This is a genomic window from Rahnella inusitata, assembly GCF_965118895.1.
Taxonomy (GTDB): domain Bacteria; phylum Pseudomonadota; class Gammaproteobacteria; order Enterobacterales; family Enterobacteriaceae; genus Rahnella; species Rahnella inusitata_A.
The window spans coordinates 115,343-222,608 of the sequence record NZ_CBCPJJ010000004.1 but is presented as its reverse complement, the minus strand read 5'-3'; the positions used below and the strand labels follow the sequence as shown (position 1 = coordinate 222,608).

The 107,266-nt window shown below is 52.1% G+C and carries 83 protein-coding genes (1 of these 83 only partly in view); 34 read left to right on the top strand and 49 right to left on the bottom strand.

Annotated elements, in window-relative coordinates:
• Positions 1–67: 67 nt before the first annotated feature.
• The gene (locus tag ACMHLI_RS04755; RefSeq protein ID WP_413528470.1) at positions 68–481 is read right to left on the bottom strand and encodes a CoA-binding protein; all 414 of its coding nucleotides are present in this window, start codon (positions 479–481) and stop codon (positions 68–70) included.
• Between the two features lie 192 nt (positions 482–673).
• Here ACMHLI_RS04755 and ACMHLI_RS04750 point away from each other — a divergent pair, with 192 nt between their 5' ends.
• Positions 674–1,333 (top strand): DUF2057 family protein, encoded by a 660-nt coding sequence (locus ACMHLI_RS04750; protein ID WP_413528469.1) that lies wholly within the window; start codon positions 674–676, stop codon positions 1,331–1,333.
• Between the two features lie 118 nt (positions 1,334–1,451).
• Positions 1,452–1,913 (top strand): methylglyoxal synthase, encoded by a 462-nt coding sequence (gene mgsA, locus ACMHLI_RS04745; protein WP_413528468.1) that lies wholly within the window; start codon positions 1,452–1,454, stop codon positions 1,911–1,913.
• A gap of 33 nt (positions 1,914–1,946) precedes the next feature.
• On the opposite strand, the gene helD is transcribed toward mgsA, so the two are convergent.
• Positions 1,947–4,001 (bottom strand): DNA helicase IV, encoded by a 2,055-nt coding sequence (gene helD, locus ACMHLI_RS04740; protein ID WP_413528467.1) that lies wholly within the window; start codon positions 3,999–4,001, stop codon positions 1,947–1,949.
• Between the two features lie 207 nt (positions 4,002–4,208).
• On the opposite strand from helD, the gene ACMHLI_RS04735 reads away from it, so the two are divergent.
• The gene (locus ACMHLI_RS04735) at positions 4,209–4,670 is read left to right on the top strand and encodes a YccF domain-containing protein (protein WP_413528466.1); all 462 of its coding nucleotides are present in this window, start codon (positions 4,209–4,211) and stop codon (positions 4,668–4,670) included.
• A 51-nt stretch (positions 4,671–4,721) separates the two neighbouring features.
• The gene (yccS, locus tag ACMHLI_RS04730; protein ID WP_413528465.1) at positions 4,722–6,863 is read left to right on the top strand and encodes a YccS family putative transporter; all 2,142 of its coding nucleotides are present in this window, start codon (positions 4,722–4,724) and stop codon (positions 6,861–6,863) included.
• A 19-nt stretch (positions 6,864–6,882) separates the two neighbouring features.
• Here the strand turns inward: yccS and ACMHLI_RS04725 are convergent, their stop codons facing one another.
• A complete protein-coding gene (locus ACMHLI_RS04725) occupies positions 6,883–7,536 on the bottom strand; it encodes a TfoX/Sxy family DNA transformation protein (RefSeq protein WP_413528464.1) in 654 nt (217 codons plus the stop codon).
• Positions 7,537–7,755: 219 nt separating this feature from the next.
• Here ACMHLI_RS04725 and sulA point away from each other — a divergent pair, with 219 nt between their 5' ends.
• Entirely contained in the window at positions 7,756–8,262 is a 507-nt protein-coding gene (gene sulA / locus ACMHLI_RS04720) for an SOS-induced cell division inhibitor SulA (RefSeq protein ID WP_413528463.1), read from the top strand.
• Positions 8,263–8,618: 356 nt separating this feature from the next.
• The gene (ompA, locus tag ACMHLI_RS04715) at positions 8,619–9,695 is read left to right on the top strand and encodes a porin OmpA (RefSeq protein WP_413528462.1); all 1,077 of its coding nucleotides are present in this window, start codon (positions 8,619–8,621) and stop codon (positions 9,693–9,695) included.
• 137 nt (positions 9,696–9,832) lie between these two features.
• On the opposite strand, the gene matP is transcribed toward ompA, so the two are convergent.
• Entirely contained in the window at positions 9,833–10,291 is a 459-nt protein-coding gene (gene matP / locus ACMHLI_RS04710; RefSeq protein ID WP_112166292.1) for a macrodomain Ter protein MatP, read from the bottom strand.
• A gap of 210 nt (positions 10,292–10,501) precedes the next feature.
• Between matP and ACMHLI_RS04705 the strand changes: the two genes are divergently transcribed.
• Together ACMHLI_RS04705 and fabA are read left to right on the top strand one after the other, a co-directional pair.
• Positions 10,502–12,268: an AAA family ATPase gene (locus tag ACMHLI_RS04705; RefSeq protein WP_413528461.1), complete on the top strand. Its 1,767-nt coding sequence runs from the start codon at positions 10,502–10,504 to the stop codon at positions 12,266–12,268.
• Positions 12,269–12,336: 68 nt separating this feature from the next.
• On the top strand, positions 12,337–12,855 hold the full coding sequence (fabA, locus tag ACMHLI_RS04700; RefSeq protein WP_413528460.1) for a bifunctional 3-hydroxydecanoyl-ACP dehydratase/trans-2-decenoyl-ACP isomerase: 519 nt from the start codon (positions 12,337–12,339) through the stop codon (positions 12,853–12,855).
• Between the two features lie 190 nt (positions 12,856–13,045).
• On the opposite strand, the gene rmf is transcribed toward fabA, so the two are convergent.
• From rmf to rlmKL, 6 genes are all read right to left on the bottom strand, one after another.
• Entirely contained in the window at positions 13,046–13,213 is a 168-nt protein-coding gene (rmf, locus tag ACMHLI_RS04695) for a ribosome modulation factor (protein WP_112166295.1), read from the bottom strand.
• A gap of 275 nt (positions 13,214–13,488) precedes the next feature.
• Entirely contained in the window at positions 13,489–14,058 is a 570-nt protein-coding gene (gene pqiC / locus ACMHLI_RS04690; protein ID WP_413528479.1) for a membrane integrity-associated transporter subunit PqiC, read from the bottom strand.
• Positions 14,058–15,710 (bottom strand): intermembrane transport protein PqiB, encoded by a 1,653-nt coding sequence (gene pqiB / locus ACMHLI_RS04685; RefSeq protein ID WP_413528459.1) that lies wholly within the window; start codon positions 15,708–15,710, stop codon positions 14,058–14,060. Before pqiB ends, pqiC begins: the two co-directional genes overlap by 1 nt.
• Entirely contained in the window at positions 15,697–16,965 is a 1,269-nt protein-coding gene (pqiA, locus tag ACMHLI_RS04680) for a membrane integrity-associated transporter subunit PqiA (protein ID WP_413528478.1), read from the bottom strand. The genes pqiB and pqiA overlap by 14 nt, the downstream gene beginning before the upstream one ends.
• A 78-nt stretch (positions 16,966–17,043) precedes the next feature.
• A complete protein-coding gene (locus ACMHLI_RS04675; RefSeq protein WP_413528458.1) occupies positions 17,044–18,948 on the bottom strand; it encodes an ABC transporter ATP-binding protein in 1,905 nt (634 codons plus the stop codon).
• A 5-nt stretch (positions 18,949–18,953) separates the two neighbouring features.
• Complete coding sequence (gene rlmKL / locus ACMHLI_RS04670; RefSeq protein ID WP_413528457.1) at positions 18,954–21,074, bottom strand: bifunctional 23S rRNA (guanine(2069)-N(7))-methyltransferase RlmK/23S rRNA (guanine(2445)-N(2))-methyltransferase RlmL; 2,121 nt, start codon at positions 21,072–21,074, stop codon at positions 18,954–18,956.
• A gap of 110 nt (positions 21,075–21,184) precedes the next feature.
• On the opposite strand from rlmKL, the gene ACMHLI_RS04665 reads away from it, so the two are divergent.
• Positions 21,185–22,288, top strand: a complete 1,104-nt coding sequence (locus tag ACMHLI_RS04665; protein ID WP_413528456.1) for a YcbX family protein — start codon at positions 21,185–21,187, stop codon at positions 22,286–22,288.
• Between the two features lie 69 nt (positions 22,289–22,357).
• Here the strand turns inward: ACMHLI_RS04665 and ACMHLI_RS04660 are convergent, their stop codons facing one another.
• Positions 22,358–22,906: a cell division protein ZapC gene (locus ACMHLI_RS04660; protein ID WP_413528455.1), complete on the bottom strand. Its 549-nt coding sequence runs from the start codon at positions 22,904–22,906 to the stop codon at positions 22,358–22,360.
• A gap of 187 nt (positions 22,907–23,093) precedes the next feature.
• Positions 23,094–24,104 carry a quinone-dependent dihydroorotate dehydrogenase gene (gene pyrD / locus ACMHLI_RS04655; RefSeq protein ID WP_413528454.1) on the bottom strand — a complete coding sequence of 337 codons (1,011 nt, stop codon included), beginning with the start codon at positions 24,102–24,104 and terminating at the stop codon, positions 23,094–23,096.
• 314 nt (positions 24,105–24,418) lie between these two features.
• Between pyrD and ssuE the strand changes: the two genes are divergently transcribed.
• From ssuE to ssuB, 5 genes are read left to right on the top strand one after another with little or no spacing between them, the layout of a single operon-like run.
• Positions 24,419–25,000 (top strand): NADPH-dependent FMN reductase, encoded by a 582-nt coding sequence (ssuE, locus tag ACMHLI_RS04650; protein WP_112166311.1) that lies wholly within the window; start codon positions 24,419–24,421, stop codon positions 24,998–25,000.
• 17 nt (positions 25,001–25,017) lie between these two features.
• A complete protein-coding gene (locus tag ACMHLI_RS04645; RefSeq protein ID WP_413528453.1) occupies positions 25,018–25,998 on the top strand; it encodes a sulfonate ABC transporter substrate-binding protein in 981 nt (326 codons plus the stop codon).
• Between the two features lie 58 nt (positions 25,999–26,056).
• A complete protein-coding gene (gene ssuD / locus ACMHLI_RS04640) occupies positions 26,057–27,211 on the top strand; it encodes an FMNH2-dependent alkanesulfonate monooxygenase (RefSeq protein ID WP_112166315.1) in 1,155 nt (384 codons plus the stop codon).
• Between the two features lie 11 nt (positions 27,212–27,222).
• Positions 27,223–28,014 carry an aliphatic sulfonate ABC transporter permease SsuC gene (gene ssuC, locus ACMHLI_RS04635; protein ID WP_413528452.1) on the top strand — a complete coding sequence of 264 codons (792 nt, stop codon included), beginning with the start codon at positions 27,223–27,225 and terminating at the stop codon, positions 28,012–28,014.
• Positions 28,011–28,793 (top strand): aliphatic sulfonates ABC transporter ATP-binding protein, encoded by a 783-nt coding sequence (gene ssuB, locus ACMHLI_RS04630; RefSeq protein ID WP_413528451.1) that lies wholly within the window; start codon positions 28,011–28,013, stop codon positions 28,791–28,793. Before ssuC ends, ssuB begins: the two co-directional genes overlap by 4 nt.
• 69 nt (positions 28,794–28,862) lie before the next feature.
• Here ssuB and pepN read toward each other — a convergent pair whose 3' ends face one another.
• Entirely contained in the window at positions 28,863–31,478 is a 2,616-nt protein-coding gene (gene pepN, locus ACMHLI_RS04625) for an aminopeptidase N (RefSeq protein ID WP_413528450.1), read from the bottom strand.
• Positions 31,479–31,960: 482 nt separating this feature from the next.
• Between pepN and pncB the strand changes: the two genes are divergently transcribed.
• The 4 genes from pncB to ACMHLI_RS04605 all read left to right on the top strand — a co-directional run bounded on the left by pncB (position 31,961) and on the right by ACMHLI_RS04605 (position 37,691).
• Complete coding sequence (gene pncB / locus ACMHLI_RS04620) at positions 31,961–33,166, top strand: nicotinate phosphoribosyltransferase (RefSeq protein ID WP_413528449.1); 1,206 nt, start codon at positions 31,961–31,963, stop codon at positions 33,164–33,166.
• Positions 33,167–33,442: 276 nt separating this feature from the next.
• Positions 33,443–34,843, top strand: a complete 1,401-nt coding sequence (gene asnS, locus ACMHLI_RS04615; protein WP_413528448.1) for an asparagine--tRNA ligase — start codon at positions 33,443–33,445, stop codon at positions 34,841–34,843.
• Between the two features lie 300 nt (positions 34,844–35,143).
• The gene (gene ompC / locus ACMHLI_RS04610; protein ID WP_413528447.1) at positions 35,144–36,256 is read left to right on the top strand and encodes a porin OmpC; all 1,113 of its coding nucleotides are present in this window, start codon (positions 35,144–35,146) and stop codon (positions 36,254–36,256) included.
• Positions 36,257–36,500: 244 nt separating this feature from the next.
• Complete coding sequence (locus ACMHLI_RS04605; RefSeq protein ID WP_413528446.1) at positions 36,501–37,691, top strand: amino acid aminotransferase; 1,191 nt, start codon at positions 36,501–36,503, stop codon at positions 37,689–37,691.
• Positions 37,692–37,771: 80 nt separating this feature from the next.
• Here ACMHLI_RS04605 and ACMHLI_RS04600 read toward each other — a convergent pair whose 3' ends face one another.
• The 7 genes from ACMHLI_RS04600 to cmoM form a co-directional block, all read right to left on the bottom strand.
• Entirely contained in the window at positions 37,772–38,419 is a 648-nt protein-coding gene (locus ACMHLI_RS04600) for an MBL fold metallo-hydrolase (protein WP_413528445.1), read from the bottom strand.
• Positions 38,420–38,470: 51 nt separating this feature from the next.
• Positions 38,471–39,022 (bottom strand): YcbK family protein, encoded by a 552-nt coding sequence (locus tag ACMHLI_RS04595; protein ID WP_056769288.1) that lies wholly within the window; start codon positions 39,020–39,022, stop codon positions 38,471–38,473.
• A 177-nt stretch (positions 39,023–39,199) separates the two neighbouring features.
• Positions 39,200–41,050: a L,D-transpeptidase gene (gene ldtD / locus ACMHLI_RS04590; protein ID WP_413528444.1), complete on the bottom strand. Its 1,851-nt coding sequence runs from the start codon at positions 41,048–41,050 to the stop codon at positions 39,200–39,202.
• A 362-nt stretch (positions 41,051–41,412) separates the two neighbouring features.
• Complete coding sequence (gene mukB / locus ACMHLI_RS04585; RefSeq protein WP_413528443.1) at positions 41,413–45,864, bottom strand: chromosome partition protein MukB; 4,452 nt, start codon at positions 45,862–45,864, stop codon at positions 41,413–41,415.
• On the bottom strand, positions 45,861–46,592 hold the full coding sequence (mukE, locus tag ACMHLI_RS04580) for a chromosome partition protein MukE (RefSeq protein WP_413528442.1): 732 nt from the start codon (positions 46,590–46,592) through the stop codon (positions 45,861–45,863). The genes mukB and mukE overlap by 4 nt, the downstream gene beginning before the upstream one ends.
• Positions 46,573–47,895: a chromosome partition protein MukF gene (mukF, locus tag ACMHLI_RS04575; RefSeq protein WP_213051035.1), complete on the bottom strand. Its 1,323-nt coding sequence runs from the start codon at positions 47,893–47,895 to the stop codon at positions 46,573–46,575. The genes mukE and mukF overlap by 20 nt, the downstream gene beginning before the upstream one ends.
• On the bottom strand, positions 47,892–48,677 hold the full coding sequence (gene cmoM / locus ACMHLI_RS04570; RefSeq protein ID WP_413528441.1) for a tRNA uridine 5-oxyacetic acid(34) methyltransferase CmoM: 786 nt from the start codon (positions 48,675–48,677) through the stop codon (positions 47,892–47,894). The genes mukF and cmoM overlap by 4 nt, the downstream gene beginning before the upstream one ends.
• Positions 48,678–48,845: 168 nt before the next feature.
• Between cmoM and elyC the strand changes: the two genes are divergently transcribed.
• Positions 48,846–49,616, top strand: a complete 771-nt coding sequence (gene elyC, locus ACMHLI_RS04565; protein ID WP_413528440.1) for an envelope biogenesis factor ElyC — start codon at positions 48,846–48,848, stop codon at positions 49,614–49,616.
• A 10-nt stretch (positions 49,617–49,626) separates the two neighbouring features.
• Here elyC and ACMHLI_RS04560 read toward each other — a convergent pair whose 3' ends face one another.
• The 14 genes from ACMHLI_RS04560 to serC form a co-directional block, all read right to left on the bottom strand.
• The gene (locus tag ACMHLI_RS04560; RefSeq protein WP_413528439.1) at positions 49,627–50,520 is read right to left on the bottom strand and encodes a YcbJ family phosphotransferase; all 894 of its coding nucleotides are present in this window, start codon (positions 50,518–50,520) and stop codon (positions 49,627–49,629) included.
• Positions 50,521–50,708: 188 nt separating this feature from the next.
• Positions 50,709–51,458: a 3-deoxy-manno-octulosonate cytidylyltransferase gene (kdsB, locus tag ACMHLI_RS04555; RefSeq protein WP_413528438.1), complete on the bottom strand. Its 750-nt coding sequence runs from the start codon at positions 51,456–51,458 to the stop codon at positions 50,709–50,711.
• The gene (locus ACMHLI_RS04550; protein ID WP_056771818.1) at positions 51,455–51,637 is read right to left on the bottom strand and encodes a Trm112 family protein; all 183 of its coding nucleotides are present in this window, start codon (positions 51,635–51,637) and stop codon (positions 51,455–51,457) included. Before ACMHLI_RS04550 ends, kdsB begins: the two co-directional genes overlap by 4 nt.
• Before the next feature lie 371 nt (positions 51,638–52,008).
• On the bottom strand, positions 52,009–53,235 hold the full coding sequence (locus tag ACMHLI_RS04545) for a winged helix-turn-helix domain-containing protein (RefSeq protein ID WP_413528437.1): 1,227 nt from the start codon (positions 53,233–53,235) through the stop codon (positions 52,009–52,011).
• 96 nt (positions 53,236–53,331) lie between these two features.
• Complete coding sequence (locus ACMHLI_RS04540; protein WP_413528436.1) at positions 53,332–53,544, bottom strand: cold-shock protein; 213 nt, start codon at positions 53,542–53,544, stop codon at positions 53,332–53,334.
• A 262-nt stretch (positions 53,545–53,806) separates the two neighbouring features.
• Positions 53,807–54,016: a cold shock domain-containing protein gene (locus ACMHLI_RS04535; RefSeq protein WP_218521340.1), complete on the bottom strand. Its 210-nt coding sequence runs from the start codon at positions 54,014–54,016 to the stop codon at positions 53,807–53,809.
• Positions 54,017–54,367: 351 nt separating this feature from the next.
• Complete coding sequence (gene lpxK / locus ACMHLI_RS04530; RefSeq protein ID WP_413528435.1) at positions 54,368–55,357, bottom strand: tetraacyldisaccharide 4'-kinase; 990 nt, start codon at positions 55,355–55,357, stop codon at positions 54,368–54,370.
• Entirely contained in the window at positions 55,354–57,102 is a 1,749-nt protein-coding gene (gene msbA, locus ACMHLI_RS04525) for a lipid A ABC transporter ATP-binding protein/permease MsbA (RefSeq protein WP_413528434.1), read from the bottom strand. The genes lpxK and msbA overlap by 4 nt, the downstream gene beginning before the upstream one ends.
• 38 nt (positions 57,103–57,140) lie before the next feature.
• A complete protein-coding gene (locus ACMHLI_RS04520) occupies positions 57,141–59,384 on the bottom strand; it encodes a DNA internalization-related competence protein ComEC/Rec2 (RefSeq protein WP_413528433.1) in 2,244 nt (747 codons plus the stop codon).
• 276 nt (positions 59,385–59,660) lie between these two features.
• Positions 59,661–59,945, bottom strand: coding sequence for an integration host factor subunit beta (gene ihfB / locus ACMHLI_RS04515; protein ID WP_013574835.1), 285 nt, complete (start codon positions 59,943–59,945; stop codon positions 59,661–59,663).
• A 60-nt stretch (positions 59,946–60,005) separates the two neighbouring features.
• Positions 60,006–61,718, bottom strand: a complete 1,713-nt coding sequence (gene rpsA / locus ACMHLI_RS04510; protein ID WP_056769263.1) for a 30S ribosomal protein S1 — start codon at positions 61,716–61,718, stop codon at positions 60,006–60,008.
• Positions 61,719–61,838: 120 nt separating this feature from the next.
• On the bottom strand, positions 61,839–62,537 hold the full coding sequence (cmk, locus tag ACMHLI_RS04505) for a (d)CMP kinase (protein WP_112166358.1): 699 nt from the start codon (positions 62,535–62,537) through the stop codon (positions 61,839–61,841).
• Between the two features lie 197 nt (positions 62,538–62,734).
• The gene (gene aroA / locus ACMHLI_RS04500) at positions 62,735–64,018 is read right to left on the bottom strand and encodes a 3-phosphoshikimate 1-carboxyvinyltransferase (RefSeq protein ID WP_413528432.1); all 1,284 of its coding nucleotides are present in this window, start codon (positions 64,016–64,018) and stop codon (positions 62,735–62,737) included.
• Positions 64,019–64,122: 104 nt separating this feature from the next.
• A complete protein-coding gene (gene serC, locus ACMHLI_RS04495) occupies positions 64,123–65,208 on the bottom strand; it encodes a 3-phosphoserine/phosphohydroxythreonine transaminase (protein ID WP_413528431.1) in 1,086 nt (361 codons plus the stop codon).
• A gap of 423 nt (positions 65,209–65,631) precedes the next feature.
• Here serC and ycaO point away from each other — a divergent pair, with 423 nt between their 5' ends.
• The 4 genes from ycaO to pflA all read left to right on the top strand — a co-directional run bounded on the left by ycaO (position 65,632) and on the right by pflA (position 72,091).
• Entirely contained in the window at positions 65,632–67,395 is a 1,764-nt protein-coding gene (ycaO, locus tag ACMHLI_RS04490; protein ID WP_413528430.1) for a 30S ribosomal protein S12 methylthiotransferase accessory factor YcaO, read from the top strand.
• 472 nt (positions 67,396–67,867) lie between these two features.
• Positions 67,868–68,725, top strand: a complete 858-nt coding sequence (focA, locus tag ACMHLI_RS04485; protein ID WP_413528429.1) for a formate transporter FocA — start codon at positions 67,868–67,870, stop codon at positions 68,723–68,725.
• Positions 68,726–68,799: 74 nt separating this feature from the next.
• A complete protein-coding gene (gene pflB, locus ACMHLI_RS04480) occupies positions 68,800–71,082 on the top strand; it encodes a formate C-acetyltransferase (protein ID WP_413528428.1) in 2,283 nt (760 codons plus the stop codon).
• Positions 71,083–71,350: 268 nt separating this feature from the next.
• Positions 71,351–72,091, top strand: a complete 741-nt coding sequence (gene pflA / locus ACMHLI_RS04475; RefSeq protein ID WP_112166367.1) for a pyruvate formate lyase 1-activating protein — start codon at positions 71,351–71,353, stop codon at positions 72,089–72,091.
• Positions 72,092–72,162: 71 nt separating this feature from the next.
• Here the strand turns inward: pflA and ACMHLI_RS04470 are convergent, their stop codons facing one another.
• The 12 genes from ACMHLI_RS04470 to lrp form a co-directional block, all read right to left on the bottom strand.
• Positions 72,163–73,308 carry an MFS transporter gene (locus ACMHLI_RS04470; protein WP_413528427.1) on the bottom strand — a complete coding sequence of 382 codons (1,146 nt, stop codon included), beginning with the start codon at positions 73,306–73,308 and terminating at the stop codon, positions 72,163–72,165.
• A gap of 133 nt (positions 73,309–73,441) precedes the next feature.
• A complete protein-coding gene (locus ACMHLI_RS04465; RefSeq protein WP_413528426.1) occupies positions 73,442–73,996 on the bottom strand; it encodes a 4Fe-4S binding protein in 555 nt (184 codons plus the stop codon).
• Positions 73,997–74,043: 47 nt separating this feature from the next.
• Positions 74,044–74,604, bottom strand: coding sequence for a Tat proofreading chaperone DmsD (gene dmsD, locus ACMHLI_RS04460; RefSeq protein ID WP_413528425.1), 561 nt, complete (start codon positions 74,602–74,604; stop codon positions 74,044–74,046).
• A gap of 71 nt (positions 74,605–74,675) precedes the next feature.
• Positions 74,676–75,533: a dimethyl sulfoxide reductase anchor subunit family protein gene (locus ACMHLI_RS04455; protein ID WP_413528424.1), complete on the bottom strand. Its 858-nt coding sequence runs from the start codon at positions 75,531–75,533 to the stop codon at positions 74,676–74,678.
• A gap of 1 nt (position 75,534) precedes the next feature.
• On the bottom strand, positions 75,535–76,152 hold the full coding sequence (locus ACMHLI_RS04450; RefSeq protein ID WP_413528423.1) for a DMSO/selenate family reductase complex B subunit: 618 nt from the start codon (positions 76,150–76,152) through the stop codon (positions 75,535–75,537).
• Positions 76,153–76,163: 11 nt separating this feature from the next.
• A complete protein-coding gene (dmsA, locus tag ACMHLI_RS04445; RefSeq protein ID WP_413528422.1) occupies positions 76,164–78,608 on the bottom strand; it encodes a dimethylsulfoxide reductase subunit A in 2,445 nt (814 codons plus the stop codon).
• An 84-nt stretch (positions 78,609–78,692) separates the two neighbouring features.
• A complete protein-coding gene (gene ynfE / locus ACMHLI_RS04440; RefSeq protein WP_413528421.1) occupies positions 78,693–81,149 on the bottom strand; it encodes a selenate/tellurate reductase subunit YnfE in 2,457 nt (818 codons plus the stop codon).
• 286 nt (positions 81,150–81,435) lie between these two features.
• Positions 81,436–82,728, bottom strand: coding sequence for a serine--tRNA ligase (gene serS / locus ACMHLI_RS04435; protein WP_413528420.1), 1,293 nt, complete (start codon positions 82,726–82,728; stop codon positions 81,436–81,438).
• A gap of 106 nt (positions 82,729–82,834) precedes the next feature.
• Complete coding sequence (locus ACMHLI_RS04430) at positions 82,835–84,178, bottom strand: replication-associated recombination protein A (protein ID WP_413528419.1); 1,344 nt, start codon at positions 84,176–84,178, stop codon at positions 82,835–82,837.
• A 7-nt stretch (positions 84,179–84,185) separates the two neighbouring features.
• Positions 84,186–84,797, bottom strand: coding sequence for an outer membrane lipoprotein chaperone LolA (gene lolA / locus ACMHLI_RS04425; protein ID WP_112166387.1), 612 nt, complete (start codon positions 84,795–84,797; stop codon positions 84,186–84,188).
• Between the two features lie 196 nt (positions 84,798–84,993).
• Positions 84,994–88,482, bottom strand: a complete 3,489-nt coding sequence (locus ACMHLI_RS04420) for a DNA translocase FtsK 4TM domain-containing protein (protein WP_413528418.1) — start codon at positions 88,480–88,482, stop codon at positions 84,994–84,996.
• Between the two features lie 122 nt (positions 88,483–88,604).
• Positions 88,605–89,099, bottom strand: a complete 495-nt coding sequence (lrp, locus tag ACMHLI_RS04415) for a leucine-responsive transcriptional regulator Lrp (protein ID WP_013574775.1) — start codon at positions 89,097–89,099, stop codon at positions 88,605–88,607.
• Between the two features lie 730 nt (positions 89,100–89,829).
• Here lrp and trxB point away from each other — a divergent pair.
• The 5 genes from trxB (at position 89,830) to infA (ending at position 95,538) form a co-directional block, all read left to right on the top strand.
• Positions 89,830–90,798: a thioredoxin-disulfide reductase gene (gene trxB / locus ACMHLI_RS04410; RefSeq protein ID WP_213051049.1), complete on the top strand. Its 969-nt coding sequence runs from the start codon at positions 89,830–89,832 to the stop codon at positions 90,796–90,798.
• Between the two features lie 149 nt (positions 90,799–90,947).
• Positions 90,948–92,714 (top strand): heme ABC transporter permease/ATP-binding protein CydD, encoded by a 1,767-nt coding sequence (cydD, locus tag ACMHLI_RS04405; protein WP_413528417.1) that lies wholly within the window; start codon positions 90,948–90,950, stop codon positions 92,712–92,714.
• Between the two features lie 2 nt (positions 92,715–92,716).
• Complete coding sequence (cydC, locus tag ACMHLI_RS04400; RefSeq protein WP_413528416.1) at positions 92,717–94,438, top strand: heme ABC transporter ATP-binding protein/permease CydC; 1,722 nt, start codon at positions 92,717–92,719, stop codon at positions 94,436–94,438.
• A 53-nt stretch (positions 94,439–94,491) separates the two neighbouring features.
• Positions 94,492–95,226, top strand: a complete 735-nt coding sequence (gene aat / locus ACMHLI_RS04395; protein ID WP_413528415.1) for a leucyl/phenylalanyl-tRNA--protein transferase — start codon at positions 94,492–94,494, stop codon at positions 95,224–95,226.
• A 93-nt stretch (positions 95,227–95,319) separates the two neighbouring features.
• Complete coding sequence (gene infA, locus ACMHLI_RS04390) at positions 95,320–95,538, top strand: translation initiation factor IF-1 (RefSeq protein WP_002211347.1); 219 nt, start codon at positions 95,320–95,322, stop codon at positions 95,536–95,538.
• Between the two features lie 234 nt (positions 95,539–95,772).
• On the opposite strand, the gene clpA is transcribed toward infA, so the two are convergent.
• Together clpA and clpS are read right to left on the bottom strand one after the other, a co-directional pair.
• Positions 95,773–98,055, bottom strand: coding sequence for an ATP-dependent Clp protease ATP-binding subunit ClpA (gene clpA / locus ACMHLI_RS04385; RefSeq protein WP_112166400.1), 2,283 nt, complete (start codon positions 98,053–98,055; stop codon positions 95,773–95,775).
• A 27-nt stretch (positions 98,056–98,082) separates the two neighbouring features.
• Positions 98,083–98,403 carry an ATP-dependent Clp protease adapter ClpS gene (gene clpS / locus ACMHLI_RS04380; protein ID WP_056769226.1) on the bottom strand — a complete coding sequence of 107 codons (321 nt, stop codon included), beginning with the start codon at positions 98,401–98,403 and terminating at the stop codon, positions 98,083–98,085.
• 383 nt (positions 98,404–98,786) lie between these two features.
• Between clpS and cspD the strand changes: the two genes are divergently transcribed.
• Together cspD and ACMHLI_RS04370 are read left to right on the top strand one after the other, a co-directional pair.
• Entirely contained in the window at positions 98,787–99,008 is a 222-nt protein-coding gene (cspD, locus tag ACMHLI_RS04375; RefSeq protein ID WP_413528414.1) for a cold shock-like protein CspD, read from the top strand.
• A 287-nt stretch (positions 99,009–99,295) separates the two neighbouring features.
• Entirely contained in the window at positions 99,296–100,285 is a 990-nt protein-coding gene (locus ACMHLI_RS04370) for a VirK/YbjX family protein (protein ID WP_413528413.1), read from the top strand.
• On the opposite strand, the gene ACMHLI_RS04365 is transcribed toward ACMHLI_RS04370, so the two are convergent.
• On the bottom strand, positions 100,282–102,015 hold the full coding sequence (locus tag ACMHLI_RS04365; RefSeq protein ID WP_413528412.1) for a DUF2813 domain-containing protein: 1,734 nt from the start codon (positions 102,013–102,015) through the stop codon (positions 100,282–100,284). The genes ACMHLI_RS04370 and ACMHLI_RS04365 overlap by 4 nt on opposite strands.
• A 189-nt stretch (positions 102,016–102,204) precedes the next feature.
• Between ACMHLI_RS04365 and ACMHLI_RS04360 the strand changes: the two genes are divergently transcribed.
• The 4 genes from ACMHLI_RS04360 to poxB all read left to right on the top strand — a co-directional run.
• Positions 102,205–103,104: a lysine exporter LysO family protein gene (locus ACMHLI_RS04360; protein ID WP_413528411.1), complete on the top strand. Its 900-nt coding sequence runs from the start codon at positions 102,205–102,207 to the stop codon at positions 103,102–103,104.
• Positions 103,105–103,282: 178 nt separating this feature from the next.
• Positions 103,283–104,935: a hydroxylamine reductase gene (hcp, locus tag ACMHLI_RS04355; RefSeq protein ID WP_413528410.1), complete on the top strand. Its 1,653-nt coding sequence runs from the start codon at positions 103,283–103,285 to the stop codon at positions 104,933–104,935.
• Positions 104,936–104,941: 6 nt separating this feature from the next.
• A complete protein-coding gene (hcr, locus tag ACMHLI_RS04350) occupies positions 104,942–105,955 on the top strand; it encodes an NADH oxidoreductase (protein ID WP_413528409.1) in 1,014 nt (337 codons plus the stop codon).
• A gap of 187 nt (positions 105,956–106,142) precedes the next feature.
• A protein-coding gene (poxB, locus tag ACMHLI_RS04345) for a ubiquinone-dependent pyruvate dehydrogenase (RefSeq protein WP_413528408.1) crosses the window boundary here: on the top strand, positions 106,143–107,266 show its 5' portion. The gene runs 598 nt beyond the window's last position; 1,124 of the gene's 1,722 nt are visible here — the first part of the coding sequence; its start codon is at positions 106,143–106,145; the stop codon falls past the right edge of the window.

The following is a 107,266-nucleotide window of genomic DNA, read 5'->3' as shown; positions in this document are numbered from 1 at the left end:
GCCGTTGCAGCCGGTTTTTTGTTTCGATTTTTGCCGTAACCGCTAGCAAAACGATTGTTGCATAAAACTATTGTTCGATACCCAGGCGTGGTATTTCGATTTTCGGGCAGCGATCCATTACCACTCTCAACCCGGCCTCTTTGGCCAGCACTGCGGCCTGTTCGTTGATCACACCTATTTGCAGCCATAGGACTTTCGCTTTAATCGCGATTGCTTCCTGCGCCACGCCGTAAGCAGCGTCGGCATTGCGGAACACATCGACCATATCCACCGGATGTGCGATTTCCGCCAGCGAACCGACAACTTTCTGCCCAAACAGCTCCTGCCCGGCGAGTTTAGGGCTGACCGGGGTGACCTCATAGCCCTGGGAAAGTAAGTAAGCCATGACGCCGTAACTCGGACGCCCCGGATTATCACTGGCACCAACCAGTGCGATGGTTTTCACATTCTGCAGAATGTCGCGGATCTCATTGTCTTGCACGGGATTATCTCCTTTGACCTGTCTGAGCTAAGTGTAACTCAGCATCCGGATTCCGACAGTGTGCCGCTTATAAAAGGAGCGTCATACCTCAGACTGAAACGTGTGAATTTAAAACATTTTGTAAAACTTTGACACACTATCAGCGTTGCTTGATAATAGACAATGAAGAGCGTTGTATTTGAGGAGAGAAGAATGAAAGTCTGTCATGCGCTGGTCGCATTAGCGAGTCTCAGCCTGATGGCGTCAGCTTCGGCGACCTCCCTCAAACTTTCACCGGACGTGGATGTTCTGGTGATTGACGGCAAACTGATGTCTGGTGCCATTCTTAAAGGTGCGGAAAGCCTCGAACTCGATGGTGGTCAGCATCAGATCCTGTTTCAGGTTAGCAAAAGTGTTCATACGGCTGCACCGCAAACTCCCCTGCTTTACCACTCTCCGGCGTTTATCGTCACCTTTAATGCGCAGGGTCACCGCTCTGTTTCCTTCGTTCTGCCGTCATTAAGCAGCGAAAAAGAAACCGTAAAGTTCAGCCACATGATGAATTATCAGCTGGTCAATGAACAAGGTCTTCAGATTAAAACCCAACGTGATGTGCTGAATGTGTTTAATCCCGAGCATGTCGCAGACGCTGAAAAACTCATGATGACCTATAACCTGTCCGGTGCGCGCGCGGCCGTGCCCACGTTCGCCAAAAATAACGCTGAAAGAAAAACGGTAATGACTCGCGAAATGCCTTCGCAGATTGAGTTAACTTATCTTCATCCGCTGTGGACACGTCTCGCCGCCAATGCGGGTATCGAACAGTTTTTGCTCTGGTTTAAACTTCCGGTTAAACAGGAACAAGCGTCGTAACTTAATCTGCATCACGCATTCTCTTTCTTAACACCAAATTATTCCCCCCGCCCTATGCAGTAAAACCCAGTTTCAGTATTCTGTGATCCACTCTTACTTTCGCGTTGAAGGGATTTAGATGGAATTCACAACCCGCACGATCGCCAAACAAAAGCATATTGCTCTCGTCGCGCACGACCATTGCAAAAATACTCTGATGAAATGGGTGGATAAAAACGTCGCTGAGCTTTCTAAGCATGTCCTTTATGCCACCGGCACGACGGGAAATCTGGTTCAGCGCAACACCGGGATTAATGTCAAAAGTATGCTGAGCGGCCCGATGGGCGGCGATCAGCAGGTCGGTGCGCTGATTGCGGAAGGGAAAATTGATATGCTGATTTTTCTGTGGGATCCGCTCAATGCTGTTCCGCACGATCCGGACGTCAAGGCGCTGCTGCGTCTGGCAACGGTGTGGAATATCCCCGTCGCCACCAACCTCTCTACCGCTGACTTTCTGATCCAGTCACCGCTGTTCCAGTCAGAGGTTGAAATTACTATCCCTGATTATCAGCGCTATTTGTGGGCGCGCTTAAAAGAATGATTTATCAAAGGCCCGGCAATCCGGGCCTTTGCGTTACGGTTTTCGCTGCGCCGGTACGCCTATATCTTCCAGCTGCCCGATAAACACCGACGGGCGCGCTTTATCCTGCATCAGCCAGACCTGATGCTTTGCACGGGTCATCGCCACGTACAGCAAGCGCCGCTCTTCCGCATCCATGAAATTCTCCGGCTCCGGTAGTAACGCCTGTTCCAGCACTGATTCACGTGCCGGCGCGGGGAATCCGTCATTGCCTTCATGCAACCCGACAATAATCACGTATTCCGCCTGCTGACCTTTACTGGCATGAATGGTCATAAATTCCAGGTTAAGTTTCGGCCAGCGCGTGGCCGCTTTCTCGAGAATTTGCGGGCGCAGATGGTGATAGCGCGCCAGCACCATAATTCGCTCTTGTGCCGTAACGTAACCGCTGAGCTTATCCAGGAGTTGCTCCATCTGATCCTCAGGAAGGATCACAACGTTTTTCTTGTTGCCCTTCGTCAGGCTGTTAAGCGGTTTTTTCAGCTGATAGGGATTCTGCTGGACGAATTTATTGGCGATTTCACCGATGCGATCGTTAAAGCGATAGGTGGTATCGAGCGCGCACTGCACACCTTCGCCAAAGTTATCTGCAAACGCCGTTGTCAGTGAAAGTTCAGCGCCACTGAAACGGTAAATCGCCTGCCAGTCATCGCCGACGGCAAACAGACTGGTGTGCTTGTTAAGTTTTCGCAGTGCCGAAAGCAACTGTGCGCGTTGTGGCGAAATATCCTGAAATTCATCCACTAAAATGTGTTTCCATGGGCTGACAAAACGACCTTTCTCCAGAATATTAACTGCCTGATGGATAAGCCCGGAAAAATCAACGGCGCCCTCTTCTTTCAGTGCGGTTTTCCACGCTTTCAGGAACGGGGCCATCAGACGGATGCGTTTCTGGAAAAGCTCTTTCACCTCTTCCGGTGCCGCTTCAATCATCTCCGCCTGACTTCCGCCGTGCATGCGCATCAGGCTCAGCCAGCGTTCCAGACGGCTGCCCAGGCGTTCGGCCAGCGCTTTGTTCTTCCAGTAATCACCTTCCGGCACCGTCCATTCCAGCTCTTCTGTCATCCACTGACGCCAGCCGCTGGCCTGAACTTTTTTCTCGGCACACTGTTGTTGCCAGGTTTTGATGAGCAGGCTGCGGCGCGCTTTGGCGTCGGTTTCCAGTTTGCTTATCTTCGGCGCTTTCTTGCTACCTTCCTGGATAATTTGTAAGGCCAGCGCATGGAACGTCTTGGCTTTGATACCGTCGGTGTGCAGACGCTCTTTAATACGGGTGTTCATTTCGTCAGCGGCCTGACGGCCAAATGCCAGCAGGAGAATTTGCTCCGGTTGCGCTTCCTGACGGCGCAGCAACCAACTTGCGCGCGCCACCAGCACCGATGTTTTTCCGCTGCCCGCGCCAGCAAGTACCAGAACCGCATCTTCGCCATTGACCACTGCGCGGCACTGACTGTCGTTGAGCGGAGAAACTTCAACAGTGTCGAAGAAGTCACGATTCTCAGCAATGACCCGTTCAGTCCAGGCCAGATTGCGCCGCTCTACGCTGCGTTTACCCTGTTCTAGCCAGCGCAGGCAGGTCTGATAATCGTCGCGGCAGTTATCAAAATCATCCAGACGCTCAACCGGTACCGGTATGGCGCTAAAGGCCTCGGCGATGTCTTTTTGCACATCAGCAAGATCGACACGTTTGAACCATTTATCCTGCTGCTCAATGTGCTCTATTTTTTGGACCTGCCCGTGCAATACCCCGGCGCTGACGTCGCTCATTTCAACGCTCCAGCTCTGCCAGACCTTAAGCAAATGCTGATAAAAACGCTGCGTTTCCTGCCATTCGGTGCCGTGTAGTCGCACGACTTTTTCATCCGGCAGTTCGAATTCCAGCTCACCCCAGACAATGCCGCGCTTACAGCGGATCTGGATCAACTGATTGAAAGGGATCAGGTAGTGATGTTTGTCGCCGCTGACTTCAACGCCCGCGTTCAGCATGCGTACCCGGTTGTAAGGGTGCTGTGCCAGATGTTTCCCGAAAGAAGTCGATTTCAATTCCATATCATCACACCGTGTTTTCTTTTTATTCCTGACGGAAAAATAGTATGCGTTATTTTACATCTTAAGATGGGTAAAGCGTATTTAGGAGTTCACCTGTGAATAGCAGAGGCGATCCGCTCGAAAAAACAAGGTAGAATAAAGCAGGTGTTTCCATTTAGTGAACATGAAATCTTTTAACATTTTTAATAACTTCGGGAAAATCCCCACATGCGCACTGTACTCAATATTCTTAACTTTGTTTTAGGTGGTTTTTTCACCACGCTCGCCTGGCTGTTCGCCACGCTGGTCAGTATTGTGCTGATTTTCACCCTGCCGCTGACCCGCTCCTGCTGGGAAATCACCCGCCTGTCATTGCTGCCGTTTGGTAATGAAGCCGTGCATGTCGATGATTTATATCCCGAGAGACGTAATGCCCTGCTTTCCGGCGGTGGTACCCTGCTGAATATTTTCTGGTTGATTTTCTTTGGCTGGTGGTTATGTATTTCTCACATTGTTGCGGGTATCGCTCAATGTATCAGTATTATCGGAATTCCTGTTGGCATCGCGAATTTTAAAATCGCTGCGATCGCACTCTGGCCTGTCGGCCGCCGCGTGGTCTCTGTCGAACTGGCCAAACAGATGCGTGAGGCCAATGCCGCCCGCCTTCGTGAAAATGGCCGTATTCGCTGAATAAAACCGCTTTTTAATTGCTGTGACTTTTTTGTTTAACGTGGGGTTTTCGTGCTCTCTATTGCACCAGGTTTAAGGCGTTACGCCTATAACAGCAATGTTCTTTATCACATCAGGATTTTCATTGCTCTGGCAGGCGCCGCAGCGGTGCCATGGTGGTTAGGTCAGATTACGCTGACCATACCTCTGACGCTGGGCGTGGTTGCCGCCGCGCTGGCCGACCTCGACGACCGGCTGGCTGGCCGTTTGCGCAATTTGCTGATTACGCTGGTGTGTTTTTTTATTGCATCGGCGTCAATAGAACTGCTTTTTCCCCATCCGTGGCTTTTCGCGCCCGGACTGATGCTCTCAACCTGCGGATTCATACTGCTTGGCGCACTCGGCCAGCGCTACGCCACTATTGCGTTTGGCGCGTTGCTGATTGCGATTTACACGATGCTTGGCACCAGTATGTACCATATCTGGTATCAGCAGCCGCTGCTCCTGCTGGCTGGTGCCATCTGGTATAACTTGCTTACTCTTGCCGGCCATTTGCTCTACCCTATCCGACCCCTTCAGGATCAGATTTCACGCTGTTTCACTCAACTGGCAGCGTATCTGGAAGCCAAAGCGACCTTGTTTGACCCCGATCAGGAAGACAATAATCAGCAACTGGTGGAACTCGCGATGGCCAACGGGCAACTGGTTGCCACGCTGAACCAGACCAAAAATACGCTGCAAACCCGCCTGAAAGGTGATCGGGGGCAGAAAGGCACCCGCCGCACGCTTCATTACTATTTTGTCGTGCAGGATATTCACGAGCGCGCCAGTTCTTCGCATGTGAAATACCTGAAACTCAGCGAACAGTTCCACCACAGTGACATCCTTTTCCGTTTCCAACGCCTGATGAGTATGCAAGCCCGCGCCTGTTCTCAACTTTCGCAGTGCATTCTTTATCGTCAGCCTTACTCGCATAACAGCCAGTTCGAGCGCGCATTTGCACGGCTCGAAGAAGCGCTCAAACGCCTCGAAGCCCAGGGTGATCATCGTGAAATGTTACAGGCATTGCGACATCTTTTACGCAACCTGCATGCGATCGATGCGCAGCTGGCAAACATCGAATCAGAGCAGTCAGAACCTGAGAACCAGTCCGGCAAGAGTCCTTTTGCAGAGGACCGGTTAACCGGTCTGGATGATATCTGGCTGCGCATTTCGCGCCATTTTACGCCGCAGTCGGTGCTGTTTCGCCACGCCATTCGCATGTCCGTCGTGCTATTTGTCGGATATGTGTTTATTCAGGTTAGTGGAATGAATCACGGATACTGGATTTTGCTGACCAGCCTGTTTGTTTGCCAGCCCAACTACAGCGCAACGCGTCGTCGTCTAGCGCTGAGGATTATCGGCACACTAGCAGGTATCGCGCTGGGTATTCCAATCTTGTATTTCGTCCCTTCCGTTGACGGCCAGATGATCCTGATTGTCATCAGTGGACTGTTATTCTTCGCATTTCGTACCGTGCAATATGCGCAGGCCACCATGTTTATCACCCTGTTGGTGTTATTGTGTTTCAATTTGCTGGGCGAAGGTTTCGAAGTAGCCATACCGCGTATTATCGATACGGTGATTGGCTGTGGGATTGCCTGGGCGGCAGTGAGTTATATCTGGCCTGACTGGAAATTCCGCCAGATTGACAGGGTAGTCAGCAAAACCTTTGAAGCTAACTGCCGCTATCTGGATGCCATTTTGGTGCAATATCATCAGGGCAAAGATAACAGCCTGGATTACCGACTGGCACGCCGCGATGCGCATAACTGCGATGCAGAACTGGCTTCGGTGGTCTCCAACATGAGCTCCGAGAAAAATAACGATCCTGCTACGCTCGACGCTGCATTCAGACTGTTATGCCTCAATCACACTATGCTGAGCTACATTTCAGCACTCGGTGCGCACCGGGAGAAGCTTGAAGATACTGAAACACTTCACCTGCTCGATGATGCGGCGTGTTGTGTGGATGGTGCTCTCAATCATATGCCGACAGAAACAGACCGGATACAGCGCGCGCTTAATCATCTGACTGCGCGGATCCAATTACGAACGACAGAATCCGACAGTAAAGAACAGCTCGTACTTCAGCAGATTGGCTTGCTGGTGGCTCATTTACCTGAGCTCACCAGCCTAAACAACAAAATTCTGCCCGGACAAAGTCATCCCTGAGAAGCACGTCCCGCGCCTGTCAACTTGCTGCGACGTTATGTGTATTTTGACGTTGCTGCTCCATCCGCTCTTGCTGATGGTTATACCACTGAGTTAACAACTCACGGGATGCCATTGGCAAAGCCGCTTCATGAAAGCCCAGAATTGCGCCCTCAAGAGCCATCAATATGTTAATGCTCAGATCCTTTTTGACTGCGCAGAGCTTTTCATACGTCACACATGCCCCTTGCAGGCGAAGATCATCTGAATTTTCGATCCCCACTTCCCATAGCATTCTTTCCAATGCCAGCGTCAGATTAGGTAAGTCTTTGAGCCGCCCGGCTTCGTTGTTTTTTCGTCTGTCGATATCACGTTGCATTCCTCGCAGAGAAAGCATTGCCATCTGACGCAATGCTCTCGGATTTTCCCACTGGGCTTTACTCACCTTAAAATAACGGAGCAGAACGGCCATCCCGCGTTTTCGATAAATCAGCCTTTCCATGCCCTGTTCACAAAAATATTGTTCGGTTTCATGGCTCGCACGCAGATACAGCTCACCGTCTGAGACCAGGGCGAACATCACGCGATTGGCCGATAAACTGTACCCACCAAACTGTGAGCGGGCGCGAATATTACCGAATGAAGCGAAGAGTTCCATACATTGAAGAATACGTTTTTTTGACTGACTTATCATTGCGTTATCCTTTTCACATTAATTCCATACACCCCATTTATGGGTTAGCTAAACAGCTAAAATCAAAATACGCAATGTGGTGCATCCCGCCAAATACAAAATGCATTTGCAGCCTGTTACCTTCGAAATTTGCGAGATATCTTGGAAAAAATTGGGTTGATCTTTGTTCACCACCAGAGTACTGTACATTCATACAGTAACTCACTGGGGTACACCATTATGCGAACTCAACAACATGCAAATCATCATTTTAGTCAGCTTGCTTTGCCGGTAAGTCATCCACAGGTAAATATGTCTGCATCCCTGAATAATGGTCTGATCACTGAGTTCGTCTATAGTGCGAGCCAACCTGCTTTTGCCCAGTTACTCCTGCCTCTGCTTCACCATCTCGGTACACAGTCACGCTGGCTGTTATGGCTTACTCCACAACAAAAACTGAGTCGTGTATGGCTGTCTGAATCGGGTTTGCCCGTTGATAAAATGGTTCAGGTGAATCAGATTACGGCGATGTCGACAGTAGATGCGATGGAAAAAGCGCTTCAAACAGGAAATTACAGCGTGGTGTTGGGATGGCTACCCGAATTGAATGATGTGGAGAGAGAAAGACTGCAAATTGCAGCACGTCAGGGAGGGGCTTACGGGTTCATTATGAAGCCAACAAATGAGCAAAGTTCAGCCAATGGACATCACTCAACAGTAAAAATTCACTCGTCTGTATATCATTAGTTCAAATTAGGAATGTTCTGATGAAAATAATACGGAACTTAGTGATTTGTGCTGGAACAAGCGCCAAAGCCAGTAAAAACGGGCATTCCTGACACAGTTATCCTCCAAGTTTTGTCATCAAAAGGTCAAACACGTTAAAAAATGTGTACGTTTTTCCCTTTTTTTCCACGGTGTTAACACTTCAAGCTTGTAAGTTTCGCGCCACGTTGTAGACTTTACAACGCCAAGGTTGCTCTATAATGCCAACGTAAAGTGGCAAGTTCCTAATTGAAGCAATAACCTTGGCGTAAGGATTTTAACCAAGGGCTTACAGCTTAAAGCTCAATTGCCTATTTGGATGATAACGAGGCGCAAAAATGAAAAAGACAGCTATCGCATTAGCAGTGGCACTGGCAGGTTTCGCTACCGTAGCGCAAGCCGCCCCTAAAGATAACACCTGGTATACCGGTGGTAAATTGGGCTGGTCCCAATACCATGACACTGGTTTCGCAAACGCTTACGAAGGTATCGGCAACGGCCCTACCCACGAAAGCCAACTGGGTGCAGGTGCGTTCTTGGGTTACCAAGCGAACCAATACCTGGGCTTTGAAATGGGATATGACTGGCTTGGTCGCATGCCTTCTAAAGGCAGCGTAAACAACGGCGCGTTCAAAGCACAAGGCGTTCAGCTGGCTGCTAAATTGAGCTACCCACTGACTGACGATCTGGACATCTACACCCGTCTGGGTGGTATGGTCTGGCGTGCAGACTCTAAAGGTAACTTCAACAATGGCGCAGCTGGCCGCATCAGCGACCACGACACCGGTGTTTCTCCACTGGCAGCAGTTGGTGTTGAATACGCAGTTACCAAAAACTGGGCTACCCGTCTGGATTACCAGTGGGTTAACAACATCGGTGACGCAGCTACAGTTGGCGCACGTCCTGATAACGGCATGCTGGCTGTGGGTGTTTCTTACCGTTTCGGTCAAGATGAAGCAGCAGCTCCAGTTGTTGCTCCGGCACCAGCTCCAGCTCCAGTTGTAGAGACTAAGAAATTCACTCTGAAATCTGACGTTCTCTTCAACTTCAACAAAGCGACTCTGAAACCAGAAGGCCAACAGGCTCTGGATCAGCTGTACAGCCAGTTGAGCTCAATCGATCCTAAAGACGGTTCTGTTATCGTTCTGGGTTACACCGACCGTATCGGTTCAGAACAATACAACCAGAAACTGTCTGAGCAACGTGCTCAGAGCGTAGTAGATTACCTGGTATCTAAAGGTATCCCTGCTAACAAGATCTCTGCACAAGGCCAGGGTAAATCTAACCCAGTTACTGGTTCTACCTGTGACTCCGTTAAAGGCCGTGCTGCTCTGATCGACTGTCTGGCACCAGACCGTCGTGTAGAAATCGAAGTTAAAGGCTACAAAGATACTGTTACTCAGCCACAGGCTTAATAACACTCTTTAGCTTTTGCTACAGATATCAAAAACCCCGCCAAGGCGGGGTTTTTTTATGGCTTATTGTTATGACTGAAAGTGGGTATTAATTCAGCAACGTCACTGTTATTTATGAAACACTGATGACGAGAGGATCAGCTGTCTTGTTTACCCAGAATTTGCTGTAAATCTTCTTTCAGTGAAGACATCTGATTGGCGTATTTCTCTTTGCGTTCAGCGTCTTCGAGTAGTTGAATAATCGTATCGGATAACGTCGCACCACGTCGTTGCGCAAGCCCAGCCAAACGCTGCCAGACCAGAAACTCCAGATCGATGGACTTCTTGCGGGTATGCTGATGTTCAGCGTTAAAATGACGTTTGCGGCGCGCACGGATTGTTTGTTTGAGACGATTTTCCAGTGCCGGATTCATATTGTTAGCAATCCAGTCCATGACCTTCACCGGCTCACTTTCCAGACTGAGAAGTTGATTCACTGATTCCTGCGCAGCGCTGTTTTCTAAATGGCGGGTGATCCGCTCACCTTCCCGGTGTTTTTTGACCAGGTATTTCCATTTCCAACCACTTTCCAGATTTTCCAGTTGCTGATATTTCATCGTGAACTCTTATGTGACCACGTAACTTTACTAAGCATAACAGCTTTATTTCATTTTTCACTGCAAATAAACCCGCATATTTTGTTTGTTTTTTGCGCACCTGTTCAGCAATGTGCAGTAACTCGGATTCGGTCGTGACTCTCATTGTATGCAGCCGTGTTTATTCTTGTATAATCGCACTTTCCCTTTTTATAGAAAACAGCTAACACATTGACCAATAACCGACTTGACTGGCAGCTTTTACTGCCCGACTCCGCGCCTTATGAGGCAATTTTTGCAACGGCTGCCCAGTTAGCCCCTGTCGATTTCGCTGGAACTCAGCCTCGGCTGGAAAATGGTTTAACGCTGTTTTGTCATCCCCGCTCGCGCCCCCGCTTTATGGTTCTTAAAGCGCAGGAAAACCGTGAGTACCTTTCCCGTATCTGCAATGTGGTCAGCGAGCTGTTGCCTGAGCCGGATGACGTCGTCGGAAACCGCTATCACATTGAAGGTAACAAGGTAACTTTGCTGGCGGCTAAATCGGCAGAAGATGCTTTTGCAGCCAAGTTTACCTGCCAGTACCGCGAATGGATTGAACCTGAACAGCTGTTTGGTTGCGTCCGCGTGTATAAGGACCAGCTCCAACTTGAGCCTGGTCTGGTACATCACATCAATGGTGGCGTGCTGATATTGTCGATTCGCAGCCTGCTCGCTCAGCCCCTGATGTGGTTACGTCTGAAGCAGATGATTACTGAGGGGCAATATCATTGGGTGTCACCTGATGAAACTCGTCCTCTGCCCGCGTCCATTCCGCCGATGCCGTTGGATATCCGCGTAATTCTGGTCGGTGATCGCCTGTCTCTGGGGGATCTCAGTGATATGGAACCGGAGCTGATGGATTCTTCCATCTACGGTGAATTCGAAGCTGACCTGCCGTTGACCGAACCGAGTGACATGGAAACCTGGTGCGGATATATCAATACGCTGGCGGATGAGCTGGAAGTCCCGCGGCTTGCTGCGGATGCGTGGCCAGAGTTTCTGAAAATAGCAATCCGACAGAGTACCGATCAGGGAAGTCTGACATTAGACCCGGTCTGGCTGAATATGCAACTTAGCGAAGCGGCTCTCTACAACGAAGACGAGCTTCTGAGCGCGAAGGCGTTAGAAGCGGCGTCCAATGCCCGTGCATGGCGTGAAAGCTATTTGCAGGAACGCATGCAGGATGAAATTGAGCTGGGGCAGATCCGCATTGAAACCGAAGGAGAAGTCGTCGGCCAAATCAACGGCCTCTCCGTTCTGGAATATCCAGGGCACCCGAGGGCATTAGGTGAACCTTCGCGCATTAGTTGTGTCGTACACACCGGCGACGGTGAATTTACTGATGTCGAGCGTAAAGCGGAACTGGGCGGTAATCTTCATGCCAAGGGTATGATGATTATGCAGGCCTTTTTGATATCCGAGTTAGAACTTGACCAGCCACTGCCCTTCTCCGCCTCGATTGTGTTTGAGCAGTCTTACGGTGAAGTGGATGGCGACAGCGCCTCCCTTGCTGAACTCTGCGCACTGATCAGTGCGCTCTCGATGCAGCCGATAAACCAGCAAATTGCGGTGACAGGTTCTGTCGATCAGTTTGGGAACGTGCAACCTATTGGTGGCGTTAATGAGAAAATCGAAGGTTTCTTCGAAGTTTGTCAACGTCGCGGTTTGACCGGTAAGCAAGGGGTCATTCTGCCTGCCAGCAACGTGCGTAATTTGTGCCTGCATCCGCAGGTCCTGGACGCCGTTCGCGAAGGCCAGTTTCATTTATGGGCAGTAGATAACGCAGCCGAAGCGCTGCCTATCCTGACCGGACTGATTTACTCAAACGAAGGAGAAGGTGAAGAAGAGCGTCCGAGTTTGTTGGGGTTGATCCAGCAGCGCATTGCGCTGGCAACATCGCAAGGTGGCCCGCGTTATCCCTGGCCTCTTCGTTGGTTGAACTGGTTTAGTCACAGCTGATCGGAGTTGTTCAGCTTACAGCTGTAAGCTAATCTTCGTCCTTCATTAAAATAAGGCTTACTTAGAACATGGTAGATAAACGCGATTCCTATACGAAAGAAGACCTCATAGCTTCCGGCCGCAGTGAACTCTTCGGCGCTGGCGGTCCTCCGTTACCGTCAGGCAACATGCTGATGATGGATCGCATCGTCAAGATGCAAGAAGATGGCGGCAGCCATGGCAAAGGCTATGTAGAAGCTGAACTGGATATCAATCCTGATTTGTGGTTCTTCGGCTGCCACTTCATCGGTGACCCGGTGATGCCTGGTTGTCTGGGTCTGGACGCCATGTGGCAGTTAGTCGGCTTCTATCTGGGCTGGCTCGGTGGCGAAGGCAAAGGCCGCGCACTCGGTGTCGGCGAAGTGAAATTCACCGGACAGGTTCTGCCTACGGCCAAAGTGGTGACTTATCGCCTGAACTTCAAACGCGTCATCAACCGTAAACTGATCATGGGCGTCGCCGATGGTGAGGTTCTGGTTGACGGTGTGGTTATCTACACCGCGACCGATCTGAAAGTCGGTCTGTTCAAGGACGCCGCTGCGTTCTAAATGTTAAAATACCGCGTTTTACAGAACGGCGAGCCTTGAGGGTTCGCCGTTTTTTATGTCTGGTGATTTTTTTTGATTATTTTTTATTGAGAACATTTTACCGGGAATCATGTTTGCGTCATCGCTAGCCACACAAACGAAAACCTCCGCGCGTAGCGGAGGTTGTTCCTTATTCTGACAGAGCTGTCGCTTAAGCGTTAACGGCCCTGACCTCCATGGCTTGTCGCCAACCCCCGAGCCAATGTGATCGGGCATCTAACGATTGGTAGGGGCAAATCTCTTTAGAGCGCCCGCCAATACCTGCTTGGTAACCACGTGATTGTGCCCGTTCCAGGCGATCGCGTTTTTGTCTCTTCATGCCTTGTATCCCTCATTTATTCAGGTCTAGGTGGAAAGAAAACAGTGGTACGCTTCTGCGTCCACCTCTAACAAATAGCCGCAATCGCAGACGAGGTCAATGCTCAAAATTCACGCCAATGTCATAAATTTGAGATATTTTATCGGATTGCGCGCAAATCAATAGCGCATCAAGAATCACATCTGGCTGATCACAAATAAAAAATCCCGGCGTCTGAAATTCAGAAACCGGGATTTATATTGTTTAGCTTAAATAAAATTAAGCTAAAAAAGTTTTTATCTTATTTGTGCAGCTATCTGGCTTGCTTCTTGCTGCCATCCGGTCGCCAGGGTCCTGACCAAAGCGTCATAACCGTCTTCACCCTGTTTCAGATTCAGTGCAAAATCACGCTGAACGGTCTGCCCCTGACGAGTCAGCGTCCAGCTACCACTTACTACGACGATGCCATCATAACGACCGTGGAAACCGGTGACGTTCACATTCAGCACATCCTGATCGTCGGAACTGGCTGGCTGACCTGAAACCAGATAGCCTGGCAAATCTCGGCGCAGATAGGTCACCAGTGATTGCTGAAGCTGCTGATCCAGCGGGCTGGCCCACAGGTTATTTTGCGTCAGCGTGTATTGCACATCATTGGTCTGATACACCAGCCCTGAACCTGCCAGATAATCAGCCACGCTTACGTGCTCAACCCACAGCTTACGCTGCTCCACCATGCCAGATGACGACGCGCTGCCCGCTGCCGGTGAGCTGCTCAGCACCGGCAGCTGGTAGTAGGTTTTCTGCTCACTGCTGCTGCAGGCAGTCAGGAATAATGCTAAGACGACGGGTATCCATTTTTTCATCATTTGGCCTTCTTCGGCTGAGGATCATCTTGCCCTGGGGCGGCGAAAATCAGAGCGTTACTTTTCTGGTTCAGCGTTTTCAGTACCGGCTGAAGCTCACGCAAGGTTTTATCCAGGCTTTGCATATCGCCCACCAGATTGCCGTACGCAGGTGAACCTGGCTGGAAGCCTTTCAGGCTGCGGTTCAGCTGGATCAACGTCTGCTGCATATCCTGAGGTAACGCCTTCATCTCTTTGCTGCTGACAATCGCATTCAGAGACTCAATGGTTTTCTGCGTGGACTTCATCGTTCTCTGACTTTCGGCTAATGTGCTGGTGGCTTCACGTAGCATAGGTTCGATTGGCAGATTGTTAATTTTATCCAGCGTGGTCATCAGTTTTTGCTGGATCTGCGCGAATCCACCACTCACGGTCGGCAGCAGTTTATGTCCGGCAACTTCCAGCGGCCCTTTCCACGGTTTTTCATTCGGATAGAAATCGAGATCAACATACATCGAGCCTGTCAGCAGGTTGGCTGATTTCATCGAAGCACGCAGGCCCTCAGCGATACCATCACGAATATGATCGGCAATGTTAAAATCGCTGCCGAGTAACTGTGCAAAGCGATCCGGTTCAATGCGGATCAGCACAGGGATACGATAGTCGTTCGCAATTTGCTGTTTCAGCGCATTGATCGGGAAAGGTACTTCTGAAACCGTACCGAGCCTGATGCCGCGGAATTCGACCGGTGCGCCCGGTTGCAGGCCGCGAACAGAATCAGAGAAGAACATCACGTAATCCATATGGCGGGTATACAGCGATTCCTGAATGCTTTTTTGATCGTCAAACAGCTGGTAGTTATCGCCGTTTTTCGCTTCCTGCCCTTGCGTCCAGCCATTAGGAATATCAAAGCTGACGCCACCGCTAAACAGCGTGGTCAGGGAACCCATTTCCACACGCATACCGGCAGCAGACATATCAAAGTTAACGCCGCTGTCTTTCCAGAAGCGCACATTGTCAGATACCAGCGTGTCATAAGGCGCGCGAATGAAGAGCTGGTATTTGATGTTACGGGCTTTCGGATCAAAGTGGCTGGTTTCAACCGTACCCACCTGGAAACCACGGAACAGCACAGGGTCACCGGGGCTAAGCTGGCCAGAGCGTTCACTCTCCAGAACCACGCGAATACCTTTAGCATCTGGCGAGGCCAGCGGCGGAGAGTCATCTAGTTTATATTCTGATTTTTCGCTGCCTTTATTGCCCGGTTGTAGCTGGATATACGCGCCGGACAACAATGTGCCCAGACCGGAGACGCCTTCGCGGCCGATTTGCGGTTTGACCACCCAGAATACGGAATCATCACGCAGCATTTTTTCCATACCGGTGTTCAGACGTGCCTTGATAATAACCTGCTGTAAGTCATCGCTCAGGGTCACTGTTTCAACTTTACCCACATCAACGTTTCGGCTTTTGATGGTGGTTTTCCCGCCCTCAATTCCTTCTGCTGTTGTGGTGATCAGAGTGACTTCCGGTCCCTGATGGCTGTAGTGATAAAACAGGATCCATGCCCCGATCAGCGCAGTGACGATCGGGACAATCCACACCGGTGACCAGCGTTTAATCTTTTCTACTTTGGCAGTTCCGTCATGCTCTGCCATATTATTTCCTGCCATCTTGTGGCTCCTTTGTAGATTTCATTCCGGCACGATCCCAAATGAGCCTTGGGTCAAACGTCATTGCAGCGAACATAGTGAGGATGACGACGCCAGCAAACAGCAGCGCCCCGATGTCCGGATAAATACTCATGAGCTGCCCCATTCTTACCAGCGCAGAAAGTACCGCAATTACAAACACGTCTATCATCGACCAGCGGCCGACAAATTCAACCAGTTCGTAAATCACATGCAACCTTTCACGGTCGATTTCTTTATTGCTGTTTGCGTCCCAGCATAGCCACGCAATAGCAATCATTTTTAAGGTCGGCACCATGATACTGGCGATAAAAATCACCATCGCTACCGGGTACGAACCGTCACTCCATAGCAGCACGACGCCGGCCATGATCGTCGAAGGCATCGGGGTTCCCAATACCTGTGTGATCATAATTGGCAGCAGATTCGCCGGGAGATATAACAAAACTGAGGTGACCAGCAGCGCCATCGTCCATTGCAGGCTGTTCTTACGCCGCGCATGTCCTTTGCTTTTACAACGTCCGCACTCAGTCTGGTCGACCGGCAAAATCGCCATGCAGCAATGACAGGAACGAAGCCCCTGACGCAGACCGCTTTCACCCACGCGAACTGGTTGCTCCACCGCCGGCGCTGGCTCAATGTGCTGCCATAGCCAGAAACGATCGGTGCACTGGAAGGCGCGTAGTTGCAGTAAGCAAAACAGGACATAAGGGATGAAACTGGTCCCGACCCCCACGTCACCGTAAGCCATCAGTTTCACGAAGCTGACCAGGACGCCTGCGAGAAAAATCTCCACCATGCACCAGCTTTTCAGCCTGAACAGAGTGCGGGCGATACTGACTTTCCAGTGGACTGGAATATTCATCCCCTTATAAAGGATGATGATCGACACCATGCATATTGCCGGAAGCAGTTGCACCACGATCATAAACAGTGATGCCATACTGGCGTAATCTTCTGACACCAATACCTGCGGGATCTGCACCAGCGTGACTTCGCTGCTCAGTCCGGCAACATTCATATTAACGAAGGGGAAAAGGTTGGCCAGCACCAGCATAAATAAGGCGCTGATTGCGTAACCGACGGGGCGTCTGCGTGGTTCATTCCAGCGGGTTGTCAGCGTTGTATGGCAACGGGGACACACGGCCTTCTGCCCGATATGCAGACCAGGTATTGCCACCAGCATGTCGCATTGGGGGCATAAAATGTGCGGGCCATGGGCATCAGAACACACAATCGACTCCTCAATAGCGGAAATGCCAAAAATATCGGCAACCGGTTATCCATTAGACCGGTCACCGATAAGCGTGCAGTGTTAGCCGTTTTTCTGCGCTTCCAGCGCTTCCCAACGTTCGAACGCCTGCTCTAACTCCTGCTCTGCCGCAGCGAAAGCGGCAAGCACTTGCTGCGTTTCTTCATGAGGAAGTGTGAAGAAATTCGCATCGCTCATCTGCTGTTGCAGTGCTTCAATTTTCTCTTCCAGTGTGCTGATTTGCAGAGGCAATTGTTCCAGCTCACGTTGTTGATTATAGCTGAGCTTGTTCGCCGTGCGTTTGGCCGGTTCTGCTTTAGGCTGTGCAGACGGTTTATTTTCGGTCGGCGCAATCTGACGGATTGGCTTCTGGTTACGGCGCTGCTGCTGCGCATCAAAATAGCCGCCCACATAGCTGTTGATTACGCCGTTGCCTTCGTAAATCCAGCATTCAGTCGCCGAGTTATCCACGAATTCACGGTCATGGCTCACCAGCATCACGGTGCCCTGATAGCTGTCGATCATTTCTTCCAGCAGCTCCAGCGTTTCCACATCCAGGTCATTGGTCGGTTCATCGAGAATCAACAGGTTGCTTGGACGCAGGAACAGTTTAGCCAGCAGCAGGCGGTTACGCTCGCCGCCTGACAGCGCTTTCACCGGCGTCATTGCGCGTTTCGGGTGGAACAGGAAGTCCTGCAGGTAACCCAGCACATGGCGGGAGCGACCATTGACCATGACTTCTTGTTTACCTTCGGCAAGGTTATCCATCACGGTACGTTCAGGATCAAGTTCGGCACGGTGCTGATCGAAGTAAGCCACTTCCAGCTTGGTGCCGCAGTGAACGCGGCCGCTGTCGGCCTGAATCTGACTTAACATCAGTTTGAGCAATGTGGTTTTACCACAACCGTTCGGACCCACCAGCGCAATTTTATCACCGCGCATCACTTGTGCAGAGAAGTGACTTACCAGCTGCTTACCGGCAATCGCATAGCTGACGTCTTCCATTTCGAAGACAATCTTGCCGGACGTTGAGGCCTCAACCACCTGCATTTTGGCGGTGCCCATCACTTCACGACGGTCTGAACGCTCTTTACGCAACGCTTTCAGAGCACGAACGCGGCCTTCATTACGGGTACGACGCGCTTTAATGCCCTGACGGATCCACACTTCTTCCTGCGCCAGTTTCTTGTCGAATTCAGCATTTTGCAGTTCTTCAACACGCAACGCTTCTTCTTTCTCCAGCAGGTAAGCTTCGTAGTTGCCCGGGTAGGACACCAGTTTGCCGCGATCGAGATCGACAATTCGGGTCGCCATATTGCGGATGAAAGAACGGTCATGGGAAATGAAGATAATGCTGCCCTGAAACTCTTTCAGGAACTCTTCCAGCCACGCGATGCTCTCGATGTCCAGGTGGTTGGTCGGTTCGTCAAGCAACAGGATCTGTGGCGCGCTGACCAGTGCACGGCCCAGCGCGGCTTTACGCAGCCAGCCGCCGGACAGAGATTTCAATTCGGTATCCGCATCCAGACCCAGTTTCAACAACACTTCGTTGATCCGGCTGTCGAGCTGCCAAAGGCCCTGGTGATCGAGGATCTCCATCACCTGCGCCAGTTTGTTCATGTTCTTTTCGCTCGGGTCAGTTTCGACCAGATGCGAAATGGCGTGATAGGCCTTCAGATGCTCAGCCTGCTCAAATACGCCTTCAGAGACGAAATCAAATACGGTACCGGCAACGTTACGTGGCGGATCCTGTTGCAGACGCGCCACAATCAGATCCTGTTCGTACACGATGCGCCCGTCATCAAGCGGCACTTCGCGGTTCAGAATTTTCATCAGCGTCGATTTACCGGCGCCGTTACGGCCAACAAGGCAAACGCGCTCGTTTGGCTCAATGTGCAATTCGGTGTTATCCAACAGCGGCGAGTCACTGAATGACAGCCAGGCACCTGACATACTAATTAACGACATAAACTTTATTTTTCCTCGCCAGCATGGGACAGCAGCCAGCAGTTATGAATTTGACGGTTACGGGCAAAATCCTGTGACAGGGTTTGGCTGGTGATTTCTTTCGCGCTCAGACCCAGCTTGCTCAGTCCGTCGAGATCCATCTGGAAACCGCGCTTATTGTTGGAGAACATGATGGTACCGTTGCGACGCAGAATACGCTTCAAATCTTTCATTAATGAAAGATGATCGCGCTGAACGTCGAAACTTTCGGCCATACGCTTGGAGTTAGAGAACGTCGGTGGATCGATAAAGATCACATCAAACTGTTCGTCACACATGCCAAGGTAAGACAGACAATCCGCCTGAATCAGGCGATGCTGACGACCGGTCAGGCCGTTAACGCGCAGATTTTTCTCCGCCCATTCCAGATAAGTACGGGACATATCGACGGTGGTAGTGCTGCGAGCGCCACCCAAACCCGCATGAACACTGGCGGTGCCGGTGTAAGCGAACAGATTAAGGAAGTCTTTACCGTTGCTCATCTCGCCCAGCATTTTGCGCGCGATGCGGTGATCGAGGAATAAACCGGTATCGAGATAATCAGTCAGGTTCACCCAAAGCTTGGCATTAAATTCTTCTACCAGCTGGAATTCACCTTTCTGCGCCAGTTTTTCGTACTGGTTGGTGCCCTTCTGACGTTCGCGGGTTTTCAACACCAGCTGGCTGGAGGAAACATCCAGCACGGAGAGCGTAGCATTTATCACATCGAACAGACGCTGACGGGCTTTTTGCGCATCAACCGTTTTTGGCGGTGCGTATTCCTGAACCACGACTTTGCTGCCGTAGCGGTCGACGGCCACGTTGTAATCCGGTAAATCGGCGTCATACAGGCGATAACATTCGATTCCCTGCTGTTTGGCCCATTTCTCCAGCTTTTTGACGTTCTTGCGCAGACGGTTGGCGTAATCTTCCGCCATCTGCACGCCCGCGGCGCCAGTCGGGTTTTCCGACAGCTGATAGTTTTTCTGCACGCATTCCAGCGGGCCGTTTTTGGCTTTGAACTGGCGGTCGGCGCGCAGTTGCACGCAGCTCAGCAATTCAGGCGATGCGCTGAACAGCGACAACTGCCAGCCGCCGAACTGCATCTTCATGATGCGGCCCAGCTGGTTATGCAGCGCAATCAGCGCCGGTTCACTTTCCAGACGCTCGCCGTATGGCGGGTTGCTGATGACGGTGCCGGTCGGGCCTTCAGGTAACGGATTCACCAGTTTGCCAACTTCAGCGGCTTCGAAACTGATCAACTCCGCAACACCGGCACGGCGGGCGTTGGAGCGCGCCATCTCGATCACACGACGGTCGATATCAGAGCCAAAGAAACGCGATGTGGTTTCCTGTACGGCGCGGCGTGTACGTACCTGCGCTTCCGTGGTCAGCTCACGCCACAGTTCGGTATCAAATTTATTCCAGCCGGTGAAACCCCAGTGCGGGCGATGCAGGCCCGGCGCGCGATCGCCTGCGATCATTGCCGCTTCGATAAGCAAAGTACCGGAACCACACATCGGATCCAGCATCGGTGTGCCCGACTGCCAGCCGGAGCGCATGACGATAGCGGCTGCGAGGTTTTCTTTCAGCGGTGCCTGGCCGGCAAGATCACGGTAGCCACGCTGATGCAGGCCTTCGCCGCTCAGATCCAACGCCACACTGGCGGTGTCACGTTGCAGGAAGACGTTAACGCGGATGTCAGGCAACTGTTTTGCGACGTTAGGACGTTCATCCATTTTGCGGGTAAAGCTGTCAACGATGGCATCTTTCACTTTCAAGGCACCGTACTGACTGTTGCGAATTTCGTCGTTCAGGCCGCTGAAATGGACCGCGAAGGTTTTATCGACGCTGAAAATTTCCGGCCAGTCGATCGCCATCACGCCCATATACAGGTCTAAGTCACTGTGGACTTTAAATTCGTTCAGAGGCAAAAGGATGCGCGAAGCCAGACGGCTCCACAGCAAGCTTTTATACATCAGGCGATCGTCACCTTCAAAATGCACCCCTCCCTGCACAACTTTGCAGGCTTGCGCGCCCAGCGTTTCCAGTTCGCTTTTTAACAGTTCTTCCAGTCCACGCGCCGTGCTGGCAAACAAAGAGTTCATATCGACATATCACCAAAAATAAAATAGTTGCGCATTATAGCTAATCCCGGGCGCTTGTCATAAAGTCTCTGGTTATCTTTTAGGATCAGAAATCAGAGAGGCGATGTTAAGTGCCCATTCTTTCACGTTTATTTGTTCACCCGGTTAAATCCATGCGCGGCCTGCAAGTTTCACATGCGTTGGTTACCGCGACGGGTCTGGCGTTTGACCGTCAGTTTATGATTACGGATCCTCAGGGCATGTTTATTACCGCCCGGCAGTATCCGAATCTGGTGCTGTTCACCCCGGTTTTGTTACCCGATGGCCTGATGCTATCCGCGCCGGAAGGCGACAACATCAGCGTAAAATTCGCTGAATTCAACGGGCAGAATGCGCCGACAGAAGTCTGGGGCAATCAGTTTACCTCACTCATCGCGCCAGAACCGGTAAATCGCTGGTTAAGTGGTTATTTAAAGCGTGAAGTTCAACTGCGCTGGGTCGGCGAAGAACCGACCCGACGGGTAAAAAAACATCCTGAAGTGCCACTTTCATTTGCCGACGGATTCCCGTATCTGTTGATTAATGAAGCCTCCATGCTGGATTTACAAGGTCGCTGTCCGGTCGGCGTCAGAACGGAGCAATTCCGCCCGAACATTGTGGTCAGCGGCGCTGAGGCTTATGCCGAAGATACCTGGCAGACGATCCGTGTTGGCGAGGTAATTTTTGATGTTGTCAAACCGTGCAGCCGCTGTGTTTTCACAACGGTCAGCATTGAGAAGGGGCGCAAACATCCCGGCGGTGAACCGCTGAAAACACTGCAAAGTTACCGTACGGCCAGCGACGGCGATGTTGATTTCGGTCAGAACATGATTGCCCGTAATAGCGGTGTGATACGCGCAGGCGATAATGTTGAGGTGCTGGCGACCAGACCACCCCGCCCTTACGGCGTCGGTAAATTGGTAGAAAGCGTTGAAGCACCTAAAAGCAGCGCGCAGACTTTGACGATAAATTATCGGGGCACCGAATTTACCGGCAACAATCAGCAGATTTTACTCGAACAGCTTGAGTTACAGGGGTTACGCATCCCTTATTCTTGCCGGGCAGGAATTTGTGGAGCCTGTAAAATGACGTTACGAGACGGGCAAGTGTCGCCGCTAAAAGAAAGCGCAGTGGGAAAAGACGGGACGATTTTGGCATGCAGCTGTATTCCGGCATCAGACATCGTGCTCGGCTAGAATATTTGAAACTGGCAGGAAGGTCAGGCGGGCTTTATCAGTGTTTAACTCATTCAACAAGATAAAGGATTAAACCGCCTGATCGTACAGGTCGCGATTGCTGGTGCGGACAGCGGCTGGCATCATACGGTCATGCATGATTTTAATCGCATCACCCAGCACCATTCCCCGGCCCGCGACCGTCAGTCTTTCTTGCGCCAGCAGGCACAGACTGGCGTTTTCGCCTGATTCGACAATCAACAATGTTGCTCGCTCACCGCTTTCTGTTACCTGCACTTCTGCAAGCTGCCCGTTGCCAGGCTGGAAAGTGCGAACCTGCTGACTGAAATGCCAGCTTTTTGGCATCAGTGGTTTTAAGAAACGGAAGGCGACTAGGGCATTTAATACTAATTCGGCGCGTTGTTCTGCACCGAGTTTAATTTGTTTGCATTGTTCTTCGAAATCGAAATACAACGCGGCGTCATCGACGCAAAAAGTCATATCGCCGAATGCATCAGGCGTGAGCATTTTAGCCGGGAAACGGGAACGAAAAATCATGCCATTGGCCAGATCCAGCATCAGCCGGTCATGTTCAGCATCAAAATACCAACGCCAATTATCATCTGGTTTGATTTTCATTTCGTCATCCTGTTCACCCTCAATGCCCGCCAATCTGACTTCATTACCCGCTACTCTGTTAAGAATAGAATTTTTTATAATGAAAAGAAATCAGACAAATCCTGAGTCTTAATTAAGGTCAGTGGACAAAATATAGACGAGCCGGGTTAATAAATAAACCCCTGACTCGTCTTCAGGATGAAAAATATTAGATATGGGTAACAATATCTTTGATGAGACGCGGACCTTTGAAGATAAATCCGGAATAGATTTGAATTAAAGATGCACCCGCCGCCATTTTTTCGCGCGCAGCGGTTAAAGAATCAATCCCGCCGACGCCAATAATAGGGAGGCGATCTTGTAATTCATTCGACAACATACGGATGATTTCTGTACTGCGCAGCTGCACCGGACGACCGCTGAGGCCACCCACTTGTTCGCAATAATTAAGTCCCTGAACAAGTTTGCGGTCGAGCGTTGTGTTGGTCGCAATAACACCATCCATATTATGACGCACCAGACTGTCGGCTATTTGGATCAATTCCTCTTCAGAAAGATCCGGTGCGATCTTCACGGCAACGGGGACATATTTCTGGTGACGCTGCTGAAGCTCAAGCTGCTTATTTTTGATCGACGCCAGTAAATCATCCAGCGCTTCGCCGTATTGCAGCGAACGTAATCCCGGCGTGTTCGGCGATGAAATATTCACCGCGATATAGCCCGCATACGGATATACCTTCTCCATACAGGTCAGATAATCGTCTTTACCTTGCTCCACCGGGGTATCTTTATTCTTACCAATATTAATACCAATGATGCCGCCAAAACGAGATTTCTTGACGTTATTGACCAGATTATCGACGCCGTGGTTGTTAAAGCCCATGCGGTTAATCAGGCCTTCTGCTTCAACAATTCGGAATATACGGGGTTTTTCATTTCCGTCCTGCGCACGTGGCGTTACGGTGCCCACTTCTACAAATCCAAAGCCCATTGCGCCAAACGCATCAATACAGGTGCCGTCTTTATCCAGGCCAGCGGCAAGACCTAACGGGTTTTTAAAAGATAATCCCATGCAGCTGACAGGCTTAGTTGGTACAGACTGGCGGATCAAAAATTCAAGGGGAGTGCCGGAAATGCGGCTCAGCTGACGAAAGGTTAACTCGTGGGCGCGCTCTGGATCGAGCTGAAACAGTGCTTTCCTGACAAGAGGATAATACATGGAGACTCCTGGATTCCCGGTGGCTAGACGGGGCAGTATTATCGACTAACCGCCGGGCAATTGGAAACGATAACCGGCCATTTGTGGCAATAAATGCGTTTATGCGCAAACGATTACTTTCTATTTACTTTCGATTCACGTTTTACGCCTTTTGTTCTCCTTTCCCGCCTGCCTGGCTGCCGTCTTTATCCGTTTTGTGACTATGCATAGCCAAAATTGAGATTTCCGCTCCCACGGCGTTGCCTGCTAGTTTTAATTCACTTTGTTAAGAAAAATGATGGTTCTATAACATATTGTTATAAGGAAGAATAAACATGCGTGTTATTTCCCTGGCAGGTAGCCCCCGACAGCCGTCCCGTTCCTCTTCCCTGCTGGCGCTCAGTCATCAGTGGCTGGCAAGCCGCGGTGTGGAAGTTTTTACCTACAATCTTCAGGATTTCTCCGCTGATGATCTGCTATTTGCCAATTTCTCCAGCCCGCAGCTCAAACAACTGATTGCTGAACTGGCGAGCGCGGACGGATTGATCGTCGCCACGCCGGTGTACAAAGCCTCGTTTTCCGGCGCATTGAAAACGCTGCTGGATTTACTGCCTGAACGCGCGCTCGACCATAAAGTCGTTCTGCCGCTGGCGACCGCTGGGTCTATCGGCCACATGCTGGCGGTGGACTATGCTCTCAAACCGGTCCTCGCCTCGTTAAAAGCGCAGGAGGTTTTGCAGGGTGTATTCGCCGATGACAGCCTGATTACTGATTATCACACCTTCCCTGCGACGCTGGATCCGGCACTTGCCGGGCGCCTGAACGAATCGCTGGAAAACTTTTATCTGGCACTCAGCCGTCGCCGGCCTATTGCGAACTCCGCAGCCTCTCTTTCAGCGCAAGTTTTGCGCGTCTGACTAAAAAGGAATTCACCATGACTGCGTCATTCTCTTTGTTATCACTACGCAGGCTGCCAGTAATTGCCGGTTTGCTGACCAGCCTTCTCCTTAGCACGTATGCGGGAGCAGAAGAAAAAGCGCCGGAGCAACTGCGCATCGCTTACCAGAAAGGATCTGTCGGACTGGTGCTGGCGAAATCGCACAAGCTATTGGAAACGCGTTTTCCTGATACCAAAATCACCTGGATTGAATTCCCTGCCGGGCCGCAGATCCTCGAAGCACTTAATGTCGGCAGTATCGATTTAGGCGGCACCGGTGATTTGCCACCGCTGTTCGCGCAGGCAGCTGGCGCAGATCTGCTCTATATCGGCTCGGAACCGCCAAAGCCCAAAGCAGAAGTGATTCTTGTCGACAATGACAGCCCGATCAAAAACGTCGCCGATCTTAAAGGTCATAAAGTTGCCTTCCAGAAAGGTTCCAGCTCGCACAATTTACTGATCCGCGCCCTGCAACAGGCCGGGCTCAAACTCAGCGATATCCAGCCGGTCTATCTGACGCCCGCCGATGCCCGCGCGGCTTTTCAGCAGCATGACGTCGACGCCTGGGCCATCTGGGATCCGTACTACTCCGCCGCGCAGGTTCAGGGAAATGTCCGGGTGCTGACAGATGGCTCGTCTCTCCATCAGACCGGTTCCTTCTATCTTGCGCCGAAAAAATATACCGAAGCCAATCCGCAGTTTATCCAGCAGGTTCTGACGGTGTTAACGCAGGCGAATGCGCTGACCAAAACCGATCGCGACCAGAGCATCAGGCTGCTTTCCCAGTCGATGGGCCTGCCGGAAAAAGTAGTGGCGTCGTATCTGGATCATCTGCCGGATTTGCCTATCACACCCGTCAGTGCCGAAACGGAAAAGCGCCAGCAGCAAACCGCCGATCTGTTCTACGAAAACCATATTTTGCCAAAGCAGGTCGAAATCAAAGACCGCATCTGGAAACCAACAGTACAAGCGAACTGAATATCCGACTATTTAACCGCCACCCACGAGCGGAAACAAACGACAGAGGAGTCAACCCATGAGTCTTAACGTATTCTGGTTTTTACCTACCCACGGCGACGGTCGCTATTTAGGCACTGAAGAAGGTGCGCGCGTCGTTGACCACGGTTATCTGCAACAGATTGCACAAGCGGCCGATCGCTTAGGATTCGGCGGCGTGCTGCTGCCTACAGGCCGTTCATGCGAAGACTCATGGCTGGTCGCCGCCTCACTGATTTCTGTTACTCAGAGGCTGAAATTCCTGGTGGCGCTGCGTCCGGGGATTATCTCTCCGACGCTGGCTGCCCGTCAGGCGGCAACGCTCGACAGGCTGTCCGGTGGCCGCGCGCTGTTTAATCTGGTGACCGGCGGCGATCCGGCTGAGCTGGCCGCCGAAGGTCTTCATCTTAATCACAAAGAGCGTTACGAAGCCTCTGCCGAATTCACCCGTATCTGGCGTCGCGTTCTGGAAGGCGAAACGGTGGATTACGAAGGCAAACATATTCAGGTTAAAGGCGCGAGCCTGATGCATCCCCCGGTTCAGTACCCTCGCCCGCCGCTGTATTTCGGCGGTTCGTCTGAGGAAGCGCAGGATCTGGCTGCAGAACAGGTTGAGCTATATCTGACGTGGGGGGAGCCACCGGCTTCCGTGAAAGAGAAAATTGATCAGGTTCGCGCGAAAGCTGCTGCCCATGGTCGCACGGTGCGCTTCGGGATCCGTCTGCATGTGATTGTGCGCGAAACGAATGAAGAAGCCTGGCAGGCCGCCGACCGTCTTATCGCCAACATTGATGATGAAACCATTCAACGCGCCCAGGCGGCATTTGCCAAAACCGATTCCGTAGGCCAGCACCGTATGGCGGCCTTACACGGCGGCGATCGCAACAAACTGGAAATCTACCCGAATCTTTGGGCTGGCATCGGTCTGGTACGCACTGGCGCAGGCACTGCGTTGGTAGGCGACGGTCCAACCGTGGCGGCACGTATGCAGGAATACGCCGATCTGGGCATCGATACCTTTATTTTCTCCGGTTATCCGCATCTGGAAGAAGCCTACCGCGTCAGCGAGCTGCTGTTCCCGCATCTGGATCTGGCGAAACCGGAAGATGAGCAGGTGGTGAAGAAGGCTATTTTACCGCGCGGTGAGCTGGTTGCTCACGACTTCGCCAACAAAAAAGTCGCCAGCCAGCATTAAGGAGAACAGACATGACCTCATCACAACGCTGGTTAGACCGTTTTTTGCCGTGGATTGTGCCGGTGGCGCTGATCGGCGGCTGGCAGCTTGCCGTCGAAGCGGGCTGGTTATCCAACCGGATTCTTCCCGCGCCCAGTGCGGTGGTCGAAGCGTTCTGGACACTGGCGAAGAGTGGTGATCTCTGGCAAAACCTGAAAATCAGCACTTTCCGCGCACTGACCGGTTTTGCTATCGGCGGCAGCCTGGGCTTGCTGCTCGGCTTTATCACCGGGCTTTCCCGCTGGGGCGAGCGGCTGCTCGACAGCTCTCTGCAAATGTTGCGCAATATTCCCCATCTGGCCCTGATCCCGCTGGTGATTTTGTGGTTCGGCATTGATGAAACCGCCAAAATTTTCCTGGTCGCCCTGGGGACGCTGTTCCCGATTTATCTCAATACCTATCACGGTATCCGCAACATTGACCGCGGCCTGCTGGAGATGTCGCGCAGCTACGGTTTGTCCGGTTTCCCGCTGTTCATTCAGGTGGTGTTACCGGGCGCGCTGCCGTCGATTATGGTCGGCGTGCGGTTTGCGCTCGGGTTCATGTGGCTGACGCTTATCGTCGCCGAAACCATTTCGGCCAATTCAGGCATAGGTTATCTGGCGATGAATGCGCGTGAATTTTTACAAACTGACGTCGTAGTGGTCGCCATCGTGTTGTACGCAATCCTTGGCAAACTGGCCGATATTTTAGCGCGCCAGCTGGAAAGTGTCTGGCTGCGCTGGCATCCCGCATATCAGAAAAAACAAGGAGACGCCGCATGAGCGCACCTGCACGAATCCCGCAAGGCACGCCGGTTACGCTTTCCGGCATCACCAAAAAGTACGGCAACCGCGCCGTGCTCAATGATATCAATCTGCGCATTCCGCCCGGCCAGTTTGTAGCAGTGGTGGGCCGCAGCGGCTGCGGAAAAAGTACGTTACTACGCCTGCTCGCCGGTCTGGAAAAAACCACGCAGGGCGAACTGCTCAGCGCCAGCGCCCCGCTGAGTCAGGTACGTGATGATACGCGGCTGATGTTTCAGGATGACCGTCTGCTGCCATGGAAGAAAGTGATCGATAACGTCGGGCTGGGCTTAAAAGGCAAATGGCGCGAAGCTGCGCTGGCGGCTCTGGAAGAAGTCGGACTGGCGGATCGCGCCGACGAGTGGCCTTCGGCGCTGTCAGGCGGACAAAAACAGCGTGTGGCGCTGGCACGTGCGTTAATCCATCGCCCGCGCTTATTGTTACTGGATGAACCACTCGGCGCACTGGATGCCCTGACCCGTATCGAAATGCAAAGCCTGATCGAACGCCTGTGGCAGCAACATGATTTTACCGTGCTGCTGGTGACGCATGATGTGAGTGAAGCCGTCACGGTGGCCGACCGGGTGATCCTGATTGATCAGGGGCAGATTGGGATGGATTTAACCGTCGATTTGCCGCGTCCACGTCGTAAAGGTTCGGCAAGACTGGCAGAACTGGAAGCCGAAGTGCTGGAGCGAGTTTTGACGCCTCAGCCTGCGCCGACGGTTTCACAGAAAGCGATACGTGCGCAGCGGTAACTTATTTTGAGATCTTTGGATGTAAAAAGGGCGATGTTTCCATCGCCCTTTGTCATTTCTACTTTTTGATTACGCGTCTAACGCTTTGGTGATTTTCTCGAACAAATCACCGGACAGGTTTTCAAGCCCTTTCAGCTGTTCCAGCGCCTTGCGCATCTGCGCCTGACGGCCTGCATCGTAACGTTTAAGACGGATCAACGGCTCGATCATACGTGCCGCCACCTGCGGGTTACGGGTGTTCAGATCCGTCAGCATTTCGGTCAGGAACTGATATCCGCTGCCGTCCGCTGCGTGGAACGCAGAAGGATTGGCTGACGCAAACGCGCCGATTAAAGAACGCACGCGGTTCGGGTTACCCATGCTAAACGAGCGGTGATTGAGCAATGAACGCACTTTCTGCAGAACGTCGGCCGCCGGGCTGGTGGCTTGCAGGATAAACCATTTATCCATCACCAGACCGTCGTGATGCCAGCGCTCATCGTAAGCCGCCATCAGCGCCTCGCGGCAAGGCAGTTGCGCAGACACTGCCGCAGACATCGCGGCCAGAGAATCAGTCATGTTATCTGCCTGCTCAAACTGTGTTTTCACCAGCTGATCGGCCAGCGTCACATCGGCAAAGGCCAGATAGCGCAGGCAGGTATTACGCAGGGTACGTTTACCGATATCCTCATGTACCACGCGATAGCCCGGCAAACGGTTCGCGTTGTAAACGGCAAGGAACTCATCGGCCATTTCGGTGGCCAGACAGCGGGTAATGGCTTCATGTACGGCGCTTATTGCTTCGGGATCGATAATGTCGAACAGTTCGGCAATTTCGTTATCCGAAGGCAACGTGAGGATCTGCGCCGCCAGGCCTGGATCGATGTTTTCATCTAGCAATACCGCGCGGAACGCATCAGCAACGTGCAGCGGCAGAGACAGCGGCTGCTTTTGCTGGTGACGCGCAACGTTCAGTTTGATGTAAATCGCCAGCAGGCTTTGGGCCGCATCCCAGCGGGCGAAATCGTTACGCGCGTACTTCATCAGGAAGGTCAGCTGATGATCGCCCCACTTGTAATCGAGTTTCACCGGCGCGGAGAATTCACGTAATAAAGAAGGCACCGGCGGCGCTTCCACGTCTTCGAAGATGAAAGTCTGCTCAGCTTCGGTCACATTAAGCACGTTGCTGACAATCTGACCATCCTGCTTCAAGGCAATAACGTTGCCCTGCGGATCGTAAAGCTCGATATCCAGCGGGATATGCAGCGGCAGTTTTTCGGTCTGATCTGGCGTCGGCGGCGTTTTCTGGCTGACGGTCAGAGTGTACTGCTGTTTTTCCACATCATAGTCGTCGCGTACGGTCAGGACCGGCGTACCGGACTGGCTGTACCAGCGGCGGAACAGTGACAAATCGACATTGGACGCATCTTCCATCGCCTGCACGAAATCATCACAGGTCGCGGCGCTGCCGTCATGACGTTCGAAATACAGCTGAATACCGGCCTGGAATTTCTCTTCGCCCAGCAGGGTGTGCAGCATGCGGATGACTTCAGACCCTTTCTCATACACCGTCAGGGTGTAGAAGTTGTTCATTTCGATGACTTTATCCGGGCGGATCGGGTGCGCCATCGGGCTGGCATCTTCAGAGAACTGTGCGCCACGCATTACGCGGACGTTATCGATGCGGTTGACCGAACGCGACCCGAGATCGGAGCTGAATTCCTGATCGCGGAAAACGGTCAGGCCTTCTTTCAGGCTCAGCTGGAACCAGTCGCGGCAAGTCACGCGGTTACCGGTCCAGTTATGGAAGTATTCATGGCCGATCACCGCTTCAATTCCGAGGTAATCTTTGTCGGTGGCGGTTTCAGCTTTCGCCAGCACGTATTTGGAGTTAAAGACGTTCAGGCCTTTGTTTTCCATCGCGCCCATATTGAAGAAATCAACCGCCACGATCATGAAGATATCGAGATCGTATTCCAGATTGAAACGGGTTTCGTCCCATTTCATTGATTGTTTTAGAGATTCCATCGCCCAGCCGGCGCGATCGAGATTGCCGCGGTCAACAAACAACTCCAGCGCCACATCACGGCCTGAACGGGTTTTAAAGGTATCGCGCAGCACGTCGAAATCACCTGCCACCAGCGCAAAAAGGTAGCAAGGTTTAGGGAACGGATCTTGCCATTTAATCCAATGCTTGCCGTCTTCCAGTTCGCCCTGGTCGATACGGTTACCGTTCGACAGCAGGTACGGATAGCGGGCTTTATCGGCCACGATGCGGGTGGAGAAACGCGCCAGCACATCGGGACGGTCGAGATAATAGGTAATGTGACGGAAACCTTCGGCTTCACACTGGGTACACAGCGCTTCTCCTGACAGGTACAGTCCTTCCAGCGCGGTGTTTTTCGCCGGGTGAATTTCGTTGACGATCGCCAGCTCAAATGCTTCCGGGAGACCGTCGATCACCAAAGTGCCTTCCTGTAACTGATACTTCGGCCAGTCCTGACCGTTGATTTTCAGACTGACCAGTTGAAGATCTTCACCGTTGAGCGTCAGGGAAGCCCCTTCTGCGCCCAGACGTTTAATCTGGCTGATGGCCGTCACGACCGTCTTTTGTGCATCAAGCTCGAAATTAAGGTCAATATCCGTGATGGTGTAGTCCGGCGCACGGTAATCGTGGCGGAACTTGGCTTGCGGCAGTTGAGTCATAAAAAACCTTTTGGCGTTTTCATAGTTTATGGTGATGACGATTTATGGCGTTGAAGGGGGTTCCTGTCATCAGCATAGAGCTGCACAGAACCTGACGCGACCTTCATACTTTCTCTCTAAACTCTACCACAGGCATCAGGAAATCCCAGATTGTTGCAAGGTTGTGAGTTCGTATGCGCACCTTTCAACCAAAACACAGAATTTTGTTCGTGCTGTCTACTAAGAAGACTTATCTGCCCCACTAAATGTAATCAATTTGTGCCTTATTTATTGCGCAAATTGGCGCATATCACCGTAAACCCCGCCTGTGAGCACATTTTGGCCTCGACCCACCACGGACAATTATGATGTGATGAGGGTTCTTTGGCGGGATATTACGGTATACTTCACAGACTTTTGCTGTTTTATTCGGAACGTTTTTATTACGGAACGGTTGTTTGTGTTCAAACACTCAGTTTCTGACGAGGATGCTGTAAAGCGCTATGACTCCATACGCCTCCCCGATTTTGACTTCGCTGTTAGATACCGATGCCTACAAGCTTCATATGCAGCAAGCGGTTTTCCATCGTTATCACAGTATCAGCGTGGTGGCCGAGTTCCGTTGCCGCGGTGATGAATTGCTGGGCGAATACGCCGGTGAAATCCGTCAGCAAATCCAGTTGATGAGCGAACTGGCGCTGACCGACGATGAGTCCACCTACCTCTCCGGGCTGCCTTTCTTCACACAGGACTATCTCAGCTGGCTGAAAACGTTCCGCTACAATCCGGAACATGTCACGGTTTCTGACCGCGACGGGCATTTGCATGTGCGCATCGAAGGGCCGTGGCGTGAAGTCATCATGTGGGAAGTGCCGCTGCTGGCGGTTATCAGTGAAGTGGTACATCGCCATCGTTCACCGCTAATCACTGCGCAGATGGCGGTCGAACAGCTGCGTAAAAATCTGATCAGTTTTAATGAGCAGGCCTCTGATATCGATCTTTCCGCTTTCCGGTTGATGGATTTTGGCACGCGCCGCCGTTTCTCAGGCGAGGTGCAGGAAGCGATTGTCAGCACGCTGAAAAGTGAATTCCCTTATCTGGTCGGCACCAGCAACTACGATGTTGCCCATAAGTTGCAACTGGCACCGGTCGGAACGCAGGCTCATGAATGGTTTCAGGCGCATCAGCAAATCAGCCCGGTGCTGGCCAACAGTCAGCGCGCGGCGCTACAGGCATGGCTGGATGAATATCCTGATCAGCTCGGTATCGCCCTCACCGATTGCATAACCATGGATGCTTTCCTGCGTGATTTCGGACCGAAATTCGCTAACGCGTATCAGGGCCTGCGCCATGATTCGGGGGATCCGTTTGAATGGGGTGAAAAAGCCATCGCGCATTATCACGCACTGGATATTGATCCGATGACCAAGACACTGGTGTTCTCCGATAATCTCGACCTGGATAAGGCGCTGCATTTATATCGCCATTTCCACAAACGGGTGAATTTGGTATTCGGCATCGGTACGCGCCTGACCTGTAATATTCCCGGCGTGAAACCGCTGAATATTGTCATCAAGCTGGTTCAGTGTAATGGTAAGCCGGTGGCGAAACTTTCCGACAGTCCGGGGAAAACCATCTGTCAGGATAAAGCGTTTGTGAAAGCGCTGCGCAAAGCATTTGATCTGCCGCTGGTCAAAAAAGCCTCCTGATCCACCGCAAAGTGCCGGAAAATCACCCCCGGTGCTTTGCTGATTTTTTACCCCGCGTATTTTCCTCCTTTATATAGATGATATTCAATTTGCTCGGCTTTCATTCATTCACTCAATAATTTTCGTGTATCCCCGCCCCTGCCTGACAATTCTTACACCACGACGTTGATTTCTGCTTGTGTCCTGAGAAAGGCTAAGTAACATAGCAAAATCCCTTTTTACAGGGTGTCCATTATTTCTTAGTCAACATCTGTATATAAAGAAAGAGAGAAATCTATGAGCGTTGTGCCTGTAGTCGACGTACTGCAAGGCCGTGCTGCGGTTGACAGTGAAGTCACCGTACGCGGTTGGGTGCGTACCCGGAGAGATTCTAAAGCTGGTATCTCATTCCTCGCCGTTTATGACGGCTCCTGCTTTAATCCATTACAGGCCGTCGTCAATAATTCTCTGCCCAATTACCAGGATGAGGTTCTGCACCTGACGACCGGCTGTTCTGTTGAAGTGACCGGTACCGTTGTCGCCTCCCCTGGCGAAGGCCAGAGCTTTGAGCTACAGGCCACTGCGATTAAAGTCGTCGGCTGGGTGGATGATCCTGATACGTATCCGATGGCGGCTAAACGTCACAGCATCGAATATCTGCGTGAAGTGGCGCACCTGCGTCCACGTACTAATCTGATTGGCGCGGTGGCTCGCGTACGTAACACCCTGTCTCAGGCAATTCACCGTTTCTATCATGAAAACGGCTACTTCTGGGTGTCAACGCCGCTGATTACAGCCTCCGATACCGAAGGTGCTGGCGAGATGTTCCGCGTGTCCACGCTGGATCTGCAAAACCTGCCTCGGACAGACAAAGGCGAGATCGATTTCAGCGAAGACTTCTTCGGTAAAGAATCCTTCCTGACCGTTTCTGGTCAGCTGAACGGTGAAGCTTACGCCTGTGCATTGTCCAAGGTGTACACCTTCGGCCCGACTTTCCGTGCAGAAAATTCCAACACCAGCCGTCACCTCGCTGAGTTCTGGATGGTGGAACCGGAAGTGGCCTTTGCCACACTGGACGATATCGCCGCATTGGCTGAAAACATGCTGAAATATGTTTTCCAGGCCGTTTTGAACGAACGTTCTGACGATATGGCTTTCTTTGCTGAACGCGTAGACAAAGATGCGATTGCCCGCCTTGAGCGTTTTGTAACCTCTGATTTCGCGCAGGTGGATTACACTGAAGCAGTAGAAATTCTAATGAATTGTGGCCAGAAGTTTGAGAACGCCGTTTCATGGGGTGTGGATCTTTCTTCAGAGCATGAGCGTTATCTTGCAGAGCAACATTTCAAAGCGCCGGTGGTAGTGAAAAACTATCCGAAGGATATCAAATCCTTCTACATGCGTTTGAACGATGATGGCAAAACTGTAGCGGCGATGGACGTATTAGCGCCGGGCATCGGTGAAATTATCGGCGGTTCACAGCGTGAAGAACGTCTGGATGTATTGGACGCGCGAATGGTCGAAATGGGACTCAAAACTGAAGATTATTGGTGGTATCGCGATCTTCGTCGTTACGGCACAGTGCCACACTCAGGCTTCGGTCTGGGCTTTGAACGTTTAGTAGCCTATGTCACCGGCGTACAGAACATTCGCGACGTGATTCCGTTCCCTCGCACACCACGTAATGCAACCTTCTAATTAAATAAACTATTTTTAATTAACAGAATGCTCACAAAACTAAGGCCAGCAATGCTGGCCTTAGTCATTTTTAAAAATAGATCCCCGTCACAAAGTTCCCTTAAATACACATTTTGTAATACACTCTTTCTCGCTGAAACATATTTAGTAATTTAGTAGCATTTTCGCTGTAGATTAAGCGAACCTCGGATGGAATAGTGCGTTCAGACACAGGAGACACCAAACTTTCATGAATAGTTCCCCAAAGAATTATTGACGGCAGTGGCAGGTGTCCGAATAAAACCAATGAGGGTAATAATAATGATGAAGCGCAACATTCTTGCAGTAGTAATCCCAGCTCTGTTAGTTGCTGGTGCAGCTAATGCAGCAGAGATCTATAACAAAGACGGCAACAAACTGGATTTGTACGGTAAAGTTGACGCACGCCATAACTTCTCTGATAACGCTGGTGATGATGGCGACCAGACCTATGTTCGTTTCGGCTTCAAAGGCGAAACTCAAATTACTGACCAACTGACCGGTTACGGCCAGTGGGAATACAACGTTCAGGCTAACCATGCAGAAAGCGCTGGTGACGAAGGCAACAAAACTCGTCTGGGCTTCGCAGGTCTGAAATTCGGTGATGCAGGTTCATTCGACTACGGTCGTAACTACGGCGTAATCTACGACGTAATGTCCTACACCGACCAATTGCCAATCTTTGGCGATGACACCATGTACCAGAACAACGACAACTTCATGGTTGGTCGTGGTAATGGCATGGCAACTTACCGTAACAGCAACTTCTTCGGTCTGGTTGACGGCCTGAGCTTCGCTGTACAGTACCAGGGTAAAAACGACGAAGGTCGTGACGGCCGTGGCGCAGTTGACTCCAACGGCGACGGCTGGGGTACTTCTGCTGCATACGCACTGGGCAACTCTGGTGTTAGCCTGACAGGTGCTTACTTCTCTTCTAACCGTACCGTGACTCAAAAAGCTGACGGCAACGGCGACAAAGCTGACGCATACGCATTCGGCGCGAAATACGACGCTAACAACCTGTACCTGGCAACCTTCTACGGCGAATCACGTAACACTACTGATTACGGCAACCCAAATGCGATTGCCAACAAAACTCAGAACTTCGAAGTGGTTGCACAGTACCAGTTCGACTTCGGTCTGCGCCCATCTATCGCTTACCTGCAATCTAAAGGCAAGCAGCTGAACGGCTTCACCGACAACGGCTCTACTTACACCGGCGGCGATGCTGACCTGGTTAAATACGTAGAAGTTGGTACTTACTACTACTTCAACAAAAACATGTCTACCTACGTTGACTACAAAATCAACCTGCTGGACGACAACAGCTACACCAAAGCCGCCGGTCGCAGCACCGACGACACTGTTGGTGTTGGCTTGCAATACCAGTTCTAATATCGCTTAACGATGCGCTTACGGGCGCATCAAAGTGGATATCAAGGCAGGGCTTCGGCTCTGCCTTTTGCATTTCTGAAATGCTAAAAACAAGCTTTTCCCGCCGCTTTTCATAAAATATTTTAATCTCGGATTCGCCCTCACAACTCTGCTTACTTTTTCCCGCAAACGGTTGGCAAAAACCGCGCTCTGGCGTTACCCTTAAGGCCTCTTTCGTATTATCAGGCTAATGGAAGTTTCCAACATGTTTGAAAAAATCACTGCAGCACCTGCCGACCCGATTCTGGGTCTTTCCGATCTTTTCCGCGCTGACGACCGCTCTGATAAAATCAATCTTGGGATTGGTGTTTATAAAGATGAAACAGGTAAAACGCCGGTTCTGGCCAGCGTGAAGAAAGCCGAACAATTCCTGTTGGAAAATGAAACGACCAAAACCTATCTGAGCATCGATGGATTGCCTGATTTTGCTCACTGTACACAGGAATTGCTGTTCGGCAAAGACAGCGCAGTGATCGCTGAGAAACGTGCACGCACCGCGCAAACGCCCGGAGGCACTGGCGCATTGCGTATCGCAGCAGATTTTATCGCCACCCAAACCAGTGCTAAACGCGTATGGGTCAGCAACCCAAGCTGGCCGAACCATAAAAGCGTATTTAATGCTGCCGGTCTGGAAGTGGCTGAATACAACTATTATGACGCGCAAAACCACTCCCTTGATTTCGACGGTATGCTTAAAAGCCTGAGCGAAGCGCAAGCGGGTGACGTAGTGCTGTTCCACGGTTGCTGCCATAACCCAACCGGTATCGATCCTACACAGGAACAATGGTCACAGCTGGCAGAATTATCTGTCTCGAAAGGCTGGTTGCCGCTGTTTGACTTCGCCTATCAGGGCTTTGCGAAAGGTCTGGAAGAAGACGCGGGTGGCCTGCGTCTGTTCGTGGCAAAACACAAAGAACTGCTGGTTGCCAGCTCCTACTCGAAAAACTTCGGTTTGTATAACGAACGTGTGGGTGCCTGTACGATTGTTGCATCTGATGCCGAAACTGCCGATCGTGCGTTCAGCCAGGTGAAATCCGTTATCCGTGCAAACTACTCTAACCCACCGGCACACGGCGCAGCCGTCGTCGCTACAATACTGGGTAACCCTTCACTGCGCGCGCAGTGGGAACAGGAACTGAGCGACATGCGTCAGCGTATTCACCGCATGCGTCAGTTGTTCGTCACCACCTTGCAGGAAAAAGGCGCTAAACAGGACTTCAGCTTTATTATCAACCAGAACGGTATGTTCTCATTTAGCGGTCTGACCAAAGATCAGGTTCTGCGTCTGCGTGATGAATTCGGTGTTTACGCGGTGAACTCCGGACGCATTAACGTAGCCGGTATTACGCTGGATAACATGGCACCGCTGTGTGAAGCCATCGTCGCTGTGCTGTAAAAGATAAGCAACGCTGCTCCATTAAAAAAGCCCGTCAGGAAACTGACGGGCTTTTTACTGTTTCTGAGACGGGAATTAAATCACCAGACCGGTAATTCATCCTGCAGGAAAGGATTGGTTTTACGTTCATAACCAAAATCTGACATCGGCCCGTGACCTGGGATAAACACGATGTCATCGCCCAGTGGCAACAATTTGGTTTTGATCGAACGGATCAACGCCTGGTGATCTCCGCGCGGGAAATCACTACGGCCGACGCCACCTTTAAATATGACGTCGCCGGAAACGGCTAAACGCGCTTTATCATTGATGAAAACGATATGACCCGGCGTGTGTCCGGGACAATGCAGCACGGAAAGTTCTTCTTCGCCCACACTGACGTGATCGCCCTCTTCCAGCCAGGTATCGGGCGTCAGCGGGTCACAATGATCTAACCCGAACATTTGGCTTTGGGTTGGAAGCGCATCCAACAGGAATTGATCTTCTTTATGAGGACCAATCACAGGCACCTGATAATGTGCAGCCAGTTCCGCGGCAGCACCAACGTGATCAAGATGACCATGTGTCAGCAGAATTTGCGTGACCAGTACGCCCTGAGCGGAGACTTCGCGGATGATTTTGGCTGCTTCGCCGCCCGGATCGACAAGCGCGGCCTGATTGGTTTTAGTACACCAAATCAGTGAGCAATTTTGGCTGAACGCCGTGACGGTAATGAGATGGGTTTTCATAAGGCTCCACAAAATGGCCTGTCCATTTGGGCAGGCCACTAATGACACACATCACCAGGTCCTTGCAGGGCCGGTATCGATGTGCACAAAGTTACTTCGTGGATAATATCCTACACCACCCATCCGCATTTTTAATGCTGCTTTGCGGATATTGCTCAGTTCGATGCCCTGAATGTGGAAATCCATCGCCTGACCTAGCGTGTGGTAGCTATGCTTAGCCACACCACTTCCTGGTTCACGCATGCTGTTATTCGTCGCCAGCGAGCGGTAGCCAGAAATCAGCTGCACGGGTTTATTCGTTCCCCCGAGCATGACCTGTAAGCGATAGAGATGATCGAATAAAGCTGGGTCAATGGATTTCACCTTCTCAGCCCGATAGTCCCTGAACAAATGATTTAACCGGGCCAATTCATCCTTGTTGTAACGCTTTCCATCAAAAAACTCAGTTTTGAGGGTTTCGCCAGTATTAAGATTGTTAACGACCAGAATACGTGGACGAGGAGTGGAAAGAGTGGCGAAAGCACGACTCGGAAGCAATGCAATCCCCATAGCGGCACTGCCTAATGCCAGCCATTTACGGCGATGTTTGTCGATTTCATTCATGAACAGTTTACTATCCGGTAAGAGAGTCAAAAAGGTGCAATGCCAGCACCGCTTCGAACCTTAACGTCCAAAATTGGACGAGTCAAGGGACCCAAATAAGCAAAACGAGCGTGCCTGTAGCTCACGCTCGTTCAATGGCCAACTACTCTGACCTTTATCAGACTAGTTTTACTGCATTTATTGCAGTAATTTTTCTGCCTGAGGCAAGATTTGTGCGCCGGATCTCACGGTAGAATCATAATTGTAAATATCTGTACGGAATTGCGGCTTACCATCTTCCGCTACCCACGCCGTCAGATAGAACAGTTTTACGGGTATGCGATGACGAATAGACACGTAAGTCGTATTACCCCCCTGCAATGCAGAGGAAATACGCGTGTCATTCCAGCCTGCGTCCTGCAACAACATATTGGCCAGTTCGGAGGCTTTATTCACCCGAACACAACCGGAACTGAGCGCACGAATATCTTTACTGAAAAGATTATGATTCGGCGTGTCATGCAGGTAGATAGCATCGGAACTTGGCATGTTGAATTTGTATCGACCAAGGGAATTGCTCGCGCCCGGCGCCTGACGAATGCGATAAGGAAAATGGCTCGGTGATACCATGGCCCAGTCAATCATTGTCGGGTCGATCACTTCGGCATCATTACTCCAGCCGGATAACACCTGATAACCGTGCTGCTGAAAATACGTCGGATTATTGCGGGCTTTCGGCACGATATCTTCACGCACTAACGTCGTCGGCACGTTCCACGGCGGGTTCACCACCACATTATTTAATGCGCTGCTCATCAGTGGCGTTTTACGGCTTGGGCGGCCAACAATTACCCGCGATGACAACACTTCATTACCGTTAAGATAATACGTCAGCTGGTAGTTCGGAATGTTCACCATGATACCGGTGTTCACATTGCCCGGCAGAATACGCAACCGTTGAATGTTCAGCGCCAGCAAGGTAGCACGCAGCTGCGGTGATGAATTTAGCCACTGGCGCGTACGGGCACCGATAATGCCATCCGCTTCCAGCCCCTGCCATTTCTGGAAACGCTTAACGGCTTCGACCAGTTCCGGCGTGTACTGATTGTTGGATACCACAACAGGTGCCGCCGGAGCCGGGCTTTCTGCTGACTGGACCGTTGGCAGAACGTCTTGCACAGAAGTCGCCGATGGGCTCACCGCTGGCGTAGCTGCCTGCGCTTTGTCGGCGCTTTCATCAACCGAAAGATCGTCATTTGCCGCGCTGCCTGGGACGTTTGGTGCGATAGTTTCATCCGTCGGCTTCGGCGCTTTGGCTTCCTCTGGCGGCGCGACCATCATGCCGGTGCGGTTGAGAATTTCACGCAGTGCAGGAATGTCGTCACTTATCTGATCCGGACGCAGGCTGGTCGCCCCGGTTATTACCGGCCACGGGCGATTATCCGCCAGCATGGTCTTCAGCGCATCGTGCATTTTTGCATAATAAGGATGTTGCGGTGTCAGCGTCGACAAATACTGTGCCGTCGTGCCCTGACGCACAGCCAGCTGCCACTGATTAATAACTGTCAGCGGTGGTGTCGTCATTTTGTAAGGCACATTGCTGTAAAGCCAGGTATCGCCTTTGGCCTCTACGCTGCTGGTGAATTGCAAATAGCCTAGCATCGCATCAGACAGCACGACGTCGCGTGCCATGCCAGTGACTTCGGGATCGGTCAGCCATCTTACCCATTGTGTAAACTGCGGCTGAATACCGGAAATAGCCAGTTCTGCGAGCTGCTGCTGAAATATCTGGACGGTTTCCCGGTCCTTCCACATAGGCTGCATATGGTTCGATGCATAGAGTGATGAGAGGGAAGACAAATACAGCGGACGAATGCCACGCGGTAATAGTTCAGCTTGTAGCTGGCTCATGCTCTGTACACTGGAGAGCGTGGCGGTTCGCACCGGCATGTTCGGTACTGTAGCCCAGGCAGTAAACCACGGCGACAGGCCGCTTGCCAGCAGGCAGCTGGCCACTAAAAACTTGAGAGACCTTTGATTCATCAACATCTTCCCTTGCCTCCCGGTAAATTGCTCAATTTCATCCCCGAAATATTCCAGCGACACTGTAATTAAGTATATAAAGAAAATTCATTTTTTGCGTAGAAACTCAAGTAAATAGAGCCCTCGTCTAACCTAAAGACTCTAAGCCAGCAACCAGCCGAAATAAAGCTTTCATTAAAGGTTTCCGTACTGTTTTTAGCCAGTCGATTACATTTCAACCGATGCATCAGATATTTCTCGGCAGATATAAGTACCCAACGAGAACTCACAGTAATACATAATTTAAGTGAATGAAAAAACGTAAAAAAGCCCCGGCATTATAGCCAAGGCTTTTGAAGTTCAGGAGAAAATGTTGTCTGAAAAAGAGATCAGGAAATATCAGCTTCCGTATTTGCCAGCACCGGTAATTCAGGTGGCGCAAAACCACGCAGCCCCACAACGTGTACATGTTCATTGTTACCAAACATCTTACGTACCAGTTTGTAGGTCGTGCCTTTTTCCGGGCTAATGTTTTCAGGTGCAGCGATGATCAGCTGCATTTCCAGGCGGTCACATAGCTCGAACAGCGTAGCGATGGATTTAGCATCCAGACGCGCCGCTTCATCCAGGAACAGCAGGCGACACGGTGAAATGTCTTTACCGCGCATACGGCTCGATTCGTCTTCCCAGCTTTGAACCACCATAACCAGAATCGACATACCGGTACCGATAGCCTCACCCGTCGACAGTGCACCACTCTCTGCACGTAGCCAGCCGTCGGAACCCCGGTTAACCTCCACTTCCATCTCAAGATAGTTGCGGTAGTCCAGCAGCTCTTCCCCAATGGTTTGCGGCGTGCGCTGACCCATATCGATTTGTGGATTAAGGCGCTGATACAACTTCGCCAGCGCTTCGGAGAAGGTCAGACGGTTGCTGCTGAACAGATCCTGATGCTGTTCCTGCTGTTCGGAAAGCACATCCAGCAAACCAGCATGGGCTTCGCGCACATTAACGTTCAGACGAACGCTTTTCACCTGACCGAATGCCACGGCCTGCAGGCCCTGGTTCAGCTGGCGAATACGGTTCTGCTCGCGCTGAATTGTTTTTCGGATGATGTTCGCCACGCTTTTAGAACTTATCGCCAGTTGTTGCTCGCGGGCGGTCAGTTCTTCCGTCAGGCGACCCAGTTCAATTTCCATCTGTTCGATGGCTTCCACCGGGTCATCGGTGCGGATAATATCCTGACGGATACGCTCGCGCAGATGCTGATACACGGCGATATAAAACTGAATTTTGCGTTCCGGACGTTTCGGATCTTCAGACAAACGCAGTACGTCGCGCAGATGCTCGTTATCCGATACCGCCAGACGCAGCGCACCCAGTGATTTATCCGACATAGAACGCAGTTCGTCGCCATCCATGTACGCAAGTTCACGACGGTGAAGACGACGCTCAACCCCGTTGTCTTTCACCAGGCGCATCACCGCACACCAGCCAGCTTTCGATGTCACCACCTGCTCGCGGCTCTGATGGTAATCGCGTTCAAGCTTACGGAGTTTCTTCTGCAAATTGTCCATTTCGGCTTCGCAGAAGGTGATCTGTTTTTCAAGTTGATTGCAGCGGGCACGGTTGGTGCTGAGTGCGACATGAAGTTCATCGCGACGGGTTTTGGCGCGCGCTTCGGCATTCGGATCGGCCTGAACGCCGATATCCTGCAACTCCTGACCCAGCTCTTTAAGCATGTCGCGCTTGGCATCGAACGAACTCTTCAGCGAAGCCAGAACCTGACTGTATTGCGTGAATTGTGCCTGATGCTGACGCATTTGCTCACGCGCGCGGGTACGTTCCGCTTCCGCATGTTCAAGACGCTGGCGCAGTTTGTCGTTGAGGTCAGCGTTTTCATTTAACATGCCGGCAGAGTCGGTGTAGCTGAAATGCGTGCGGCGCTGAACCACCTCGGTCAGTGCAAAGGCCTGTTGTTTCGCCAGACGCTGCGCGTGCTGTGCCTGCGCGTAATCTTCCTTCAGCTGTTCGTGCTGTTCCGGATCGCTTTGCAAGACCGATACCAGCGGTTCCAGCTTGTTCAGAGAAATGCCGTGCTGCTGAATGAAACGGGCAGCGTCCTGCGCTTCTTCCATTTCATCGCGGATTTCTTCCACACGGTCAATCAGCGTTTCATCGCACAGCAGTCCAACGCGCGGCTGCAATTTGTTGAGCATGCCGACAGCCTCTTTCGCCTGCTCGTACTGCTGACGCTGCTGCTGATTCTGGCCTTCATGCGCGTTCAGTGCACGTTCCAGCTCACCGCGGCGGCCGCTCAAAGTACGAATATCCGCTTCCGGATCGGCATCAAAGGCAACGGCCAGATGGCTGCCGATAAAGCGGCTGAACGCCTGATGCGCACGCTGAATTTTCTGCACGTCAAACGACAGCGTGGCATAGCGCTCGGACAGACTTTCGCGCTCTTTATGCAACGTTTCCAGACGGCTCTCACGCGCCGCACGGCCAAACAATGGCACCTGCGGGAAATGAGAATAGCGCCACTGGCGATCGCCTGTTTTTACCAGTACCGCGCCCTGCATTTCATCGACTTCGAAAACGTTATCATCGAAGGATTGCGGATCCCCTTCGATCAAATACAAGTCTTCCGGACAATCGTCCAGACCGTCTAACTGATCGCGGATCAGCGATAAATCAGGTACCACAATCGCGTGGCGCGACGGACCGTAGAGCGCTGAGAAGTAAGGCGCGTCGTCAATGGTTACGTCATCATAAATCTCAGACAGCAACACGCCACCAAAACGCTCTGCCAGCGCGATCATGCGGGAATCTTCTGCACCACTCGGCTGGCTGAGGCGGGTAATCTGGCCTTCAATGCGACGTTTACGCGCAGCCACTTCGTCACGTTCAACGGTGGTGTCGCGTTCGCTTTCCAGCAACTGCTGCATGTACTCAGTCACCTGCTGGCTGTTTTCCAGCGGCTCTTTGCTCTGCTCGCTTAACTGGCTCAGGGCTTCCTGAGCTGCCAGCCAGACCGGCGCGCGGGCAGTCAGTTCGCGGATACGCGCCTGAGCCTGCTCTAATTCCTGACGCATTTCCATGCGACGCTCGCTGGCCTGCGATACCACGATCTGCAATTCTTCGATCTGCACTTCCAGCTCGCGCTGCATTTCGTCCAAATCTTCCGGCTGGACGTCCTGTCCGGTACGTTTGCAAAATTCCTGCAACTGACGCTCAGCGTCCTGTTGCTCACGCAGACGACCTTCCAGTTCGGAAAGTCGCATCCGCAGCGGTTCAACGCGTTCTGCCTGATGCACCTGCGATGGCCATTCGCGCAGTAACTCACGCGCGGTTTTCCAGGCATCGCTGCGGCTGACTTCACCGGCAATTTTCACCACCAGCTGATAAGCCGTTTCGAACTGGCTGTGCGCGGCTGACGCCACACTCATTTTTTGCTCGAGCATCAACAGGATATCTGTCGCTTCCTGTTCCTTGCTCTGGAAGGTTTCCAGCCACTCTTCGCTGTTCTGCGTGGTCAGATCGGGGATCTGGCACAGCTCACGGGCGCGTTCGATTGCCTGTAACGCCTGCTGATACTGAATCGCACGGGTTTGTTGAACATCCAGCGCCTGCTGGTAATCCGCTAGCTGGCTTTTCAGTTCATCCACTTCAAGCTCGGCCGCTTCTGCACGAGCCTCGTGCTCGGCGTGCAGCTCACTGGCTTCTGCAACCACTTCGTTCTGCTCTTCAAGGCGATAGGTCAGCTCTTCGAGGTCGCTTTCGTAACGCTCGATTTTTTCCTGCTGACGCATGGCGGTCTGAACCAGGCTCAAGTGGTCGCTGGCGGCCTGATAATCAGTTTCCAGATCGCTTTGTGAACCGCTTTGCTCAGCCAGTTCACGCGCCATTTCAACGTGGCGATATTGTTCACTGGACAGCTGTTTACGGCTCGACAGCAATTCGTTACGTAATACCAACGCGACATCTAAATGTTTACGGCGTTCGTTGGCATGACGCATATAGTCGGCAGCCACGTAGGAAGTAGCTTCAGAAATCAGATGCTTGAACAAATCACGGTCGGACTGCGTAACGCGGATCGCTTCAAGCGTCATGCGGTTTTCACGCAACGCAGCTTCCATATCCTGGAAGGCTTTACGTACGCCACTGTTTTCCGGCAACAGATAGTCGCGCAGAGAACGGGTGATGGCGCTGGAAATCCCGCCGTACAGCGAGGCTTCAATCAGACGATAAAACTTGCTGCGGTCGGACGCCGAACGTAAGCGACGCGGGATCACGCCCAGATCGAACATCAGCGCGTGGTAGTCCGTGATGGAGTTGAACTGCTTAAACTGCACACCTTCCATCGCTTCGACGCGGTCTTTCAATTCCTGCAAAGACAGTACGCGCGCCTGACGCTCCCCGACGGTTTCGGTCAGCATTTCGGTCGGATTCACCGCGACCGGCAGGCCCTGAATCGTAAAAGGTTTAATGTCTACTTTGCGATCGCGCCCGGCGATTTGTTGCAGGCGAACCCCGACCACAACGCGCTGATGGCGTGAGTTCACGACGTCCAGCACCGAGTAACAGACGCCCGCACGCAATTTACCGTGCAGACCTTTATCGCGCGAACCGGAGGTCGCACCCGCTTCAGTGGTATTACGGAAATGCAGCAGCGTAAGATCGGGGATCAATGCCGTAACGAAGGCTGCCATGGTGGTGGATTTACCCGCACCGTTACCGCCTGAAAGCGTGGTGACCAGTGAATCGAGGTCAAATGTGCGGGCGAAAAAGCCGTTCCAGTTAACCAGCGTCAGTGAGCGAAATTTACCGCGTTCAATCATTCCTGTTCATCCTCTGAGCTCTCGCGTACTTGCTGTCCGGCCAGCGCTTCACCTTCTTCGGGTTCGTCATTTAATGACAACGCACTGTCGACGGGCATTGCTTCGCCGTCACGGATCATCCGCAACTGGGCTTCACGAGCATCATCTCCGCTGCGGACATCGGCGCCGAAACGGAATACCGCTTCAGTGATACGGAATTTGGTACTGTCGACCCCCATGAAAAACACCATACCCAGACGGCGCAGACGGTTCAGGGAAGTCCTGACTTTATCCTGCAACTTCTGACGGTCTAAATCCGAGCCGGTTGAGCGCTGGTTAACGTATTTCAGCAACTTGTTTTCATCGGCCAGGCTCAGCAACTCGTCATAAAGCTCCTGCTGAGTGAAAATACCTTCATGCGCCAGACGCTCGGGGCTGAGATACAAATAACAGAGAATTTTCCCGACCATCATGTCCAGCTCAGATAAGACTGAACGCGGAATAAGCGTGGTGGAACGCGGACGCAAATAGAAGAAACCTTCCGGCGCGCGGATCAATTCCACGTGATAGCGGCTGTAAAAGAGTTCCATTTCTTCCTGGTAGTCCATCAGGAAGGCATGGTTATCCAGTTCATCAATGCCGATGTGGCGGCCAGAACGTAACTGGCTGTCGAGAGCAGGAAACACTGAGTTCGCCAGTGCCTGCGCCAGCTTAGCTGGCATTATGTGTTCAATATTTGTCGATGACATGGGCCTGCACCTTGGCTCCGTAATCATTGATTGCCTGCCATTCGGCGTGCAACCCTGAAAAATCTGCTTCAGCCACACCAAGGCGTACAGCCTGGTCGACCACAATTCGCGCGACATCAAAGTGTCGGGCACGCGGATACTGTATGAGATATTCGCGCATCACCATGCCCAGATTGAGCGGCGTTTTCTGTTGTTGGTAAACTTGTAATGCCTGTTCAATCAATGCCGCAAGTTGTTCGCGGATTTCGTTAAACTCTTCAAATTCGAGATCAGGCGGAAGTTCGCCGGTCACTTCTTCGCTGCGCAGCGCCAGTTCTTCGTCACGCATATCCAGCAGACGGTCCGCATTGGCAAAAGTCAGCGTCCATGGCTGATCGAAATAATTTTGCACCGACTGACGCAGCCGCTGAGCAAATACGCGATTTTTATCCATGTCGATCGCAGTACGGATAAATTTATGCACGTGACGGTCATAGCCGATCCAAAGGTCAATCGCCTGCTGGCCCCAGCTGGTGATTCGGTCAAGTTTGTTCTGCAAATCGAAGACCAGCTTGTCGACAAAACTCAGATCCATGTCGATCATCGTAGCGTCCTGAATGCGCATCAGATGCGCCTGCAACAGATCACCCGCTGCTTCCAGCGTATCCTGCAACTCACGCAGCGTACCGGAGGTTTCTGACAGAAGAAGTTCACAACTGGAGATGGCCGCACGCCAGTCTTTGTTGAGCAGGCCGGCGATGTCGTCTTTCACGCCCTGCTGCTGTTCATCCATGATGCGCTGTGTCATATCAATGCTGTCGAAGATTTCAGCGACCGAGTATTTGAGCGGTGCGTAGACATTACGATGCCAGTGGAAATCATCGCCGCCTTCGTCAGCGGCATCGGCCGCACGCTTGAGTTCCTGCGCAACAATAGATAGCTGCATAGAGAGACGCAGCGTAGAAAATTCTCGCTGACGGATATAATAATCTGAAATGCCGATCGCCAAAGGAGTCAGGCGATAAATGGCATTGCCGTCCGCCAGCTCACTGACAAAACGGTTGAGCAAACGCTGACGCACCATATCATTGATGGCGTTATTGGCACGCACGGTGACGGTCTCGTTGGTCTGCTCAAAACCTTTGCTGACGTGACGAAATGCATCGACCAGTTCACCCTCACTCATTTCCCCATCAAGGCGCTCGCTGTTTAATGTGGCAATCGCCAGAAGAAAAGCCAGCCGCTCCGTTGGCAGCGAAATTGAGAAATCATTTTTCCGTGCCCAGGCGACCAGTTCGGGTACAGTCTGGGAAAATTCACTCATAATTCGTCCTTCAGAATGGGTTTATGCGCCATCACGTGGATGTAACGTCCCAAACTAACAAAAGGTTCCTGGCGGCAATAACGCTGTTCCAGCGCCAGAAGCTCGTCAAAATCCTGTTTATGTTGTTGTCTGTTTCGCAAATAATCGTGGAACACTCTAACACCGGTCTTACCGCTTATCTGCATCCCGAGCTGCTCAAGCCACTGATAGACCTGCGCAGGTTCAAGCGGATGATCGGGTAACAATGAACTCTTTTTAATTTTTGGCACGCCGGCTTCAACATGACCGAAGTTGCCGAGGATCATATGCCGCATGACCAGACCGTGGATATTGTAAAACATCAGGGATAATGCGCCACCCGGTGCAAGACAATCGACCAGCGCAGCCAGCGCCTCCTGCGGTTCGGCCAACCACTCGATGACAGCATGGAACAATATCAGATCAACCGGCTGTTCCAAATGTTCTGCAATGTGCTGAGCGGGGCATTGTACAAATTGCATGTTACCGCTCACACCTTTTTCAATCGCCGCTGCCTGGGCGCGACGGATCATCTCACCTGAAAGATCGCACAACAAGACCTGATGTCCTAAAGCGGCCAGTTCACAGGCCATTTGTCCCTCGCCGCCACCCGCATCTAAAATGCGCAGCGGCCGCTGAGGCAAACTTTTCATCAACTCCTGCAGATCCTGACCCAGCACAGCCTGACGGATACGTCCTTTCGTTGTGCCGTAGATATTGCGCGAAAATTTTTCGGCCATATCGTCAAAATTACGATCCTGCATGAAGTGTTACCTGTTCGCGGTTGAGCATTTTGCTGGAAACATACCTGCTGAATAATTCATAGTACAGCTATGTGGCTGCTATTTTGGCACAGGCGGACGTAGAATAAATCATCCTGAAGCGGAATCACGCCCGGATGTCGTTTTTTCACTCAAAAGGACCGGTTTCTGATGTTGTTTATCCTTAAAAAAACCGTGGGCGGCCTGCTGCTTCCCTTACCGTTTATTTTGCTGATCATGGCCGTTGCGCTGGTGTTGCTGTGGATGACCCGCTGGCAGAAAACCGGAAAAGTTTGTTTTTCGCTGAGTTGGCTCCTGTTGCTACTGCTGAGCCTGCAACCTGTCGCTGACAGTCTGCTGCGACCTATAGAATCAGAATATCCGACGTATCAGCCACAGGCACATCCGCCGGTGAAATATGTCGTGGTGCTGGGCGGCGGCTATACCTTCAATCCTGACTGGGCACCAAGTTCGAATTTGATCAGCAATAGCCTGCCACGCGTGGCAGAAGGGATCCGAATTTACCGCGCCAATCCGGGGGCAAAACTGATCTTTACCGGCGGCGCGGCGATGACCAATCCAGTCAGCAGCGCGGCGGTTGCGGGAAAAGTAGCAGAAAGTTTAGGCGTGCCTGAAAGCGACATCTTGCTACTGGATAAGCCGAAAGATACCCATGAGGAATCGCAGCAGGTCAAAATGTTGATCGGGCAACAGCCATTCGTGCTGGTTACATCGGCCAATCACCTGCCGCGCGCGATGATTTTCTTCCATCAGCAGGGCTTGTCACCGATACCCGCACCGGCGAACCAGTTGGCGATCGACTCCCCGCTCAATCCATGGGAGAAAACCTTGCCGCAGGCCTTGTATTTTTCCCACAGCGAGCGCGCATGGTATGAAACGCTAGGTCGTGGATGGCAATGGTTATCCGGACGCAAGGCTTAAGCAAATTGACTTAATTCAACCACGGCAGCAGCTGTTGCCGTGCGTAATCAAACTGCCGTCGATCAAGCTTACCGGTATGGATCAGGTGTGCTACTGATTCCCAGACCAGATACAGCCAGCGACGGGCAAGGAATGTTTCCGAAACGGGCGCTTTCTGCAAATAGCTGAACAGCAGTTGTTCACTCATGCCCTTTTCCCACAAACGGAACATATCAAACTCACGCGGCGCCCACAGTACGGTGCCGGGATTGATCATTGCCAATAGCTGATCGCTGCGCGGATCTTTGAGCATACTGCGCAGTGAAAGATTACCGTGAACCAGCACCGGCGTATCGTCAAAATCATCAAACATGGCATCCAGACACTGGCGTGATCGAAATAACAGCGTGCGATCCTCAGGCGTGAGTTCGGGGGCCTGTAAGTTCGACAACGTGGCCCATAACACTTCTACACGTTGCGGATACCAGTTTCCCCAACGGTTCTCCTGCGTACTGTCGACCGAACCCACGCAACCATGGCTGTCGATGCGGTGCCAGGCCAGCATCGCTTCCACGATTTGATCCTGCAACACCTGCCAGCGCTCAGGGGTTCGCGTAGGCGCTTCCGCCGAAACGCCCCGGAGGCGTTCGATCAGCAAAATTTCTTGATAGGGTTTCTGGTGTGTGGTCACCATGCCGTACACCGTCGGCACGCGCACCACGCCTTCGCGCGCCAGCATCGACAGCTTGTAAGCCTCCTGGCCAGCAATGCCCAGACAGGTAAAGCTTTTCGCCATCAGAGGCATGGCGTAGCCCTGCTCATCGTAAAGTGAAAAAAGATGGGCATAAGGCTGTTCACTGACGCACTCCAGGCGGGATAAACGCTCGCCCAGCACAATACTTAATTCGGCTTTTAGCTGTTCCATAACGTGTTCGCAGTGACGAAAAGAGTAGCGGTTATGATGGAAGCTTCAATGCAGGAATACCCCGTTTCAGATCAAACAAAAACCGGATAGTCGGGAGAGAAAGGGGAAGACATCACGCAAAAAGAAATGAAATTCATGTAAATCAGGAAAGGGTAAACGGAATGCGATGGCATCCCGTTTGAAAATCATCAGCGACTCAAGATTGCGCGCACGCGTTCTAAATCTTCCGGCGTATCCACCCCGACAGAAGGAATGGCCTTCGCAACGCCAACGTGGATTTTTTCACCGTACCATAGCACGCGCAGTTGCTCGAGAAGTTCGATATGTTCCAACTCGCTCGGCTCCCATCTAACGTACTGGCGAATAAACCCGGCGCGATAGGCGTAGATACCAATATGACGCAGGAATACATCGCCAATAGACTCTTTTGATACCGCAAACCGCTCGCGTTCCCAGGGGATGGCTGCCCGGGAGAAATACATCGCGTAGCCTTGAGCATTGCGCACAACTTTGACAGCGTTTGGATTAAACGCTTCTTCGGCGGTTTCAATCGGCACGGCCAGTGTGGACATTCCCGCTTCGCTGTTGGCCAGATTTTCAGCCACCTGACGGATAATTACCGGCGGGATTAACGGTTCATCCCCTTGCACGTTAACAATAATTTCGTCATCGGCAAACTGGCATAATTCAATCACTTCGGCCAGACGCTCCGTCCCCGACTGATGATCCGCACGCGTCAGACACACTTCCCCCCCGGCAGCTTCAACAGCCTTCACGACTTCTGGGTGATCGGTCGCAACGATGACTCTCTTCGCGCCCGACTCTAACGCACGTTCCATAACGTGGACAACCATTGGTTTACCGTTGATATCCGCCAGAGGTTTACCCGGCAAACGGCTCGAGCCATAACGGGCGGGAATAATAGCAATAAAACTCATGGATGCGTCTCATCAACAGAAAGTGGGCGGGCCTCGTTTTCTAATAAAACAGGTATGCCATCCCGGACGGGATACGCAAGGCTGTCCGCTTTGCAGACCAGTTCCTGCGACTCTTTATTGAAATACAACTTTCCGTTGCACACAGGGCAAGCAACGATTTCAAGCAAGCGGTGATCCATAAAATTCTCCCGGGGGCGAATACGCCCATTATCTATGTGGCGCAGCGCGAAAATGCATTGGAAAACACAATACGACGGTGCCAGAGAATAACATAACCGCCCGATCAGCGTTAATACCCACATCCCCAGGAAGAGGTAGAGAGAGATCGAAATGTAACGAGAAAATTTTCACGTTGTGAGGATTGCGTTACTGGCGGAGCCGGAGTAGAATTTTTTGTGAGCTGCATCACATAAATAACTTCCAATATGAGTCATCAAATGAAAACCATTAACAAAATCATCGCAATGTTCGCAAACTTCAGCAACTAACATTGCGTGACACCTGCAATCATCGTGAATCAACGGCTGCCTGACGCAGCCGTTTTGCTTTTTCACCCTATCGGCCAGCCTGTATTCCAGTAAGTGATTAACGATTCAGGAATTTTTCCGACTGTCACCTGCCGGGCCCCCTGCCATAACGCAAACCGATTCACAGCACCGGTGATATCCTGCACCCGTCGGGATGTGATTCTTGTACCTGGCTCCAGATGCAAACTTTTAACCTCAAGGATTTTTTCCTTACGATGCATTTTGGCGTCAACGCGGCCAATAAGTTCACCACGTTGCAGAATGGGTAAGCTGAAATAGCCATACTGGCGTTTCGCTTCTGGCGTGTAACACTCGATCCGATAGTCAAAATTGAACAGCGTCGATGCACGCTTGCGGTCCCACACCACGGGGTCAAAGGGTGATAAAAGCGTCGTTACGGTAGAGGAAATACCTGAATCCAGCGCCTGCTGTAACAGAGACCATTGTTGCTGATGCACATAAAAAACACCTTCCAGTCCGTCAACTTCAACGGGCGTAATGTCCTCATCCGCCAGCATCTGCGCGATTACCTTTTTAGTATCGACACGCTTAAGCCGGTAATAATCCGCCAGCCACTCCGCTTTGAATAAGCCGAGACATTGCGCAGAAAGCCTGAGCATTTGAAACTCTGCCTCTTCTTGCGTCAGTGACTGGGTCCCATCATCCCAGCCAGGCATAACACGTTCAGCCAGATCATAGACACGGTGAAAATTACGCCGTTCAGCGATCATCAGCTGGCCGGACGTGAACAGGGTTTCCAGATGCTTTTTATGCGGTTTCCAGTCCCACCAGCCGCTGTTTGGTTTTTTCCCGGCGCTGAAATCCGCTGATCGTACAGGACCATTCTCCGCAATATGGGCCAGTAATGCCTGAATATCCTGCTGATGTTCATCGAACCATGCCTGCGAGAATTTCCATCCCATTTTTTGCGGATTCAACATGCGATGGCGCAGCAGGCCGTAATCTTCGCTGGGGATAAAGCAGGCCTCATGCGCCCAGTATTCAAAAATCTTACCCGCTGACAGCGCGTCTTCCAGCCACTGTGGTGAATAATTGCCAAGCCGGCTGAACAACACCAGATACGGACTGCGGGCAACCACGCTTATTGTGTCGATCTGCAATAATCCCATAGTGCGGATTGCCTGCACAACATCGTCGGGGGACGGTTTTTTGATCCGAGGTTTATGAAGGTTTTGAGCAGACAAATGCAGGGTGCGGGCAGAAACGAGAGATATAACCGGGTGAGACATATCGGTATCCATGGCAGCAAATAAACTGTGGATACCGATAGCATATTTTTACCGGAGCGTAAAATTCAGCTCAACGGGGAACAACAAAATTCAGACTCAGAATGCGATAACGTCAGCCGCTGAAGGGCCGTGCGCTACACTGCGATACGTAGTGAATTCGACACGTTGACCGGCACTCAGGGATTTATTTTTGGTATTCGCAATGGAAGTACGCTGAACATAAATCTCAGAAGAACCGTCGAGAGGGCAAATAAAACCATAGCCTTTCGCCTGGTTGTACCATTTAACTAAACCCATTTTTAACATCATAATTTCTATCCTTTCTTTTGGGCATCCATGAACACACTTTTTTATTATTGTTCGGATGCGTTTGCCCATTTCTAAGTTTATTTTTTTATAAAAAACCTCTAATGAGCGAATATGTTTTAACGATTATTTTAACTAACTTTACGACTTATCTTCACGCCGTATGTCACTTTACAGGCATTAAAAACCCGCCGTCCGGCGGGCTTTGCTCTGCTGATATAAAAAAACGGGTAACGTTATTTCATATCATCACGTCAGCCTCTTATCAGAGAGCGATAACGTTAGCAGCAGCAGGACCACGCGGGCTATCCTGAATGGTGTATTCTACACGCTGACCTTCGGCCAGAGTTTTGAAACCATCGGTTGCGATTGCAGAGAAATGTACGAAGACATCTTTACCGCCATCAGTTTGCTCAATAAAACCAAAACCTTTGCTTTCATTGAACCACTTAACCTGACCCATTTTCTTAGACATTTTTAAAACCTTTTTACGAAATATAAAATCCTGCCATTTGGCAATGTTGGCCAATAGTTCAGACAATTACTTATGGGGAGGACTTAGAAGGTTCGTCTTGGAAGCGGAATCATCGGGAAAGAGATAACGTCTGGGAGGAACTGCTTTACTCTACACTCATACATAAATAGCGCTGCAACACAGGCTGCACGCATTAACTCACACTCATAAAACAATAGCAAGCGGCGTGCTGAAAAAATTGTTATGATTCTCTGAATAAAGAGAATTAATCTTTATAAATCATGTAGTTTAAATTTTAAAAAATAGTCAGAAATTTAACAGAAAACATGATTCAAGCGAGTTTAAAGAAAATTAGTGGGATTTCTTAAGAATGAGATCAGTGATTTTTTGCAGTAATTCCTCAGCCATTCTACCCTGAATTTTTGCTTCAACGGGTAAATACCACCAGTTGGCCTGCGCAAAATCACGACATTTCACGGCATCTTTTTCAGTCATCAGAAGTGTTTGTTCCGACTGAGCTAATGCAGAAAGCTGCTCAACCTGATAGGCCTTATGGTCCGCAAAAGCGACCTCTTTTTGCAAACTCAGCCCCAATTGTTTCAGCGTAGCGAAAAAACGCGGTGGATGCCCTATCCCGGCCATTGCCACAACATTTCGCAATGCTGACGCATCGCGCTGTTCGCCCGTCATCAGATTGACCGCTTTGCCAGGCTGCAAAACCATCGCCAGCTCACCTGTTTCTGCAGTACCACCATTGGTAATGATGGCGTCCACGGAGCGCAGACGGGATGCACGTTCCCGCATAGGACCCGCTGGCAACCAGAGACCATTGCCAAAACGCCTCACACCATCCACGACGACAATTTCGACATCTCGCTTAAGTGCGTAATGCTGTAAACCGTCGTCGGTAATGATTACATCCAGTTCATTATCAGCAAGTAGCGCTTTAACCGCGTCAGAACGCAGCGGTGACACCGCAACCGGTGCCCCCGTCCGCTGATAAATCAGCACTGGCTCATCACCAGCCTGGGCTGTCGTCGTGGTTTCAGACAGCACAAGCGGATAGTGGGATGATTTTCCACCGTAACCGCGTGACACTACGCCAACGCGGAATCCATGCAATTGCAGCGTTTCCACCAGCCAGATCACCACCGGTGTTTTACCGTTACCTCCGGCAGTCAGATTACCGACTACCACAACGGGCACAGGTGCCCGCCAGCTTTTTTTTAGCCCTGATTTATAGCTGTAACGGAGGATCGTAGCGATCAGTCCATACAGCCATGAAAGTGGCAGAAGTAACCAGTAAAGCGGTGACTGACCTGACCAGATGCGCTCAATCATTGGCCAAACTGCATCCGATAAAGCTGTGAGTAAACGCCACGCTCTTCCAGCAGAACCGTATGCGAGCCGCGTTCAACTATGCGTCCGTCTTCAATCACCAGAATTTCATCGGCTTTTTCAATGGTCGATAAGCGATGCGCAATCACCAGTGAGGTACGGTTTTTCTGCAACTCATCAAGAGCGGCCTGAATTGCACGCTCGGATTCTGTATCCAGCGCCGAGGTCGCTTCATCGAGGATGAGGACTGGCGAATCACGCAGCAATGCGCGGGCAATAGCAATACGCTGACGTTGACCGCCGGAAAGCAGCACACCATTTTCGCCGATCACCGTATCCAGCCCCTGATCCATCTTGCTGATGAAGTCCATGGCATACGCCATAGTCGCCGCTTTTTCGATTTCTTCGCGAGAATAGATGTCAGTACGGGCGTAAGCGATGTTATTGGCGATGGTATCGTTGAACAGGTGGACATTCTGGGAGACTAGCGCCACCTGATCGCGCAGTGAAGACAACGTGTATTCACGCAAATCATGGCCATCCATCAGAATTTGCCCTTCCTGAATATCGTAGAAACGCGTCAGCAGGTTTGCGATGGTCGATTTACCCGAACCAGATCGCCCAACCAGTGCTACGGTTTTTCCTTCAGGCAAGCTGAAAGAAATCTCACGCAGTGCAGGAATGTCGCGGCCAGGGTAAGTGAAGGTCACATTTTTGAATTCAACATCCCCTTTAGCGCGTTTCACTTCGAGTTTGCCTTCATCTTTCTCCTGCTCCATATCCAGAATAGAAAACAGAGTCTGACAGGCAGCCATACCACGCTGGAACTGGGAGTTCACGTTAGTCAGGGATTTCAGCGGACGCATCAGGGCGATCATCGATGAGAACACTACGGTGATCGTACCGGCACTCAGCGTTTCCATCACGGACGGGAAGCTTGCGGCATAGAGCACGAATGCCAGAGCCAGAGAAGCGATCAGCTGAATGATAGGGTCTGAAATCGAAGCAGCAGAGACCATACGCATACCTTGCTGACGCATACGATTACTGACTTTATCAAAGCGCTGAGTTTCGACTTTCTGACCACCAAAAATAAGCACTTCTTTATGGCCTTTCAGCATCTGTTCGGCGCTGGTCGTAACTTGCCCCATGGTGTTCTGCATGGATTTACTGATGTTACGAAAACGTTTTGACACCACGCGTATAACAACAGAAACGATCGGCGCAATCACCAGCAGGATCACTGACAGCTGCCAGCTGTAGTAGAACATCATGATGAACAGCCCGATAATCGACGCCCCTTCGCGCACCACGGTAACCAGTGCGCTGGAGGAGGACGAAGCAACCTGCTCGGAGTCGTAAGTAATACGCGAGAGCAAGGTACCGGTAGACTGTTGATCAAAGAAAGCGACAGGCATTCTCATCATATGGCCGAACAGGCGGCGACGCATATGCATGACCACTTTGCCTGAAACCCATGAGATACAGTAACTTGAAATATATCCGCTGACCCCACGCACAATCATCAGGCCGATAACGACCAGCGGCATCCATAGTAAAATTGAGCGGTCGGCTTTACCAAACCCGTCATCAAGCAGTGGCTTCAGCAAGGACAGCATGAATGTATCACTGGCGGCGTTAGCGACCAGTGCAATAGCCGCAGCAATCAGCCCGGCCTTAAAAGGTGTGATCATCGGCCATAAGCGACGGAATGTCTGCCACGTGGAGAGATCTTTATCGTTCATCATGCAATATCAACCAGCATCGAAAGAAATAGCGGTCTATTCTACTCATTATCTTCAGATACTCCAAACCGGTGGTGGTACCAACGGGGAATTAATTGCTCACGTAAGCCCTTAATTGCCCAATAATCATCATAAATGAAGATACTCAGCTGACCTGATACAGAGGTCGAGTGCCAGTCATAGCGGGCTTTGTTGTATCTGCTAACAACTTTATGCGCCGGAAGATGCCATTTATTAAAACGCGCTGCCGATACCATCGCCATTGCCGGCTGAACGGCCCGCAGGAATGGGGGGGAAGAGGAGGTATTGCTGCCGTGATGTGGCACCTGAAGCCAGGTGGACTGTAACCCCTTTCGTTCCTTTTTGATTAACGCCTTTTCGGTGCCGGCCTCAATATCACCCGTCAGCAGCAGACTGAATGTGCCGTCATCAACGCGAATGACACAACTGTCATCATTACGTGCATCCGTCGTCGGCTTCAACGGCCACAAAATGTTGAAGTTCAGTCCTTGCCATCGCCAGTGTTCTCCAGCAATACAAGGTAGATGACCCGCAGAGAGGGAACTGTCGCGCAGGCTCGCTTTCGGATACATCACCTGTAAAATTTCGAGCCCTCCCCGGTGATCCATATCATCGTGGCTGATGATTATCTGCTCTAAACGGATATTCCTCCAGCGTAGCAGTGGCGCGATATTTTGCTCTGCCGCCGAGCCCCCTTCCCAGCGGTTGCCGGTATCGTAAAGAATTCCTCTGCCATTTTTGCTGATAAGCACCGATAGCCCGTGCCCGACATCCAGCATATCCACCCGCCAGCGCTCAGGTGCCATGCGAGTGACCCAACACAGAGAGACCATGCATAATGAAGTCAGCAATGACAAGCGATGCCTGATGTCGCTCAGTCGCCATAAGAGAACTGCCAACCAGCCTGAGAAACTGATTAGCAAGAAGCTTTCCCCCAGTGTAAACCAGTTCTCGGAAAAGGATTTAACGCCCCAGATCGCCAGGCTAAGGGTGTGATCTGCCATTTTCCAGAAGATGATTTGCATCCCTGACATCCAGCCAGTAGGGAATAAATTTAAGAGTAAAACTATCAGGACTATCGGCACAGTCACCATCGAAACAATCGGAACCGCCCACATGTTTGCCAGAAATGATGAGGGATTCAGGCCATGAAAAATCGCGACTTGTAAGGGTAACAGAAGCAGAGTTATACCCACCTGAAGATGTCCCCAGCGTAAGAAAGACCAATACCATGCATTCTGAAAAGACGCAGATAACGGCATCCATTGAAACCAGAAAACCAGAGACGCTACGGCAAAGCAAGACAACCAGAAACTGTCCGACAGAATATTCATCGGGTCAGCCAGTAACAACAACGCGACGCCCCATAACCAGACTTGCCACGGATGGCAACTTATACGAAAAAACCTCAGTACAATCCACAGCGAGACTGCCAGCGCGGCGCGTAATGCGGGGGCATTACAACCAGATAGCCAGGTATACGTCAGCAGAAATATCTCACTGACCAGTAACGGGTAGCGGTAATCAATCAGCCTTACTGGCAGAAAAAACTGCATTCCCCGCGCCAGCCACCAGCCAAACAAGGCGGCAATACCAATGTGAAGGCCTGAAATCGCCACGAGATGAGCGATGCCGGTTCTTTGCAGTAAAAGCTTTTCATCGCCATTAATTAACCCCTTTTCACCAAACGCCAAGGCGATAAGCACCGGCGTATTCGCCAGTTCAGGCATTGCAGCTTGTACGCGATGGATGAATTGCTGGAGGAACGTGCTCCCTCCCTCCAGCACTACGCCTCGCCGGATCGTCGCCGTCAGTGGTGCATGCCGCGCCAACGCCCAGCGTTGTGCATCAAATCCCCCTTCATTTAACAGGCCGTGGACAGGACGAAAACTGGCGTTCAATTTCCACTTCTGTCCCGCAGAGAGGGGCGTTTCCGCTCCTTCCCATTTGGCACGGAATAGAACCGCCGGGAATATCTGCTTCCCACCTACCTTTTCAATTTTGAAAAACTGAGATGTCGCACCGCCCTGCCCCAGATTAATAGTTTGCACGCTGGCGACGACTTCACGATTGGCACCCGCAAGCGTGAGCGTCTGCTCAAGCAGGCTACTGCCTTGCATGCTGGCCCAGACGAAACTCAGTAAAGCGATCATCACCAGTCTGATTATCTTCCTGCGTGAGCCCCACAGAATCCATGCGATAAAGCACATCGCCGTAATCCACTGCATTGAGGGAAGTTGAGCAATAAATACCAGCGGAGTCATACCCACAACGACCGCGACAGCGACCTCGTCCAATGAGATTTTGATGGCGCTCCCTCTACGTTCATCATTCGACCACCCTGGTCAGATTCTGGCTGGAGTATGGTATTGAGATGAACAGGGGACAAGAAGAAGAACGACGGAATGCGGGACGTTACGCAAATAAGGGGGAGAAATTGAGAAATAAATTTGGATAATTTAAACCAAAAAAAACGGCGCCTTGAAAGGCACCGTTTTAGCATTCGCTATAGGCAGTCATTCACGATTCAGGCCGAAACCTTAACCATAAATGTTCGCGCGATCACGCAACTCTTTGCCCGGTTTGAAGTGAGGGACATACTTGCCATCCAGCTCAACTTTGTCGCCAGTTTTAGGGTTGCGCCCAACACGCGGAGCACGGTAGTGAAGAGAAAAACTGCCAAACCCACGGATCTCGATGCGTTCACCATCAGCCAAGGTTGCAGCCATATGTTCAAGCATCTCTTTCACTGCATCCTCAACGGCTTTCGCCGGGATATGAGAGTGCTGGCCAGCAAGTCTTTCAATAAGTTCAGACTTGGTCATATTACCTCCAAGCTTTGCAGCTAAACTACCGTATCGGGGCGGCAGAACCGCCCCCCGTCATTACTCGCCTTTTGCCGCTTTGAACGCTTCAGCCATAGCGTTAGAGAAGTTGCTTTCTTCTGCTGGTTTGTTGTTAACCACAGCGATTGCATCTTTCTCGTCTGCTTCGTCCTTAGCACGGACGGACAGGCTTACTACGCGGTTCTTACGATCAACACCGGTGAATTTAGCTTCAACTTCATCACCAACGCTCAGAACCAGAGTTGCGTCTTCAATACGGTCGCGAGAAGCTTCTGAAGCGCGCAGGTAACCTTCTACGCCGCCAGCTAATTCAACTGTAGCACCTTTGGCGTCAACTGCAGTGACTTTACCAGTAACAATAGTACCTTTCTTGTTAACAGACAGGTAGTTATTGAATGGATCTTCAGCCAGTTGCTTCACGCCCAGGGAGATACGTTCACGTTCTGCGTCAACCTGCAGGACCACAGCTGCGATTTCGTCGCCTTTTTTGTATTCACGTACTGCTTCTTCGCCTGCAACGTTCCAGGAGATGTCAGACAGGTGAACCAGGCCGTCGATGCCGCCGTCCAGACCGATGAAGATACCGAAGTCAGTGATTGACTTGATTTTACCTTCAACACGGTCGTTCTTGTTGTGGGTTTCTGCAAACAGCTGCCATGGGTTGGATTTGCATTGTTTCAGGCCCAGGGAGATACGACGACGTTCTTCGTCGATGTCCAGAACCATAACTTCAACAACATCACCCACGTTAACAACTTTAGATGGGTGGATGTTTTTGTTAGTCCAATCCATTTCAGAAACGTGAACCAGACCTTCAACGCCTTCTTCGATTTCTACGAAGCAGCCGTAATCAGTCAGGTTGGTAACGCGACCAGTCAGTTTAGTACCTTCTGGGTAACGTTTAGCGATAGCGACCCATGGATCTTCGCCCAGCTGTTTCAAGCCAAGGGAAACACGAGTACGTTCACGGTCAAATTTCAGAACTTTAACAGTGATTTCGTCGCCCACGTTGACGATTTCGCTTGGGTGTTTAACACGTTTCCAAGCCATGTCAGTGATGTGCAACAGGCCATCAACGCCGCCCAGATCAACGAATGCACCGTAGTCAGTGAGGTTCTTAACGATACCTTTAACTTCCATGCCTTCCTGCAGGTTTTCCAGCAGTTGATCGCGCTCTGCGCTGTTCTCAGACTCAATTACTGCACGACGGGAAACAACAACGTTGTTGCGTTTCTGGTCCAGTTTGATGACTTTGAACTCAAGATCTTTGCCTTCGAGATGCAGCGTGTCGCGAACAGGACGAACGTCTACCAGGGAACCTGGCAGGAACGCACGGATACCGTTCAGCTCAACAGTGAAACCGCCTTTAACTTTACCGTTGATAACACCGGTAACAGTTGCAGATTCTTCGTAAGCTTTTTCCAGCGTGATCCAAGCTTCATGACGTTTAGCTTTTTCACGGGACAGCAGAGTTTCACCGAAGCCGTCTTCGACAGCGTCCAGCGCAACATCAACTTCGTCGCCAACCTGGATTTCCAGTTCGCCCTGTGCGTTTTTGAATTGTTCTGCCGGAATTGCAGACTCAGATTTCAGACCGGCGTCAACCAGTACGATATCTTTGTCGATGGACACAACAACACCACGAACGATGGAACCAGGACGGGTTTCGATTGTTTTTAAGGATTCTTCAAAGAGTTGAGCAAAAGATTCAGTCATGTTGTTAATCTTTAGGTTCTTAAGTTTAACGTCCATCTGGCGTCCTGCTGGATGGGGTTGTTTCAAATGCCCCGCTACAGATCCTTGCGGCGAGGTTAAAAAAAACTATAGCCAAAACTGGCACTGAATAGACTCCAGCACCAGATTACGGCTCGATTACCGGGTTTGTTTTTGCGGTAACCCTAGAATTTCTGTGGCGTAAGCCAACGCTTTTTCGATGACTTCATCGATGGACATACTGGTTGAATCCAGTAATAACGCATCGGAAGCAGCCACTAAAGGCGCAATGGATCGATTACGATCCCGATCATCGCGTTCTTTGATCTCGGCTAAAAGCCTTTCAAAGTTAACACTAAAGCCCTTTTCCTGCAACTGTAGCATTCTTCTGTTGGCACGTTCTTCGGAACTGGCGTCGAGAAATATTTTCACCGGTGCATCGGGGAATACCACCGTACCCATATCTCGTCCGTCTGCAATCAGGCCCGGCGCCTCACGAAATGCGCGTTGGCGACGCAGTAACGCTTCGCGGACACGAGGGAAAGCGGCCGCCTGAGACGCGGTATTGCCTACCGTTTCGGTGCGGATTTCATTGCTGACATCCTCACCTTCTAAAATTACTTGTAACTGCCCATCCTGAGCGACAAAACGCACGTCGAGATGTGCGGCCAGCGGAACTAATGCCTCTTCTGAGACGATATCAACCTGATGATGCAGTGCAGCCAGCGCTAAAACGCGGTAAATGGCACCAGAATCGAGCAGATGCCAGTTAAAGGCTTCGGCCAACGCTTTACACAACGTACCTTTACCTGCACCACTTGGCCCATCAACGGTGATTACCGGGGCTAAAGCCGTCATTTTTGTCTCCTTTCGGTGGGTGATACCCGCTTCATTAGCCTGAGAGGACTAATTCAGGAGCGGCATTATACGCTGCCTTTGCGGTAACTGTTACCCCACATTGACCAGTTGTCTAAAAAGCGGACGGTTCTCAAAGAGAATAAGCAAAAAAAACGGACATCAAGGATGTCCGCTGCATTGACCCACATAGTTATAGACTATGCCAGCGTACTTATTGCCGCGAGACGTTCAAAATAATCAGGGAACGTTTTCGCCGTACATTTCGGATCAAGGATGGTAACCGGCGTATCGGAAAGCGCGACCAGCGAGAAACACATCGCCATGCGATGATCGTTATACGTGCCAATCTCTGCAAATTTAAGGGATTGCGGCGGTTCTATACGAATATAATCTTCACCCTCTTCCACTGTCGCCCCAACTTTCCGCAGCTCCGTCGCCATCGCCGCGAGACGATCAGTTTCTTTTACACGCCAGTTATAAATGTTGCGAAGTCTCGTTGGACCTTGTGCGAACAGCGCCGCCGTGGCGATGGTCATGGCTGCATCAGGGATATGGTTCATGTCCATGTCGATGCCTTTCAGCTCACCGCGGGTGCATTCGATATAATCATCAGCCCAGTGGATTTTTGCGCCCATTTTTTCCAAAACGTCAGCAAAGCGAATATCACCCTGCATACTGTTTTTACCGATACCGGTGACGCGAACGGTGCCGCCCTTGATCGCCGCCGCAGCCAGGAAGTAGGACGCGGAAGACGCATCCCCTTCCACAAGATAAGCACCCGGCGAAACGTACTGCTGTTTACCGGTGATGCGAAACTGCTGGTATTGATGATTTTCGACTTCAATTCCGAAGGTCTTCATCAGGTTCAGGGTGATGTCGATATAAGGCTTAGAAACCAGTTCACCCTTGATCTGAATTGTGGTGTCATTTTCAGCCAAAGGCGCGGTCATCAATAAAGCAGTAAGGAACTGACTGGATACGCTGCCATCCACGCTGACGTCACCGCCGGTAAAGCCACCGCGCAGGCGCAGCGGCGGATAATCTTCCTGCTCGAGATAATCAATTTGCGCGCCGCCCTGACGGAGGGCATCAACCAGATGGCCAATCGGACGCTCTTTCATGCGCGGTTCGCCGGTAAGTACGACGTCCTGCTCGCCCAGACATAATGCAGCAGCCAGAGGACGCATCGCAGTGCCCGCATTTCCGAGGAACAATTCCAGCCCTTTAGCATTGGAAAAAGCCGTGCCCAGACCGTCGATTTCACACTCAGTGCGGGAAGCAGACAGGCGATGCGCAACACCCAGCTGCGTCAGCGCATTGAGCATATGGCGCACATCGTCGCTGTCGAGCAGGTTAGTCAGGCGGGTAGTACCCTGTGCAAAAGCAGCCAGTAGAAGCGCACGGTTAGAAACACTCTTTGAGCCGGGTAAGTTGATGCTGCCGTTAACCAATGCAACGGGTTGTAATGTCAGGGATTCCACTCTTTCTCCAATTCTTCATTTCATAAAATGACCCCGGATTGTAAATCGGGGTCATTTTTAAGGCTTCTTACAAAAGCATTTTGCTTGCCCGAAAGCCAGCCCGCTTAGCCGTGGCGTTTTTCGAACTCCGCCATAAAGTCGGTCAGAGCCTTCACACCTTCGAGAGGCATCGCATTATAAATAGATGCGCGCATACCGCCAGCTACACGATGGCCTTTCAGTGCATGCAGGCCGGCTGCCTGCGCCTGCTCCAGGAATAAATTGTCCAGAGAAGCATCCGCCATCTGGAATGGCACGTTCATCCAAGAACGGTTAGCCGCGGCAACAGGGTTACGATAGAAACCGGTGCGGTCGATGGCGCCGTACAGTAATTCGGCCTTCGCCTGATTACGTTTTTCCATTTCACGCAGGCCGCCCTGCTCTTTGAGCCATTTGAAGACCATACCAGACAGATACCATGCAAACGTCGGCGGGGTGTTGAACATAGAATCGTTATCGGCCAGCACGGTGTAATCAAGGATGGAAGGCAACTCAGTGCGCGCTTTACCCAGCAGATCTTCACGGACGATCACCAAGGTCAGGCCGGCAGGACCGATATTTTTCTGCGCGCCGGCGTAAATCACACCAAAGCGGCTCACATCGATCGGGCGGGACAGGATGCAGGAGGAGTAATCAGCAACCACAATTTTGTCACCGAAATCAGGCATTTCATCGATAGCTACGCCGTCGATAGTCTCATTCGGGCAGTAATGAACATAGGCAGAATCTGGACTCAGCTTCCATTCGCTCATGGGTAAAATGCCGCGTTTGCCGTCAATCGTGGTGGTGACGTCAATGACATTGGGTATGCAGTATTTTTGGGCTTCTTTTACTGCGCTGTGCGCCCAGTAACCGCCATCAATGTAATCTGCGGTAGATTTATCACCCAGAAGATTCATCGGCACTGCGGCGAACTGCGCACGCGCGCCGCCATGGCAGAAGAGAACTTTATAGTTCGACGGAATATTCAGCAGGTCACGAATATCCTTTTCGGACTCCTCGGCTACCTGGATAAATTCCTTACTGCGGTGACTGATTTCCATCACCGAAGTACCCAACCCGTGCCAGTTACAAAGTTCCTGTTCCGCACGACGCAATACTTCTGCCGGGATCATTGCCGGGCCTGCACTAAAATTATAAACCTGAGTCATTTCCCCTCACCACTTCTCTGAGACAGCCACATAGTAACCATTAATTTACCGGTTTTATCATCCGAGACAAGCAGTCTGCAACGGTTATTGATGACGACCTGATAATCAACGATGAGATCTGGGTCACAAGGTTCTTTCCTCCCTGGAAAGCTGATTTAACAGGATTATCTGTTCACACGCGCACCCTGTTCAGCGCCCTGACTCACGTAAGATTCTGACCGCGTGGACAGACTGCCTTTTCACCCACTTTGAGCTCTTTCACCCGGCTACACAGATAGTAGAAAAACAGTCGCTTATCGGATGCCTCCTTATAGACAGGCTTAGCGCGTTACAACGCGATTACATTCTTAACACGAATACGTGGAGGTACGTCGTAAAACCCCGTATCATTGCGCGTTTTTAGCACGCTCAAAAGTGAACTCAATGACGCAAACTTTTATTCCTGGTAAAGACGCGGCGCTGGAAGACTCCATTTCCCGCTTCCAACAAAAACTCACCGATCTCGGTTTTAACATCGAAGAAGCTTCCTGGCTGAACCCGGTTCCGCACGTCTGGTCCGTGCATATCCGAGATCGCGACTGTCCGCTGTGTTTCACCAACGGTAAAGGTGCGAGCAAGAAGGCCGCTCTGGCGTCTGCGTTGGGTGAATATTTTGAGCGTCTGTCGACAAACTATTTCTTCGCCGATTTCTATCTGGGTAAAGAAATTGCCAATAGTGATTTCGTTCATTATCCGAACGAAAAATGGTTCCCGATTGCCGAAGACAACGCGCTGCCGGAAGGCATTCTGGATGAGCGCCTGCATGAGTTTTACGATGCCGACAAAGAGCTGGTAGCCAGCGATCTGGTCGATCTGCAATCGGGCAATCCCGATCGCGGGATCTGCGCCCTGCCGTTCACCCGTCAGTCTGATCTGCAAACTGTGTACATTCCGATGAACATCATCGGCAACCTGTATGTCTCCAACGGGATGTCGGCCGGTAACACCGCCAACGAGGCTCGTGTGCAGGGTCTGTCAGAAGTCTTCGAGCGTTACGTTAAAAACCGCATCATTGCAGAATCTATCAGCCTGCCTGAAATTCCTGCCGACGTGCTGGCGCGTTACCCGGGCGTGGTGGAAGCTATTGCGAAACTGGAAGAAGAAGGTTTCCCGATCCTCTCTTATGACGCCTCACTGGGCGGCAACTATCCGGTCATTTGCGTAGTTCTGTTCAACCCGGCCAACGGTACCTGTTTCGCCTCATTTGGCGCGCACCCTGATTTCGGCGTGGCGCTCGAGCGTACCGTGACCGAATTACTGCAGGGCCGCAGCCTGAAAGATCTGGATGTGTTCACCCCGCCGACCTTCGATGACGAAGAAGTTGCCGAACACGCTAACCTCGAAACGCACTTCATCGATTCAAGCGGTTTGATTTCGTGGGATATGTTTAAACAAGACGCAGACTATCCGTTTGCTGACTGGAGCTTCAGCGGATCGACCGAAGAAGAGTTCGCCACGCTGATGGCCATCTTCGATAAAGAAGGTGCTGAAGTATACATTGCCGATTACGAGCATCTGGACGTTTATGCCTGCCGCATCATCGTTCCGGGCATGTCTGATATTTATCCGGCGGAAGATTTACTGCTGGCCAATAACAGCATGGGCGCACACCTGCGCGAACAGCTTCTGGCACTGCCGGACAGCGATTTGCCGAAAGAAACCTATCTCGAGATGATAACTCAGCTCGATGATGAAGGTTTGGATGACTTCACCCGCGTGCGCGAGTTGCTGGGTATCGCCAGCGGTAAAGATAACGGCTGGTACACTTTGCGCGTTGGCGAGCTGAAATCAATGCTTGCACTGGCGGGCGGTGATTTCGATCAGGCACTGACCTGGGCGGAATGGGCACATGAGTTTAACTCATCGGTCTACAGCGACGAACGCAACAACTATTATCGTTGTCTGCAAACCTTGCTTCAGCTTTCGCTGGAAGAAGATCGCGAACCGGCTCAGTACTACAATGCCTTCGTGAAAATGTACGGTCAGAAAGCGGTGGAAGATGCTTCTGCGGCAATTAGCGGCGAAGTGCGTTTCCACAGCCTGTTTGCGGTTGATCCAGATCTTAAAGCGCTGCCAGCCCATCAGGCCTTACTCGGCGCCTACGAGAAGTTACAGGTGGCAAAGCGTCGTCACTGGTCCAAGGCCTGATTATTACCGCACGATGACAAATCTGAACCGGCAGACATTTCTGCCGGTTTTTTTATCTGCCTTTCTCGCCTGGTGCTTTTATCAGGAATCTAAGGTTTGACTCAGCTAATGAAATGGCGTGTAATTTCGCGCTAAATAACGATGCATGGCCTTTTCGGGCGTTAATAGCCGCAAAAACCGACAACGTTAATTATGTGTAATGAAATCGAACTGAAATAAATGATAATAATTAACAGGCAATCATTTTCATTCACTTATTAATAAAAATATTTTAAGTATCCATCAACTTTTTTTGTAAAATTTAAAATGTTTTTAATTTAATAATTTCAACAAGTTACCCAATAAAGCACCCATTCAGTAGTAGCCTACAAACCACTAAAATTCTCCCCTTATGATCCACGTCAATTTTTACGTTATACTGCTTTGCTAGTATCTCGTTGCGCAGTGCATAGCCCTGAATAAGAGAGTTAATGTGAAAGCTGACAACCCCTTCGATCTTATATTACCCGCCGCTACAGCTAAAGTTGCTGAAGATGCCGGCGTTTATAAAGCCACCAAACAGCCGTTAAAAACGTTCTTTTTAGCCATTACTGCTGGCGTCTTTATTTCTATCGCCTTTGCTTTTTATATCACTTCCACCACTGGCACCGGGACCGTTCCATTCGGCCTGGCAAAACTCGTCGGGGGCATTTGCTTCTCATTGGGTCTGATGCTGGTCGTCGTGTGTGGTGCAGACCTGTTCACTTCCACTGTGCTGATTGTTATTGCTAAAGCCAGCGGGCGTATCACCTGGGGACAACTAGCACGCAACTGGGCCAATGTCTATGTTGGCAACCTGATCGGCGCACTGTTCTTTGTTGCCCTGATTTGGTTCTCCGGTGAATACATGGTCGATAACGGTTTGTGGGGACTGAACGTTCTGCAAACAGCCGACCATAAGATGCATCACACCTTTATCGAAGCCGTTTGCCTTGGGATTTTGGCTAACCTGATGGTTTGCCTGGCTGTCTGGATGAGTTACTCCGGCCGCAGCCTGATGGATAAAATGTTTGCCATGATTTTGCCGGTCGCCATGTTTGTCGCCAGCGGTTTCGAGCACAGCATCGCCAACATGTTCATGATCCCCTTAGGTATCGTCATTAAGAACTTTGCAACACCCGAATTCTGGCAAGCTGTCGGTACAACGCCGGCACAGTTCGCAGAATTAAACATCAGTAACTTTATCATCGACAACCTCATCCCTGTGACCATAGGTAACATCATTGGGGGTGGTTTGCTGGTAGGGTTAACGTACTGGGTCATATATCTTCGCGATGAGAAAAATCACTGATTCAACGTGGATCTCGTTACGACAGTTTTACACGCGATTTTTTAAAGAAATCCAAATTAGAAGGTAGGTGCAAAATGTCCAAGCTCAATGAAAAATTGACCAACGCATGGCAAGGTTTTAGTGCGGGTGAATGGCAGAATGGCGTTAACGTCCGTGACTTCATTCAGAAGAACTACACCCCGTATGAAGGTGATGAGTCCTTCCTGGCTGGCGCGACACAAGCGACAACCACCCTGTGGGATAAAGTAATGGAAGGTATCAAACTGGAGAACAGCACCAAAGCTCCTGTTGACTTCGATACTGACGTTGCGGCTACCATTACTTCTCATGACGCTGGCTACATCAACAAATCTCTGGAAACCATCGTTGGTCTGCAAACTGATGCTCCATTGAAACGTGCCCTGATCCCATTCGGCGGCATCAAAATGGTAGAAGGTTCATGTAAAGTTTATGGCCGTGAACTGGATCCAGCGCTGAAAAAAATCTTCACCGATTACCGCAAAACCCATAACCAGGGTGTGTTCGACGTTTACACTAAAGACATTCTGAACTGCCGTAAATCCGGTGTTCTGACTGGTCTGCCAGATGCGTATGGCCGTGGCCGTATCATTGGTGACTACCGTCGCGTTGCGCTGTACGGTATCGACTTCCTGATGGCTGACAAATTCGCACAGTTCCAGTCTCTGCAAGACGATCTGGAAAACGGCGTGAATCTGGAAATGACCATCCAGCTGCGCGAAGAAATCTCAGAACAACACCGTGCTCTGGGTCAAATTAAAGAAATGGCTGCGAAATACGGCTACGACATTTCTGGTCCTGCGACTAACGCACAAGAAGCAGTTCAGTGGACTTACTTTGGCTATCTGGCTGCGGTGAAATCTCAGAACGGCGCTGCAATGTCCTTCGGCCGTGTATCTACCTTCCTTGACGTGTACATCGATCGTGATATCAAAGCGGGCAAACTGAACGAAGAACAAGCTCAGGAACTGATCGACCATCTGGTCATGAAACTGCGTATGGTACGTTTCCTGCGTACGCCTGAGTATGATGAATTGTTCTCTGGTGACCCAATCTGGGCGACTGAATCCCTGGCAGGTATGGGTGTTGATGGTCGTACACTGGTCACTAAAAACAGCTTCCGCTTCCTGAATACCCTGTACACCATGGGGCCTTCACCAGAGCCGAACATGACCATCTTGTGGTCTGAAAAGCTGCCAATGAACTTTAAAAAGTACGCTGCGAAAGTGTCTATCGATACCTCATCTGTACAGTATGAGAACGATGACCTGATGCGTCCTGACTTCAACAACGATGACTATGCTATCGCTTGTTGCGTGAGCCCGATGGTTGTGGGTAAACAAATGCAGTTCTTCGGCGCACGTGCAAACCTGGCGAAAACCATGTTGTATGCAATCAACGGCGGCGTTGATGAAAAAATGAAAATCCAGGTTGGCCCGAAAGAAGCGCCAATGATGGATACCGTGCTTGACTATGACAAAGTCATGGATCGCATGGATCACTTCATGGACTGGTTGGCTAAACAGTACGTGACGGCCCTGAACATCATTCACTACATGCATGACAAATACAGCTACGAAGCTGCATTGATGGCCCTGCATGACCGTGATGTTTATCGCACTATGGCGTGCGGCATCGCAGGTCTGTCCGTTGCTGCTGACTCCCTGTCTGCTATCAAATACGCCAAAGTTAGCACCATCCGTGACGAAGACGGCCTGGCTATCGACTTCAAAATTGAAGGCGAATATCCACAGTTCGGTAACAACGATTCTCGCGTAGATGACATCGCTTGTGACCTGGTAGAACGTTTCATGAAGAAAATTCAGAAACTGCGTACCTACCGTGGCGCTGTAGCAACTCAGTCTGTTCTGACCATCACCTCTAACGTGGTTTATGGTAAGAAAACTGGTAACACCCCAGACGGTCGTCGTGCTGGTGCGCCATTCGGTCCAGGCGCTAACCCAATGCACGGTCGTGATCAGAAAGGTGCTGTAGCCTCTCTGACCTCCGTTGCTAAACTGCCGTTTGCTTACGCGAAAGATGGTATTTCTTATACCTTCTCCATCGTTCCAAATGCGCTGGGTAAAGACGATGATGTTCGTAAAGCGAACCTCGCGGGTCTGATGGATGGTTACTTCCACCATGAAGCGTCCATCGAAGGTGGCCAACACTTGAACGTGAACGTAATGAACCGTGAAATGCTGTTAGACGCGATGGAACACCCTGAGAACTATCCTCAGCTGACCATCCGTGTTTCTGGTTACGCTGTACGTTTCAACTCACTGACCAAAGAACAGCAACAAGACGTTATTACCCGTACTTTCACCAAGTCCCTGTAATAACTAACGCTCTGGTTTAGTTGATAAAAAGGCTCCACACTGTGGAGCCTTTGTTTCATCTGCCCTATCCTTTACTGTCTGCCCGACAGTCTGTTTTGCCAGAGCGCTATGATTGTGGACCTCTGGCAAAGCAGTTCCGGCAATCGCTGGCAATCAACCTTATTGATTGTCTGGTATCATAAACAGATAGAACCCAGTTTATCTCTGCCAGGCCAGCATCCGCACTTTTAGACTGCTATTCATTGGTCAATATGGAGAATAACCCGCAATGTCAGTTCAAGGTCGAATCCACTCATATGAGTCCTGTGGCACCGTAGACGGCCCAGGTATCCGCTTCATTGTTTTCTTCCAGGGTTGCCTGATGCGTTGCATGTATTGCCATAACCGCGATACCTGGGACACCCACGGCGGCAAAGAAATCAATGTCGAAGATTTAATGAAAGAAGTGGTGACCTATCGCCACTTTATGAATGCATCCGGCGGCGGTGTCACCGCGTCGGGCGGGGAAGCCATTCTTCAGGCTGAGTTCGTGCGTGACTGGTTCCGTGCCTGCCAGAAAGAAGGAATCAATACTTGCCTGGATACCAACGGTTTTGTCCGCCGTTACGACCCGGTGATTGATGAATTACTGGATGCTTCCGATCTGGTGATGCTCGACCTGAAACAGATGAACGATGACATTCACCAGAATCTTGTCGGTGTCTCGAACCACCGAACGCTGGATTTTGCCCGTTATCTGGCGAAACGTAATCAGCGCACGTGGATCCGTTACGTCGTGGTGCCGGGCTGGTCTGACGATGATGAGTCCGCACATAAACTCGGTGAATTCACCAAAGACATGACTAACATCGAGAAAATTGAACTGCTGCCTTATCACGAACTGGGTAAGCATAAATGGACGGCGATGGGTGAGAAGTATGGTCTGGACGGAGTGAACCCGCCCACCACAGAAATTATGGACAGAGTAAAAAACATTCTTGCCAGCTACGGGCATAAAGTTATTTACTGATGCCTAATCCAATGCAAAAAAGACGCCCTTTACGGCGTCTTTTTTATTGGGAGCGGCTCAGAACTTTAAGATTATGCAGCTGCCACCGGGTTGTGACTCTTGTCGGCTTTACGCATCAGCATCACCAGATACACCAGGGAAACGACGGCAATCATCACAAACAGGAGGCGGTCAGAATAGCTCTGCATGAGCATTGCAGTCATGGTTGGCCCGGCTAGGCTGCCGAGTGTATAGCTCATCAGCAGCGCCTGATTCATGGCAACCAGCTCTTCTGAACTGACCTTTTCACAGGCCCATGACATCGCGACAGGGTACAGGGTGAAACCGGCGCACCCAAGAATGAATAACGTCGGTGCCATCGCATAACCACTGAGCATAGCGATACTGCCGAGGATCACGCAAAAAATCTGAATGCGTAACACCATAAGGCGTCCATAGCGGTCTGCCAGACGCCCGACCGGCCATTGCCCGATAATCCCTGCACTGACCAGCAATGCCATCCAGTAGCCAACATCCGCATCGCTCATACCCTGATGCGCCAGGAACAAAGGCATCAGGCCATACAGCGAGCCCAGCACAATGCCGGAAATAATACAGCCGTTGATCCCAAGGCGCGCGTTACGGCGGCGAAACATTGGCAGAACCGAATGACGCGGCTCCTCGCTGTCCTGATTTTCGAGATGAGCAAACAGCAATGGCAGCATGGCGATCACGATAAGCGACGTAACCCACGGCAATACACTGAATAACGACGTTGGGACTGTACCGACCAACAACTGCCCGACGACCGTGCCGATGTAATACATGATCATGTACGCCGCCAGTAGCTGCCCACGATTTTTCACGGTTCCGCTGCGCATCAGCGCGCTTTCCACGACCACCCAAATGAGCGCACAGCCAATACCAGCTACAAAACGCGCCCCGATCCAGCTCCAGAAACTCATGGAAAGCGCCAGACCTGCTGTCGCAACCGCAAACAGAAAGCACGAGAAATAGTAGCTGCGATTAAAACCGAACCGTTTTATCAGGCCGCCAGCAATCAGCGTCCCCAGTAAATTACCGGTGAAATAAGATGAACTGACAAGGCCCACCTGCCAGGTCGGCAACTGCTCATGGCTGAGCCATAAAGGAACCAGCGTGTTTAACACGGCGATAGAAATCGTCAGCAGAAGGAGTCCGCACAGCAGCAGAAAAACGGGACGGGAATAGGCGGACATAGGGCGTTGATGACCACAAAGAGGAAGAAATTGCGCGCATCATGCCACCGGCGTAATAAAAGTCAATCTGGCAAAAAGAGGCGTGAGCACAAACTGGATGGCGATGATTGAAATCGTTAATCAAGCGGTGCGACTAGGAATCATAAGGCTTGAATGACAAGCTAATATCGCCATGATAACAAACGAGTTTACATTTTCCGCAGCCGTCGCATTTTTGCGGATCAACAGTGGGCTGATTCTGTTGATTAAAAAATATTGCCGTGCGCGGACACCCAATTTCGCACATCCGGCACAGGTCATCCAAACGTCCCAGACACTGCGGCAGGATAATAGGTCGTAATCCTGTATCACTTGATACGCAAAGATCCAGTGCCCCGCTTTCACAAGCTCGCGTACAGGCACCACAAAAATCGCATTCCGCGTGTTCGATACTCAGGGCGACTTTATCTTGCTCAATACGTAGGATCCCTACAGGGCAGGCTTCAGTACATTTTCCGCAGCCACTACAGAGCAGCATGAACTGAGGCTCAGCCACGGCCTGCGGCGGACGGGGTAATGGGCGCTGCAACGGTGGAGTTGCAGGCGCCGCAGCCGGTCCAATTGCCTGCTTTCCTGACGCCAGCAGGCCACGAAACAATCCGCGACGACTGACGTTACGGTTGCTCATCCCGCCTGGTGAATTATTCATTAGAAATAAAGCTCAGCTACAGGTGTTTCCACCACCAGCGCCTGTTGTCAGCCAGCCAAAGTCGATTCAGCGAGAATTGCCACACCCGCATACAAGGGATGCTCAGCTTTCTGACGCAATAATTCGAGATAGCGCGTAGCCCACGGCAGTAAATGCACTGTCAGAAATACGTTCAGCAATGACGGTGAATTCTCTGCCAGCCATGCACACATCATCAGCATCAGGCCGATATGGTCTTCAGGTTCTGCCTGCGTCAGCTGCGGCTCGATATGGTTTTCGCGCATCCACCGACGTAATGCCAACGTGGAATCACCAAACACCACCGATTCTTTATCCAGATAAACTGAACCCCACGGTGGAGCCGGTAAGGCATACGGCCCTATAAACAGGCGCTGATAGGCATCATCGATACTTTCCTCTGCGCTTTCAATCTGACTAAACATTATCGCGGCCTGTGTTTTTGCTTCTTCCGTAGCGCAGGGCCACAGCGATGCCCAGTCACTACTTTTCAGTAAGGCGACAAGAGGCTCAACCTCTTGCGATCCTGGTGGATAGAACAGCATCGCGCCTAAAATCTTTCCGGTTAAACTAATAGATTCTGCTGACATAATTCACTCATTGTTGCAGGAACGCGCCACCTGCGGCAACGCGTTTCCTGATACTCATTACTGGCCGGTCATTAACCGCTGACGGCCATACCCACGGTCATATGCAGCCCGTAGAAAATCGCACGCCCAATCAGCTCACCGGCGAAGACCAGCACAAAGGCCAGAATCATAGAGGCTAACGCCGGGCGTTTGCGCAGGATAAGCGGGCAGAACCAACAGCCCAGGCCCAGAACAATCAGCACCAGCCTCCACGCAGATAATGCGCCATATTGGGGGATGAGTGCAGAAGCCGCCTGAACAGAGCTGTTGATGCCCGCCAGACCAGCGCTTTGCATCACGACCAACGCCATGCTCACTATCAATGCAATAAGGCTGATCGCCGGTAGCAGACGCAAACCGCAGCCATTAATGTTGGCACCGCGGAGCAGCAGATAGCCCAGCACAGGTCCGCCGATAAGCACCGTCAGCCCGAAGTGGAGCGCGGTATAGACGTTATCCCATGTAGGCACAGTATTGATTTCATACACACGACACATCGCGTAAACAAAACCGACACCCGCCAGCATGGTGATCACCAGCCAGATTTTGCCCAGCGCACGCGGCATTTTGTTGATCATCGCCAGCAGCCAGTAAATGCCGCCCAGTGCGAAGAACAGTGAACCGCTGCCGATTTCATTACTCAGCGGCGATGCACCGAGACGGTTAAGCGAATTGAAAGCACGCAGCGGCGAGCCAAGGTGCAGAACAGAGGCGATAAACGCCACCGCCATCAGCACCCACAGAAAGAACATCGAGAGGTGAATGCGACGATGTTCTTCCACGGAACGGTGAGTCAGCAGCGCAATGGCCAGCACGATAAAGGCCCCCACAACGCACTGCCCCAATACGGTAAAGACCATTAAAGGCCATTCATGCCATCCGTTTCCCATCTCAAACCTCCTTCGGGTTAGCCAGATAACCCGTGGTATCGCCTACAGGACGGCAATTCGCATTGGGTTTGATGACGATATTTGGGTGAGTGAAATGCGCGGCTGGCAGCGGTGCTACCTCCGCCAGATCACCGTATTTCGCACGCAACTCTTCGATAGGTGCCATATCCAGCGCACGCAGCGGGCAGGATTCGACACAGATAGGTTTTTTACCCTCGGCAACGCGCTCATAGCAGCCGTCGCACTTGGTCATATGGCCTTTCGCTTCGTTGTACTGTGGCGCGCCGTACGGACAGGCCATATGGCAGTAACGACAACCGATACACACGTCTTCGTTGACGACGACAAATCCGTCTTCGCGTTTATGCATAGCACCGCTCGGGCAGACTTTGGTACAGGCCGGATCGGCGCAGTGGTTGCATGAAATCGACAGATAATAGGCGAACACGTTCTGATTCCAGCCGTCACCGTCTTTTTGCCAGTCGCCACCGGCATATTCATAAATGCGGCGGAAGCTGACATCCGGGGTTAAATTCTTAAAATCTTTACAGGCCAGCTCACACGTTTTGCATCCAGTGCAGCGGCTTGAATCAATATAAAAACCATATTGAGTAGTCATGTTTTATTCCTTTAAACCTTAGCCACTTGCACAAGGTTGGTGTGAGAGGGGTTACCTTTCGCCAGCGGTGAAGGTCTTTGAGACGTCAGTACGTTGATGCTACCCGCACGGTCGATTTTCTTGCTGTCGGGTGAATACCAGGCACCTTCGCCCAGCGCGACAACGCCAGGCATCATGCGCGGCGTGACTTTCGCCGCGATATGCACTTCACCGCGATCGTTAAAAATACGGATCATGTCGCCATTTTTGATACCGCGCTGGGCGGCATCAAGCGGGTTGATCCACATTTCCTGCCGGCAGGACGCCTTGAGCACATCCACGTTGCCGTACGTTGAGTGAACGCGGGCTTTGTAGTGGAAACCGGTCAATTGCAGCGGATATTTGCTGGCCAGCGGATCGTCGTAGTTCTCAAAGCCCGCGGCGTACACCGGCAATGGATCGATCACGTCCTCTTTAGCGAGTTCCCACTCTGAGGCTATCTTTGCCAGTTCAGCGGAATAGATTTCGATTTTGCCTGAAGGCGTGGTCAGCGGATTGGCTACCGGATCTTCACGGAAGGTCTTGTAAGCCACATGATGCTGCTCAGGGTCGCGTTTCTTGAACATGCCCTGTTTGCGGAAGGTGTCGAAGTCTGGCAATTCTGGCAGGGCTTCGCGGGATTGCTGATACAGGTGACGCAGCCATTCCTCCTGCGTACGGCCTTCGGTAAATTTCTCTTCAACGTCCATTCGACGTGATAACTCGGACATCATCTCGTAAATATTTTTGCATTCGAAGCGCGGCTTGATGACCTGATCGGCAAAAATGATGTAATCCATGTTGCCGCAGGACGCATCCAGACAGAAATCCATCTGCTCAGACGCCGTACAATCCGGCAGAATAAGGTCCGCATATTTCGCCGAGGACGTCATGTGGTTATCAATCACCACAATCATTTCGCACTGTTTATCATCCTGTAAAATGTCATGCGTACGATTGATATCAGAATGCTGATTGATCAGACAGTTACCGGCGTAGTTCCAGATAAATTTGATTGGAACATCCAGCTTTTCCTTTCCGCGTACACCGTCTTTGGTGGCGGTCATTTCAGGGCCACGCACGATTGCATCGGTCCACATGAACATGGAGATGCTGGTCTGCACCGGATTATCAAAAGTCGGCATACGGACAAACGGGATTTCGTACGATCCTTCGCGTGCGCCGGAGTTACCGCCGTTCACACCGACGTTGCCGGTCAGGATCGCCAGCATCGCGATAGCGCGGGTCGCCACTTCACCGTTTGAGTGACGTTGCGGTCCCCAGCCCTGGGTGATAAACGCCGGTTTTGCCTGACCGATTTCACGCCCCAGCCTGACAATTTTATCCGCCGAAATACCGGTAATTTTTGCCGCCCACGCTGGCGTTTTAGCGATGCCATCCGGGCCGCCCCCCAGAATGTAAGCTTTATAATGGGCATTCTCCGGCACACCGGCGGGTAAGGTTTTCTGGTCATAGCCGACGCAATATTTATCGAGGAACGGCTGATCGACCAGATTTTCGGTGATCATGACGTGGGCAAGCGCTGCCGCCAGCGCGCCATCAGTACCCGGACGGATCGGTACCCACTCGTCTTCACGACCCGCGCCAGTATCGGTATAACGCGGATCAACAATGATCATGCGCGCGTTTGAACGCTGACGCGCTTGCTCAAGATAGTAGGTTACACCGCCGCCGCTCATGCGGGTTTCGCCCGGATTATTACCGAACAACACCACCAGTTTGCTGTTTTCGATGTCCGACGGGCTGTTGCCGTCGGCCCAGCCGCCGTAGGTGTAATTCAGGCCAGCTGCAATCTGTGCTGAGCTGTAATCACCGTAATGATTCAGATAACCGCCACAACAGTTCATCAGACGTGCGATCAGCGTTTTGCCCGGTGGCCACGAACGGGTCATGGTGCCGCCCAATGTGCCAGTGCCGTAATTCAGGTAAATTGCCTCGTTACCGAAGCGCTGAATGATATCTTTCAGGCTACCCGCCAGCGTATTGAAGGCTTCATCCCAGCTGATTTGTTTGAATTTTCCCTCTCCGCGCTTACCGACGCGCTTCATCGGGTATTTCAGACGGTCAGGGTTATACACGCGACGGCGCATGGAACGCCCGCGCAGACAGGCGCGAACCTGATGCAGCGCGTTATAGTTATCGTCGCCGGTATTGTCTGTTTCGACGTAACGAATTTCGCCATCCACCACGTGCATGCGCAGCGGGCAACGGCTACCGCAGTTAACCGTACAAGCGCTCCAGACAATTTTCTCGTCCACCGCTTTTGCGGCCGCAGGGATATTTTCTGCACGTAATGATTTGAACGGCAGCGATATTCCGCCGACCGCCGCTGCCATTCCGGCGAGCGTGGTTCCTTTTACCAGACTGCGGCGGGAGATCCCGCCCTGATCTGGTTGACTGTTTTTTGAATCCGACATGACTTACTCCGCTCACGCCCCCGCTCAGGGGGGCGAAAAATTAACAACCGTGTCATTGAGCCAGGCTCTTGGTCCGTGGCTTCTTTAAACTTTTTCTATCTGAATCAAATTCGTATGCTGAGGATTGCCTTTCGCCAGCGGGGACGGGCGTTGGGTCGTCAGCGTGTTCATGCAGGCGCCGTGATCAACACGATCGCCGCTCATATTGGCCTGATGCCATGCACCCTGCCCCATTGCCACCACCCCGGGGATAATGCGCGGGGTGACCTTGGCCGCCACGCGGACTTCTCCGCGATCGTTAAAGACTTTCACTTTGTCGCCGTTTCGGATGCCACGGGTTTTGGCGTCCAGCGGGTTAATCCAGACTTCCTGACGACAGGCTGCCTGCAACACGTCGATATTGCCGTAGGTGGAGTGGGTACGGGCTTTATAGTGAAAGCCAAACATCTGTAACGGAAACTGGCTGCGTTTGGGATCATCCCAGCCTTCAAAGGTGGAGGCGTAGACCGGCAACGGACTGATAGTTTCGTCTTTTTGAAGTTCCCATTCGCTGGCAATTTTCGCCAGTGCAGAAGAGTAGATTTCGATTTTTCCTGACGGGGTTTTCAGCGGATTGGCCAGCGGATCCTGTCTGAATTTTTTGTACGCTACGAAATGCCCTGCGGGGTCATTACGCTTATAAATACCCATCTCGCGCAGTTCTTCATAGCCAGGCAGAGTCGGATCTTTTACCAGCATTTTGGCGTACAGGTATTGCAGCCACTCGCGCTGAGTTCGGCCTTCGGTGAACTTGTCGTAAACCTCAGGCCCGAGACGACGCGCCACTTCGCTCATCATCTCGTAGATGCCTTTGCGCGCAAACTTTGCCGATGTCGCAGGTTGGATAAAAATCAGGTAACCCATGTTCCCGGCGTAATCATTTGGGATGATGTCTTCCTGTTCAACCGTCATCAGGTCAGGTAACAGAATGTCGGCGTATTTAGCCGACGAGGTCATGAAGTTTTCGAGCACGACGATCATTTCGCACTGTGTATCGTCCTGCAAAATATCGTGGGTTTTATTGATGTCAGAATGCTGGTTGGTAATGGTGTTACCGGCATAGTTCCAGATGAATTTGATGGGAACATCCAGCTTGTCTTTACCGCGCACGCCGTCGGCTTTTGCGGTCATTTCCGGGCCACGCGCGATGGCATCAGTCCAGCTGAAACAGGAAATCTGGGTTTCTACCGGATTCTCCAGCACCGGCATACGTTCGATGGTGATGGTGTAGGTCGATTCACGTGCGCCACTGTTACCGCCGTTAATGCCAACATTGCCGGTTAAAATCGGCAGCATAGCGATGGCGCGGGAGGTCAGTTCGCCGTTGGCCTGACGCTGCGGCCCCCAGCCTTGTGAAATGTAAGCCGGTTTGGTCTGCCCTATTTCACGCGCCAGTTTGACGATTCGGTCTGCCGGAATACCGGTGATGCGTGAAGCCCACCCCGGCGTCTTCGCTGTTGCATCCGCGCCCAGCCCGAGAATATAGGCTTTGTAATGACCGTTGGCTGGCGCATCCGCTGGTAACGTTTTTTCGTCGTAGCCTACACAGTGCGTATCAAGAAACGCCTGATCGACCATGTTTTCGGAAATCAATACATGCGCCAGACCTGCGACCAGCGCGGCATCAGTACCGGGACGAATAGGGATCCACTCATCTTCGCGACCCGCTGCCGTATCCGTATAGCGGGGATCGATGACGATCATTCGTGCATTGGAGCGCTCCCGGGCCTGTTCGAGATAGTAAGTAATGCCGCCGCCGCTCATCCGTGTTTCGGCCGGATTGTTACCAAAGAGCACCACCAGCTTGCTGTTTTCGATATCAGACGTGCTGTTGCCATCGTTGCTGCCGTAGGTATAGGGCATAGCGCAGGCAATCTGCGCGGTACTGTAGGTGCCATAATGACTAAGGAAACCGCCGTAGCAGTTCATCAGGCGAGCGACCAGAGAGGCGTAAGGTGAAGAACGGGTGATATTGCCGCCGACCACGCCCGAGGTGTAGTTGATATACACCGCTTCGTTGCCGTATTTCGCGACGATTCGCTTGAGATTGTTGGCAATTTCGTCGAAGGCCTGTTTCCAACTAATAGGTTTGAATTTTCCTTCGCCGCGCTTGCCCACGCGTTTCATCGGATAATTCAGCCGTTCTGGGTGATTCATGCGGCGTCGCATTGAACGCCCACGCAAGCAGGCGCGGACCTGGTGATTACCATAGACATCGTCGCCGGTGTTGTCGGTTTCGACCCAATACACTTCATCATCACGCACGTGCATACGTAATGCGCAGCGGCTGCCACAGTTTACCGAACACGCGCCCCAGACCACTTTATCTTCAGGCTCTGATTGCTTTGTTTCACCTATGGCAGCGGCCAGCGCCGTACGGCCAAAGGGCAGCGAAACGCCGCCCGCAGCGATAGCCAGACCAGCCAGCGTCGAGGTTTTCATCAACGTCCGGCGGCTGAGTCCGCTTTGTTCAGCAGCGATTTCTGGTTTGATTTCCGACATATTTCCGCTCCGGTAAGTGACTCCGCCATCCGTACCAGTGTTCACCGGCGTCATCAGACATTGACGAAGAGTTGAGCGGGCAGATATGCGCAGGATTGGGAGTATTCACTTACCCACTCAGAATGCATGGATATTACTCACGATGGGGTATGAAACTTTGTTTGCTATCAAAAAAGAAGGGATTGTCTGGAAGGCAACAGGAGAATTATCGATCAGCGCACGATTTTACCCATAAAAAAAGCGCCCGGAGGCGCTTTATCGCTATATTTTAGAATATATAACGGGATTAGCCGATATATTCTAAACCGCCCATGTAAGGACGCAGCACTTCAGGCACTTCGATACGGCCGTCTGCCTGCTGATAGTTTTCCAGCACAGCAACCAGAGTACGGCCAACAGCCAGACCAGAACCGTTCAGGGTATGAACCAGACGCGGTTTCTTCTCAGTTTTGCTGCGGCAACGCGCCTGCATACGACGTGCCTGGAAATCCCACATGTTTGAGCAGGAAGAGATTTCACGGTACGTATCCTGCGCCGGCAACCACACTTCCAGATCGTAGGTTTTGCTTGAACCGAAGCCCATATCACCCGTACAGAGCAGCATTTTGCGATACGGAAGATTCAGCAACTGAAGCACTTTCTCTGCATGGCCGGTCAGTTCTTCCAGCGCCTGCATGGAATCTTCAGGGCGAACAATCTGTACCATCTCGACTTTATCGAACTGGTGCATACGGATCAGGCCACGGGTATCACGACCGTAAGAACCGGCTTCGGAACGGAAGCATGGCGTATGTGCAGTCATCTTCAGTGGCAGCGATTCTTCTTCAAGAATTTCGTCACGCACCAGATTGGTCAGCGGTACTTCAGCAGTTGGGATCAGTGCATAGTTACTGCTGCCCGCTTCTTCATCCAGAGGCTTGGTGTGGAACAAATCTTCACCAAACTTCGGTAACTGACCTGTACCGTAGAGCGTCTCATGGTTAACCAGGTAAGGAACGTACGCTTCCAGATAACCATGCTGTTCGGTATGAAGATCCAACATGAACTGGGAAAGCGCGCGGTGCATGCGGGCGATTTGCCCTTTCATCACCACAAAACGAGAGCCCGTCAGTTTTACAGCAGCAGCGAAATCCAGACCGCCAGCCATTTCACCCAGCGACACATGATCGCGTACGGCAAAATCATACTGACGTGGAGTTCCCCAACGGCTCACTTCAAGATTGTCGTTTTCGTCTTTACCGGCAGGTACGGAATCATCTGGCAGGTTAGGAATGGCGGAAGCTATATCCCGGATTTCATTTTGCAATGCGTCCAGTTCAGCTTTCGCAGCATCCAGCTTCTCACCCAGCGTAGTCACTTCCTGACGCAGGGGTTCGATGTCTTCGCCACGGGCTTTAGCCTGACCGATAGTTTTCGATCGTGCGTTACGTTCAGCCTGGAGAGTTTCCGTTTCTACCTGCAAGACTTTGCGGCGCTCTTCCTGAGAACGCAGCTTTTCCACATCGAGTTTAAAACCTCTGCGAGCGAGTTTTTCTGCAACTGCGTCTAGCTCATTACGCAGCAGATTGGGATCGAGCATGCTAATCCTGTACGTGTCGTTATTGAATGTTAATTTGATGATGCACGCGGCTTTAAAAGGCAGCGTGTCAAAGAGTTATCAAGGTAACCTTACCGCAACGATAAAGTTAGCGGTAGCGTTTTGTCGGGCTATTTTGATCTTGTTCAGCAAGCCATGCCAGCTTTTCGCCGATCTTCCCTTCAAGGCCACGCGCGGTGGGATAATAATACTGCGTACGGGCCATTTCCGGTGGGAAATAATCTTCTCCGGCAGCGTAAGCATTCGGCTCATCGTGCGCATAGCGATATTCGGCACCCAGCCCCATTTCTTTCATGAGTTTGGTCGGCGCATTGCGTAAATGTTCCGGCACATCGAAATCGGATTTCTCGCGCGCATCGCGCATCGCCGCTTTAAATGCGCTATACACCGCATTACTTTTCGGCGCGCAGGCCAGATAAACGATGGCCTGAGCAATTGCACGCTCACCCTCTGCCGGTCCGACGCGGGTGAAACAGTCCCACGCGGCTATCGCCACCTGCATACCGCGCGGATCGGCATTGCCCACATCTTCTGACGCAATCGCCAGCAAACGGCGTGCGACATACAGTGGATCGCCACCGGCGGTAATAATCCGGGCATACCAGTAAAGCGCCGCATCAGGGGATGAACCACGCACCGACTTGTGCAGCGCGGAAATTAAATCGTAGAAGCGGTCACCTTTATTATCGAAACGCGCGCTGCGTTCACCGGCAATTTCCGTCAGCAGTTCCGGCGTTAATGTGCGATATCCCCTGGCGTCGATTTCAGCCATGTCTGCCATCATTTCAATGCTGTTCAGCGCACGGCGGGCATCGCCATTGACCAGCTCGGACAGCATACGGCGTGTTTCTGGCGGGACTCGGATTTTTTCATTGGCATAGCCGCGCTCTGCATTGGTCAGCGCCTGATCGATGACTTTTTCGATATCTTCAGCCGTCAGCGATTTGAGCAGATAAACACGGGCGCGGGACAACAATGCGGAGTTAAGTTCGAATGAAGGATTTTCGGTGGTCGCACCAATAAATGTAATTGTGCCATCTTCAATATGCGGCAGAAATGCGTCCTGCTGACTTTTGTTGAAGCGATGGACTTCGTCCACAAACAGAATGGTACGACGCCCGGCATCGCGGTTTTGACGGGCGCGTTCAATCGCTTCACGGATTTCTTTGATACCTGAGGTGACCGCCGAAATGCGCTCAACATCAGCATTGGCATAGCGGCCAATCAGTTCTGCCAGCGTCGTTTTCCCCGTGCCCGGTGGCCCCCACAAAATCATCGAATGCAACTGCCCTGCTTCAATCGCACGTGGCAAAGGTTTGCCCGGCGCTAAAAGATGCTGCTGACCGATATATTCTGCAAGAGTGACTGGCCGCATTCTTGCGGCCAGTGGCTGAAATTCATTATGAGAAAAATCGAGTGACATATTACTCAAAGGGACCTCACTGACGCTGGTCGTCCACCGTCACACCCTGTGGTGGCGTAAATTTAAATTTAGCATCGTCAACGGACGCATTTTGCTCGCCTTTAAGGGCATACGCACTTTTCTGGCCGTCCTGCTCAATCGCAGAGAAGCTCTTGATGGTGCCGGCTGGCGTAACGTTGATGGTGAACTGTTTCAGATTACCGGTGGCGGCTTTCGGCGTTAATTCGAAGTCATCGCCTTTCTGCTTCACGTTATATTTCGCCCAGTCACTGCTGTCGTTACGCGTGATCAACATAAACGGCGTGTTACCGGTGGCATTTTTCAGCCAGGTCGCCGTGACTTGCTCAACAAACGGGTTGTAGAACCACAGGGTTTTGCCGTCGGAAACCAGAATGCTTTCATCCGGCGTGGTCATGTGCCAGTTGAACAAATTAGGACGTTTCACCCACAGCTGGCCTTCGCCCTGCTGAACGGCAGCGCCGTCATCACTGGTGACGGTCTGAGTGAAGCTCGCATGGAAAGTATTCAGTTTACCCAGGCGTGATTTGAGATCGCTGCTGGCGTCCGCTAAAACGGAAGCGGAGGTAAATGCGGTCAGTAAACACCCTACCATTAACAATTTTTTCATTTTTATAATTACCTCAGAAATCCATAAACTTCAGACGATGCCTTTCACACAGGCAAAAGACGTATGGTGCGAACTCTATCCGAGGCTGAACGCCAGCGGTAGCTCAATCATCTGAAAAAACATTGTTTTACGCATCTTTGCACAAGGGCCGCATTCGCGACCCTGCTTAATATCAAATGTGCAAATCAGTCGTCATTTACTCGTGTGACGGTGGTGCCAGTACTTCCCGGTTGCCATTATGGCCCGGCGTGCTGACAATCCCCTGCGCTTCCATCTGTTCAACGATACGCGCTGCACGGTTGTAGCCGATGCGGAACTGTCGCTGTACACCGGAAATCGACGCACGACGTTTATCAACGACGAATGCCACAGCCTGATCGAACAACGCATCCAGCTCTTCGTCGTCCCCCAGACCCAGCCCGCCGCCTTCACCCTCTTCGCCACCGGAGAGGATACTTTCGATATACTTAGGACGACCGCGCGCTTTCCAGTCTTGCACGACAGCATGCACTTCCTGATCACGCACAAACGCACCGTGAACACGTACCGGAATCGAGGAGTTTGGCGCCATATAAAGCATATCCCCCATACCCAACAGGGATTCTGCACCGCCCTGATCGAGGATCGTACGGGAGTCAATTTTGCTCGACACGGTAAATGCAATTCGCGTCGGGATGTTGGCTTTGATCAGGCCAGTGATAACGTCAACAGACGGACGCTGCGTCGCCAGTACCAGATGGATCCCTGCTGCACGGGCTTTCTGCGCCAGTCGTGCAATCAGCTCTTCCACCTTTTTACCCACGGTCATCATCAGGTCAGCAAACTCATCCACCAGCACGACGATAAACGGTTCTTTACCGAGGAAGGGTGGTTCTGCTGCCATGCCATCGCCCGGCTTCCAGAACGGATCGGGGATCGGACGGCCCATGGCTTCCGCTTCCTGAATACGTTCGTTATAGCCAGCCAGATTACGCACTCCCAGCGCCGACATCAGCTTATAACGACGTTCCATTTCACCGACACACCAGCGCAGCGCATTGGCGGCGTCTTTCATGTCGGTAACCACTTCGGTCAGCAGATGTGGAATACCTTCGTATACCGACAACTCGAGCATTTTCGGGTCGATCATGATGAAGCGCACTTCTTCAGGCGTCGCTTTATACAACATACTGAGGATCATGGCGTTCACACCCACCGACTTACCGGAACCGGTTGTACCGGCTACCAGCAGGTGGGGCATTTTCGCCAGATCGGCCACTACAGGCTCGCCTGAAATATCCTTACCCAGCACGATAGTCAGCGGTGAAGGACTGTCTTTGAACTTCGCGCAGTCCAGCACTTCTCGCAAATACACGGTCTGACGCTTTTTGTTCGGTAATTCAAGGCCCACATAAGGTTTGCCAGGAATAACTTCCACTACGCGAACCGCAACGGCGGACAATGAGCGGGCAAGGTCACGCGACAGATTTGAAATTCGCGCAGCTTTGACACCCGGTGCCAGATCCAACTCGAAACGCGTGATGACCGGCCCCGGCAGTTTACCGACCACGTCGGCTTTGATGCGGTAATCGTTCAGACGCGCTTCAATCAGATTACCCATTTGCTCAAGCGCGAACTCATCCACAGGCTCAGCTTCAGCCGGTGGTGAAGTCAGTAAATCCAGCGAAGGTAATGGTGTCGTTGGTTTCACCAGCGGTTGTTCATGACGCATCAGGAACGGATGGATCAGGCTGTCCATATCCGGTTTAGCCGGTGAAGGTGCCTGACGCGGCGCTTCATATTCCTGTGCATGTTGCACAGGCTGAGGCGACTGCGGACGCTGATACGTTTGTTGTGCAAATTCTGCAGGCTGCGGTTCTTCCTCTGCCTGAGCAGGTAACGTAAACAGCGGTTCACTTGGCGTGTCGTCCACCAGATCGGCCATCGGTGAGAAGCTGAACGCATCGTGCTGACTGAGTTTCATCGCTGCAGCAGCGAAATCATCGGCCGCTGAGGTCTGTGTGTCCACCTGCGGACTCTGCGAATGATGATGCACAACCACGCCGCTGTGCGGCTCAACGTCCTGCTGATAGCGTGACTGCTCGCGTGCCGCAAAGGCATTACGCAATTCTGCTTCCTGCAAGGCGGCTTCATCGTCAGGCTCTTCTTGTGTGACAGACTCACCATAGCGCTGGTGCTGCTGATCGGAGAATGCCTGCCGCAATGCGGCTTCCTGCATCGCTTCTTCATCAGCCTGAGCTTGTTCATCCAGGTAAACAGGTTGCACAGAGGCGTTCTGCTGTGATGCGCTTTGTTCCTGTTCCTGCTGTTCAGCCAGGCGCTGAGAAGGCAACTTAATCCCGTAGGAAGCCAGCTCACGACGTGTCGGAATACGCACCGGATTCGGCCTCGGTAACTCCGGGCCAAAACCTTTTTTGATCTGCGGATTTTCATCACTGACTGCGCTGAATGCAGGCATGAAGGTGTTACCCGCAGAGGACGCGGCAGACTGCCCCGCCTGCGCCAGGCCCGTTGCCAGCGCAGCGGTCGCCGCCACGCTCGCCGCGTGCGCGCTGTCAGGCGTCGGAGAACTGAAATCAAACGGTGAACGCGAAGTGTGTTCTGCCGCTGTCTGCCAGTTACCCATACGCGGGCCGTCATCATCATTATGCTCTGCCCGCACCGGTGAAGGTGACTGCTGAACAGGCTGAGGATGGCGGGGTACCGGCGTTTCTTCAGGAATTTCGAAACTGTATAGCGGCGGTGCTGCCGTTTCCGGTGCCGAAGGCGGTGGCGCAATGTTCGCTACCGGTGGTTCTGCCGCGTAAGGATCGACGACGTCCGCAGGCGTTACCGGTGCAGATTCAACGACAACCGCAGCGGAAGGTGCCGCAGGCTGATGAACTGACGGCGCAGAGAGCAGTACATCATCGTCATCAACGTCAGATGGCGCAGCGTCGGCCGTTGACGCGATTGCGGCTGTCGTTACAGCAGCGGCAACCGGTGCCGCTTTCGCAACCGGTTTTTCAGCATCATCCTCTTCCAGTAACGGATCGTCATGCTCGTCGTAGTCGTAATCATCATCACGTCGGGAACGGTTGGTCACAATGTTGGTCACGCCAAGCACTGCCCCGCCAATCTTCTCTGCGATGGTCAGCCACGACCAGCCGGTAAACAGCGTCAGGCCGGCAGCCCAGACACAGAGCAGAACCAGCGTGGCGCCGACGTTATTGAAATAAGGCGTCATCGCCGTGCTCAGCAAGCTACCGATCACCCCGCCGGAGGCGAAGTAATAGAGGTCATCGATGTTGACCGACGCCAGACCACAAGACGTGACAATAAGCGCCAGCGTCCCGATAAGACGCAGCGACCAGGCAAAATAGTCGATGAAATCCTGATTATCACGCTGACGGAAAGCCGCCCAGCACAGACACAGGATAATAGGGGGAATTGCGTAACCAAATACGCCAAATATGAAGAACAGCGTATCGGCCATCCAGGCCCCAACGCCACCACCCCAGTTATGAATAGGACCATGCCAGGCGGTTTGAGACCAGCTGGGATCCGAGGGGTTAAAACTCACCAGTGCTGCCATCAAGTACGCAGCAAAAATAGCTACCACAACCAGCAAAGCCTCCAGAATACGGCGGCCATTGCTCAGTCTTTTCAGGGTAACGTCTTTATCTTCTGTATATTCCTGGCTCAAGAAAGGCTCTCCAGGTTCCTGTGAACTGAGAAAAAGCAACAGCGCCGAGAGTTGACCCCGGCGCCATAGCTGTATAGATACACAGGAGTGTAGCTAAAAAAACAAGGTTTTGCACCTGACAATTACCGGGTCTTAATGACCAGGCGATTCGTCTGTTTCACTTCTTCCATTACCACATAGGTACGGGTGTCGTTCACACCAGGAAGACGAAGCAATGTCTCACCTAACAGCTTACGGTAAGCAGACATATCGGGTACGCGGGTTTTCAACAGGTAGTCGAAATCCCCTGAAACCAAATGACACTCCTGAATATCTTCGAGTTTTTGTACTGCCGCATTGAACTGCTCAAACACATCTGGCGCACCGCGGTTGAGGGTTATCTCAACAAATACCAGAAGCGATGCATCAAGATAATGCGGGTTAAGCAGTGCGGTATAACCATTAATGAAGCCCTGTCGTTCCAGACGACGAACGCGCTCCAGACATGGCGTTGGCGATAATCCCACACGTTTGGAAAGCTCGACGTTTGAAATCCGGCCATCCTTTTGAAGTTCGTTGAGGATGTTACGGTCAATACGGTCGAGATCTTTTCCCGGACGTTTTTTGTTGTCTACCATTATTATTGTCTCTCTGCTGTCCTTCCCTGCACCTGCCTACCCCAGCCAACTTCAATGTCTAAGGGTTGTCCCAAGCGAAGACCCGATTATTAAGGTTTACGCATCCAAAAGCCGCGTTGATCCCCTGTCATAAGGAACACGACCAAAACCGGACACTCAAAAGAAATAACTTTGTGGAATTAATAGATTGCGAACTGCCAATCTGATTCACCAAACCCTGCGGCAACAAAAAAATCAAACAGCAACACCAGAACGGATCGGGTAGCAGCCATTTGGATAAATTCAAGTCACTGACAGGCAGTTAATTTCTTCTTACCCTGATGTTTTCGCAAATGCACAGCGGATTGTCAAAGTAAAAGAAGCAAAATCAGAAGAACGTGCCAGATTGAAAAGCCAACGCCCCCTTTTTAGCTATGTTTTCTCTTTGAACAATAACAATTCAGTTCACGCGTTATTACTGCCAAATCCTTACAACTTACCGTGATATGTGGCTAACTTGACGCGTTGTAGACAACATTCAACATGCCGTACAGCTGAGACATGCTGGTTTTTTATGCTTACCATCAATCAGTTACCTGAGACATGGTCATGCGCGAAAACCTTTTTACGCGGGTTACGCAGTAAAAACTATCAGACAAATCGCTAACAACATCTGAGTTTACTTTTTTTAACACGCACTTTTCCCTACAATCCCTTTATCGCTAGTCCCCATCGCGGAGATAGATTGCCCATGAGTACGGTTAAACACAGTAAATTATTGATTTTAGGGTCCGGCCCGGCAGGTTACACCGCAGCGGTTTACGCAGCGCGCGCCAACCTGAATCCTGTATTGATTACCGGCGTGGAAAAAGGCGGTCAGCTGACCACCACCACAGAAGTGGAAAACTGGCCGGGTGATCCAGAAGGTCTGACCGGCCCGGCGCTGATGGATCGCATGCATGAGCACGCCACCAAGTTCAACACCGAAATCATTTTCGACCATATCAACAAAGTAGATTTACAGAACCGTCCGTTCCGCCTTACCGGCGACAGTGGCGAGTACACCTGCGACGCCCTGATTATCGCCACTGGCGCATCCGCCCGCTATATCGGCCTTCCGTCTGAAGAAGCGTTCAAAGGCCGTGGCGTGTCTGCCTGTGCGACCTGCGACGGGTTCTTCTACCGTAATCAGAAAGTGGCGGTGGTCGGCGGCGGCAATACCGCAGTGGAAGAAGCGCTGTATCTGGCAAATATCGCGTCAGAAGTGCATCTGATCCACCGCCGCGACAGCTTCCGCGCTGAAAAAATTCTGGTTGACCGCCTCAATGATAAAGTCGCCAGCGGCAACATTGTGCTGCATACCCACAAAACGCTGAACGAAGTGGTTGGCGATCAAATGGGTGTGACTGGCGCGAGCCTGATGGACGTGCGCACCGATGAGAAATCTCAGGTAGACGTTGCAGGCGTTTTCATCGCTATCGGCCACAGTCCGAACACCGGCATTTTTGAAGGCCAGCTGGAGCTGAAAGACGGCTACATCAAAGTGCAGTCCGGTTCACACGGTAATGCCACGCAAACCAGCATTCCCGGCGTCTTTGCTGCGGGTGACGTGATGGACCATATTTACCGCCAGGCGATTACCTCCGCCGGCACCGGCTGTATGGCTGCGCTCGACGCAGAGCGTTATCTGGATGGCTTATCGCAAGCCCCGGATTTGTAATCCTCTTTTCAAAATCTTTTCTCCAATTATCCTGAATAATTCGAGTTGCAGGAAGGCGGCCACAGTGCCGCCTTTATATTTTCAGTTTTTGAACTCAGCATGTAACATGTTCAGCCTCCGAACCGGATAGCTGCGCAGACTGATGCCTGATGAATAAAACACGACAACAAGAACTTATCCGCTGGTTAAAACAACAAAGCTCACGCGCCAAAGGCTGGATCCGTCTGTCTATGATGCTGGGTTTACTTTCGGGTTTACTGATTCTGGCGCAGGCCTGGCTGATGGCCGGTCTGCTGCACAGCCTGATAATCCAGCACACCCCGCGTGAGGCGCTGCTGCAAAGTTTCCTGTTGATGGCGCTGACCTTTATTCTGCGAGCCGTCGTGACCTGGCTGCGTGAGCAGGTGGGCTTTATCTGCGGACGGATTATTCGTCAGGAGATGCGTAAGTTAGTCCTCGACCGTCTGGAAAAACTGGGGCCGGCGTGGATCCAGGGCAAACCGGCGGGCAGCTGGGCGAGCATCATTCTGGAACAAATCGAAGATATGCAGGATTATTATGCCCGCTATCTGCCGCAAATTGCCCTCGCGGGGATTATCCCGCTGCTGATTCTGGTGAGCATTTTCCCGATTAACTGGGCGGCGGGCATGATCCTGCTGGTTACTGCGCCACTTATTCCGGTGTTTATGGCGCTGGTCGGAATGGGCGCTGCCGATGCCAACCGCCGTAACTTTGTCGCACTTGCACGTCTGAGCGGCAACTTCCTCGACAGCCTGCGCGGTCTCGATACTCTGCGTTTGTTCCATCGCGGTACGGCGGAAATCGAGCAGATCAAACGCTCCACCGAAAGTTTTCGCGCACGTACGATGGACGTGCTGCGTCTGGCATTTCTCTCTTCCGCCGTTCTGGAATTTTTCGCCTCAATTTCAATCGCCGTTGTGGCGGTGTACTTCGGTTTCTCATATCTCGGAGAACTGAATTTCGGCAGCTACGGTACGCCGGTTACCCTGTTTGCCGGTTTTCTGGTGCTGATCCTCGCGCCGGAGTTCTTCCAGCCGCTGCGTGATTTGGGCGCGTTTTATCACGCCAAAGCGCAGGCAGTCGGTGCTGCGGAAAGTCTGGTGACCTTCCTGACCGTTGAAAGTGCTGAAATGGGCGACGGGAACCAGAGCTGGCCAAGGGGACAAAAAGTTTCGCTGCAAGCCCGCGATCTCATCATCCAGTCACCGCAGGGTAAAACGCTGGCCGGGCCGCTGACGTTCAACATTCAGGCCGGGCAACGTATTGCGATTGTCGGGCTGAGCGGTGCGGGGAAAAGCTCCCTGTTAAACGCCCTGCTCGGCTTCCTGCCCTATCAGGGATCACTCACCGCAGGCAGCATTGAGCTGAAATCGTTAGGCAATGACGCATGGCGTCAGCAACTGAGCTGGGTGGGTCAGAATCCCCATCTGCCGGAACAAACGCTGCGCGCCAATATTCTGCTCAACCAGCCGGATGTCAGTGAACAGCAACTTCAGTCAGCCATTGATCGCGCTTACGTGAGCGAATTTTTACCGCTGCTGCCGTTGGGTCTGGAAACGGAACTCGGCGACAGCGCAGCGCGTTTATCAGTCGGCCAGGCTCAGCGGGTTGCCGTTGCCCGCGCCCTGCTCTCGCCATGCGAATTACTGTTGCTGGATGAACCGACCGCCAGCCTCGATGCCCACAGCGAAAAGCGCGTGATGAGCGCGCTGAATGATGCATCAAAAGCGCAGACGTCGGTACTGGTGACCCATCAGCTGGAGGATACGCAGGACTACGATGAAATCTGGGTGATGGACCAGGGCCAGATTGCTGAACGCGGCAGCTATACGCAGCTGGTTGCTCAGGGCGGATTATTCGCCAGCCTGTTATCCCAGCGCAGTAAGGAGCTGTAATCATGAAAATTCTTCTGCCTTATCTCGCTCTGTATCGCCGTCACTGGTTCCGCCTGTCTTTGGGTGTGATTCTGGCCATCGTAACGCTGCTCGCCAGCATCGGCCTGCTGACACTTTCTGGCTGGTTCCTAGCGGCTTCTGCCGTCGCCGGGATCGCCGGTTTGTACACGTTCAACTACATGCTGCCCGCCGCCGGTGTACGCGGTGCAGCGATTTTCCGCACCGCAGGCCGTTACGCTGAACGTCTGGTCAGCCACGACGCGACCTTCCGCGTGCTGGCGCATTTGCGGGTGTTCACTTTCACCAAAATTATGCCGCTGTCGCCGGGCGGCATTGCGCGATTCCGTCAGGCCGATCTTCTGAACCGCCTGGTCGCCGACGTGGATACGCTGGATCACCTGTATCTGCGCGTCATCTCCCCGCTGGTCAGCGCGCTGGTAGTGATTGTTCTGGTGACCTTTGGCCTGAGCTTTCTTGACGTCAAACTCGCTCTGACACTCGGAGCGATTATGCTGGTTCTGATGCTACTCCTGCCGGTGATTTTCTACCGTGCGGGGAAACCTGCCGGACGGGAACTGACGGCCTTGCGCAGCGATTACCGCATGCAACTGACCTCGTGGTTACAGGGGCAGTCCGAGCTGGTGGTATTTGGTGCGCAGCCGCGTTTTCGCCAGCAACTTGATGATATCGAACGCCGCTGGATGTTGCGCCAGCAGCAGCAGGCGAAACTGACAGGCCTGTCGCAGGCGATGGTGATTGCCGCCGCCGGTCTGACCGTGACGCTGATGTTGTGGCTGGCCGCAGGCGGTATCGGAACCATCGCACAACCCGGCGCGCTGATTGCGCTGTTCGTGTTTACGCCGCTGGCCGCTTTCGAAGCACTCGGGCCGGTTGCGGCAGCATTCCAGCACCTCGGGCAAGTTATCGCCTCTGCGCAGCGCGTCAGCCAGATCATCAGTCAGCCGGCCGACGTGACTTTCCCGTCACAGGGCCCTGTCGCCGCCAAACAGGTCAGCCTGTCGCTCACTAACGTGAATTTCACGTATCCGGGGCAGCCACTGCCGGTGCTGAAAAACATTACGCTGGAGATTGCCGCCGGGGAGCATGTTGCCCTGCTCGGCCAGACCGGCTGTGGGAAATCTACTCTGCTGCAATTGCTGACGCGCGGCTGGGATATCAACAGCGGCGCACTGAGCATTAACGGTCATGCAATCGCAGATTATGATGAGGCCACGCTGCGCCAGATGATCACCGTGGTCAGCCAGCGTGTTCATATCTTCAACACCACGCTGCGTGAAAACCTGCGTATGGCCTCGACACAACGCTCTGATGAGCAGATTGCCGACGCGCTGAAACAGGTGGATCTACACGTGCTTCTCGAAGGGGAAGGCCTGAACGCCTGGCTGGGTGAAGGCGGACGTCAACTGTCCGGCGGCGAACAGCGTCGCCTGGGTCTGGCGCGAGCCCTGCTGCATGATGCTCCGTTGTGGTTGCTCGATGAACCGACCGAAGGGCTGGATGCAGAAACGGAACACCATATTTTGGCGCTGTTGCACAAGTATTGTGAAAATAAAACGCTACTCTTAGTCACGCACCGTTTACACGGTCTCGATAACCTCGACAGGATTTGCGTGATGGAGGAAGGCGAGATTGTCGAACAAGGCGATCATCAGACCTTAGCAGCCGCACAAGGCCGGTACACGCGTTTTCTTGCGCGTACCTGAAAGTCTGTCCATGAATTATGTGGCGGCCCGTGAGTCGCCGGATAAGGAGATCTATGCGGTTAGTTAAGCTTGAGGCCAGTTCTGTTCATTTTCCGGATCCTGACACTGCATTGCAGGATCCCAACGGCCTGCTGGCTATTGGTGGCGATCTGACGTCGCCGCGCCTGCTTTCCGCTTATCAGCACGGGATTTTCCCCTGGTTTGAACCCGGCGAAATGATCCTCTGGTGGTCACCCGATCCGCGGGCTATTCTCGTGCCCGAAGAGCGCCATATCAGCCGCAGCTTACAGAAATTTATGCGTAAAATGCCTTTCCGTTTTACCCTCAATCGCTGCTTTGAACAGGTGATCCACGCGTGTGCAATTGAACGGGAAGATGGCACCTGGATCGGGCCGCTGGTTCAGCGCGGTTATCAGGAATTGCACGAAGCCGGACACGCCCATTCACTTGAAGTCTGGGATGGCGATGAGCTGGTCGGCGGTTTGTACGGTGTTTCCGTTGGCGGGCTATTTTGCGGCGAGTCCATGTTTAGCCGCCGTGAAAATGCCTCAAAGTGCGCGCTGATGATGTTTTGCCAACATTTTTCCCGCAATGGTGGAGAACTGATTGACTGTCAGGTGCTCAACCCTCACACTGCGTCGCTGGGTGCGAGAGAGATCCCCCGCCGCCAATTTTTGCAGCAGTTATCCGAACTTTCGCAACGCGCGTTAGCGCCGGATTGCTGGTTGCCACAAGACTTATCCCCACATGATGAAGACCTGCCGGTGTTCCCGAAGGATAGGGAATAGGTGCGGTCATGAACCATACTTCTTTACATAATGTGGGTTTTTCGGCATTATCTTGCCGGTTAAAAACTATGGTAGTTAGACCTAGAGGATTCGATGGCCAAAGAAGACAACATTGAAATGCAGGGCACCGTACTTGATACGCTGCCAAACACTATGTTCCGCGTAGAATTAGAAAACGGACACGTAGTTACCGCACACATCTCCGGTAAAATGCGTAAGAACTATATCCGCATCCTGACGGGCGACAAAGTCACTGTAGAGCTGACCCCGTACGACCTGAGCAAAGGCCGCATTGTCTTCCGTAGCCGCTAATAAACGGCTCACTCATCGCTGATTTTCCGGCGATACCTGAGGATACCCTCTTCGCCCTTCCTGCAGTTGCAAGGGCGTTTTGTGGTATCCGCAATTCGGCATTTAGTTTCATTATCCTTTCTGCTTATTCCTCATTAACTCACGTTTCATAAAGAATTTTCAGAAAGAAAAAAGGCGATGTTTTCACATCGCCTTTTGTTTGCCTGAAGCTTTTCAGCTTATCTCAGCAGCGGATCAATGCACCGCGCCTTCCGGCTTTTTCTTCTGCGCACTCATGAAGTGGTAAGTCAGCTTATCGGCTTCCTTATCCAGCGCTACCGAGACCGAACCGCCATCCACCAGTGAACCAAACAGCAGCTCGTTGGCGAGAGGTTTTTTCAGGTTTTCCTGCACGATACGTGTCATCGGACGCGCACCCATTGCACGGTCATAGCCTTTCACGGTCAGCCAGTCGCGGGCTTCATCGCTGACTTCCAGCGAAACGCCTTTGGCATCCAGTTGCGCCTGCAGTTCGACGATAAATTTGTCGACCACCAGCTGGATAACTTCCGTAGACAGATGGTTAAACCAGATCACGTTATCCAGACGGTTGCGGAACTCTGGCGTAAACACTTTCTTGATCTCTTCCATAGCGTCAGGGCTGTTGTCCTGATGAATGAGGCCAATGGATTTACGTTCGGTTTCACGCACACCGGCGTTGGTGGTCATGACCAGAATCACGTTACGGAAATCGGCTTTGCGCCCGTTGTTATCAGTCAGCGTACCGTTGTCCATGACCTGTAACAGCAGGTTAAAGACATCCGGGTGCGCTTTCTCGATTTCATCGAGCAGCACAACGGAGTGAGGATGTTTCAATACCGCATCCGTCAGCAAACCGCCCTGATCAAAACCAACATAACCAGGAGGCGCACCGATCAAACGGCTGACCGTATGACGCTCCATGTATTCCGACATATCAAAGCGCAGCAGTTCGATATCCAGCGCTTTGGCCAGTTGTACCGTGACTTCGGTTTTACCCACACCGGTAGGACCTGCGAACAGGAACGAACCGACCGGCTTGCGATCCTGACCCAGACCTGCGCGGCTCATTTTGATCGCTTCTGTCAGCGCTTCAATGGCAGGATCCTGCCCGAAGACCAGCATTTTCAGGCGGTCGCCCAGATTTTTCAGCACATCGCGATCGGTCGCAGACACGGTTTTTTCCGGAATGCGGGCGATACGCGCCACCACACTTTCGATATCGCTGACGTTAACGGTTTTCTTGCGTTTGCTGACCGGCATTAACCGGCTGCGCGCGCCCGCTTCATCTATGACGTCGATAGCTTTGTCCGGCAGATGACGGTCGTTGATATACTTGACCGACAGCTCCACCGCCGCACGCACCGCTTTCGCGGTATAACGGACATCATGGTGTGCTTCATATTTGGTTTTCAGGCCATTGATGATCTGCACGGTTTCTTCGACGGTTGGCTCAACAATATCGATTTTCTGGAAGCGACGCGCAAGAGCACGGTCTTTTTCAAAAATATTGCTAAATTCCTGATACGTCGTGGAACCGATCACCCGGATCTTGCCGCTCGACAGCAACGGTTTGATCAGGTTTGCCGCATCCACCTGACCACCGGACGCCGCACCGGCACCGATAATCGTGTGGATTTCATCAATAAACAGGATGCTGTTCTTATCCTGCTCAAGCTGTTTCAGCAGTGATTTGAAACGTTTTTCGAAATCACCACGGTATTTAGTGCCCGCCAGCAGCGAACCGATATCCAGAGAATACAGGGTGCAGTCGGCCATCACTTCCGGCACGTCGCCCTGTTCGATTCGCCATGCCAGACCTTCAGCAATCGCGGTCTTCCCGACGCCGGATTCGCCCACCAGAAGCGGGTTGTTTTTGCGGCGACGGCAGAGCACCTGAATGGCGCGCTCCAGTTCTTTGTCACGGCCAATCAGCGGATCGATGCCACCAACACGCGCTAACTGGTTAAGATTAGTGGTGAAGTTCTCCATACGATCTTCCCCCGCCGACTGCTCTTCGTTAACTGGGTTTTCCGCATTGTTTGGCGCCTGGCTGCCCGATTCATCTTTACGGGTGCCGTGCGAGATAAAGTTCACCACATCAAGGCGGCTGACATCATGTTTGCGCAGGAGATAGGCGGCCTGAGATTCCTGTTCGCTGAAAATCGCGACCAGAACGTTGGCGCCGGACACTTCGCTGCGGCCAGAAGATTGCACGTGGAATACCGCACGTTGCAGAACGCGCTGGAAACTCAGCGTAGGCTGGGTGTCACGTTCCTCTTCACTGGCGGGTAAGGTGGGTGTGGTTTGCTCGATGAAGGCTTCCAGCTCCTGGCGTAACGCCACCAGATCAACTGTACAAGCTTCAAGCGCTTCACGGGCAGCAGGGTTGCTGAGCAACGCCAGCAACAGGTGCTCCACGGTCATAAACTCATGCCGGTGCTCACGGGCTCTTGCGAAAGCCATGTTGAGACTGAGTTCAAGTTCTTGATTGAGCATAGGCACCTCCCAAATAGATTGCCTTAATCAGGCTTTTTCCAGCGTACACAGCAACGGATGCTCATTCTCCTTGGCGTACTCATTGACGTGTGCGACCTTGGTTTCGGCGACTTCGGCGGTATAAACGCCGCAAATTGCTTTGCCTCTATAGTGCACCTGGAGCATCAGTTGCGTTGCACGTTCAATATCATAAGAAAAGAACTTTTGCAGAACGTCAATCACAAATTCCATTGGAGTGTAATCGTCGTTGTTTAATATAACTTTATACATAGATGGCGGTTTTACCTCATCCTTTTGCTTATTCGCCGTCAAATGTTCAAAATTTAGCCAGTCTTGTTTGTCGCCCATTGCCTGCTCATCACCTGTAAAGATCGTATTGGATGCTAAATACCTGACGTGAAAGCGTTCTGCGGGGCTTCACCAGGTTATTTCCCCATTTTACCATCTCTTGCATCACGGCGCCGCTGCACAAAATGTCCTCTTTGCCATCAGCCCCGCTGGCATAAATTTAACAAAATATGTCAATAGCGTTACCTGCTTCAAAGTTTGGTTATCTGATCCCTGATGACAAATGCCGTTCCCTTGATCTCTAACCCGATTCCACTAGAGTGTAAATTCGTGAGTTGGACGTCTTTTGAGCAGGCTTTTTCCGCCGCGTTCTCACCTTCCCGCTCACTCAACTGGCTTTAAACTCTTTACTACCAGACTAGCCATAAGAGGGATGGAGAAGCATGCTGACGGGTACTGTTAAATGGTTCAATAATGCTAAAGGCTTTGGCTTCATCTGCCCGGAAAATGGCGGTGAAGACATTTTTGCCCACTACTCCACGATTCAGATGGAGGGTTACAGAACGTTAAAGGCAGGCCAGCAGGTCAACTTTGATGTTCATGAAGGCCCAAAGGGGAATCATGCCAGCCTCATTATTCCAGTGGAAAGTGAAGCGGTCGCCTGACCGGTTCTGTTCTGTCCGTTTGATTAAAAGCCAATGCCGGTCACTCTCTGACTGGCATTTTTTATTTATGGGGGAGAATGCCTCAGGCTTCAAGTCCTCAGTGCAAATTAAAGTACATTTTTTAGACACCGATTGCTAAGACACGGCACAAAACAAATTAAATCTAAACACAATCTCAACAAATCCCGTTCATTCCCTTCATAATTTTGCCCGTTGCACACCTGTTTATTGTTGGCCTGTTGAAATAGCCGTTATTGAAATCCGGCCCGATATAACAGGTAAATACCATGACGACATTCAGTTGCCCTTGCGAAGAAAAGGCCCCTCTTTCCGGCCTTCAGTTAATGACGGCGTTACTTTCCAAACGCCTGGTGCCTGGACCGTCATGGAAATTGCCGCGCTACCGGTTTAAATTTCTGTTCCGCGCGCTGACCCAACCGCGCCGCACTTTTGGCCTGCTGGATTATCTGGCCCATCACCCGCAACGCGATGAGATCCTGACGGCGCAGCCGAGTCTGCCGTGCAAATTGCATCGCGTTTATCAGGCATCCAATATCACGCCAGAAGAAGCGATGAAGCGCATCACCGATCACTACGACATGATTGGCCACTGCCTGCCGGAGGCAATTAACCACGGTTATCTGAATAAAAAACCGATGGCGATAGCTACCCTGACCGGCAAGGAAGAGCAGCGTTACGCGATCACTTTTAACTCCGTCAGCCGTCTTGATAAAGAAGGCGAAGCCACGCTGACCTTTAACAATCCGCAGGGCGAGCCGATCGCCATAGTGACTTTCTCTTTCATCTATTATCAGGGCCAGCCAACGTTGTTCATCGGCGCACTTCAGGGCCCGAAAGCGCAGGTTGATCATCAGGAAATCCAAAAAGCGACCAAAGCCTGCCACGGTTTGTTCCCGAAACGTCTGGTGATTGAAGCGCTGACCACGCTGGCGGATCTGGCGGGCATGACGCAGATTGTCGCGGTGGGAAACCACACGCACATCTATGAAAACCCGCGTTACAAAAAGCGTAAAGGCATGGTATTTGCCGATTACGACAGTTTCTGGGAAACGATGGAGGCGAAACAGGGCGAAGACGGGTATTTCCATCTGCCGCGCCAGATAGCCCACCGTCCCCTGGAAGAGATCGCCAGTAAACGTCGCGCAGAATACCGCCGCCGTTACCAGCTGTTAGACGATTTGGAAAGCCAGATCCGCCAGACATTTTCCAGCGGACATGGTCATCAGGTCATCGTTGAAGAGAGCCGCGCAGCCTAATCCGCGCGGCCGCGCGCCAGCCAGGCGACGCGGGAGAACATTTGCCTCAGCAGCGGAGGGATCGAGGAGATCCCTCGCAGCGATGCTGACTGCGCGACGTCAATCGCGAGATCCGGCTTCGAGCTGCGATGAATAGCTTTATCGATCACTCTTCTCGGCGACATCGGCACGTTCTCCGGTATCGCCGAATGTTTGCGGTACACGTCTTCGAACCCTTCGCGATACAAGAAATATTCAATGTCTTGAGTCGGCAGCGAGGTCAGCCGGTAGCGCAGATTGTCATCGTGATTATCCACGTTAGCCGTCACCGTTGCCGCATACTTGCGCCCCGCTTCGTCGCCGTCCACCAGCACGTGCCATTCAATGCCCATCTGCCGGGCAAAACGCAGCAACGGCTTCAGCCCGCACTGGGCAAATTCGATGACCTTGATCCCTTCCGACTCAAAATGATAACCACACTGGCGCGCCAGCTGATTGAGCAGCCAGACTTCGGTTTCGCCTTCCACCAGCAGCCAGCAGCGGGCAAATAAAGAGGACGGACGATTAAAGCGGATATGAAACGCGATCCGACGACTGTCTTCCATACTCAACCCTTCCGGGCCGATGGCATACGCTGCGACGCGCGACGATTCGCGCACCAGACGACAAATTTGCTCGACCGGCACCAGCGACAGCAAGTCGCCGGAGTTGGTGGTGGTAATGCGCTGTAAAGGTAATTGATCGAGCAGTCCCCACGCGACCGACAGCATAATCGGGTGCAGGCGGGTTTCGGGGTCTTCGATCAGTAAAAGTGGCCGTGCATCCGGATGCAGCACCACCGAACCTTTCGCCTGCAACAGCGTGGAGAACATCCCAAGCAGCATCACGCGCATACTGCGGCTGTTGGGCTCGGCAATCATCCGGTTGATATTATCCAGCGAACGCCACGCCCGTCGGCTTTCGGCGCGGCCATGACGCTTCTGCTGCCACGGAGCACTGTTGGATGTCCCCTGCTCGGCGAAGTAGTGCTCCAGCAACTGCTGCATGGCCGAAAGCCCGCTACGCAGTTCGCTGTTGGTCAACGATTGCGGGTTATGCACCAGTCCGCGCGTCAGCTCATCCAGCTGCTGCGCCAGCTGTTCGTTATTGGCAGAAAGCCGTGGCGCCAGCGTTTCGCTGCGCAGACGGCGGATAAAGCGGGCGTCGCGCAGGCGTAAAACCGGATTGAGGCGGATCAGCGCCTGCGCCAGTGGATCGATGGTGGTCAGATTCAGCGGCTGCCCGCTGGAGGAGAGGAAACTGCGCAGCGTCATCACGCTGCCGTCATCGTCCAGCTCGCCTTCGAGCCGGTAATAAATGCGGTTAAGGCGGTCGGGGCATTTCACCCACAGCGGCGACAGCGTATTGAAGCGCGGCGACATGTGGTGTCCGGCCTGATTTTCACAAAAAGTAAACACGATGTGCAGATACTGTGATTTAGATTCTTTTTCTCCTGCCGGAAAATAGAAATCTTCTTCTTTAAAACAGTACAGTTTCGGGTCAGGGGCGAGCAGCAGCGTCAGGGCATCCAGCAGGCTGGATTTACCCCAGGCGTTTTCCCCAATCAAAACGGTGTTGGTGAGAAAGGATTCGTTCTGCCCCTGATGCGCTGAGCCGGTAATCGATGCGCCACGTTGCGCAGGCTGAGTCAGTGTCAGAGACAGCCGGTTGATGCCGCGAAAACCGACAATATCAATATGTTCCAGATACATCAGACGCCTCCTGTGCGCTCATTACCTTCCTGAGCATGGCGTGAAAAATCGGTTCCCGTCAAGGCTGCCCGCGGATCTCTGTGTAGCGAAGCTGCTTTACAGTCAGATAACTTTTGGTTAGCGTGACGGGCGGTATTTTCTGTGCCGCGCTCCTCTCATGGAACCTCACTTTTCAGGGATTTTTACCTCATGTATTCCGGCCTGTTAATTATTCTTTTGCCGCTCATCGTCGGTTACCTTATTCCGGTCAAAAACCGGTCGCTGCTGCACATTGTTAACCAGATGCTGAGCTGGATGGTGTACGTCATTCTGTTCATTATGGGCATCAGCCTGGCCTTCCTGGATAATCTCAGCACCAATTTACTGCTGATTTTCAAATACGCCACCGTCTGTTTTCTGTGTATCTTCGTGATGAACTACGCCGCACTGTGGCTGCTCGAACGTCGCCGTCCCTGGAAGACCCAGTTTAAACAGGAAAAACTACCGTCGCGTTTACACATGGCGCTTGAGTCACTTAAATTGTGCGGCGTAGTGATTGGCGGCTTCGCGCTCGGTCTGACGGAGTGGCATTGGCTGACCTTCGCCTCACAGGCCAGTGAAATCGCACTGCTGTTCCTGCTGGCGCTGGTGGGCATTCAGCTACGTAACAGCAGTATGACGCTACGCCAGATCATCCTGAATCGTCGCGGCATTATCGTCGCGTTGGTGGTGGCGTTAAGCGCTCTGATTGGCGGGGCGGTTGCCGCACTGCTTCTCGGCTTGCCGTTGAAAACCGGGCTGGCGCTGGCCTCCGGTTACGGCTGGTATTCGCTTTCGGGTATCGTGCTGACTGACTCGTTCGGGCCGGTCATTGGCAGCGCGGCGTTCTTTAACGATCTGGCGCGCGAACTCTGCGCCATCATGCTGATCCCGACCTTAGTGCGCAGCAGCCGTTCCACCGCGCTCGGCCTGTGCGGCGCGACGTCCATGGACTTCACTCTGCCGGTCTTACAGCGCAGCGGCGGGCTGGACATGGTACCGCCTGCGGTCGTTCACGGCTTCGTACTCAGCCTGTTATCTCCGGTGCTGATGGCCTTTTTCTCCGCCTGATGCCCTGCCTTCCCGCGGCACTTTGCGGCGGGAACCTCCCTTTTCAGCCCAGCCAAAAACTTGCGATAAATCAACTCTGCCTCACATTGTCTTAAAAACGCTTCATTTCTGAGCCTGCCGGTCTTAGTCTTATTTTAAAACAAGCATTTCAAATGCAACTTTAAAAAAGGACCTAAAAATGTTTTGTGTGCAATGTGAACAAACAGTCCGTACCCCGGCGGGCAATGGCTGCGCGTATGCGCAGGGAATGTGCGGAAAAACGGCAGAAACCTCTGATTTACAAGACTTACTGGTAGCCGTGCTTCAGGGCTTGTCAGCCTGGACGCTGACGGCGCGTGGTTACGGCATCGTCGATGAAGAGATCGACAGCTTCGCCCCGCGCGCCTTTTTCTCCACGCTGACTAACGTTAATTTCGACTCAGACCGTATCGTCGGTTACGCCCGTGACGCGATTATCCATCGCGAATCTTTACGGGTGCGCTGCCGCCTGATGGATCCTGAAATCTCCGTCGATCATCCGCTGGCCGCACTGGAACTGGTGAGCAACAGTCTGAGCGATCTGCAACAGCAGGCGCAGCAGTTTGCGCTGAACGACGACAAAGCGCGCGTGGGCGACGACATTCACGGCCTGCGGATGTTGTGTCTTTACGGCCTGAAGGGCGCGGCGGCCTACATGGAACACGCGCACGTCCTCGGCCAGGCGGACGTGGCGATTTACGCAGAATATCACCGCCTGATGGCGTGGCTCGGCACCCAACCGGCGGACATGGGCGAGCTGCTGGACAACGCCATGGCTATCGGCAAGATGAATTTCAGCGTGATGGCTATTCTGGATAAAGGCGAAACTGACGCTTACGGACACCCGCAGCCGACCTCCGTGAATGTCCGTCCGCTGGCAGGCAAGGCGATTCTAATTTCCGGCCACGACCTGAAAGATCTGCAGATGCTGCTCGAGCAAACCGCCGGTACGGGTATTAACATTTACACCCACGGCGAAATGCTGCCTGCACACGGCTACCCTGAGCTGAAAAAGTATCCGCATCTGGCCGGAAACTACGGCAGCGGCTGGCAAAATCAGCAGGTGGAATTTGCGAAATTCCCCGGTCCGGTAGTGATGACCTCCAACTGCATTATCGATCCCAACGTCGGCAATTATGGCGACCGCATCTGGACGCGCAGTATCGTCGGCTGGCCGGGTGTACAGCATCTCGAAGGGGAAGATTTCGCGGCGGTTATCGCCCAGGCGTTGCAGTTGCCGGGCTTCCGCTACAGTGAAATTGAGCAGGAAATTACCGTCGGCTTTGGCCGCCAGACCTTACTTAGCGCGGCGGATACGGTCATTGATCTCGTCGCCGCCAAAAAACTGCGCCACATCTTCCTCATTGGCGGATGCGATGGCAGCCGCAGCGAGCGCAGTTATTTCACCGATCTGGCAGTCAGCGTGCCGAAAGATTGCCTGATCATGACGCTGGCCTGCGGCAAATACCGTTTCAACAAACTGGACTTCGGCACCATTGAAGGGCTGCCGCGCCTGCTGGACGTCGGCCAGTGTAACGATGCTTATTCCGCCATTATTCTGGCGGTGAATCTGGCAGAAAAACTGGGGTGTGGCGTAAATGAGCTGCCGCTGAGTCTGGTCCTGTCGTGGTTTGAGCAAAAAGCCATTGTGATCCTGCTGACCCTGCTGTCGCTGGGCGTGAAGAATATCGCCACCGGCCCGACCGCGCCCGCCTTCCTCACCGATAATCTGCTGGCAGTGCTGAATGAGAAATTCGGTCTGCGGGCGATCACCTCGGTGGAGCAGGATTTGCACACTATGCTGGCGGAGTAAACCACGATGAACTTTCCGTTATTTCCCGATCAGCCGACTGCGCTGTGTCAGAACCGGATGCAGGTGCATTCCGTCACGCAGGAAACGCCTGATGTGTGGACGATTTCGCTCCTCACTCATGACGTTTATGACTATCGCCCGGGCCAGTTTGCGCTGGTGAATATTGGCCCCCGCGGCGACGTGCAGCGGGCGTATACACTTTCCTCCACGCCCGGCCTCAGCCCGTTTATTCAGCTGACAGTGCGACGCATCAGCGGTGGCAGCGGTTCCGGCTGGCTGACGCAGCAATTGAAAACGGGCGACTATGTCTGGCTTTCAGACGCACAGGGTGAATTTACCTGCGACACCGCACAACCGCTGTTGCTGCTCGCCGCAGGCTGCGGCGTGACGCCAGTGATGTCCATTGCGCGCGACGTGCTGGCGAACTGCCCGGCGCAAAACGTACACGTCTTTTACAGTGTACGCAGCCCGCAGGATGTGATTTTCGCTGCCGAATGGCAACGACTGGACGCGCAGTATCCGCAGCTGAAACTGATCATTTTGGCAGAGCAGGATGCGCTGCCGGGCCAGATCGCCGGGCGTCTGAGTCAGGATCTCCTGCAAAGTCAGGTGCCGGACATCCTCTCACGGCGTGTGATGATTTGCGGCCCTGCGCCGTATATGACGCTGGCCGGAAACTGGACGGCGGAGCTGGGCGCTGCGACGGAAAATATCGTCAAAGAACAGTTTCAGGCAACAGAAATGGACGTATCAGATGAAAGGATCCTGACGCTGACCCGCCTGACGCCGCTGGCCAATTATCGTGTTGCCGTCGGCACTACGTTGCTGGCAGCCATGGAGCAACACAAGCTGCCGGTAACCGCAGCCTGTCGCGCCGGTGTCTGCGGGAGCTGCAAAACCCGCGTACTCAGCGGTGATTATCAGACCACCAGCCGCATGACGCTGACTGACGAAGAAGTCTCACAGGGTTATGTGCTGGCCTGCAGCTGTCAGCTTGAGGGTGACGTCACCCTCGCCTGATCCCCGCAAGCCCCTGCCCGCTCATGACTTTTTACAGTCTGTGCGGGCATATTTACAAATCTTCACCCCCCTCCTCTGCCTAATTTTGTATGGTTTAACCTCTGTCATTCACCGCGAAAATGTCACCGCGAATTCATGGACTATGATTAACGCATTCATTTTTGATGATTAACTGAGGGAACACAGAATGAAAGAGAGCGTAGCGTCTTATTTAGCCAAAACTTTGGAAGCCGCAGGCGTAAAACGCATCTGGGGCGTCACCGGGGATTCACTCAACGGGTTAAGCGACAGCCTCAACCGCATGGGAACTATCGAATGGCTGGGCACGCGCCATGAAGAAGTCGCCGCATTTGCCGCCGGTGCCGAAGCACAGATCACCGGTGAACTGGCGGTCTGCGCCGGATCCTGCGGGCCGGGTAACCTGCATCTGATCAACGGCCTGTTTGACTGCCACCGCAATCACGTACCGGTGGTGGCGATTGCCGCCCACATTCCATCCAGCGAAATAGGCAGCGGATATTTTCAGGAAACCCATCCGACCGAACTTTTCCGCGAATGCAGCCACTATTGTGAAATGGTGACCAACCCCGAACAGCTGCCGCAGGTGCTGGCTATTGCCATGCGCAAAGCGATCCTAAACCGTGGGGTGTCGGTGATTGTTTTACCAGGCGACGTGGCGCTGAAACCGGCGCCAGAAGATGCCAAAATTGGCTGGTACCCGCCGGTGCTGCCGCGAGTTATCCCGCAGCCCACCGAGCTTGCAAAACTGGCGGAACTGCTGAACGGCGCCACTAATATCACCATGATGTGCGGCAGCGGCTGCGCAGGTGCACACGATGAAGTGATCCGTCTGGCAGAAACACTGAAAGCGCCGGTCGTTCATGCGCTGCGTGGCAAAGAACATATCGAATGGGATAACCCGTACAGCGTCGGCATGACCGGGCTGATAGGTTTCTCCTCCGGTTTCCACGCCATGATGAATGCCGACACGCTGATCCTGCTCGGCACGCAGTTCCCGTATCGCGCGTTTTATCCGACTGACGCCAAAATCATCCAGATCGACATTAATCCCGGCAGCATCGGTTCGCATTGTCACGTTGATATGGCGCTGGTGGGCGATATTAAATCCACCCTCACTGCGCTCCTGCCGCAGCTGCAACCGAAAAGCGAACGCAAGTTCCTCGACAAAGCGCTCAAACATTACGAGGAAGCGCGTAAGGATCTCGATTCGCTGGCGACGCCAAACGACAAGCAGGCGATCCATCCGCAATATCTGGCACAGCAAATCAGCCGGTTTGCCGCGTCCGATGC

Coding starts and splice junctions, on each gene's coding strand:
- ACMHLI_RS04750 (WP_413528469.1), top strand. CDS start 674: ATGAAAGTCTGTCATGCGCTGGTCGCATTAGCGAGTCTCAGCCTGATG.
- mgsA (WP_413528468.1), top strand. CDS start 1,452: ATGGAATTCACAACCCGCACGATCGCCAAACAAAAGCATATTGCTCTC.
- helD (WP_413528467.1), bottom strand. CDS start 4,001: ATGGAATTGAAATCGACTTCTTTCGGGAAACATCTGGCACAGCACCCT.
- ACMHLI_RS04735 (WP_413528466.1), top strand. CDS start 4,209: ATGCGCACTGTACTCAATATTCTTAACTTTGTTTTAGGTGGTTTTTTC.
- ACMHLI_RS04725 (WP_413528464.1), bottom strand. CDS start 7,536: ATGATAAGTCAGTCAAAAAAACGTATTCTTCAATGTATGGAACTCTTC.
- sulA (WP_413528463.1), top strand. CDS start 7,756: ATGCGAACTCAACAACATGCAAATCATCATTTTAGTCAGCTTGCTTTG.
- ompA (WP_413528462.1), top strand. CDS start 8,619: ATGAAAAAGACAGCTATCGCATTAGCAGTGGCACTGGCAGGTTTCGCT.
- matP (WP_112166292.1), bottom strand. CDS start 10,291: ATGAAATATCAGCAACTGGAAAATCTGGAAAGTGGTTGGAAATGGAAA.
- fabA (WP_413528460.1), top strand. CDS start 12,337: ATGGTAGATAAACGCGATTCCTATACGAAAGAAGACCTCATAGCTTCC.
- rmf (WP_112166295.1), bottom strand. CDS start 13,213: ATGAAGAGACAAAAACGCGATCGCCTGGAACGGGCACAATCACGTGGT.
- pqiC (WP_413528479.1), bottom strand. CDS start 14,058: ATGAAAAAATGGATACCCGTCGTCTTAGCATTATTCCTGACTGCCTGC.
- pqiB (WP_413528459.1), bottom strand. CDS start 15,710: ATGGCAGGAAATAATATGGCAGAGCATGACGGAACTGCCAAAGTAGAA.
- ACMHLI_RS04675 (WP_413528458.1), bottom strand. CDS start 18,948: ATGTCGTTAATTAGTATGTCAGGTGCCTGGCTGTCATTCAGTGACTCG.
- rlmKL (WP_413528457.1), bottom strand. CDS start 21,074: ATGAACTCTTTGTTTGCCAGCACGGCGCGTGGACTGGAAGAACTGTTA.
- ACMHLI_RS04660 (WP_413528455.1), bottom strand. CDS start 22,906: ATGAAAATCAAACCAGATGATAATTGGCGTTGGTATTTTGATGCTGAA.
- pyrD (WP_413528454.1), bottom strand. CDS start 24,104: ATGTATTATCCTCTTGTCAGGAAAGCACTGTTTCAGCTCGATCCAGAG.
- ssuE (WP_112166311.1), top strand. CDS start 24,419: ATGCGTGTTATTTCCCTGGCAGGTAGCCCCCGACAGCCGTCCCGTTCC.
- ACMHLI_RS04645 (WP_413528453.1), top strand. CDS start 25,018: ATGACTGCGTCATTCTCTTTGTTATCACTACGCAGGCTGCCAGTAATT.
- ssuD (WP_112166315.1), top strand. CDS start 26,057: ATGAGTCTTAACGTATTCTGGTTTTTACCTACCCACGGCGACGGTCGC.
- ssuC (WP_413528452.1), top strand. CDS start 27,223: ATGACCTCATCACAACGCTGGTTAGACCGTTTTTTGCCGTGGATTGTG.
- ssuB (WP_413528451.1), top strand. CDS start 28,011: ATGAGCGCACCTGCACGAATCCCGCAAGGCACGCCGGTTACGCTTTCC.
- pepN (WP_413528450.1), bottom strand. CDS start 31,478: ATGACTCAACTGCCGCAAGCCAAGTTCCGCCACGATTACCGTGCGCCG.
- pncB (WP_413528449.1), top strand. CDS start 31,961: ATGACTCCATACGCCTCCCCGATTTTGACTTCGCTGTTAGATACCGAT.
- asnS (WP_413528448.1), top strand. CDS start 33,443: ATGAGCGTTGTGCCTGTAGTCGACGTACTGCAAGGCCGTGCTGCGGTT.
- ompC (WP_413528447.1), top strand. CDS start 35,144: ATGATGAAGCGCAACATTCTTGCAGTAGTAATCCCAGCTCTGTTAGTT.
- ACMHLI_RS04605 (WP_413528446.1), top strand. CDS start 36,501: ATGTTTGAAAAAATCACTGCAGCACCTGCCGACCCGATTCTGGGTCTT.
- ACMHLI_RS04600 (WP_413528445.1), bottom strand. CDS start 38,419: ATGAAAACCCATCTCATTACCGTCACGGCGTTCAGCCAAAATTGCTCA.
- ACMHLI_RS04595 (WP_056769288.1), bottom strand. CDS start 39,022: ATGAATGAAATCGACAAACATCGCCGTAAATGGCTGGCATTAGGCAGT.
- ldtD (WP_413528444.1), bottom strand. CDS start 41,050: ATGTTGATGAATCAAAGGTCTCTCAAGTTTTTAGTGGCCAGCTGCCTG.
- mukB (WP_413528443.1), bottom strand. CDS start 45,864: ATGATTGAACGCGGTAAATTTCGCTCACTGACGCTGGTTAACTGGAAC.
- mukE (WP_413528442.1), bottom strand. CDS start 46,592: ATGTCATCGACAAATATTGAACACATAATGCCAGCTAAGCTGGCGCAG.
- mukF (WP_213051035.1), bottom strand. CDS start 47,895: ATGAGTGAATTTTCCCAGACTGTACCCGAACTGGTCGCCTGGGCACGG.
- cmoM (WP_413528441.1), bottom strand. CDS start 48,677: ATGCAGGATCGTAATTTTGACGATATGGCCGAAAAATTTTCGCGCAAT.
- elyC (WP_413528440.1), top strand. CDS start 48,846: ATGTTGTTTATCCTTAAAAAAACCGTGGGCGGCCTGCTGCTTCCCTTA.
- ACMHLI_RS04560 (WP_413528439.1), bottom strand. CDS start 50,520: ATGGAACAGCTAAAAGCCGAATTAAGTATTGTGCTGGGCGAGCGTTTA.
- kdsB (WP_413528438.1), bottom strand. CDS start 51,458: ATGAGTTTTATTGCTATTATTCCCGCCCGTTATGGCTCGAGCCGTTTG.
- ACMHLI_RS04550 (WP_056771818.1), bottom strand. CDS start 51,637: ATGGATCACCGCTTGCTTGAAATCGTTGCTTGCCCTGTGTGCAACGGA.
- ACMHLI_RS04545 (WP_413528437.1), bottom strand. CDS start 53,235: ATGTCTCACCCGGTTATATCTCTCGTTTCTGCCCGCACCCTGCATTTG.
- ACMHLI_RS04540 (WP_413528436.1), bottom strand. CDS start 53,544: ATGATGTTAAAAATGGGTTTAGTTAAATGGTACAACCAGGCGAAAGGC.
- ACMHLI_RS04535 (WP_218521340.1), bottom strand. CDS start 54,016: ATGTCTAAGAAAATGGGTCAGGTTAAGTGGTTCAATGAAAGCAAAGGT.
- lpxK (WP_413528435.1), bottom strand. CDS start 55,357: ATGATTGAGCGCATCTGGTCAGGTCAGTCACCGCTTTACTGGTTACTT.
- msbA (WP_413528434.1), bottom strand. CDS start 57,102: ATGATGAACGATAAAGATCTCTCCACGTGGCAGACATTCCGTCGCTTA.
- ACMHLI_RS04520 (WP_413528433.1), bottom strand. CDS start 59,384: ATGACTCCGCTGGTATTTATTGCTCAACTTCCCTCAATGCAGTGGATT.
- ihfB (WP_013574835.1), bottom strand. CDS start 59,945: ATGACCAAGTCTGAACTTATTGAAAGACTTGCTGGCCAGCACTCTCAT.
- rpsA (WP_056769263.1), bottom strand. CDS start 61,718: ATGGACGTTAAACTTAAGAACCTAAAGATTAACAACATGACTGAATCT.
- cmk (WP_112166358.1), bottom strand. CDS start 62,537: ATGACGGCTTTAGCCCCGGTAATCACCGTTGATGGGCCAAGTGGTGCA.
- serC (WP_413528431.1), bottom strand. CDS start 65,208: ATGACTCAGGTTTATAATTTTAGTGCAGGCCCGGCAATGATCCCGGCA.
- ycaO (WP_413528430.1), top strand. CDS start 65,632: ATGACGCAAACTTTTATTCCTGGTAAAGACGCGGCGCTGGAAGACTCC.
- pflB (WP_413528428.1), top strand. CDS start 68,800: ATGTCCAAGCTCAATGAAAAATTGACCAACGCATGGCAAGGTTTTAGT.
- pflA (WP_112166367.1), top strand. CDS start 71,351: ATGTCAGTTCAAGGTCGAATCCACTCATATGAGTCCTGTGGCACCGTA.
- ACMHLI_RS04470 (WP_413528427.1), bottom strand. CDS start 73,308: ATGTCCGCCTATTCCCGTCCCGTTTTTCTGCTGCTGTGCGGACTCCTT.
- ACMHLI_RS04465 (WP_413528426.1), bottom strand. CDS start 73,996: ATGAATAATTCACCAGGCGGGATGAGCAACCGTAACGTCAGTCGTCGC.
- dmsD (WP_413528425.1), bottom strand. CDS start 74,604: ATGTCAGCAGAATCTATTAGTTTAACCGGAAAGATTTTAGGCGCGATG.
- ACMHLI_RS04455 (WP_413528424.1), bottom strand. CDS start 75,533: ATGGGAAACGGATGGCATGAATGGCCTTTAATGGTCTTTACCGTATTG.
- ACMHLI_RS04450 (WP_413528423.1), bottom strand. CDS start 76,152: ATGACTACTCAATATGGTTTTTATATTGATTCAAGCCGCTGCACTGGA.
- dmsA (WP_413528422.1), bottom strand. CDS start 78,608: ATGTCGGATTCAAAAAACAGTCAACCAGATCAGGGCGGGATCTCCCGC.
- ynfE (WP_413528421.1), bottom strand. CDS start 81,149: ATGTCGGAAATCAAACCAGAAATCGCTGCTGAACAAAGCGGACTCAGC.
- serS (WP_413528420.1), bottom strand. CDS start 82,728: ATGCTCGATCCCAATCTGCTGCGTAATGAGCTAGACGCAGTTGCAGAA.
- lolA (WP_112166387.1), bottom strand. CDS start 84,797: ATGAAAAAATTGTTAATGGTAGGGTGTTTACTGACCGCATTTACCTCC.
- lrp (WP_013574775.1), bottom strand. CDS start 89,099: ATGGTAGACAACAAAAAACGTCCGGGAAAAGATCTCGACCGTATTGAC.
- trxB (WP_213051049.1), top strand. CDS start 89,830: ATGAGTACGGTTAAACACAGTAAATTATTGATTTTAGGGTCCGGCCCG.
- cydD (WP_413528417.1), top strand. CDS start 90,948: ATGAATAAAACACGACAACAAGAACTTATCCGCTGGTTAAAACAACAA.
- cydC (WP_413528416.1), top strand. CDS start 92,717: ATGAAAATTCTTCTGCCTTATCTCGCTCTGTATCGCCGTCACTGGTTC.
- aat (WP_413528415.1), top strand. CDS start 94,492: ATGCGGTTAGTTAAGCTTGAGGCCAGTTCTGTTCATTTTCCGGATCCT.
- infA (WP_002211347.1), top strand. CDS start 95,320: ATGGCCAAAGAAGACAACATTGAAATGCAGGGCACCGTACTTGATACG.
- clpA (WP_112166400.1), bottom strand. CDS start 98,055: ATGCTCAATCAAGAACTTGAACTCAGTCTCAACATGGCTTTCGCAAGA.
- clpS (WP_056769226.1), bottom strand. CDS start 98,403: ATGGGCGACAAACAAGACTGGCTAAATTTTGAACATTTGACGGCGAAT.
- cspD (WP_413528414.1), top strand. CDS start 98,787: ATGCTGACGGGTACTGTTAAATGGTTCAATAATGCTAAAGGCTTTGGC.
- ACMHLI_RS04370 (WP_413528413.1), top strand. CDS start 99,296: ATGACGACATTCAGTTGCCCTTGCGAAGAAAAGGCCCCTCTTTCCGGC.
- ACMHLI_RS04365 (WP_413528412.1), bottom strand. CDS start 102,015: ATGTATCTGGAACATATTGATATTGTCGGTTTTCGCGGCATCAACCGG.
- ACMHLI_RS04360 (WP_413528411.1), top strand. CDS start 102,205: ATGTATTCCGGCCTGTTAATTATTCTTTTGCCGCTCATCGTCGGTTAC.
- hcp (WP_413528410.1), top strand. CDS start 103,283: ATGTTTTGTGTGCAATGTGAACAAACAGTCCGTACCCCGGCGGGCAAT.
- hcr (WP_413528409.1), top strand. CDS start 104,942: ATGAACTTTCCGTTATTTCCCGATCAGCCGACTGCGCTGTGTCAGAAC.